This is a genomic window from Arthrobacter sp. 05L417, assembly GCF_056397865.1.
Map to the genome: position 1 here is coordinate 1 of NZ_JBFTOG010000007.1, position 115,343 is coordinate 115,343.

96 protein-coding genes and 2 pseudogenes (1 of these 98 running past the window's edge) are annotated in these 115,343 nt (G+C 64.2%); 51 read left to right on the forward strand and 47 right to left on the reverse strand.

The features are described from left to right. Positions 1-129: 129 nt before the first annotated feature. The 6 genes from AC1DJW_RS07995 to AC1DJW_RS08020 all read right to left on the reverse strand — a co-directional run bounded on the left by AC1DJW_RS07995 (position 130) and on the right by AC1DJW_RS08020 (position 11,825). Positions 130-2,313, reverse strand: a complete 2,184-nt coding sequence (locus AC1DJW_RS07995) for an efflux RND transporter permease subunit (protein ID WP_476901101.1) — start codon at positions 2,311-2,313, stop codon at positions 130-132. Position 2,314: 1 nt separating this feature from the next. After that, complete coding sequence (locus AC1DJW_RS08000) at positions 2,315-2,779, reverse strand: efflux RND transporter periplasmic adaptor subunit (protein WP_284752706.1); 465 nt, start codon at positions 2,777-2,779, stop codon at positions 2,315-2,317. Next, a complete protein-coding gene (locus AC1DJW_RS08005) occupies positions 2,776-5,985 on the reverse strand; it encodes an efflux RND transporter permease subunit (protein WP_476901149.1) in 3,210 nt (1,069 codons plus the stop codon). The genes AC1DJW_RS08000 and AC1DJW_RS08005 overlap by 4 nt, the downstream gene beginning before the upstream one ends. Before the next feature lie 278 nt (positions 5,986-6,263). Then, a complete protein-coding gene (locus AC1DJW_RS08010) occupies positions 6,264-7,256 on the reverse strand; it encodes a hypothetical protein (RefSeq protein WP_476901102.1) in 993 nt (330 codons plus the stop codon). Between the two features lie 424 nt (positions 7,257-7,680). Next, the gene (locus AC1DJW_RS08015) at positions 7,681-10,794 is read right to left on the reverse strand and encodes a PAS domain S-box protein (RefSeq protein ID WP_476901103.1); all 3,114 of its coding nucleotides are present in this window, start codon (positions 10,792-10,794) and stop codon (positions 7,681-7,683) included. 140 nt (positions 10,795-10,934) lie between these two features. Next, positions 10,935-11,825, reverse strand: coding sequence for a ribonuclease Z (locus tag AC1DJW_RS08020; RefSeq protein ID WP_476901104.1), 891 nt, complete (start codon positions 11,823-11,825; stop codon positions 10,935-10,937). Between the two features lie 104 nt (positions 11,826-11,929). On the opposite strand from AC1DJW_RS08020, the gene AC1DJW_RS08025 reads away from it, so the two are divergent. Both AC1DJW_RS08025 and AC1DJW_RS08030 read left to right on the forward strand, forming a co-directional pair. Then, positions 11,930-12,913 (forward strand): dienelactone hydrolase family protein, encoded by a 984-nt coding sequence (locus AC1DJW_RS08025; RefSeq protein WP_476901105.1) that lies wholly within the window; start codon positions 11,930-11,932, stop codon positions 12,911-12,913. A 27-nt stretch (positions 12,914-12,940) separates the two neighbouring features. Next, positions 12,941-13,615, forward strand: coding sequence for a DNA alkylation repair protein (locus AC1DJW_RS08030; protein WP_476901106.1), 675 nt, complete (start codon positions 12,941-12,943; stop codon positions 13,613-13,615). Here the strand turns inward: AC1DJW_RS08030 and AC1DJW_RS08035 are convergent. The 3 genes and pseudogenes from AC1DJW_RS08035 to AC1DJW_RS08045 form a co-directional block, all read right to left on the reverse strand. After that, on the reverse strand, positions 13,588-14,310 hold the full coding sequence (locus AC1DJW_RS08035) for an S-layer homology domain-containing protein (protein ID WP_476901150.1): 723 nt from the start codon (positions 14,308-14,310) through the stop codon (positions 13,588-13,590). The genes AC1DJW_RS08030 and AC1DJW_RS08035 overlap by 28 nt on opposite strands. 240 nt (positions 14,311-14,550) lie before the next feature. After that, positions 14,551-15,060, reverse strand: a pseudogene (locus AC1DJW_RS08040) (polysaccharide deacetylase family protein); the annotation flags it as partial. Positions 15,061-15,156: 96 nt separating this feature from the next. Then, entirely contained in the window at positions 15,157-16,308 is a 1,152-nt protein-coding gene (locus AC1DJW_RS08045; RefSeq protein WP_476901107.1) for a PDDEXK nuclease domain-containing protein, read from the reverse strand. Between the two features lie 207 nt (positions 16,309-16,515). Here AC1DJW_RS08045 and AC1DJW_RS08050 point away from each other — a divergent pair, with 207 nt between their 5' ends. The 6 genes from AC1DJW_RS08050 to AC1DJW_RS08075 all read left to right on the forward strand — a co-directional run bounded on the left by AC1DJW_RS08050 (position 16,516) and on the right by AC1DJW_RS08075 (position 21,320). Beyond that, positions 16,516-16,710 (forward strand): DUF1918 domain-containing protein, encoded by a 195-nt coding sequence (locus tag AC1DJW_RS08050; RefSeq protein ID WP_059389323.1) that lies wholly within the window; start codon positions 16,516-16,518, stop codon positions 16,708-16,710. An 88-nt stretch (positions 16,711-16,798) separates the two neighbouring features. Then, a complete protein-coding gene (locus AC1DJW_RS08055; protein WP_476901108.1) occupies positions 16,799-17,095 on the forward strand; it encodes a hypothetical protein in 297 nt (98 codons plus the stop codon). Next, positions 17,062-17,286: a hypothetical protein gene (locus AC1DJW_RS08060; RefSeq protein WP_476901109.1), complete on the forward strand. Its 225-nt coding sequence runs from the start codon at positions 17,062-17,064 to the stop codon at positions 17,284-17,286. Before AC1DJW_RS08055 ends, AC1DJW_RS08060 begins: the two co-directional genes overlap by 34 nt. Positions 17,287-17,318: 32 nt before the next feature. After that, positions 17,319-18,122 carry a thioesterase family protein gene (locus AC1DJW_RS08065; RefSeq protein ID WP_476901110.1) on the forward strand — a complete coding sequence of 268 codons (804 nt, stop codon included), beginning with the start codon at positions 17,319-17,321 and terminating at the stop codon, positions 18,120-18,122. Further along, a complete protein-coding gene (locus AC1DJW_RS08070; RefSeq protein WP_284752716.1) occupies positions 18,122-18,898 on the forward strand; it encodes a lipoate--protein ligase family protein in 777 nt (258 codons plus the stop codon). Before AC1DJW_RS08065 ends, AC1DJW_RS08070 begins: the two co-directional genes overlap by 1 nt. Positions 18,899-19,001: 103 nt before the next feature. After that, positions 19,002-21,320 carry an FdhF/YdeP family oxidoreductase gene (locus AC1DJW_RS08075; protein ID WP_476901111.1) on the forward strand — a complete coding sequence of 773 codons (2,319 nt, stop codon included), beginning with the start codon at positions 19,002-19,004 and terminating at the stop codon, positions 21,318-21,320. A 25-nt stretch (positions 21,321-21,345) separates the two neighbouring features. On the opposite strand, the pseudogene AC1DJW_RS08080 reads toward AC1DJW_RS08075, so the two are convergent. From AC1DJW_RS08080 to AC1DJW_RS08100, 5 genes and pseudogenes are all read right to left on the reverse strand, one after another. Beyond that, positions 21,346-21,989: pseudogene (locus AC1DJW_RS08080) on the reverse strand (MBL fold metallo-hydrolase). Continuing rightward, the gene (locus AC1DJW_RS08085) at positions 21,986-23,071 is read right to left on the reverse strand and encodes an S-(hydroxymethyl)mycothiol dehydrogenase (protein WP_476901112.1); all 1,086 of its coding nucleotides are present in this window, start codon (positions 23,069-23,071) and stop codon (positions 21,986-21,988) included. The pseudogene AC1DJW_RS08080 and the gene AC1DJW_RS08085 overlap by 4 nt, the downstream one beginning before the upstream one ends. A 186-nt stretch (positions 23,072-23,257) precedes the next feature. Then, positions 23,258-23,515 carry a mycoredoxin gene (locus AC1DJW_RS08090; protein ID WP_059389319.1) on the reverse strand — a complete coding sequence of 86 codons (258 nt, stop codon included), beginning with the start codon at positions 23,513-23,515 and terminating at the stop codon, positions 23,258-23,260. 153 nt (positions 23,516-23,668) lie between these two features. Next, positions 23,669-24,091, reverse strand: a complete 423-nt coding sequence (locus AC1DJW_RS08095; protein ID WP_284752720.1) for a VOC family protein — start codon at positions 24,089-24,091, stop codon at positions 23,669-23,671. A 20-nt stretch (positions 24,092-24,111) separates the two neighbouring features. After that, positions 24,112-24,501 (reverse strand): hypothetical protein, encoded by a 390-nt coding sequence (locus tag AC1DJW_RS08100; protein WP_184735461.1) that lies wholly within the window; start codon positions 24,499-24,501, stop codon positions 24,112-24,114. Between the two features lie 184 nt (positions 24,502-24,685). On the opposite strand from AC1DJW_RS08100, the gene AC1DJW_RS08105 reads away from it, so the two are divergent. Beyond that, positions 24,686-25,900 carry an MFS transporter gene (locus AC1DJW_RS08105; protein WP_476901113.1) on the forward strand — a complete coding sequence of 405 codons (1,215 nt, stop codon included), beginning with the start codon at positions 24,686-24,688 and terminating at the stop codon, positions 25,898-25,900. 2 nt (positions 25,901-25,902) lie between these two features. On the opposite strand, the gene AC1DJW_RS08110 is transcribed toward AC1DJW_RS08105, so the two are convergent. The 3 genes from AC1DJW_RS08110 to trxB form a co-directional block, all read right to left on the reverse strand. Next, positions 25,903-27,150: an APC family permease gene (locus AC1DJW_RS08110; RefSeq protein WP_476901114.1), complete on the reverse strand. Its 1,248-nt coding sequence runs from the start codon at positions 27,148-27,150 to the stop codon at positions 25,903-25,905. 4 nt (positions 27,151-27,154) lie between these two features. After that, positions 27,155-28,405, reverse strand: a complete 1,251-nt coding sequence (locus tag AC1DJW_RS08115; RefSeq protein ID WP_284752723.1) for an Nramp family divalent metal transporter — start codon at positions 28,403-28,405, stop codon at positions 27,155-27,157. A gap of 81 nt (positions 28,406-28,486) precedes the next feature. Further along, positions 28,487-29,464: a thioredoxin-disulfide reductase gene (gene trxB / locus AC1DJW_RS08120; RefSeq protein ID WP_284752724.1), complete on the reverse strand. Its 978-nt coding sequence runs from the start codon at positions 29,462-29,464 to the stop codon at positions 28,487-28,489. Positions 29,465-29,531: 67 nt separating this feature from the next. Here trxB and AC1DJW_RS08125 point away from each other — a divergent pair, with 67 nt between their 5' ends. Next, the gene (locus AC1DJW_RS08125; protein WP_390277624.1) at positions 29,532-30,050 is read left to right on the forward strand and encodes a GNAT family N-acetyltransferase; all 519 of its coding nucleotides are present in this window, start codon (positions 29,532-29,534) and stop codon (positions 30,048-30,050) included. 46 nt (positions 30,051-30,096) lie between these two features. Here the strand turns inward: AC1DJW_RS08125 and AC1DJW_RS08130 are convergent, their stop codons facing one another. Further along, the gene (locus AC1DJW_RS08130; RefSeq protein ID WP_390277622.1) at positions 30,097-30,789 is read right to left on the reverse strand and encodes an NUDIX domain-containing protein; all 693 of its coding nucleotides are present in this window, start codon (positions 30,787-30,789) and stop codon (positions 30,097-30,099) included. Between the two features lie 46 nt (positions 30,790-30,835). Here AC1DJW_RS08130 and AC1DJW_RS08135 point away from each other — a divergent pair, with 46 nt between their 5' ends. Next, positions 30,836-31,594, forward strand: a complete 759-nt coding sequence (locus tag AC1DJW_RS08135) for a DeoR/GlpR family DNA-binding transcription regulator (RefSeq protein WP_390277620.1) — start codon at positions 30,836-30,838, stop codon at positions 31,592-31,594. A gap of 12 nt (positions 31,595-31,606) precedes the next feature. Here AC1DJW_RS08135 and AC1DJW_RS08140 read toward each other — a convergent pair whose 3' ends face one another. The 3 genes from AC1DJW_RS08140 to AC1DJW_RS08150 form a co-directional block, all read right to left on the reverse strand. After that, the gene (locus AC1DJW_RS08140; protein WP_476901115.1) at positions 31,607-32,203 is read right to left on the reverse strand and encodes a TMEM175 family protein; all 597 of its coding nucleotides are present in this window, start codon (positions 32,201-32,203) and stop codon (positions 31,607-31,609) included. Between the two features lie 73 nt (positions 32,204-32,276). Beyond that, positions 32,277-33,320: an NAD(P)-dependent alcohol dehydrogenase gene (locus tag AC1DJW_RS08145; RefSeq protein ID WP_390277616.1), complete on the reverse strand. Its 1,044-nt coding sequence runs from the start codon at positions 33,318-33,320 to the stop codon at positions 32,277-32,279. Between the two features lie 125 nt (positions 33,321-33,445). Next, a complete protein-coding gene (locus tag AC1DJW_RS08150) occupies positions 33,446-35,008 on the reverse strand; it encodes a CehA/McbA family metallohydrolase (protein WP_476901116.1) in 1,563 nt (520 codons plus the stop codon). A gap of 233 nt (positions 35,009-35,241) precedes the next feature. Between AC1DJW_RS08150 and AC1DJW_RS08155 the strand changes: the two genes are divergently transcribed. Continuing rightward, entirely contained in the window at positions 35,242-35,484 is a 243-nt protein-coding gene (locus AC1DJW_RS08155) for a hypothetical protein (RefSeq protein ID WP_284752730.1), read from the forward strand. 104 nt (positions 35,485-35,588) lie between these two features. On the opposite strand, the gene AC1DJW_RS08160 is transcribed toward AC1DJW_RS08155, so the two are convergent. The 4 genes from AC1DJW_RS08160 to AC1DJW_RS08175 form a co-directional block, all read right to left on the reverse strand. Beyond that, positions 35,589-36,191, reverse strand: a complete 603-nt coding sequence (locus AC1DJW_RS08160; protein WP_476901117.1) for a DUF305 domain-containing protein — start codon at positions 36,189-36,191, stop codon at positions 35,589-35,591. Positions 36,192-36,326: 135 nt separating this feature from the next. Then, a complete protein-coding gene (locus AC1DJW_RS08165; protein ID WP_390277610.1) occupies positions 36,327-36,803 on the reverse strand; it encodes a hypothetical protein in 477 nt (158 codons plus the stop codon). 79 nt (positions 36,804-36,882) lie between these two features. Beyond that, positions 36,883-37,710 carry a slipin family protein gene (locus AC1DJW_RS08170; RefSeq protein ID WP_284752733.1) on the reverse strand — a complete coding sequence of 276 codons (828 nt, stop codon included), beginning with the start codon at positions 37,708-37,710 and terminating at the stop codon, positions 36,883-36,885. 206 nt (positions 37,711-37,916) lie between these two features. After that, positions 37,917-38,102 (reverse strand): hypothetical protein, encoded by a 186-nt coding sequence (locus AC1DJW_RS08175; RefSeq protein WP_078108763.1) that lies wholly within the window; start codon positions 38,100-38,102, stop codon positions 37,917-37,919. A gap of 98 nt (positions 38,103-38,200) precedes the next feature. Between AC1DJW_RS08175 and hrpB the strand changes: the two genes are divergently transcribed. The 3 genes from hrpB (at position 38,201) to AC1DJW_RS08190 (ending at position 44,031) form a co-directional block, all read left to right on the forward strand. After that, positions 38,201-40,918, forward strand: coding sequence for an ATP-dependent helicase HrpB (hrpB, locus tag AC1DJW_RS08180; RefSeq protein WP_476901118.1), 2,718 nt, complete (start codon positions 38,201-38,203; stop codon positions 40,916-40,918). A 69-nt stretch (positions 40,919-40,987) separates the two neighbouring features. Continuing rightward, on the forward strand, positions 40,988-41,740 hold the full coding sequence (locus tag AC1DJW_RS08185; protein ID WP_476901151.1) for a M50 family metallopeptidase: 753 nt from the start codon (positions 40,988-40,990) through the stop codon (positions 41,738-41,740). A gap of 113 nt (positions 41,741-41,853) precedes the next feature. Next, positions 41,854-44,031 (forward strand): elongation factor G-like protein EF-G2, encoded by a 2,178-nt coding sequence (locus tag AC1DJW_RS08190; protein ID WP_459340476.1) that lies wholly within the window; start codon positions 41,854-41,856, stop codon positions 44,029-44,031. Between the two features lie 3 nt (positions 44,032-44,034). Here AC1DJW_RS08190 and AC1DJW_RS08195 read toward each other — a convergent pair whose 3' ends face one another. The 5 genes from AC1DJW_RS08195 to AC1DJW_RS08215 all read right to left on the reverse strand — a co-directional run bounded on the left by AC1DJW_RS08195 (position 44,035) and on the right by AC1DJW_RS08215 (position 48,281). Next, positions 44,035-44,700, reverse strand: coding sequence for an alpha/beta hydrolase family protein (locus AC1DJW_RS08195; RefSeq protein WP_390277604.1), 666 nt, complete (start codon positions 44,698-44,700; stop codon positions 44,035-44,037). Positions 44,701-44,702: 2 nt separating this feature from the next. Then, the gene (locus tag AC1DJW_RS08200; RefSeq protein WP_059389303.1) at positions 44,703-45,323 is read right to left on the reverse strand and encodes an L-threonylcarbamoyladenylate synthase; all 621 of its coding nucleotides are present in this window, start codon (positions 45,321-45,323) and stop codon (positions 44,703-44,705) included. Between the two features lie 27 nt (positions 45,324-45,350). Next, positions 45,351-46,151, reverse strand: coding sequence for an ABC transporter permease (locus tag AC1DJW_RS08205; RefSeq protein WP_476901119.1), 801 nt, complete (start codon positions 46,149-46,151; stop codon positions 45,351-45,353). A gap of 61 nt (positions 46,152-46,212) precedes the next feature. Beyond that, positions 46,213-47,199, reverse strand: a complete 987-nt coding sequence (locus AC1DJW_RS08210; protein ID WP_459340477.1) for an ABC transporter ATP-binding protein — start codon at positions 47,197-47,199, stop codon at positions 46,213-46,215. After that, positions 47,196-48,281 (reverse strand): LolA family protein, encoded by a 1,086-nt coding sequence (locus AC1DJW_RS08215; RefSeq protein WP_476901120.1) that lies wholly within the window; start codon positions 48,279-48,281, stop codon positions 47,196-47,198. Before AC1DJW_RS08215 ends, AC1DJW_RS08210 begins: the two co-directional genes overlap by 4 nt. Before the next feature lie 232 nt (positions 48,282-48,513). Between AC1DJW_RS08215 and AC1DJW_RS08220 the strand changes: the two genes are divergently transcribed. Then, complete coding sequence (locus tag AC1DJW_RS08220) at positions 48,514-49,917, forward strand: MFS transporter (protein ID WP_284752741.1); 1,404 nt, start codon at positions 48,514-48,516, stop codon at positions 49,915-49,917. Here AC1DJW_RS08220 and AC1DJW_RS08225 read toward each other — a convergent pair. The 3 genes from AC1DJW_RS08225 to kynA are packed head-to-tail and all read right to left on the reverse strand — an operon-like array spanning position 49,869 to position 52,867. Then, positions 49,869-50,723, reverse strand: coding sequence for a PaaX family transcriptional regulator (locus tag AC1DJW_RS08225; RefSeq protein WP_476901121.1), 855 nt, complete (start codon positions 50,721-50,723; stop codon positions 49,869-49,871). The two genes, AC1DJW_RS08220 and AC1DJW_RS08225, sit on opposite strands and share 49 nt — an antisense overlap. Further along, positions 50,720-51,958 carry a kynureninase gene (kynU, locus tag AC1DJW_RS08230; protein ID WP_284752743.1) on the reverse strand — a complete coding sequence of 413 codons (1,239 nt, stop codon included), beginning with the start codon at positions 51,956-51,958 and terminating at the stop codon, positions 50,720-50,722. Before kynU ends, AC1DJW_RS08225 begins: the two co-directional genes overlap by 4 nt. A 39-nt stretch (positions 51,959-51,997) precedes the next feature. Beyond that, complete coding sequence (gene kynA / locus AC1DJW_RS08235) at positions 51,998-52,867, reverse strand: tryptophan 2,3-dioxygenase (protein ID WP_390277591.1); 870 nt, start codon at positions 52,865-52,867, stop codon at positions 51,998-52,000. 160 nt (positions 52,868-53,027) lie between these two features. On the opposite strand from kynA, the gene AC1DJW_RS08240 reads away from it, so the two are divergent. The 7 genes from AC1DJW_RS08240 to AC1DJW_RS08270 all read left to right on the forward strand — a co-directional run bounded on the left by AC1DJW_RS08240 (position 53,028) and on the right by AC1DJW_RS08270 (position 62,942). After that, entirely contained in the window at positions 53,028-54,524 is a 1,497-nt protein-coding gene (locus tag AC1DJW_RS08240) for an aspartate kinase (RefSeq protein ID WP_476901122.1), read from the forward strand. 196 nt (positions 54,525-54,720) lie between these two features. Next, positions 54,721-56,040 carry a diaminobutyrate--2-oxoglutarate transaminase family protein gene (locus AC1DJW_RS08245; protein ID WP_476901123.1) on the forward strand — a complete coding sequence of 440 codons (1,320 nt, stop codon included), beginning with the start codon at positions 54,721-54,723 and terminating at the stop codon, positions 56,038-56,040. Between the two features lie 53 nt (positions 56,041-56,093). After that, complete coding sequence (locus AC1DJW_RS08250; RefSeq protein WP_476901124.1) at positions 56,094-60,152, forward strand: Pls/PosA family non-ribosomal peptide synthetase; 4,059 nt, start codon at positions 56,094-56,096, stop codon at positions 60,150-60,152. A 53-nt stretch (positions 60,153-60,205) separates the two neighbouring features. After that, positions 60,206-60,703, forward strand: coding sequence for an HAD domain-containing protein (locus AC1DJW_RS08255; RefSeq protein WP_390277583.1), 498 nt, complete (start codon positions 60,206-60,208; stop codon positions 60,701-60,703). Between the two features lie 173 nt (positions 60,704-60,876). Then, positions 60,877-62,091, forward strand: a complete 1,215-nt coding sequence (locus AC1DJW_RS08260; protein WP_284752748.1) for an inorganic phosphate transporter — start codon at positions 60,877-60,879, stop codon at positions 62,089-62,091. After that, entirely contained in the window at positions 62,088-62,309 is a 222-nt protein-coding gene (locus AC1DJW_RS08265) for a hypothetical protein (RefSeq protein ID WP_284752749.1), read from the forward strand. Before AC1DJW_RS08260 ends, AC1DJW_RS08265 begins: the two co-directional genes overlap by 4 nt. Before the next feature lie 36 nt (positions 62,310-62,345). Then, entirely contained in the window at positions 62,346-62,942 is a 597-nt protein-coding gene (locus tag AC1DJW_RS08270; protein ID WP_459340484.1) for a dihydrofolate reductase family protein, read from the forward strand. Here the strand turns inward: AC1DJW_RS08270 and AC1DJW_RS08275 are convergent. After that, entirely contained in the window at positions 62,895-63,362 is a 468-nt protein-coding gene (locus tag AC1DJW_RS08275) for a hotdog fold thioesterase (protein ID WP_284752751.1), read from the reverse strand. The two genes, AC1DJW_RS08270 and AC1DJW_RS08275, sit on opposite strands and share 48 nt — an antisense overlap. Before the next feature lie 217 nt (positions 63,363-63,579). Here AC1DJW_RS08275 and polA point away from each other — a divergent pair, with 217 nt between their 5' ends. From polA to rpsA, 4 genes are all read left to right on the forward strand, one after another. Then, the gene (gene polA, locus AC1DJW_RS08280; protein ID WP_476901152.1) at positions 63,580-66,222 is read left to right on the forward strand and encodes a DNA polymerase I; all 2,643 of its coding nucleotides are present in this window, start codon (positions 63,580-63,582) and stop codon (positions 66,220-66,222) included. Positions 66,223-66,308: 86 nt separating this feature from the next. Then, entirely contained in the window at positions 66,309-67,625 is a 1,317-nt protein-coding gene (locus AC1DJW_RS08285; RefSeq protein ID WP_476901125.1) for a GNAT family N-acetyltransferase, read from the forward strand. Between the two features lie 42 nt (positions 67,626-67,667). Continuing rightward, a complete protein-coding gene (locus AC1DJW_RS08290; RefSeq protein WP_476901126.1) occupies positions 67,668-68,600 on the forward strand; it encodes a polysaccharide deacetylase family protein in 933 nt (310 codons plus the stop codon). Positions 68,601-68,767: 167 nt separating this feature from the next. Further along, positions 68,768-70,243, forward strand: a complete 1,476-nt coding sequence (rpsA, locus tag AC1DJW_RS08295; protein ID WP_284752754.1) for a 30S ribosomal protein S1 — start codon at positions 68,768-68,770, stop codon at positions 70,241-70,243. Between the two features lie 1,119 nt (positions 70,244-71,362). Here rpsA and AC1DJW_RS08300 read toward each other — a convergent pair. Beyond that, the gene (locus tag AC1DJW_RS08300; protein WP_390277574.1) at positions 71,363-72,052 is read right to left on the reverse strand and encodes an IMPACT family protein; all 690 of its coding nucleotides are present in this window, start codon (positions 72,050-72,052) and stop codon (positions 71,363-71,365) included. A gap of 22 nt (positions 72,053-72,074) precedes the next feature. Between AC1DJW_RS08300 and coaE the strand changes: the two genes are divergently transcribed. From coaE to AC1DJW_RS08320, 4 genes are all read left to right on the forward strand, one after another. Continuing rightward, positions 72,075-73,295 carry a dephospho-CoA kinase gene (gene coaE / locus AC1DJW_RS08305; RefSeq protein ID WP_476901127.1) on the forward strand — a complete coding sequence of 407 codons (1,221 nt, stop codon included), beginning with the start codon at positions 72,075-72,077 and terminating at the stop codon, positions 73,293-73,295. Positions 73,296-73,306: 11 nt separating this feature from the next. Further along, a complete protein-coding gene (locus AC1DJW_RS08310; protein ID WP_476901128.1) occupies positions 73,307-73,633 on the forward strand; it encodes a hypothetical protein in 327 nt (108 codons plus the stop codon). A 29-nt stretch (positions 73,634-73,662) separates the two neighbouring features. Then, positions 73,663-75,750: an excinuclease ABC subunit UvrB gene (gene uvrB, locus AC1DJW_RS08315; RefSeq protein WP_390277568.1), complete on the forward strand. Its 2,088-nt coding sequence runs from the start codon at positions 73,663-73,665 to the stop codon at positions 75,748-75,750. A gap of 179 nt (positions 75,751-75,929) precedes the next feature. Then, complete coding sequence (locus tag AC1DJW_RS08320; protein ID WP_476901129.1) at positions 75,930-76,964, forward strand: TerC family protein; 1,035 nt, start codon at positions 75,930-75,932, stop codon at positions 76,962-76,964. A 64-nt stretch (positions 76,965-77,028) separates the two neighbouring features. On the opposite strand, the gene AC1DJW_RS08325 is transcribed toward AC1DJW_RS08320, so the two are convergent. Genes AC1DJW_RS08325 through AC1DJW_RS08335 form a run of 3 tightly spaced genes read right to left on the reverse strand, consistent with a single transcriptional unit; the run spans position 77,029 to position 81,414 of the window. Further along, complete coding sequence (locus tag AC1DJW_RS08325; RefSeq protein WP_476901130.1) at positions 77,029-78,375, reverse strand: alpha/beta fold hydrolase; 1,347 nt, start codon at positions 78,373-78,375, stop codon at positions 77,029-77,031. Continuing rightward, entirely contained in the window at positions 78,368-78,868 is a 501-nt protein-coding gene (locus tag AC1DJW_RS08330) for an N-acetyltransferase family protein (protein ID WP_476901131.1), read from the reverse strand. Before AC1DJW_RS08330 ends, AC1DJW_RS08325 begins: the two co-directional genes overlap by 8 nt. Positions 78,869-78,888: 20 nt before the next feature. Beyond that, positions 78,889-81,414, reverse strand: a complete 2,526-nt coding sequence (locus AC1DJW_RS08335) for a DEAD/DEAH box helicase (protein ID WP_459340491.1) — start codon at positions 81,412-81,414, stop codon at positions 78,889-78,891. Between the two features lie 57 nt (positions 81,415-81,471). Here AC1DJW_RS08335 and AC1DJW_RS08340 point away from each other — a divergent pair, with 57 nt between their 5' ends. The 17 genes from AC1DJW_RS08340 (at position 81,472) to AC1DJW_RS08420 (ending at position 100,898) form a co-directional block, all read left to right on the forward strand. Next, entirely contained in the window at positions 81,472-82,251 is a 780-nt protein-coding gene (locus tag AC1DJW_RS08340; protein ID WP_476901132.1) for a trans-aconitate 2-methyltransferase, read from the forward strand. Positions 82,252-82,320: 69 nt separating this feature from the next. After that, entirely contained in the window at positions 82,321-84,135 is a 1,815-nt protein-coding gene (locus AC1DJW_RS08345; RefSeq protein ID WP_476901133.1) for an ABC transporter ATP-binding protein, read from the forward strand. Beyond that, entirely contained in the window at positions 84,132-86,036 is a 1,905-nt protein-coding gene (locus tag AC1DJW_RS08350; protein ID WP_284752766.1) for an ABC transporter ATP-binding protein, read from the forward strand. The genes AC1DJW_RS08345 and AC1DJW_RS08350 overlap by 4 nt, the downstream gene beginning before the upstream one ends. Further along, on the forward strand, positions 86,033-86,410 hold the full coding sequence (locus AC1DJW_RS08355; RefSeq protein WP_284752767.1) for a GntR family transcriptional regulator: 378 nt from the start codon (positions 86,033-86,035) through the stop codon (positions 86,408-86,410). The genes AC1DJW_RS08350 and AC1DJW_RS08355 overlap by 4 nt, the downstream gene beginning before the upstream one ends. Positions 86,411-86,475: 65 nt before the next feature. Next, the gene (gene uvrA / locus AC1DJW_RS08360; RefSeq protein ID WP_459340493.1) at positions 86,476-89,403 is read left to right on the forward strand and encodes an excinuclease ABC subunit UvrA; all 2,928 of its coding nucleotides are present in this window, start codon (positions 86,476-86,478) and stop codon (positions 89,401-89,403) included. A gap of 100 nt (positions 89,404-89,503) precedes the next feature. Next, positions 89,504-90,220: an HAD hydrolase-like protein gene (locus tag AC1DJW_RS08365; protein WP_476901134.1), complete on the forward strand. Its 717-nt coding sequence runs from the start codon at positions 89,504-89,506 to the stop codon at positions 90,218-90,220. Continuing rightward, the gene (locus AC1DJW_RS08370) at positions 90,207-90,875 is read left to right on the forward strand and encodes a lysophospholipid acyltransferase family protein (protein WP_284752770.1); all 669 of its coding nucleotides are present in this window, start codon (positions 90,207-90,209) and stop codon (positions 90,873-90,875) included. The genes AC1DJW_RS08365 and AC1DJW_RS08370 overlap by 14 nt, the downstream gene beginning before the upstream one ends. A gap of 56 nt (positions 90,876-90,931) precedes the next feature. Continuing rightward, a complete protein-coding gene (gene uvrC / locus AC1DJW_RS08375) occupies positions 90,932-92,932 on the forward strand; it encodes an excinuclease ABC subunit UvrC (protein ID WP_476901135.1) in 2,001 nt (666 codons plus the stop codon). 86 nt (positions 92,933-93,018) lie between these two features. Beyond that, on the forward strand, positions 93,019-93,942 hold the full coding sequence (gene rapZ, locus AC1DJW_RS08380; RefSeq protein ID WP_284752772.1) for an RNase adapter RapZ: 924 nt from the start codon (positions 93,019-93,021) through the stop codon (positions 93,940-93,942). Then, positions 93,942-94,958 carry a gluconeogenesis factor YvcK family protein gene (locus AC1DJW_RS08385; protein WP_284752773.1) on the forward strand — a complete coding sequence of 339 codons (1,017 nt, stop codon included), beginning with the start codon at positions 93,942-93,944 and terminating at the stop codon, positions 94,956-94,958. The genes rapZ and AC1DJW_RS08385 overlap by 1 nt, the downstream gene beginning before the upstream one ends. Before the next feature lie 9 nt (positions 94,959-94,967). Next, positions 94,968-95,948 (forward strand): DNA-binding protein WhiA, encoded by a 981-nt coding sequence (gene whiA, locus AC1DJW_RS08390; RefSeq protein WP_133202987.1) that lies wholly within the window; start codon positions 94,968-94,970, stop codon positions 95,946-95,948. 109 nt (positions 95,949-96,057) lie between these two features. Beyond that, positions 96,058-96,681: a superoxide dismutase gene (locus tag AC1DJW_RS08395; RefSeq protein WP_059389282.1), complete on the forward strand. Its 624-nt coding sequence runs from the start codon at positions 96,058-96,060 to the stop codon at positions 96,679-96,681. A 286-nt stretch (positions 96,682-96,967) separates the two neighbouring features. Beyond that, complete coding sequence (gap, locus tag AC1DJW_RS08400) at positions 96,968-97,978, forward strand: type I glyceraldehyde-3-phosphate dehydrogenase (RefSeq protein ID WP_284752774.1); 1,011 nt, start codon at positions 96,968-96,970, stop codon at positions 97,976-97,978. Between the two features lie 9 nt (positions 97,979-97,987). Next, on the forward strand, positions 97,988-99,214 hold the full coding sequence (locus AC1DJW_RS08405) for a phosphoglycerate kinase (RefSeq protein ID WP_284752775.1): 1,227 nt from the start codon (positions 97,988-97,990) through the stop codon (positions 99,212-99,214). An 83-nt stretch (positions 99,215-99,297) separates the two neighbouring features. Beyond that, positions 99,298-100,113 carry a triose-phosphate isomerase gene (gene tpiA / locus AC1DJW_RS08410; protein WP_284752776.1) on the forward strand — a complete coding sequence of 272 codons (816 nt, stop codon included), beginning with the start codon at positions 99,298-99,300 and terminating at the stop codon, positions 100,111-100,113. A 48-nt stretch (positions 100,114-100,161) separates the two neighbouring features. Then, positions 100,162-100,419 carry a preprotein translocase subunit SecG gene (gene secG / locus AC1DJW_RS08415; RefSeq protein ID WP_059389278.1) on the forward strand — a complete coding sequence of 86 codons (258 nt, stop codon included), beginning with the start codon at positions 100,162-100,164 and terminating at the stop codon, positions 100,417-100,419. A gap of 83 nt (positions 100,420-100,502) precedes the next feature. Beyond that, positions 100,503-100,898, forward strand: coding sequence for an RNA polymerase-binding protein RbpA (locus AC1DJW_RS08420; protein ID WP_284752777.1), 396 nt, complete (start codon positions 100,503-100,505; stop codon positions 100,896-100,898). Here AC1DJW_RS08420 and pgl read toward each other — a convergent pair. From pgl to tkt, 6 genes are read right to left on the reverse strand one after another with little or no spacing between them, the layout of a single operon-like run. Then, the gene (gene pgl, locus AC1DJW_RS08425; protein WP_284752778.1) at positions 100,851-101,669 is read right to left on the reverse strand and encodes a 6-phosphogluconolactonase; all 819 of its coding nucleotides are present in this window, start codon (positions 101,667-101,669) and stop codon (positions 100,851-100,853) included. The genes AC1DJW_RS08420 and pgl overlap by 48 nt on opposite strands. An 8-nt stretch (positions 101,670-101,677) precedes the next feature. Beyond that, a complete protein-coding gene (locus AC1DJW_RS08430) occupies positions 101,678-102,601 on the reverse strand; it encodes a glucose-6-phosphate dehydrogenase assembly protein OpcA (protein ID WP_284752779.1) in 924 nt (307 codons plus the stop codon). After that, positions 102,598-104,163: a glucose-6-phosphate dehydrogenase gene (zwf, locus tag AC1DJW_RS08435; RefSeq protein WP_284752780.1), complete on the reverse strand. Its 1,566-nt coding sequence runs from the start codon at positions 104,161-104,163 to the stop codon at positions 102,598-102,600. Before zwf ends, AC1DJW_RS08430 begins: the two co-directional genes overlap by 4 nt. A gap of 15 nt (positions 104,164-104,178) precedes the next feature. Further along, positions 104,179-105,810 (reverse strand): glucose-6-phosphate isomerase, encoded by a 1,632-nt coding sequence (locus AC1DJW_RS08440; RefSeq protein WP_284752781.1) that lies wholly within the window; start codon positions 105,808-105,810, stop codon positions 104,179-104,181. A gap of 5 nt (positions 105,811-105,815) precedes the next feature. Continuing rightward, positions 105,816-106,934: a transaldolase gene (gene tal / locus AC1DJW_RS08445; protein ID WP_284752782.1), complete on the reverse strand. Its 1,119-nt coding sequence runs from the start codon at positions 106,932-106,934 to the stop codon at positions 105,816-105,818. 57 nt (positions 106,935-106,991) lie between these two features. Then, positions 106,992-109,109, reverse strand: a complete 2,118-nt coding sequence (gene tkt / locus AC1DJW_RS08450; protein ID WP_284752820.1) for a transketolase — start codon at positions 109,107-109,109, stop codon at positions 106,992-106,994. Between the two features lie 413 nt (positions 109,110-109,522). Between tkt and AC1DJW_RS08455 the strand changes: the two genes are divergently transcribed. Continuing rightward, complete coding sequence (locus AC1DJW_RS08455; protein WP_390277936.1) at positions 109,523-110,485, forward strand: heme o synthase; 963 nt, start codon at positions 109,523-109,525, stop codon at positions 110,483-110,485. 224 nt (positions 110,486-110,709) lie between these two features. Here the strand turns inward: AC1DJW_RS08455 and AC1DJW_RS08460 are convergent, their stop codons facing one another. The 3 genes from AC1DJW_RS08460 to AC1DJW_RS08470 are packed head-to-tail and all read right to left on the reverse strand — an operon-like array spanning position 110,710 to position 113,452. After that, the gene (locus AC1DJW_RS08460) at positions 110,710-111,654 is read right to left on the reverse strand and encodes a COX15/CtaA family protein (protein WP_476901136.1); all 945 of its coding nucleotides are present in this window, start codon (positions 111,652-111,654) and stop codon (positions 110,710-110,712) included. A gap of 59 nt (positions 111,655-111,713) precedes the next feature. Beyond that, positions 111,714-112,490 (reverse strand): ABC transporter permease, encoded by a 777-nt coding sequence (locus AC1DJW_RS08465; RefSeq protein WP_476901137.1) that lies wholly within the window; start codon positions 112,488-112,490, stop codon positions 111,714-111,716. After that, complete coding sequence (locus tag AC1DJW_RS08470; RefSeq protein WP_390277540.1) at positions 112,487-113,452, reverse strand: ABC transporter ATP-binding protein; 966 nt, start codon at positions 113,450-113,452, stop codon at positions 112,487-112,489. Before AC1DJW_RS08470 ends, AC1DJW_RS08465 begins: the two co-directional genes overlap by 4 nt. A gap of 152 nt (positions 113,453-113,604) precedes the next feature. On the opposite strand from AC1DJW_RS08470, the gene AC1DJW_RS08475 reads away from it, so the two are divergent. Both AC1DJW_RS08475 and sufB read left to right on the forward strand, forming a co-directional pair. Beyond that, positions 113,605-114,372, forward strand: a complete 768-nt coding sequence (locus tag AC1DJW_RS08475) for a helix-turn-helix transcriptional regulator (RefSeq protein WP_284752822.1) — start codon at positions 113,605-113,607, stop codon at positions 114,370-114,372. Positions 114,373-114,383: 11 nt separating this feature from the next. Then, positions 114,384-115,343 carry the 5' portion of a Fe-S cluster assembly protein SufB gene (gene sufB, locus AC1DJW_RS08480; protein ID WP_284752786.1) on the forward strand. 516 nt of this gene lie beyond the right edge of the window, so the window shows 960 of its 1,476 coding nt (coding positions 1-960); the start codon lies at positions 114,384-114,386; the stop codon falls past the right edge of the window.

Here is a 115,343-nt window from a genome sequence, read left to right on the forward strand (position 1 = left end):
TCATCCTCATCCAGAATCGCGTTTTTCTCCCCAACAGTGAAGTGGCGATTCGATTGGCGGACAGGAATAACAAAATCCATCACGGACCTTCCCCGCCCGCGCACCGGACTCCCGCCAACAGGGAACCTGTCACACAAGAGCCTGACACACAGGGTGCGGCACCTCGACTTCCAGGGAAACGTGGGGTTCATTGGTGCCCTGGATGTGGTCAAGGATGGATTTGATCTTCTGGGCCTGGTCCCGAAGCACGTTGAGGTCATCGCCGTAGACCCGGACCAGGATTGGTTCGCTGGCGCCGGTCAGGACCTCTTCGATTCTCTCTTTCAGGTAGGTCTGGACGTCACGGTGCAGGCCCGGATAGCCGTCGACGACCTCCTGGACAGCGGCCACCGTTTTTTCGTAGTCGGCGTGGCGGTCGATGCTGATCCAGTTTTCCCCGGCGTTGACGCCGACGATCTCGTCTGCGGTGAACGCCTGGCCAATGTGTGTTCCGCAGTTCAGGACTCCGGGCACCTTGAGGAGCTCCTCGCAGCCCCGCTGTGAGATGCGGTATTCCTCCGCCGCAGATGTTCCGGGCTCCGAGACCCAGTGCATCAGAAAGTCCCGTTCCTTGAAGGTGGGGAACAAGGACTGGCCCAGCAGGGGAGCGATCGCCAGACCCACCAGTGCGATGGCGCCGAAACCGGCGTAGCCGTAGCGGGGCCGATTCATGGTCCGGGACAAGGCGGCGTGGTATCCGCGTTTGAGCACCCGGACCAGGGGAGGATCGCGCTGCTCCAGTTTCGCGTTGCCGAGCAGAATCAGGGCCAGCGCAGGGGTCACCGTCAGCGCGACCAGCATCGAGGCGAGGACGGCCAAGGTATAGGAAACGGCGAGCGGCCGGAAGAAGACACCGGTCAGTCCGTCGAGGAAGAAGATGGGAAGGGCCGCGACGACGATGATCAACGTCGCGTAGACAATCGGACTTCGCATTTCCAGGGAGGCCCGGAGCACCACCGACGCCGTTGATTCCTCGCTGCCCACGGCCCGGTGTTGCCTGAGCCTGCGCATGATGTTTTCGACGTCGATGATCGCGTCGTCGACGACGACACCCACCGCGATGACCAGCCCCGCCAGGACCATCGTGTTGATGGAGCTGGCCGTGAAGTACAGCACGAGCGCCGCCGTCAGCAGGGAGAGCGGAATGGCCACGAGACTGATCAGCGCGGTGCGCCACTGGAAGAGGAAGGCGCCGAGGATCATGACCACCAGCAGGCAGCCCAGGAGCAGCGCGAGGCTGAGGTTGGAAATCGCCTCTTCGATGAAGCTCGCCGGACGGAAGATGGTGGTGTCGAAAGTGATTCCACTCAATCCCGGCTGGAGCTGGCGGAGGGCATCCTCAACTCCCTTCGTCACGTCGAGCGTGTTGCCCCAAGGGAGTTTTTCGACGATGAGCATGAGCCCGTGCCCGTTGTTGATGACCGCATCGCCGATGAGCGGCTGGTGGTCCTCCACGACCTTGGCAACGTCGCCCAAATGAAGCGCGACGCCGTCCTTTTCCCTGATGGTGACCTGCGCCAAGTCCGCGGGGCTGGAGACCGCCTGGACATGCCGGACGCCCATTCTCTGGTTCGGACTGTCGATGAAGCCGCCCGTGCCGATGAACCGGCCGGGAGAGTACTTCAGCAGCCCTGCGTCCACGGCGCCGGCGGTGACTTCCATGACCTCGTTGAGCGAAACGTTTTCAGCCTTGAGCCGGTCCGGCTGCACCTGGACCTGCAGCATTTGGAGCCGCTCACCCCAGATGGCGACGTTGGCCACCCCGGGTACGCGGAGCAACCGGGCGCGGATCGTCCAGTAGGAGAGCATGGACATCTCGATCAGGGACCGGTTCGAGGAGGTCATGCCGATCTTCATGACGCGGCTCGTCGAGGACAGGGGCTGCAGCATGACCGGCGGAGCCGCCCAGGTGGGCAGTGCAGAGGTCACCGCCGCCATCCGCTCCGAGACCAGCTGGCGGGCGTTCAGCAGATCGGTACCCTGCTTGAAGACAAGTACGATCGAGGACAGCTGGGGCACGGATTTGGAGCGCAGCTCATCCAGGCCGGGCATGCCGCTCAGCGAAGCCTCGATCGGGACGCTTACCAGCTCTTCCACTTCCTGCGCGGTCAGGCCCAGGCAGGCAGTCTGGATCTCCACGCGCGGGGGCGCGAACTCCGGAAAGACATCGATGGACGCTGAGCTCAACTGCACAGAGCCCAACAGCATCACCGCGCAGGCCAGTGCAACAACCACGGTCCTGAATTTGAGGCTGATGCCGATGATCCAACGCATCTCAGTGGGCCGTATCGAATTCCTCGCCGAACAGTTCTTCGGCCCCCAGCGTTACCACCTCCGTGCCGACAGGCGGACCCTCTTTCAGCAGGGCGGCTTCGCCGGCGATGCGCTCGATGTTGACCGCCTGGCGGACATACACTCGGGGCTCCGGATTCGTGTACACCCAGGTCCTGCCCTGGCTGTCGTACAGGATCGCCCCGTAGGGGACGGTGAGCTTCCCCTGCGGACCGGACGCCGCCATCCCTGTCTTTAGCCCAAGACGTTCGACGGCGCGTTCCGTCAGGGTGATGCGGTGCAGGTCCGTCCCCGGGACTTCTTCCATGGTCGCAGGGGCATCCGCGCCAGGCACGGCTTCGGCTTGCGGCTGGGAGCAGGCCGGCAACGATAGCGTCATGAACGCGGCGACCACCAGGGCGATGAGGACCTTCGTGCCGCGGCCCTGCTGGGAAGCTAACTTTTTCATGATGCACCCTCGTTCTGCGCCCGGAGCAGCGATTCGTTCCGGGTTGCGGTCCTGGGCGCCCGCTCCGGTCCGAATCGAAGCAAAAGTGCGGGCAAGACAAATAGCAGGAAAGGAGTCGTGGTCAGTAGCCCGCCCCAGATAATGACGGCGAGCGGTTGGATGATTTCAGTTCCGACCACGCCGCCGAAGAGCGCGAGCGGGAGCAGTGCAAGAGCCGTCATCAGGGCCGACATCAGTACGGGCATCAACCGATCCCGCGCGCTTCGGACGACGAGCGCGGGCCCGTAGGCCGCGCCGGCCTCGGTCCGCAAGCTTTGGGCGTGCCGTATCAGCAGGATGGAACCACGCACGGCGATACCCAGTACGGCGGAGAAGGCAGGAAGCGAGACCAAGGAGTTGACTCCGCCGGTCATTTGGGCGGTGAGCACCCCGCCCGAGAGCGCCGCAATAAGGCCCAGGAAGACCATCGCGCCTAGCCGCCAGCTTCCAAGCGCCGTCTGGAGGAGCACGAGGATGCCGGCCGCAGCGACCGCCGCCAGTAGCCAAAGCCACCGGGCGCTATTCTGCTGCTCTGCGTACCGGGTGAGGATTTCCGCATGGTACGAGAGCGGGAACTGGAGCTGCCGGAGGCCCTTCTCGATGTCCTGCTGCACGTCGTTGAGCGCGCGCCCCTGAATTTCAGCCTTCACATCGATCCGGCGCGAGGTGTCATCGTGGAGGATGACCGCCTCGTTCCCGACCATGTTGACCTGCGCCACGTCGCCGAGGCGTACGTGCCCGCCGCTGGGGGTGTCGATCAGCAGCTCGCGGACGCTGGTAAGGCTGTTCCGGGTCGACGGCGTTCCTTTGACGATCACCGAAAAGACCTTTTGTTGCTGGTAGATGTTGCCGACTTCGATTCCCTGCAGCAGGGCAGCGGCCGCGCGCCTGACATCGCCTGGGATGACGCCCGCCTTCTGGGCCGCTGCCAGGTCAACCTGGACCTCGACGATGGGTTGTTGGGCGGGCGCGTCGACGTGGGGATTGACGACGCCGTCGGTCCGGGCCAAAATCTGCCGGACTTCATCTGCCTTCTGGCGGAGCGTGGCCATATCCAGGCCGTACACCCGGACGGTGAATCCGGCGTCGGCGGTCTCGCGGATCTGCTCGATCTTCTGCTGAGCGTATGTGGATACTTTGCTGGTCAACCCCGGGTACCCATCTACTACGTGCTGGACGGCCGCTGCGGTGTCGCGGTAGGAGGCATCCGGAGAAACGGTCACCCAGAGCTCCCCAGCGCTGATGTCACCCACCTGGTCCGAAGTGATGGCGCGCCCGACGTGTCCCCCCACATTGGCCACTCCGGGAAGGGTCCGGAGCTCTTGGGCGGCCGCATCAGTGATCCGGCTCATTTCCTGGTCTGATGTGCCGGCGATCGTACTCCACTGCACCACGAGGGTCTTGTCCGGCAGGACGGGCACTGTCGGACTGCCTGTGGCCAGTTGGGGCGTGAGGGCAAGTCCGGCGATGGCGACGGCCGCGGCGCCAGCGAACACCCACCGGGCCTTTCCCGCCCCGCGGGATAAAGCACGGCCGTATCCGCTGCGGACCCTGCCCACGGTGCGTCCTTCCCTTGCAGTGGTCCGGCGGACGGGCAGGACGAAGACCAGCGCCGCGGTCACAGTCAGCGCCACGATCATCGCGACGGCAAGCGTGAGCAGATAGGAAAGGAGCAGCGGACCGAAAAGCGCTCCGTCCTCGCCCGGCACGAAGAACACGGGCAGCACGGACAACGCCATGATCAGCAGAGAGTAGAGAATCGGCGTTCGCACTGCCCGGAGGGACCCCGATATCAAGGTGTCGCTCGACTCCGCGGCGCCGGACCCGGCGCCGGACCCCACGCCGGCCGCGACGCCGGACCCCACGCCGGCCCCGACGCCAGCCCTGCCAGCCCTGCCAGCGCGGACTGCGCCATAGAGGTCTTCGGCTACGTCTCCAACGATGACGGCCAAGGCCAGGACCATGCCGGCCAGGACCATGGTGTTCATCCCGGTGCCTCTCAGGTACAGCACCAAAGCTGCCGCCGTCAGTGAGACCGGAATCGTGACCAGGCTGATGACCGCGGTGCGCCAGGACCGGAAGAACGCGCCAAACATGGTGGCTATCAGGACCAGCGAGACAAGCAGTGCGACACCAATTGTGCCGACCTCTTCTTGGATGAACGCTGCCTGTCGGTAGACGGTGGTATCGATCGTGACTCCGGACAAGCCCGGCTGAAGGGCATGGAGCGCCTCGTCGATGCCCCGGGTCACATCCCTCGTGTTCGTCTCTGGAAACTTCTCGATGACCAGGAGCAATTCGGCATCCTTGCCGGAAAGTGCATCGCCGATCAGCGGCTGGTGATCGGTCACGACGCGGGCGACGTCGCCCAACACCAGCTTTCCGGCCGGCCCCTCCAAACTGACTTGGCCGAGATCCTCGGGCGTGGTGATCGGCAGGACGTGCTGCACTCCGAGCCGCTGGTGGCCGGTCTCCAGGAAGCCGCCGGTGCCGGGTGTGGACGCCTCAAGGTAACTCAAGGGCGACACCCACACGGCGTTACCGGTGGTGGTAATGACCTCGTCCAGCGTCACGCCCTTGGCTTCGAGTTGCTCAGGATCGACCAGGACCTGCAATTGCTGGTCTCGGAGGCCCCAAATAGCCACGTTCGCGACGCCGGGCACCGCGAGGAGGCCGGGCTTCATGGTCCAGCGGGCCAGGACAGACATGTCAATGGCAGACATCTCTTTGGAGGTCAGCCGAATCATCATGACCCGGCTCGTCGATGAGAGCGGCTGCATCAGGACCGGTGCGGCAGACACGTTCGGCAACGCGCGCGCCTGTGTCAGGCGCTCGGACACAAGCTGGCGGGCCCGAAAAAGGTCGGTCCCCGGTTTGAACACCATCTGGATGGATGACAGGCCGGGGACGGATTTGGAATGAATGGCTTCCACCCAGGCCACACCGTTCAACAGGTCCGCTTCCATGGGGGAAGTGATCAGCTGTTCAACTTCCGCGGCGGAGAGCCCCAGGGCCTCGGTCTGGATTTCAACCTGTGGAGGGGCGAATTCCGGGAAGGCATCCACTGCCATGCCCGGCAGGCTCGTGAAGCCGAAACCCAGGATCCCCACTGCCAATGCCAGGACCAGAAACCGGAACTGGAGGACCCACCGGAGGATCGTGCCCATCATGGCCGGTCACCCGGTTCCGCGGGAGCGATGGCGGAGAAGCCGTAGCGGGGAGGAGACACTCCAGAATCGATTTTCCGTAAGTGCCTGATGAAAAAGTTAGATCCCCGATACCTGTCCACCACGCGGCTCCTTGGAACTGTGCCAAAGCGCCCCCAGACGTGTACGTCAATAATGAGCCTCGGGCAAACCCCGGGTCAACGCTCCATGCAAGGATTCTCAGGAGAATAACAGGGAATTTTTCATCTTTTCACAAGTGATAGTGGTATACGCAAGAACTAGCCGCCGGAGCCCGGCGTCGCAACCTCGGCGCGGGGCGTTGTGCCGTAAACGCTTGCACTGACCTGGTAGGCGTGCCCGTCCAATTCCAGTGCCTGCTGGTTGATCTCACTCAGCTTGGAGTCTGCGAGCGCCTCCGCTTTGATGAGGTCCAACGACTCTTGGTCCGCACCACCAACCGCTGTCACTTTCACCAGCCCCGTGCCCGCTGAATAGAGCTTTTGCTGGTGGCCCACAGACGGTTCCAGCGGATTGTATTCATCGACGACCAGCACATCGTCATAGCATGCGGCGGGGACGCATACCCGCTCGTGCTGCTTGAAGACAGTTCCGCAATCCAGGAATCCCACGTCGGGTGCGTGGGCCTGGACGTACCCGGGGGTACCGGTCACCGGTTGATCCTGCATGGCGATCCCCGCCTGGGCCTTGGAAATCCCGCTAATGAACGTGCGGGGCGCGCCGGTGAAAGTGCCGTTCTCGTACTCTTCCGGATACTCCCCGAAGAGCCAGACCGCTCCCTTCGCCGTCTGGGCAAAGAAGGCCAGTTCGGATTCCACCAACTGCCCGTCGAAGTAGTCCCGGTCCCACATTACGAGGGTTTTCACGCCGTCAATCACCTTCGTCAGTCCTGTCACGGAGTGGACGACCGTGCGCTCGGAGGTGCCATCGGCACTCTTGACCGTGCCCTTCGTCGTGTACTGCATGCCGGGCTTCAGCGGAAACCACTTGTTGTCTATCCTCGGAGTCGATTGGAAGGCGGAGCGGTCATAGGGGATGGCCGACCCTGCCCCGCAGTACTCTGCGGCGTCGGAGGTCACTGTCGGGGTCGCAGTCGGCGAGGCTGACCCCGACGCCGGCCCTGTCGGTGCCCCGTTTGACGTGGCCGGGGAAGGCGTACTGTTTGGCCCGGAACACGACGCCACCGCGGACAGTGCCAGGAACAGGACGAGCGTGGAACCCAAGGCGGTTAGTCGCTTACTTGGCTGGAACATTTTCGGTGTCCTTCACAACAGGCCAACGTAAGGAGGACTGGGACAGCGAAGAGAGCTCGGCACCCGGGGGAGACCACGTACTTGCCCCGCTGTTCTCAAGCCGCACCGCCCACGGTCCAACTTTTCTCAATTGTGCTCCGGCAGGCGCAGAAAAAGAACAGACCCGCGCACAAACCTGAAGTGGTGAGTGCGGGTTCCCTTGGGCAAGCTGGGGGGCCGGCGGCGTCTGGGGTAGAGAGCCCCGAGCCCCGGGCTCCAGGGGCCCTCCCGCCGTCGGCCCCGTCCAATGCCGGTCCCGGAGGGCCGGCTGGTCTATCTCAAGCCGCGGAAGTGTTCCTGTGTTAATTCAACATCTTTAGCGGCCCTAAGGCACGAGTGCCGCCTACTCGTTTTCCAGGCATGATTGGCTGGACACGCGGGCGGCCTACGTAAGCAAGGCGTTCTCCAACTCCTTGTCCACCCGTGCCAGCTCGGCAAGGAGCCGGGTCAGCAGCTCGGCCCCGGACGCGCCGCCGTCCTTGCGTCCAAGATTCTCCAATTCCTGGCACAGGGATGCAGCGCCGGTGGCCCCGATATTGGCCGCCGCACCCTTGAGCGCGTGGGCCGCCTGTTCGAGTTCCGCTCCGCCGCCATCTTCCAACGCCTGATGAAGGGCAGCCACGCCGGAGGGAACGCCGCGCCGGAACGCTTCGGCCGCCGCGGGCAAGAGCCCAAGCCCATCCGCCGGACCCAGTTCACGAAGTACCGCGAGACGTCCCGGGTCAACGGCCTGTGCTTCAGCTTCGGGGGCAGCCTCGCTGGGAACCCACGCCTTCAAGGCATCCTCCAAGGCAGTCAGATCGACTGGTTTGCTGAGGTAATCATCCATGCCGGCTGAAAGGCAGCGCTCGCGGTCTTCGTCCTGGGCTCCGGCGGTCATGGCGATGATGGGCAGCCGCGCGGAGCGGTTCTCCCTTGCTCGAATGCGCTTGGTTGCTTCGAAACCGTCCATGACGGGCATGTGGCAATCCATGAGCACCGCCGCATAGGAGCGGGCGGCGATGGCGGAGACAGCCTCGGCGCCATCGGCGGCCACCTCGGCTTGGTAGCCCAGTTTGGCAACCATTTCACAGGCAACGAGTTGGTTCACCTCGTTGTCTTCCACCACAAGTATCCTTCCTTTGGAAGGCGTGTCCGGACTCGGGGGCCGGGCAAGTGCGGACGCCTGTTCGGTCGCTGCATTGCCCGCAACCAGCCGCATCAGGCGGTCGTAGAGTTCCGAGCCGCGTACCGGTTTCGTGAGCCATTCGCTGATTCCCGCATCAGTCATACCGGTCTTGGATACCTGGGACGCGGACGTCAGCATCATGAGACGGATTCCCCGCAGGGCCGGGTCGCCGGAAAGCTCGTGGGCAAGCTCGAGGCCGTCCATGTCCGGCATGCACATGTCGAGCACGGCAATGTCGAAGGGTTGGCCAGCGGCGGCTGCCGTCCGTGATCGATCGAGGGCCGTGCGTGCGTCGGCTACCGCGTCCGGCCGCAGCCCCCACGTGTCCAATTGCGATTCCAGCACAAACCTGTTGGTGGCATTGTCGTCGACCACCAACACACGCAGACCCGCCAGTAGGCTCGGGACCGGGGGTTCGGGAAGTCGTCCGGGTTCATTAGCCAGCGGCAATCGGAGGGAGAACCAGAAGGTGCTTCCCTCGCCGGGCGTACTGCTCAAACCGATTTCCCCGCCCATCACTTCCGTCAGACGCCGGCAGATGGCCAGGCCCAGCCCGGTTCCACCGTACCGACGCGTGGTGGAGGCATCCGCTTGGGAGAACGAATCGAACAAGCGCAGATGATCCGCGGCGTCGATGCCGATGCCGGTGTCGCTGACCTCGAATCGCACTAACGCGGTTCTTGCGTCCTGGTCCGCGATGTTCACCCTGATGGCGACTTCACCGGACGCGGTGAACTTTACGGCGTTCGAAGCCAGGTTCAACAGGATCTGCCGGATCCGGCCGGCATCGCCGGCCAGCTGCGCGGGAACATCGGGGTGGCAGTACGCAATGAGTTCCAGGCCCTTGCCCTGAGCTGCTTCTGCCAGGAGCCCGGCGACTTCCTCCATCAGCAACTGCGGATCGAAGGGGGTGATGTCCAAGTCGATTTTCCCCGCTTCCAACTTCGAGAAATCCAGGATGTCGTTAATCAAGGTCAACAAAGCTCCGGCGGCGGTCTGAACCCCTTCGGCGTATTTGCGCTGTGCTCCATCCAGGGGTGTGTCCAACAACAGCGTTGTCAGCCCTATGACTCCGTTCATGGGGGTACGGATCTCATGGCTCATCGTCGCGAGGAACTCGGACTTCAACCTGCTCGATTCCAGGGCCGCCTCCCGGGCGCCCAACAGTTCCGCCTCAGCGGCACGCCGGGCAGTAATGTCCTGCCCGATGGTCGCAATTCCGATGACCCCGTGTTCGCCGTGGATCGGGGAGACCGTCAAGGACACGGGGACGACGGACCCATCCTTGCGCATCCGGTCGGTCTCGAAGCTGCGGGCCTGTCCGCCATTCAGGACAGCGGCCAGCACCTCGTCCTCGGCCTGGAGGTAGGGCGGAACGAGGAGCCCGACGTTCTGCCCTGTCGCTTCAGCCGCAGTGTATCCGTACAGCTTCTCCGCCCCGGGGTTCCAGCTGGTGATGAGGCCCTCGGGCGTCATGCCGATGATCGCGTCGGCCGAGGACTCAACGATCGCGGCCAAGCCCTCCACTTGGGCGAGGGCCTCCCGCGCCTGGTCCTGTGCGCGCTGGCGGGAAGTGACGTCACGGAAACTCCAGACCCGTCCCACGATCTCATCCCCGACCAGTTGGGGCCGGGAATACCGCTCAAACGTCCGCCCGTCACGGAATTCCAACATATCCAGGCTCTCCGCCCCCGGATCGGCGTACAGTTCCTGGACTTTGCCTATGAAGCCGTCGGGATCCGTGAGCTGATCCAGGACGAAAGCCAACAGCCGGCCGTCGTCGTGGGACTCCATAAGATCCGTGGGGATGCCCCACAATTCAGCGAACCGTTCATTCGAACCCGCAATGCTACCGTCTGCCCCGACAACCAGAATGCCGTCCGCTGTGGACTCCAGGGTGGCACTGAGCAAAGAGAGCGCATCACGGAGTTCTGCGTCAACGCGAACGCGGTCACTTACCTCGCGGATGGAGGCGACGAGCTGCAGGCCGGGTCCGACGCCGAGGGGAGCGAAGCTGACCTCAATGGGAAACTCGGTGCCGTCGCGGTGGCGGCCGAACAGTTTCAGGTCGGTCCCGGCACGGCGTATTCCCGGATCACTGGCAAAGAGGTCCCGGATGGCGCCACCTTGGCCCATGAACCGCGCCGGAAGCAGCAACTCATAATGCTTGCCGAGCAGCTGGCTACGCGAATAGCCGAATAGCTGCTCTGCGTAGGCATTGCCGAACGCGATCTGACCGTCCGCGTCGATTACGAGCAAAGCGTCCGGTACGGCCTCAACCAGGCCCCTGAAAGAGCCGACGTGATCCAGCGGCTGCTTTTCGTTTGTCATTTCGGCCCCCAGAGCTGAATAGATGACAAGCCCGCCCACATCGGCGGGCGCCTGGGTGTGCCGGTATGGCCCTCCCCACGGACAGATTATCCGGGAACCGACTCGAAAGCATCACAAAAATGCCATGTACTTCCGGGCGACTACAACCACCGCTGCCGCTTCGGGAAGGGAACCCGGTCCAGGTCGTTCGCGGCCATGACGGCAGCTCCGCCGGACCGCGCGCGGGCCTGCTCCGCGAGCAGTCCGACGTCGGTGTAGCGCGACGAGAAATGGGTGAGAATGAGCATGCCTGCGCCGGCGGCGGCAGCCAACGCCCCCGCCTGCCCGGCGGTGAGGTGGCGGTACTGCGCCGCAAGGCCGCCGTCGTCGTCGCTGAAAGTGGACTCAGCCACGAGAAGGTCCACGCCCTCGGCGAGTTCCTCCGCCCCCGCACATGGCGCCGTGTCCATCACGAAGGCGAAGCTCTGTGCGGGCCTCGGCACGCTCACGTCTTCCAAGCGCACGCCGCCCAGGCTCCCGTCCCGCTGCAGGAGGCTGATATCCGATCCGGTAATCCCGGCCGCCGCGAGCCGCTCCGGCAGGAGGCTGCGTCCCTCGGGCTCGATAACCCTGTAGCCGTATGTCTCGATTCGATGGAGCAGCGGGCGCACCTCCAATCCCGCGGCGATAGGACCCGCGCCACCGTGCGGATGAAGCCGAAGGTCGATGCCGGGAGACGCAACAGCCACGAGGGCGCGGATCATATCCTCACCGGACGCGGGATAGTGCAAGTGGATTGGATGCTCCACCCGGTCCAGTGCCATGCGCGAAAGCACGCCCGGCAGCCCGAAACAGTGGTCGCCATGGACATGGGTAATGCAGATACGCGTGATCTGGCTGGCCGAGACGCCAGCTTGGATCATTTGCCGCTGGGTGCCTTCTCCCGGATCGAAGAGCAGGCCCTCGCCATCCCAATGGAGCACGTATCCGTTGTGGTTGCGCGTCCTGGTAGGGACCTGGGAGGCGGTGCCGAGAACCACGAATTCACGCATGGAACCGAGTGTCTCACTACTTGGCGGCTCCACCCATCATCTTGGGCACCCTTGCCCGGTGACGGGCTTGGGAGGAGGATATGCGGCAAACTCAGGAGGCTTTCGTGACACAGCTTGGCAAATTTGAGAAGTACCTGGTCGAGGAATTCTTTGACGACTACCGTGCCGGAGACATGTCCCACGGTACATTCATTCGTCGGGTGGCGTTCATCACCGGGAGCATGGCCGCGGCTTCCTCGACGATGCTGCAGCTCGGATGTGCTCCGCATGAGGTCCCGCGAAGCACCGATCCCATGCCAAGCCCCATGGCTTCGTCGGCCCGGCTGCCAGGGGAGGCGACGACGGCGGCCGCCGGGCCAGTGCCGGGGGCGAAGAGTCCCCTTTCCGTGCCTGAGGGCGTGTCCGGCCTTGTGACGGCCACTGTCCGGTTCCCCGCCGGCGGAACCGGGATCAGCGCCTACCTTGCGAGGCCCGAGGGGGCCGATGCGGGACCGGCGGTGCTCGTCTGCCATGAGAACCGCGGACTTACCCCGCACATCCAGGACGTCGCGCGCCGTTTCGCCAAGGCAGGGTACGTCGCATTGGCACCGGACCTCCTGAGCCGGGAGGGAGGCACGCCGGGCGTGGATGCCGACGCAGTCCCCGGAGCGCTGACACGGGCAGGAGCTGAGCGCCATGTTTCGGACTTTTCCGCGGGTTTCGATTACCTCCGGTCATTGGATTTCGTGGACGGCGAGCGGATCGCGATGAATGGCTACTGCTTTGGGGGTGGCATCACTTGGCAGGCCGCGACCGAGATACCCAGGCTGAAAGCCACGGCGGCCTTCTATGGCCCTGCGCCCGAGCTGGAGAAGGTTCCATTCATCAAACCGGCCGTCTTTGGCGTCTATGCCGAACTCGACCAGCGCATCACCGGTGCGATGCCGGCACTCAGGGATGCGCTCGCAGCCACCGATGTCCGCCACAAGCTCACTGTCTATCCCGGCGTCGACCATGCATTCCACAACGACACCAGCGAGCGGTACAACGAAGCGCAGGCGACAGCCGCCTGGCAGGACACGCTGGCCTGGTTCGGGGAGTACGTCTGACCAGACGCTTTGCGAAAGAATGTTCGCATGAGTGACGCAGGCGGGTTTATCGATGAGGCCCTGCGCCGTGAAAGCTCGTGGATCCGCGCTGAAGAGATGCAGACCCGGCTCGGAGGCGGTCTCCGTTGCTACGGCTCCTCAGTCGGGGCTATCCGTGGAACGGTCCGCGACGCCCTGCGCCGCCACCCGGGACTCCCGCACGACGAGGTCACTGCCTTGAGCTCGGAATTGTGGGAGGCGCCCGTCTTCGAGCTCCGGCTCTCGGCAATCGTGTTGTTGCAGTCAAACGTCCATCTGCTGACGAATACCGACCTGACGCGCCTCGAGGGTTTTGTCCGTGAAGGAAGGCTGCGCGAACTGGTCGATCCGCTAGCCGTCGACGTTGTTGGACCCTTGATCGCCGGGCTGGATGGGCAGCCGAGGGTGCGTGCTGAAGGCGTGCTGGATCGTTGGACGCAGGAACCTGACGAGTGGCTGCGGCGCGCCGCCCTGATGTCGCCCCTGAGGGCGCTCCGTGCCGGGGGAGGCGATTGGGACGCGTTTGTGCGCCGCGCCACAACCGCGTTGGACACCGCCCGGGAAACGGGCAGGCAGGCCGAGGTGGTCAGGGAAGCGGTTCACGCCGTGTTGAAAGAGGTTGCCAAGCAGCGGCCCGAGCTGCAATTCCCCGGAGCTCAGCTCCTCGGGAAACTGGTGTTGTAGCGGTACATGAAGGCCGCCATGGCATCCCGGGCGACTGCTGTGACTGGCCGATAGGTCCTGGTGCCGTTTGTTTCAGTCCACCCCGTGGAGATTCCCGTGGAGGAGAGCCAGGTTATTTCCTTGTAGAACGCAGTCTGCGGTGTCACGTCGGTGAACGGTGATGCCGCGGGGGCCGTGAAGGCCGGGCTGCCTGCGAGGCGGTACATGAAGGCCGCCATGGCGTCGCGGTTCACAGGCTGAAGCGGGCGGTAGGTCTTGATGCCGTTTCCTTCGTCCCAGCCGGTGGAGATGCCCTGCGTCGCGAGCCACGTGATTTCTTTGTAGAACGGAGTTTGCGGCGTCAGGTCGGCAAACGGAGAAACGGCCGGGGGCGTGAACGCCGGGCTGCCTGCGAGACGGTACATGAAGGCCGCCATGGCGTCGCGGTTCACAGGCTGAAGCGGGCGGTAGGTCTTAGTCCCGTTCGCTTCGACCCAGCCGGTGGAGATGCCCTGGGTTGCGAGCCAATTGATCTCGGTAAAGTACGTGTAATTGGTGGGGACATCACTGAAGGGGCTCGACGCCGGTGGTGGCGGTGGGGGTGGCGGCGTGGTCGACTGCCCCAAGGCCTGGGCGACGGTCCGGACGGAAGTGGTCCCGTTGGCCGTCCGCGCGGCCAGCCAGGTGACGAACGTGTCAAAGAGCGTGGGGCTTATGGTCAGCGTGGGATCAGTTCCGACCGCGATGTGGTGGAAAGTCAACTCCAGCCATCCGCCGGTGCTTTCGGCATTGGTGACCAAATCCTCCAGATTCTGCAGGGTCCAGGTGCTGTCCACTTCGTCCGGCGCCTTGGTGACAAGGGGGTTCGCCGGAGGAAGGGTCTCGGCGAACGGGCAGCTTGGGCAGCTGGCGGGTGAGCGGATGTCGCCCAGGCCTCGCGCGCTCGCAAATCCGCAGTTCTTCACGTCAGTTTGAACGGACGCGTTTTCGGCCGCAAATGGATAGGCGAAGTTGTTCACCTGGAATCCCCAGCTTTCGAGCGTCGACTTGCCGTTGCAGATTTCAGCGCTGGCGGCTGCCGAGGTGAGCGTCGTCAGATCCGGGTGTGTAACAGTGTGGCCGCCGATCTCGTTGCCATCGCCTGCGATGGTGTGCAGGTCCGCCTGCGTGAGGTAACCCGGGGTGCCGATCCAGCTGGTCGTGATGAAGAAAGTTCCCACCAGCCCGTGGGCTTTCAACACCTGTTCGGCGGCAAGCTGGTTGCCGTTGCCGTCGTCGAAGGTCAAACTCACGATGGTGGGGGCTGCTGCCCGTGCGGGAACGGCGACTCCGCTGAGGGCTCCCGCGGTGAGCAGCAGGGCACCCAGGACGGCGACGATCCGCTTGTACTTTTTCGGGTTGTTTATCCGACGAAATCCGGCCGCTCGCGGGCCTTGCTTCCTGAAACGCTGACCAAAGTTGCGCATGGTTCCTCCACGAGACGAGGGCCCCCAGGCGCGTATGAATGTAGGGTACGCCTTGAACCCTGCAGGTTGAACACAAATAGCGGGCAAGGGCCGAATTCACAGCTTGCGTTCAGGTTCCACGGCCGGTGCACGTCCCGTGGCCGCGACGTTGGCCGGTTCGTCAGCAAGCTCTGCCTCAAGGAGTTCGATACTTGGCAGGCTTGAAGCGAAATCCTCAGGGAGCGATTCGATGATTTTGCTCTGCCATTCCGAGACGCCGATGGGCAGGTTGATTCCCCGCAGCGCGTACTCGGCCACCACGTTGTTCTTCTCCTTGCAGAGCAGGAGGCCGATGGCCGGCTTGTCATCCGGATGCGCCAGGAGATCGTCCACAGCTGACATGTACATGCCTAGTTGGCCGACAAATCCGGGCTCGAACTTCACAGCCTTGAGCTCGATCACAACATAGCAGCGGAGCTTCAAGTGATAGAAGAGGAGATCGGCGAAGAACTCATCGCCGTTGATTTCCAATCGGACCTGCTCGCCGACAAAGGCGAAGCCTTGGCCCAGTTCCAGGAGGAACTTCTCCACATGCTGGACGAGTTGGAGCTCCAGTTCCCGCTCATTGCGGCGGTCGGTCATGGCGACGAAGTCGAACACATAAGGGTCCCTGGTGGCTTGTTGGGCAAGATCCGAGTCCGCCGGCATCATGGTGGTCTTGAAGTTGGTAATCGCCTGCCCGGAGCGCTCATGGAGGCGCGTTTCGATCTGATGGGCAAGAACGTTGCGCGACCATCCGTGTTCGACGGCGGCCGCTGCGTACCAGAGGCGGGTCGCGGCGTCGTCGAGCTTCTCGAGCAGTGCGATCTGGTGGTACCAGGGCAATGTTGCAAGCGGCGCTTGCAACATTGGGAACTCGGGCCACGCTTGCGCGAAAGTCTTCATGTAGCGGAGGTTCCTTGGCGAGAATCCCTTGGAATCCGGAAACCGGGTTCGTATGTCCGCTGAGAGGCGCGTGACGACCTTCGAGCCCCAGCCTTCTTCTGATTCCCGTTGTGCCAGTTGCCGGCCGATGGACCAGTAGGACGCGAGCAACGTCCTGTTCGCTGCGGAAATGGCCCGTGAACGTCCTGTACTGACTTCCTTGGAAACGTTGGCAAGCAGCTCCGGGTACCAGTCCGGCATGGACGTTCGCGCCGGGGGAGCCGTGAACGACGCCGCTGCTGCCGCCATCGTGGTCTTTTCCGGTTTCAGTTCCTGACTTTGCACTGGCGTTCCCTCTTTTGTGGCGACTATGGCTTTTGTGGCGACTATGTACGGCGACATGGTTTGTCGAGCGTTTCGTCGAACGTATGGGATAGGGCTGACAATTTAGGAGCTGCCGGGCGCCACCGCTCGGCCGGTTGGATGGGCCGCCCGCAGCCTGTTCCCACGACGGCCCAACACTCGTAATCTGAATGCTGGGAGGTGGTTCCTGTGGAAGCAGCCCAGGGAGATCGGATCATCATTCATGGCAGGACGGTCGGGGCGTCCGACCGGCACGGCGAGATCATCGAAGTCCGCGGTGCAAATGGTGCGCCGCCGTATTTCGTGCGTTTTGACGATGGTCACGAGACCATCCTTTATCCGGGTGGTGATTTCACGATCGATCGCACAGGCGGCAGCTCGTAGCCGGAGGGACGGCCCACTTTCGCCTTGAGCCAATCCCGCCTTGGGCTAAGGTAAGACTTAGCTGTGAAGGAGACCGGGGAGGGCATGCGTGGACCAGATCCTGGAGCTGCCCTTTGAGGTGGCGCTTGCGGCGCTCTTCGCTGTGGTGATGGTCCGGGTCAACACGACATACTGGATCGGCCGCGGCGCAGCAGTGGGAATCGAACGGACGCGCTTCGCGCGCGCCTTGCATCGCCCCAAAGCAAGCAAAGCGCAGGCGCTGATACAGCGCTTTGGCCCTTACGCCGTCGTGCTGACCTTCCTGACCATCGGACTCCAAACTGCCGTCAACCTGGCCGCGGGGCTGCCAGAATGCCACTCAGCCGGTATCTCCCTGCGGCAATAGTAGGCTCCGGCATCTGGGCCTTCGTCTACGCGACCATCGGGCTCGCGGCGATAGACGCCTGGCTCGCCGTCATGGCGGCCTCCCCTTTGGCCGCCGTTCTCCTGGTCCTCTTCCTTGCCGGACTGGCGGTCTGCCTGGTCTTGTGGCGTCGACGTCGGACGGGTGTGGCGCCAGAAGATACAGTGGTCTGAGTTCCATTACCGGACCGGCGAAAGGGCAGGCGTTGAGTATTGAGCTTCCGGACCTTGCGGGAGGCGATTTCTACTACGAATCGCTCGGGAATGGGCGGTTCCGCTCGACCATCCACGCCCAGGGCGCGTGGAATCCGCATGAGCAGCACATGGCGCCCGCATCAGGGATCATGGCTGATGCCCTGCTCCGCCACGAGCCGCGCGACGACGTCCGGCTGGCCCGCCTCAGCTACGAAATCCTGGGATTGATCCCGGGCGGCGAATTCGAAATCACCACTGCCACTGTCCGCCCCGGCAGGACGATTGAACTGATCCAGGCGGAACTCTCGGCGGCAGGACGCGTGGCTATCCGGGCTACCGCCTGGCGGATGGCCACCAGCGACACGAGTGCCGTCGGCGCCATAGAAGACGTCGCAATGCCGGCCCCGGACGAATGCAAACCGTGGGACGGGGCGAGCGTGTGGCCGGGTGGCTACATCCGGTCCCTGGAAATGCGCATAGCGGAAGGACACCGGGCCGGCTCGGGCAAAGTCTGGATCCGCACAGAGCATCCCCTCACCGACGCGGCGGACAGCCGCGATCTCGCGAGGCTCGTTGGACTCGTGGACACGGCCAACGGTATCGCCGCCCGCGTTTCGCCCGGAAAGAACAGCTACATCTTCCCCAACCTTGACCTGCAGATCCACATGTACCGCGAACCCGCGGGCGAGTGGCTGGGCCTGGACAACATGGTCTCCTTTGGCGATGACGGCATCGGCCTGACGTCCACGGTGCTCCACGACATCAGTGGCCCTTTCGGCCGGGCTGAGCAGATCCTCACGCTGAGGAAGAGCTGATGGTTGAAGACCTCACCCGGACACAGCGCACGCTGACGGTGGTGCGTCAGGAAGAATCGCTCGGCGTCGCTGAAGACCTGGACTTCGGAATCGAGCTCCTCAACCGCGCCCGCAGGGGGCAATTGGTGCCGATGCTCCGCTTGTACCGGCCCCGTCCTACCGTGGCGTTCGGGCAACGCGATGCCAAGCTGCCGGGATTCCAGGCTGCGTCGGAGGCCTGCAGGGACCTCGGTTTCGAACCCTTGATCCGCAAGGCCGGCGGCCGGGCAGCGGCCTACCACCGGGGTACCTTGGTGATCGACCATGTGGAGCCGCACACTGACGCGATTGCCGGAGCGAAGGCCCGCTTCTCCTTCTTTGGCGAGCTCCTGGCGGGTGCGCTCCGCCGCGTCGGGGTGCAGGCCGCCGTCGGGGAGATCCCGGGCGAATACTGCCCTGGTGAGTTCAGCGTCCACGGCCTGGACCCGGATTTCCCAACGCACCAGATCAAGCTGGTCGGCACCGCCCAGAGGGTGGTTTCCGGGGGATGGCTGTTCAGCTCGGTGATCGTCGTCGAGAACTCGGCGCCCATCCGCGAAGTCCTCACTGCCAGCTATGAAGCCCTCGGACTGGAGTGGGACCCCGCCACCGCCGGTGCCGCCAATGACCTCTTGCCGCAACTGGACGTACCCACGGTGGAAGACGCCGTCGTCGCGGCTTACGCGGAATACGCCGAACTCATCGACGGCGATTTCCAGAGCCTGCTCCCGGTGACGAGCACCATTACGCCGTTGTAGCGGATTCCGGCCGGTACTACGCTTGAGGCCACAACCATGAGTACCGGGCGGTGGCTTCCTCCCGGAAATGGAATCTGCCGCCCTCCTGAAGCGAGGTAGAGCAATGGACAAGAAGCCATCCGTTGTCCACGATTCCGACGCGGACCTCACCGTCGGTCCGCCGAAGCGCTCTGCCGCGGGCTTGCCCAGCCTGGTGGACTCCTTGCCCCGCGCGGTGAGCCAGATGGGGCCGTCCCGCACCTGGAAGTCCTTGCTGGCCATGAACCAGAAGGACGGCTTCGACTGCATGAGCTGCGCGTGGCCGGATCCTCCCGAGCGGAAGCTGGCCGAGTTCTGTGAGAACGGTGCAAAGGCCGTCGGGTGGGAGGCGGATCCGCTCAAGGTTCCGTCCACCTTCTGGGACGAGAACGACGTCGACTCCCTCGCCGGGCGCTCGGAATACTGGCTGGGACAGCAGGGCAGGCTCGTGGAACCCGTCTACAAACCCGCAGGGTCGAACCACTACCGTCCCATCAGTTGGGACAATGCGTTCCGGATTGTGGCCCGTGAACTGAATGCCCTGGAATCGCCCGACGAAGCCACCTTCTATACGAGCGGACGGACAAGCAACGAAGCCGCGTTTGTCTACCAGCTCTTCGTCCGCGCCTTCGGTACCAACAACCTGCCCGATTGCTCGAATATGTGCCATGAGTCCACCGGGCTGGCCCTCGGTGAGACGCTCGGCGTGGGCAAGTCCGCCGTGAGCTACACGGACTTTGCCAAGGCGGATTTGATCATCATCATGGGCCAAAACCCGGGGACCTGCCATCCGCGGATGCTCACGGCGTTGGAAGAGGCAAAGCTCGCCGGTGCCAGCATTGTGGCGGTGAACCCGCTGCCGGAGGCCGGACTCATCAACTTCAAGAACCCGCAACGTCCCCGTGGGCTGGTGGGCAAAGGAACGGACCTGGCGGACCAGTTCCTGCAGATCCGCCTCGCAGGGGACATGGCGTTGCTTCAAGCCGTTTCCAAGCGCGTCCTGGAAGCGGAGAAGGCGGCACCGGGGGCAGTTCTGGATCATGCGTTCATCGAGGAGCACTGCCAAGGCCTCGAAGCGTTCCGAGCCCATATCGACAACCTGGATGAGCGGGACGTCCTTGCCGCAACGGGCCTGGGGGTACAGGAAATCGACGAGCTTGCCTCCCGGTACCTGCGTGCGGAGAAGGTCATCGTCACCTGGGCCATGGGCCTGACCCAGCACAAGAAGGCCGTGGCGACCATCAAAGAGATCGTCAACCTGCTCCTCCTCCGCGGGAACATCGGCAAACCGGGCGCCGGCCCGTCGCCGATCCGTGGGCACAGCAACGTCCAGGGGGACCGCACCATGGGCATTTGGGAGAAGATGCCCGAACCGTTCCTCAACGCCCTGCAGCGGGAATTCGGCTTCGACCCGCCGCGGCACCCGGGCGTCGATTCCGTGGACAGCATCCGAGGCATGCGCGACGGGCGGATCAAGGTGCTGGTTGCGCTCGGCGGAAACCTGGTCCACGCGATGTCGGACACCACGGCGGCTGAGGCCGCGGTCCGCAAGACCCGGTTGTCGGTCCAGATTTCCACGAAGCTCAACCGCTCCCACGCCGTGGTGGGGGAACAAGCGATGATCCTGCCGACGATGGGCCGCACGGAAATAGACCGCCAGGCCAGCGGCGAGCAATTCGTCACTGTGGAAGACACAGTCTGCGCGGTTCATCGTTCTGCGGGAAGGCTGGAGCCGATCTCCGACAAAGTCTTGTCCGAAGTGGCGATCGTGTGCCGCATGGCCGACACGGTGCTCGGCGATAAAGTCCCGGTTGACTGGGGAGCTTTCGAGGCGAACTACGATTCCGTGCGCGAGCACATTTCCCATGTGGTGCCGGGCTTTGAGGACTTCAACCAGAAAGCCCGGAGCCGTGACGGTTTCGTCCTTTCCCACGGACCCCGGGACGAGCGGAAGTTTCCCACCGCCACCGGGAAAGCAATGTTCACGGTCAACGATCTTGAGACCATCCACGTACCGGAGGGGCGCCTGCTGCTCCAGACAGTACGCTCCCACGACCAATTCAACACGACCACCTACAGCATGAATGACCGTTACCGGGGCGTGAAGAAGGGCCGCCTGGTGCTCTTTGCGCACCGCGACGACCTGGCGGATCTGGGCCTGGCCGACGGCGGCTATGTGGACGTGCACAGCGAAGCCGACGACGGCGTGGACAGGGTCCTGCGCCAGTTGCGGTTGATCGCGTACCCCACAGCCCGCGGTTGCGTGACTGCCTATTACCCGGAAGCGAACGTCCTGGTACCGCTGGATTCGACCGCCGAAGGCAGCAACACGCCGGCGTCCAAGTCGGTAGTGGTGCGGCTGGAACCAGCCGCACCACCGGACTTCAGCGCCAGTGCCCACTAGCGTTCCCCAAAAGGGGGTGACGCACTTAGTGCCCCTTGGCGATCCATTCCTCCAATTGGGGCGCCTCGGCTCCAACCGTAGTGGAGCTGCCGTGGCCGGTCAGGACGAGGGTGCTTTCCGGCAACGGCAGGATCTTGGAACGGATGGAATCGATGATCGTGGGGAAATCGCTGTAGGAACGTCCGGTGGCACCGGGTCCGCCCTGGAACAGCGTGTCGCCACTGAACAGTATTCCTTCGCTCTCCAGATAGAAGGACACGGAACCGGGTGAGTGGCCCGGTGTGTGGATGACGCGGAGCCGGGTGCCGGCGACCTCGAAGATCCCGCCGTCGGCGATGCCGCCGTCGGGATTTGCCCCGGGGTACACCGCCTGCCACAGCATCCAGTCGTCACCATGCAAGTGGATGGGCGCCCGGACGATGTCCCGGAAAGCCCCCGCGGACCGGATGTGGTCGTCGTGGCCATGCGTAAGAAGGATGGCTTTGACGGTCCGGTCCCCGACCGCCTCCGCGATGGACTCGGGCTGGTGCGCGGGATCGATCACGAGCACTCGGAATCGTCTCCGACAATCCAGACGTTGTTGTCCACGTCCCAGGTACCGCCGTCGAGCGAGAAGGTGCCGGAGGTGACGACGCGGTCAACACGAACGGTCTTGCTTTCCTCGGTCACAGTTCAACCACCGATCGAAGGACAGACCCTGAATGCATCTTGTCGAAAGCCTCCTCGATATCGGCGATGCCGATCCGTTCCGTGACGAAGGCGTCGAGATCGAGCTTGCCTTGCCGGTACAGGCTGACGAGCATGGGGAAGTCGCGGGACGGCAGGCAGTCGCCGTACCACGAGGACTTCAGCGAGCCGCCCCGGCCGAAGACGTCCAGCAACGGGAGTTCGAGCGTCATTTCCGGCGTCGGGACTCCCACCAGCACCACCGTGCCGGCGAGGTCACGCGCGTAGAACGCTTGCTTGTAGGTCTCGGGGCGGCCGACGGCGTCAATCACCACGTCCGCTCCAAAGCCGCCGGTGAGTTCGCGGATTTGTTCCACGGGATCGCCTTGCGAGGAGTCCACCACATGGGTGGCTCCGAGCTCGCGTGCACGGTCCAGCTTCTTGGCGTCGATGTCGACGGCGATGATGGTGGTGGCGCCTGCCAAGGCAGCGCCGGCGATGGCGGCCACGCCGACACCGCCGCAGCCGATCACGGCCACCGAATCGCCGCGCTTCACGCCTCCCGTGTTGATTGCGGCACCCAGCCCGGCCATCACACCGCAACCGAGCAAGCCGACGGCGGCAGCATCGGCGTCGGGATCAACCTTGGTGCACTGCCCCGCGGCGACGAGCGTCTTCTCCGCGAAGGCGCCGATGCCCAGCGCGGGGGAGAGGACCGTGCCGTCCTCGAGTGTCATCTTCTGTGTGGCATTGTGCGTGTTGAAACAGTACTGGGCCTGGCCGCGGTTGCAGGCGCGGCAATTGCCGCAGACTGCCCGCCAGTTCAGGATCACGCGGTCTCCCGGGACGATGTCGGTGACATCCGGACCGACGGCGCTCACAACGCCGGCGGCCTCATGGCCGAGAAGGAAAGGGAAATCATCGCTGATGCCACCGAGTTTGTAATGCAGGTCGGTGTGGCACACGCCGCTGGTGAGGATGTCCACCAAGGCTTCGCCCGGGCCGGGCTCCGGGATGAGGATCGTTTCGAGGGTGACAGGTGCGCCTTTCGAGCGGACTACTGCCCCTTTGACTGCGTGGACCATGGATAACTCCCCTGTGAGGTTCGTGGACCGCGGACTGGTGTCCGGGTCTGATCCCAAACTGTCTATCACACGGGCCGGACTGCGTTCCGGGGGTTGCTGCGCATTCAGCGTGTGGCGTAGCTGCCTGCGAACGACGGAGGCCGGTAGCACGGACACCCTGCGTCCGTGCTACCGGCCTCCGGAAAATCAGGCGGCGAGGCGCGCTTCGACCTCGGCGGCGGAGGGGTTGGTGGCCGCGGTGCCGTCAGGGAAAAGGACCGTGGGGACGGTCTGGTTGCCGCCGTTCAGCTTCTCCACGAGTTCGGCAGTGCCCTCAACCTCTTCGATGTTGATCTCGTTGTAGCCGATGCCCTTGGCATCCAGCTGCTTCTTGAGGCGGTTGCAATAGCCGCACCAAGTGGTCGAGAACATAGTGATGGTGCCGGATTCGGGGGTGAAGTCCACGGATTCTCCTGTCGTCTTTGTTATGAACTACTCGCGTCAACGGTAACCCGGCAGGCACTATTCCTCCGCGCGCATGTGTCACATGACACGCCAAGGCCAATCGGGCAGGGGTTTGGGCACCCGGGAAACTTCCCTGGACAGAGCCGAGCCGGCTCAGACGGTGACTTTGCCGCCGTCGTCGACTGTCCACGTCGGGTTGTAGGCAATCTCCCATCGGAAGCCATCGGGGTCCGCGAAGTAGCCGGTGTAGCCGCCCCAAGGTTGGGCCTTCGGGGGAGCGACGACGACGGCGCCCGCGGCCTGCGCTTCGGACATTGTGCGGTCCACGTCCCCGGGGCTGGAGACGTTGTGGCTCAGCGTGATGCACGGGACTCCCGACGGCGGATCGACGGCAGCTTCACCCTGCATCTGTTCCACATTCCAGAGGGACAACATCAGCCCGTGGTTGACCTGGAGGAACAAGACGTCGCCTGGAAACTCGGCGTGAACCGGCCAGCCAAGGCCGTCCACATAGAAACGGCGCGACACATCAATGTCGCGCACGCCCAACGAGATGAAATCGACGCGCGGTTCCATAGGACCGTAAGTATTCGGTCCTAGAGCGATTCTTCGACGGCGACGCCGGACTGGAATTCGCGGCCGTCGGCTTCACTGAAGGCCGTCATCACATGTCCCTTGCCAAGGCCGTTGATCGCCGAGAGAGGGAAATGGCCCGTAATGGTGTTCCCGGAGTGCTCAACGCCCTTGAGGTCGTAGTTCTCTTCGGCACTTTGGTCATGGTTAAACGAGAAGAATGCGATCGCCTCCCCGTTCATGAACTCGATGCCCAGTCTTCGTTGAGAGGAATAGTCCGGAGTCGCCGCTACGAGGCCTACGACAAAGGCGCCGGAACCAGGGATGTTGCCCTCGATCTCGAACTTCGCCACGAGCGTGGCTTCCGTGGCGGTGATGCTGGCCTGCTTCAGAAGTGCCTCATGGATGCTCATGGCTCAATCCTGCTCTGTGCAACCTCCGCCGTCCACCCCTGATTCGGGATTTGTCACTGCTTTGCGGTCGGCCGGATTTGATCGGACATATGGCCGAAATCCGCCCTGACCAGCCGGAAGACTTGGTGATACAGGTACCGGCAGGGCCTCCCTCGCGGCGCGGAAGGCTTCTAGGGTTGAGGACGTGGATAACCGGAATGAACGCATGAAGCGCTTGCTCGTCCCGTCTGCGGCGCTGCTGTGGGGGTTCCAGTTCGCGTTCCTCAACCCTGCGCTGGCACTACTGCTGGTGGCCCTGTTCAACGCCACGCCAGCCGAGGTGGGGTGGGTCCTCGCTGTCTACAATGCCAGCGGCTTCGTCGCTTCCCTTCTCGTGCCTGCCTATGCAGACCGGGCGAACGACTACCTGCGGCCCATGCTGGCCTGCGGACTGCTGACGCTGGCGCTGTCCGCCCTCCTGGCGGTGGGCACTTCGCTGCCGCTCGCCGTCGTGGGCTTGATCGTCCTTGGCGGTCCTGCAGGGGTTGGCAGCTCGCTCTTGTTCGCCCACCTCAGGCACTCAGGTGCCGGAACGTCGGATGTGGTGAACACGCGCGCGATTGTCTCCTTCGCCTGGGTGGCGGGACCGCCCCTGGCGACGTTCATCATGGGCGCGCTGGGCAATCGGGCCATCCTGCTCGCCCTCGGTGTGGTGGCCGTCCTCAATGTCGCCACGACCGCTGCCATGATTTCCCGACGGCGGGCTGCCGTCGTCGAGGATCTGCCCAGGGCCCAAGGCGACGAGGACGGGCACCCGTTTTCGAAATTCGGGGTTGCCGCCGTCGTCTTCGCTTTTGTCGCCTTGCAGGCCACCAACAGTGCCGCTGTGTCCATCATGAGCCTGTTCGTGACGCAGGGGCTCGGCGTGGATGTCATCTGGGCGGGCATCGCGCTTGGTGTGTCGGCCGCGCTTGAGATCCCTGCGCTCTTCCTGATCGGGCGGCTCGCGCGCCGCTACTCCAGCCGGGCGCTCATCGCATCCGGCTGCGTGGCCGGGATGGCCTACTACGCGTCCATGGCGTTTGTCTCCAACCCCTTCACCCTGATCGCGCTCCAGGTCCTGAATGCCTGGTTCTTCGGGATTGTGGCGGGCGTGGGGCTGACCCTGTTCCAGCGGCTGATTCCCCGTCCCGGCCTGGCCTCAGGGCTCTACACCAACACCAGGCGCGTCGGCGCTATCGTTTCCGGCCCCATCATCGCTTTGGGATCGACGACGGCGCTCGGCTACCAAGGCATCTTCGCGGCCTGTGCGGCCCTCACCGTCCTGGCGCTGCTGGTCATCGTGCTGGCCGGACGGCCGTCGCGGCGGATGCCGCCGAAAGAGCGGCTTGCCGCCTCGGCTCCCGGTGCCCGCTCTTGACGCTATCGATTGAGCCTGACCACGCGCAGGATGATGCCTGCCGCGAACATGAGGACGCCCAGGCCCGCCGATAGCGGCGGAAGCGTGGCCACGAGGATTACGCAAGCAAGGGCTCCGAACACCTGGAGCGCTTTGGGGTATCGGCGGTCCTCGGCCGTCTGGGTGAACGCCGCAACATTGGCCACCAGGTAGTAAATGAGCACGCCGAACGAGGAGAAGCCGATCGCGCCGCGCAGGTCGGCGACCGCGACGATCACGCAGATCACGACGGCGAGGGCGACTTCGGCCCGGTGCGGGACACGATAGCGGGGGTGGACGGCGGCGAGCCAATGCGGCAGGTCGTGATGCCTGGCCATTGCCAGGGTAGTCCGGCCCAAGCCCGCGATGAGGGCCAACAGGGCACCGAGGGAAGCCACGGCGGCTCCCACGCGGACCACCGGAACGGCCCAAGCGAAGGTCCCGGCTCCGACGGCGGCAGCGAGCGGCGTCGGGGTGCCTGCAACGCCGTCCGGACCGAGAGCGGCGAGAAGAGTCACGGCGATGATCGCGTAGACGACGACGGCGATGCCCAACGCGATCCCGATGGCACGCGGAATGGCAAGGCGGGGATTGCGGACTTCCTCTCCCATGGTCGCGATCCTCGCGTAGCCGGCGAAGGCGAAGAACAGCAAACCGGCGGATTGGAGGATCCCGTACCAGCCGTGAGCAAGCAGCCCATCCCCGGGGATGTTCGCCGGGGAGGGAGCAGAACTACTCCAGGAGGCTGCCACCCCAATGGCGAGGGCCGCCAGCACGGCGAGAACCAGGATGCGTGTCAGGCCCGCCGTGCGGGTCACCCCGTGATAATTCACGGCGGCGAGGACGACGACCGCGGCGATGGCCACGGGACGTTCCCACCCTGGAGGGGCCGCATAGGCGGCGAATGTCATGGCCATGGCCGCCGCGCTGGCGGTCTTGCCGATGACGAATCCCCATCCGGCCAGGTATCCGGACCACGGTCCCAGCCGTTCGCGACCGTAAATGTACGTTCCACCCGATGTGGGATATGCGGCGGCGAGCTGTGCGGAGGACGTCGCATTGCAGAATGCCGCCGCCGCCGCGACGACGAGTCCAATCAGCAGGCCTGAACCCGCTGCGGAAGCGGCCGGGGTGAAGGCCGCGAACACGCCGGCGCCGATCATGGAGCCTAATCCGATCACGACCGCGTCGAAGGTACCCAGCCGACGGGCCAGGGCCTGCGGGTTGCTCATGACCCTAGGACTTCCCCGCGACTGTCAGTACGATGAGGACGCAGTTGAGGCCCACGATGAGGGCGGCACTGGTCCACCCGGCAATCTTCAATGGCGTGGAATCCGTATGGATGCCCATGACCTCGCGCTTGCCGGTGAGCCGGATTAGTGGAATCAAAGCGAAAGGTATGCCGAAGCTCAAAAGGACTTGGCTCAGCACGAGTGCCAGGGTGGGTTCTATGCCCGCGCCGAGAATGACCAGGGCCGGGACCAAGGTGACCACGCGGCGTATCAGCAAGGGCACCCGGATCTTGAGGAGTCCGCCCATGACCGTTGCGCCGGCGTAGCATCCGACGGACGTTGAAGCAAGGCCCGAGGCAAGCAAACCGACGCCGAAAGCCACGCCGATGATTGGTCCAAGGGCCGAAGTAACGGCGGCGTGGGCCCCGGCGATGGTGTCGGTTCCTTCTACTCCCCGCAGGCTGGAGGCGGCCAAAAGGAGCATGGCGATGTTCACGACGCCGGCCAGCATCAAGGCCCCCACAACATCCACGCGGGTGGTCTTGATGAGCCTCGTCCGTACAGCGGGATCTTCCGAGAAGCCATGCCGGTCCCGGGCCAGGGCCGAATGGAGGTAGATGGCGTGCGGCATGACGGTGGCTCCGAGCATGCTGGCAGCGAGGAGGACGGTGTCCGTGCCCTCGAATCGCGGCACCAAACCGGCCAGTACTCCTCCGGTCTCGGGGGGATTGACGAAGAGCCCCGAAACGAAACCGACGGCTATGACTGCCAGGAGCATCATGATGGCGTACTCAAAGGACTTCTGGCCTCGTGACGACTGGAGCGCCAAGAGCAACATGGATGCCAGGCCGATGATGATTCCGCCCATGAGAAGCGGCAGCCCGAACAGAAGATTGAGGGCTACCGCTCCGCCGATGACTTCGGCCATGTCGGTAGCCCCGGCAACCACCTCTGCCTGGACCCAGAACAGTCTGCGGCGGTGGGTTCCCAAGCGCTTGCCCAGGAGTTCCGGAAGGCTGTGGCCAGTGGCCAGGCCGAGCTTCGCCGACTGGTACTGCACCAAGACCGCCATGATGTTCGCCGCCACCAGGACCCACACGAGCAGGTAGCCGTAATTCGCTCCCGCAGTGAGGTTTGCCGCGACGTTGCCCGGATCCACGTATGCGATCGCAGCCACGAAGGCCGGACCCAACAAGAGCAGCCGGGACCTCCACCGGGTCTTGCTCGCCGGTCGCTCAACAATCGTGGCAGCCATGGTTTCCTCAACGTCGGGGATACGGTCATGAAGAGGATACCGTTAAGTTAGGCGTACCGAAAAGTAGTTTTTAGGTATGGCTTAGGCGTGGGTGGGTTCTTCCACCAATGCCGTGGCGATGCTGTCCGCATCCTCGAGGGCGGCGAGGTACCGTTCGGCATCCAAGGCCGCGGCGCAACCCGTGCCGGCGGCCGTAATCGCTTGGCGATAGCGGTGGTCCACGGCGTCACCGCAAGCGAAGACTCCTGAGAGATTGGTGACAGTGGTGGGGGAATCGACCTTGATGTATCCCTCGGCGTCGAGTTCCACTTGTCCCGCAACAAGGTCCGTCCGCGGGACATGTCCAATGGCCACGAAAATGCCCGTCGCCGCATGTTCGCGCGATTCACCGGAACGCGTGTCGGCCAGGGTTACCCCGGTGACTTTGGCGTCGCCGTGGATGGCGGTGATGGCCGAGTTCCAGGCGAAGCGGATTTTCGGATTGTCCTTGGCCCGCTGCGCCATGATCCGGGAGGCCCGGAGCTCCTCCCTGCGGACGACGACGGTCACGGTCTTCGCGAACCGGGTCAGGAACATCGCTTCTTCCATGGCGGAATCCCCGCCGCCCACCACGATGATTTCCTGTTCGCGGAAGAAGAAGCCATCGCATGTGGCGCACCACGAAACGCCGTGTCCGCTCAGCCTCTTCTCTTCGGGCAAGCCGAGTTCCTTGTAGGCGGAACCGGTCGCAAGGATCACGGCGGGTGCCTCGTGGGTGTCACCCGAGCCGGTGACCACGCGCTTGAGGTGGCCAAACAGCCGGACTTCAGTGGCGTCGTCGAACACTATCTTGGCGCCGAAGCGCTCGGCCTGCTCCTGCAGGCCATCCATGAGCTCGGGACCCTGGATCCCGGCGGGGAAGCCGGGGAAGTTCTCCACCTCCGTGGTGTTCATCAACGCGCCGCCGGCGGTGACTGATCCGGCAAGGACGAGGGGGCTCAGGCCCGCCCGGGCGGCATAAATTGCCGCGGTGTAGCCGGCGGGGCCGGACCCGATGATGATCAGCTGTTCTTTGCTCATGGGACAAGTGCAACAAGGTCGAGGGATTCAATCAAGGGGCTCGTCAATCCACGTGCATAATGGGTGAATGTTTAACGAAGCCGGAGCCGTTCTGATCCGGCCCATGAGTCACGAGGATTGGCCTGAGGTCCGTGCGATTTTCACGGAGGGTATCGAGACCGGGCAAGCAACCTTTGAAGCAGCGGCCCCCGAGTGGGAGCAATTCAACGGGAGCCGCCTTCCCGATCACCGATTCGTGGCTGTTGCATCCGGCCGCGTGGTGGGGTGGACGGCCGTTTCCGCTGTGTCTACGCGTCCGGCGTATGCCGGCGTCGTCGAACACTCCGTCTATGTCGCCGGTTCTGCCCGCGGACGGGGCGTCGGAAGCCTGCTCCTGCAAGCGCTCGCTGCGTCGACCGAAGAGCACGGCATCTGGACCATCCAATCGAGCATTTTCCCCGAAAACCAGGCCAGCATCCGCTTTCACCAAGCGAATGGCTTCACGATCGTTGGCCGCCGTGTACGCATCGCTCGCATGAGTGCCGGGCCCCTCGCCGGCCAGTGGCGGGATACGCTCCTGCTCGAACGCCGCTCACTCCGGGTCTGAGCAGCGAGGTTTGAGCGGCGCGCCAGTGCCGCGCGCCGAGGGCGCCTCATGGCACTTGGCAGAGGCTGTTGAGGGCTGCCCATTGGAGGAGCATGATCGACTTTCCGTCCACGATGCGGCCGTCGTGGATCATGGCGAGGGCGTCGGCGAACGCAATCTCGATGATTTCGATGTCTTCACCCTCCGCGGCTACTCCACCGCCGGGGCCTGTCTGGTCCGCAGGGGTATAGGGCGCGACGTAGAAGTGCAGCCTTTCGGTGACCGATCCGGGGCTCATGTATGCGTCGAAGACGTGCCGCAGCGCTCCGACGTCGACGCCCAGCTCCTCGCTGGCCTCGCGACGGATAGCGGTTTCGGGATCGTCGTCGTCCAGCAATCCGGCAGCGGTCTCGATCAGCATCCCGTCCGGATGATTGTTGACATAGGCCGGGAAGCGGAACTGCCGGGTGAGTAGAACCGTGCCCCGGCCGGCGTCGTACAACAGAATCGTCGCGCCATTCCCGCGATCGTAGCTTTCGCGTTGCTCCGTGACCCATCGGCCGTCCCTGCGGCGGTAGTCGAAGGTGGTGCGACGCAGCACGTGCCAACCGTCGGAAGTCACTTCGACGTCGCGCACCACCACGGCGGGATTGCGGTCGAGGCCTCGGCCGGCCTGGTCGAGACCGGTGCGGCCGCGGTGGTCGGGTACATCAATTCCAGGACGCAACGTTGTGGGTGGGGCATCGTTTCTCGGAGTCATCCCGCTAGAATAGTGCATGATCGTGCAACATCAGGAAGGAATGGGCATGCTTGCTGCCGAACGGCACAAATTTCTACTCTCGCGGCTTGCGGCCGATGGCAAGGTGATCGCCAAAGACATCGCCCACGAACTTGGATTATCCGAAGACAGCGTGCGCCGCGATCTCCGCGAGCTTGCGGCGGCCGGGCTCTGCCAACGTGTCTACGGCGGTGCCCTGCCGGTTTCCCCCGCCATCGCCGACTACGCCGCCCGCGCTACGGTCGAGCCGGAGAGCAAGGGCCGCATTGCTGCCCGCGCCGCTTCGATGATCCAGCCGGGTTCCGCCGTGATCCTCGACGGCGGCACCAGCACCCTCGCGGTGGTTCACGCGTTGCCCGCCGAACTCGACTGCACAGTGATTACCCACAGCCCGACCATCGCCTCGGCGCTTGTCGAGCATCCCCTCGTCGAGGTGTTCCTCCTCGGTGGCCGCTTGTTCAAACACTCTGCCGTGACCTGCGGGGCCGCGGCCGTCGAGGCCACCCAGGCCATTTCCGCCGAGCTGTTCTTCCTCGGTGTCACCGGAGTCCACCCCGTCCACGGACTCACCACCGCCGACGCCGACGAAGCCGCCATGAAACGCGCCCTGGCTGCCCGTGCGGCAGACACCTACGTCCTCGCGAGCACCGAGAAAATCGGGGCCGCTTCGCGCTATTCGGTGTTGCCCTTCACCAGCATCGCCGGCATCATCACCGATGCGCCAGCCAACGATCCAACCATGAGGCAGCTCTCGCGCCTTGGCGTAGCCCTTGTTGGCGCCGGTTGACCCTGGTTCGCGCTATTCCACACGGTCCTCGTGTGCACGGGTGACGAAGTGTTCAACGCGCCGGTCAGGAACCAGCCAGATCATGGCCACGACCGTGTAGGCCGCGACGCCAAGCAAAGGATGGAGCAGGCAGAGGCCCAGACCGGCCACATAGATGAGCGGCGAGGCCTTCCCCTTCCAGTCCCGGCCAATTGCCTGGGCGAGCGCACCCTGCCGCCCCTGGTGCCGGATCAACGACTGCTGCAGGACGAAGTAGGCAACGGCGGCGCATAGCAGGTTGAAACCGTATGCCAGCACAGGCACCTCGGCGAAGCGCGACTCGTCCATCCAACGTGTGCTGAACGGGAAGAGGGATATCCAGAACAACAAGTGCAGGTTCGCCCACAATATTCGGCCGTTGACCCGATCCGCCAGATGGATCATGTGGTGGTGGTTGTTCCAGTAGATCCCCACGTAGACGAAGCTGAGCAAGTAGCTGAGGAACGTGGGAAATACGCTGAGCAGGGCATGCCAGCTCGGTTCCGCGGGCACCCGCAGCTCAAGCACCATGATGGTGATGACAATGGCGAGGACACCGTCGCTGAATGCCTCGAGCCGGTTCTTGTTCATCGCATTGCCTTCATGGGGACATCATCGTTGCTGCGGACGCCCGCGGCCAAGAGATTACGCCCGCCCTTCCCGCCTAGCCCAGTGTGGACGCGTCAATGACGAAGCGGTACCGCACATCGGAGGCGAGCACGCGCTCGTAGGCATCGTTGATCTTGTCCGCCGGGATGACCTCGATCTCGGCGCCAAGTCCATGTTCGGCGCAGAAGTCGAGCATGTCCTGGGTTTCCCGGATGCCGCCGATCGCCGATCCCGCGAAGGAACGCCGTCCCGTGATGAGTGAGAACACGTTGACAGGCAGCGGTTCGGCCGGTGCGCCGACGTTCACCAGCGCGCCGTCGAGCGTCAACAACTGAAGGTAGGAACTGATGTCGATCGGGGCGCTGACCGTGTTGATGATCAGGTCGAAGGTTCCCGCGAGCTTTTCGAAGGTGGCCGGCTCGCTCGTGGCGAAATACTGGTCAGCGCCCAAGCGCAAGCCGTCTTCCATTTTCTTCAGCGATTGGGACAGCACCGTGACGTCGGCGCCCATGGCGTGGGCGAGCTTGACGGCCATGTGGCCCAGCCCGCCGAGTCCGACGACGCCGACCTTCTTGCCCGGGCCCGCACCCCAGTGCCGAAGCGGCGAATAGGTGGTGATGCCTGCGCACAGCAGGGGAGCGGCGGCGTCGAGCCCTATTCCTTCGGGGATGCGCACCACGAAGTCCTCGGTCACGACGACGTGGGTGGAGTAGCCGCCCTGGGTGATAGTCCCGTCGCGGTCGACGGCGCCGTAGGTCCCGGTCATGCCTTTCAGGCAGTACTGCTCCTCGCCCTTGCGGCAGTTACCGCATTCGCGGCAGGAATTGACCATGCAGCCGACGCCGACGCGGTCGCCGACTTTGTGGCGCGTGACTTCGGAGCCGATTTCAGTGACGATTCCGGCGATTTCGTGGCCCGGCGCGAGTGGGTAGGACTGTGGTCCCCAGTCGCCGCGGACGGTGTGGATGTCTGAATGGCAGATGCCTGCGTACTTGATCTCGATGAGCACGTCGTGGGCACCGACGTCGCGGCGCTCAATGGTGGTCGGGACGAGGGCCTCGCTCGCGGACGGGGCGGCGTAAGCACTTACGGTCAGCATTTTTCTCCTGTGGGTGGACGGAGGATTGGCACTATCCATCCAACCGGAGATTTCCGACGTGAGGGAGTCCCTGCTGGTACGGGTACTGGCAGGGACTCCCTCAACTGAATCGGATCTGTTGCGGACTAGCTTGCGCCCAGGAAGATCGGGTTCGTCAAGGCTGCCATGGGGCCGAGCGGGATGACCGTTCCCATCTCCGTGCCGCTGCCGGACGTTCCGTCGATCTTCGGATGCCGGACTTCGACGCGCACGTACGCCGCGAGCTGCGGGGTGGTAAGCCACGTGCTCGTTCCCTGGCCCGACGCGGGAAGCGTGACTTGCTGGGTTTGTCCTTCATCCGTGATGAAGCGCACGACGCCGTTCGGCACGCCGGCGATTTTCGCCGTCACCGTGACGGGGGCGTCTACCGCGACGTTGAGCCGCTCGCCGACGGTTGCGCTCTTGCCGCCCGACGCGACTTGGAAGTCCACCGAGACGTCAGCCGACTCGGCGATCCAGTTCCGTCCGTTACGGATGCCGTCCAGCAGGGCATCCCGGGACAACGCCGCGGCGTTGACCACGTTGTGCGGGAGTCCGATGACCTGCGGGACACTGTGGGCGTCGCTGTTGCCCATCGCCGGGAGCCACCGGCCACCTGTGCGCGCGGAGTGGGCGAGCATCGAGTCCCAGGTGTTGACGGAGGACTCGTCGTCCAGGGTCCACGGGCCCGTCCATACCTCAACCGCATCGGCGTCGTCGTAACCGAACTTCCAGCGGCACGCGACGTAGGGGCAATAGGGGTGTGCCGGAACAACGATTCCACCCGAGGCGTGGATCCGCTGGGCTTCCTGCTTGAATCCCTTGTCGCGGGCCCGATAGCGCCAGTCGATCCATTCGCCCGGCTCCAAGCCGAGCGCGAGGTAGTGGCCGTTGCGCGTGGTGACTTCCTCGCCCGTGAGGATGAGCAGATCGTTGCCGGCGAGCGGCCCCCAGGCGCCGTGCGATGCCGGCGTGTTGTGGTCCGTGGAGATCATGAAGTCGAGACGCGCAGTGCGGGCGCCGGCTGCGACTTCCTCGGGGGTTCGCTTTCCGTCCGAGTAGACGGTGTGCAGGTGCGCATCGCCGCGGTACCAGGCTGCGCCGCGGCCGGCGATCTGCTGTGGCGGGTACTGGGGCTTGAAAGGGGCGACGTCGGGTCCGTACTCAAGGGTGACGTTCACGGTGTAATCAAGGCCCTGCCCTGCCACCTGGTACGGGCCAAGAACAACGTTCCACGTGCCCTTTCCAATCGGCCCCGGCAGGTAGCCCGGAGTCGTTTCGCCCGCGCTGATGCTGAACTCGGTCCGGAAACCGCCGGACCAGCCGCGGAAACCCTTTCCGGCGAGGTCGGTGCCCTTCTCATCGAAGATTCCGATGTCGCAGGCGTTCGCGAGGAGTCCTGAGGCCACCTGGGGCTTGCTGTAGGTGTACGAAACGCTGATTTTGTTGACGCCGGCCGGGACCTCGACCGGCAAATACACGAAGTCCGCTGCACCGGGATCCAGATGGCCGGTGATCGTCTTGCTCTTGCTGGTTCCGGTAGCGGCGGCCGCGAACGAAACCGGGGCCAGGGTCAGGGCCGCGCCGGTCAGTGCGGCGGCCAGGAAGCCGCGCCGGGTAGAGGAAAAGGAGGCATTGTCGCCCGAATGGGCTTTGCATGGTGAAGTCACCCGCTCGATGTTGCCCACCGTTACTGAACAGTAGGCAACGGAACCAAGAACGCAGCATGAAAGCAGGAGCGCCAGCAAGCGGCGTCCATTCAGTGGACCTGTCCCAAATTGACCCTTGCCACGAGCCATGCCCGGGCTTACTGTTCTTGGCATGCACCAAGGTCTGGGGCGACGGCGCAAACCTTTCCCATGGACCGAACAGGACGGTGTTTTAGATGTGCGATATTCCGGGTTTGATCAGTCGCCTTGAGGCCGAAGACCTCGCTCGATTGCGCGAGGCAGGCAAAGAAAAGCCCTTGGAACCGGGGATGGTCGCCGCCATAGACGCCGCGGCCGGCGGGCCAGGGGAAGGCCGCGGGTACTACGTGGTCAGTGGTTCCCTGTATCCGGTCGAAGCAAGGGACTACCACCTCAGGGAAGACGTAGCGGAGGCCGTGCTCGCAGCGGAAGGAACCTCTGTAGGCGTCACTGCATAGGCCCGGGGATGCCGGCATCCAGGCCGCAATAACCCAAGCCGCTGGCACCGGCCCACACTGGAAAACCAGGTGGGCCGGTGCTTTGGGGTATAGGGTGCTTTCGGCTACAGGGTGCCCAGCAGCTCCTGCATTTCCTTGATCTCGGCCTCCTGGGCCGTCACGATATCCTTGCCGAGTTTGAGGGCATCGGCGTTCTCGCCCTCGGCGCCTACCTTCTGTGCCATGGCCACGGCCCCTTGGTGGTGGGCGATCATGTGGGTCAGGAACAGCCTGGCCGCTTCTCGGCCTTGGGCGGCCTCGAGTTTCTTCAAGTCCTCGTTGTCCACCATTCCGTCCATGGCGTGTTCGCCCGACATCCCGGCGGGCTCGTTCCACTCCTTGAGCCAGCCCTCCATGTTCTCGATCTCGGGGCCTTGGGCTGCCTTGATCCTGCCGGCGAGCGCAGTCACTTTTGCAGGGACGCCCTTCTTGGCGAGCACAACATCGCTCATCTGAACGGCCTGGGCATGGTGGGGGATCATCATCCGGGCAAACCCTGCGTCCGCCGCGTTGTGGCCTCCGGCTGTGCCCGCGGCCGGACCGGATGGGGAGGCGCTTCCGTGGTTCATTCCCGGCATGCTGCTGTCACTGCCGGTTCCGGCCGAGCAGCCAGCAAGTGCGATCGCTGTAGCCACAGTAAAGGTGGTCATGGTCAGGTTTTTTCTCATGGTTTTGGGGTCCTTCAATCAATCAGCCTGCAGACTTGCGGCTGCGTGGGACGCGCACAGCAAGCCCACCTCGTGGGTGGCGCGTCATGGTGGAGTCTTGTGCAGCGGGCCGGCGGCTCGATGCGGCTGTGGATTTTACGTGCGACTGATGCAGAGATCACCCGGGGAAGGACTACCCGGGCGGTGCGAATATCCGGAGACCAGGACGCCGCCCCCGGCGGTGCCCGCATTGGCATATGGGGGGACGCCGGGTAAAGGAGCTGTTAGCGTGTTGTGGCCCGGAGCAGGCACGCAGACGGCGTGCAAGGCCGACATTCCGGTGCAGGTGCCTGGGCATGTGCACGGCGCGGCGGGTGACGAAGTCGCGTGCTGAACTGCGGCTTCATCCGGCAGCGACGCACGTTCAGCGTCCGTGTGGACACCATGCGACTGGCTCACGACGGCGGACTGGCTCACGACCGCGGACTGGCTCACGACGGGGGTGGCGTGCATGCTGTGGCCACCCGCCATGACATGCATCCCGACGATTCCGGCGATGATCGCCAGCAGTCCTGCCAACAGAGCTATGCGGAGAAGGAAGGCGGTGGCGCGGCCCCGTAGGGGGTCGGTCATGGTCTTCCTCCTTCCGCAGCTTGTGCGCTCTGTACCCAGGCTTTACGACGGGTTCAACGAGTATAGGCGCAGTTCCGTTTCACCCCGCCATGGTCCGTCCCGTCATGGTCCTTGGCGGTTGCGCGGCTTTCGCGGCGGCGGCTTCGCGGGCAAGGAATGCTCCGAGTTCGCCGATGGTGCTCATCAAGGGCGCGGGGAAGACGACGGTAGTGTTCTTGTCCACGCCGATCTCCACCATGGACTGCAGGTTGCGCAACTGCAGCGCCAAAGGGTGGGCCATCATGGTGTCAGAGGCCATGCCAAGTGCTGCGGCGGCGAGGGACTCGCCTTCGGCGGCGATGATCTTGGCGCGCTTCTCGCGCTCGGCCTCGGCCTGGCGGGCCATGGCGCGCTTCATGCTGTCCGGCAGTTGGATGTCCTTGAGTTCCACGAGGGTCACTTCGACGCCCCATTCCAAGGTCAGTCCATCCAGGATCTGGCGGATGTTGGCATTGATGACATCCGTTTCCGCGAGCGTTTCGTCAAGCGTGTGCTGGCCCACCACCTTGCGCAGCGTGGTTTGCGCGATCTGGTCTATTGCGGCGTAGACGTTTTCGATGGCGAGGACGGATTTGATGGCGTCCACCACCCGAAAATACGCGACGGCGGAAATGTCCAGGCTGACGTTGTCCCGCGTGATGATGCCCTGGGACTGGATAGGCATGGTGACGATCCGCAGGGAGACTTTCCTCAACCGGTCGACGAACGGGATGATGAGGACAAGCCCCGGGGTCCGGAGGCCCTGGACCCTCCCAAGCCTCAACAGGACACCGCGCTCATACTGCGTGACAATGTGGACGGCCATCGCAAACCAGATGACCAGCAGGACAATCAAGACAATCAGCCAGGTGATGGCGTCCGCTGTCATGGCCGCCCACCGGCTTCATCGCGTAGTGCTGATGCGTTCATGACGGAGATCCTTCGGTGGCAGTGGAGGGAAAAGGGAGCCCACTTTCCGCAGCGAGGCAGGCGAACCCGCTTACGTTGTATCTCCAGTAAATACCTTGGATTCGCGGAGTTGTAGGGCCACACATGAAAGGAACGCCCCTGGGACGTTCCTTTCAATTTCGTGGCTTAGACCCTTTCGCGGGTCCGGTCGATAACCGGCTCCGGATCGTTCGTGAACTCACGATGGCGGCGTGGGAAGGCCCAGAACATGAAGTCCTTCGCGTCCACCTTGGGCTCAGGGCGTTCCTCGGGTTCCTGTGAGGCATCTTTCCTGGTGTCCCGCCGGAAATCCTTGTTGTAGCCGTAGCACATCACAGACCTCCTTCTAGCAACTGCCTTTTAATCGTCCTCCCGATTCGGCAAGCAGTCCACCTTTCAGGGTCGGATCCGCATATATGGACAATGGAGGAGTGAAATCCCCACTCGTTCCGCGGAACGCCGCGCTCGCATACCGCCCTTTCGACCTGGACCGGATTGGCGCGGGACTGGTCTTCGGAGAATCGCTGGGGGAACTCGCCGAAGCCCTCAGGGCGGGAGGATCGGCGGGAGCCGCCGTCGTGCAAGCGCCTCCGGGGACCGGCAAGACGACGCTCGTCCCGCCCTTGCTTGCCAATATGACGTTCGCCAACATCGCGGCCGACGCCGTCACGGGGACAGAGCGCCCCCGGGTGATCGTGACCCAACCACGACGGGTCGCCGCGCGCTCTGCCGCACGGCGCCTCGCGGCCCTGGACGGTAGCCGGCTCGGCGATCGCGTCGGGTACACGGTCCGCGGAGAAAGCCAGGCGGGCCCCGGGACCATCATCGAGTTTGTCACTCCCGGAATCCTCCTGCGCCGCCTGCTCGCCGATCCGGGACTTGAGACTGCCGGCGCTGTGATCCTGGACGAGGTTCACGAACGCGGCCTGGAGACAGACCTATTGCTCGGGATGCTTATTGAAGTCCGTGAGCTGCGGGACGACCTCACTCTCGTCGCGATGTCGGCAACCCTGGACGCGCCACGGTTTGCCGCGCTGATTGGTCGGAGCGTCGGAGAAGGTACGGACGAAAGGTCCGACGGCGGCGGGCCGGCACCCGTCGTCGACTGTCCGTCCGCCCTGTATCCCTTGAAGGTGGACTGGGCGCCCACGTCCGCTCCACGGCTGGACGGACGCGGCGTAACCCGAGCCTTCCTGGACCATGTGGCGGACACGGCCGCGGCGTCGTACATGGACACGCTCGCAACTGATCCGGATATTGACGCCCTCGTGTTCGTCCCGGGCGCGGGGGAAGTCTCCTACGTCGCTTCCCGGTTGCGCGCCCGCCTTGCTGCGAGGCTACCGGACGCCGAGGTATTGGAGCTTCACGGCCAGGCAAGCCCGGCGGAACAAGACCGGGCGGTTTCCGGCCGTGAGCCCGGCGGACCTCCCCGGATTGTCATCTCGACTGCCCTGGCCGAATCCTCCCTGACCGTTCCGGGAGTCCGGCTCGTCATCGACTCCGGACTGTCCCGTGAGCTGCGTCGTGACGCCAACCGCGGCATGTCCGGCCTCGTGACGGTCTCCTGCTCCCGCGCCTCCGCCGAACAGCGCGCCGGACGCGCGGCGCGCCAAGGGCCTGGACGGGTGGTCCGCTGCTACGAGCAAAAAGCGTACGGCGCTGCACCGGCGCACCCCACCCCGGAAATCGCGGCCGCGGACCTGACGGGCGCCGCGCTCGTCCTGGCCTGTTGGGGGTCACCGGGTGGCCGGGGACTGGCTCTTCCGGACGCACCGCCCCAAGGCGCGATGGACGACGCCATCGAGGTATTGGGAGAGCTTGGCGCGATTAGCCCGGACGGACTTGCCACGGACGTGGGAAAGACCCTGGCCAGGATTCCCGCCGATCCACGTTTGGCCCGCGCACTGCTGGATGGTGCCGCCACTGTCGGGCACCGCGCGGCTGCCGAGGCGGTCGCCCTCGTGGCAGGGGATCAGCGGGCTCCCGGAGCCGACCTGACGCGCCTCCTGGCCGCACTCCGGGCAGGCAAGGACCCTGCCGCCCGGCGTTGGGCGGAGGATGTCCGCCGCATGGAGGCGATCGCGCGCCAGGAGGGACCCGGCGTCGGGCCTTCCCTGGCCGCGCCGCCAAGCCTGTCTTCACTGGCGAGTCCCGCCGAAGCCTTCGGGTTCGTCGTCGCGCTCGCGTTCCCGGACCGTGTGGCGCGCCGCGTTCCAGGCACCGGCCCTGAACGGTACCTGCTGACGTCCGGGACACGTGCCGGACTGCCGGCGGGCAGTCCGCTCGCCGGGCACGAGTGGCTCGCCGTGGCCGAAGTGTCCCGTGCGGAGGGCCGGGATGCGGCAGGCACCGGCGCAGTCATCCGTTCCGCCGCGCCCTTGGCGGCGGATGCGGCGGAAGCTGCCGCCAGCCACCTCCTGCGCGACACGGTGGAGGCCGAATTCAAGCAGGGACGTGTCACCGCCAGGCGGGAACGGCGGCTGGGAGCGATCGTGCTTTCGTCGACGCCTGTACGGCCCTCCATCGACGACGGGCGCGCTGCCGTAGCCCGTGCCCTGGCGAAAGAGGGCTTGGGGACCATCGGATGGTCGACAGTAGCCGATGCCTTGCGCCGGCGACTGGCTTTGCTGCACAGGGAACTGGGCGATCCGTGGCCGGACGTCTCCGAACCGGCGTTGCTGGCCCGGCTGGACAATTGGCTGGCGCCGGAGCTCGAAGCCCTCGCAGGAGGCGCTGCTACGAGCGGGATCGACCTGGCAGAGCCGTTGCGGCGGCTTTTACCGTGGCCGGAAGCGGCCCGTCTCGGCGAGCTGGTGCCGGAATGGCTTGAGGTGCCGAGCGGCTCCCGGGTGCGGATCGACTATCCGGACGTGGCAGACGACGGCGGGCGGCCGGTAGTGGCCGTGAAGTTGCAGGAGTGCTTCGGCTGGGCCGGGACGCCCCGTTTGGTGGGCGGACGGGTGCCGGTGCTGTTCCATCTTCTTTCTCCGGCCAGGCGCCCGCTGGCCGTGACAGATGACCTGTCTTCCTTTTGGTCCGGCCCCTATGCCCAGGTCCGTGCCGAAATGCGCGGCCGCTATCCGAAGCATCCCTGGCCCGAGGACCCGTGGACAGCGCCCGCCACGGCCAGGACCAAGCGAAAGATGTGACTTCGGCTTGTCGGCAGTTCCAGCCATCTGGGTGGCATTCACAGGCTCGTTCTTTAGGATGCCACGGTGATGAACATGGAATTGCGTCCCGCTGACCTGGCCAACGACTGGTGGCAAGCCGTGCTGCGGGGATTCGCGACGCAAGAGGTCCCGAACCTTGCGACACCTGTTGTGCTGGGCATCCTCGCTGCGGCCGTCGTGCTGAGCATCCCGCGGGCCACCTGGCGCTGGTTCGGCCTGTACGTGACGTTTGTGCATGAACTGGGCCACGCTTTCGCCGCCCTCATGACGGGTCGGGTTGTCCACGGGCTCCGGATCGGGCTGGACCACTCAGGACAGCTCCTGAGCAGCGGGCGCGGCAAGTTCGGGGCGGCCTGGTCCGGTTTCTGGGGCTATCCGAGTCCGGCGGTGGTAGGCGTGGCGCTCATCTGGTCCGTGTCGGCCGGGCGCTCGGGAGCGGCCATGTCCATCGGCGCGCTTGTGTTGCTGCTCGCACTGATTTTTCTGCGGAACTTCACCGGAATCTTCGTGGCGCTCCTGAGCGCGGCGATTGCCCAGCTGCTTGTCATGTTCGCCAGTGCCTCGACGGTGAGCCATGTGGTGCTGGGACTCGGCATAGCCCTCGAGGTGGGGGCCGTGCGGGATTGGTTCAAGGTGGCTTCGGTCCATACCCGCCGCCGGGACCGGCTTGCGTCGTCGGACGCCTACATCCTGGCCCGTGCCACCGGGGTGCCGTCCTTGCTGTGGCTGGTGGCTTTCGCCGTTGTCATTGCAGCGAGCGCGGCCTTTTCCGTTCGCCTGGTGTGGGTCATGCTCTCCTAAGCCTGCGGTTTCGGCACAGACGGCATGGATTGCTCTTGCCGTGCGCCGGTCCAGGGTGTGGAATCGGTTAGCAAAGGACGCGGGGGATCCGGCTTCTAACCCAGGAGGTGCTCATGTCGGTGAAAGGCCCAGGCAGTGCGACGAAGGGGTCGAACCGGACCAACCCCGATCTTCGACGCGCGGACCCCTCTTCGGTGCCGGCCGATCGGCCCGAGAATATCCGCAACGTCGTCCTGATTGGCCGCTCGGGCGCGGGAAAGACGATGCTGCTCGAATCGCTCCTTTACGCTGCCGGCGTTGTGTCCCGCATGGGTTCGATCGTGGATGGCACCACTGTGAGTGACTCGGAAGCGACGGCCATCCACCAGCAGCGGTCCATCGGGCTATCCGCGGCGCCGCTGGTCTTCGACGACGTCAAAGTGAACCTTCTTGACACCCCGGGCTACGCCGATTTCATGGGAGAGTTGCGCGCGGGGCTGCGTGCCGCGGATGCGGCGTTGTTCGTGGTGTCGGCAGTTGACGGCGTCGACGCCGGAACCACCGCCCTCTGGGGCGAATGCGAGCGCGTTCGCATGCCTCGGGCAGTCGTCATCAGCCGGCTTGACCATCCGCGGGCGAACTACGATGCTGTCCTGGCCGAATGCCGGGCCGCCTTCGGTGATTCCGTCCTTCCCCTTCACTTGCCTGTCCGCAAGGGTGACGCCGTCTCGGGAGTGCTCGGGCTGCTTTCGGGCTCGGTATCGGAGTACACCTCCGGGGAGCCCAGACCTGCTGTCCGTCCGGCGACCGCGGAGGAACTGGCCGGCGCGGAGGGTGTCCGGGGGGAACTCATCGAGGGCATCATCTCCGAGAGCGAGGACGAGACCTTGATGGACCGGTACCTCGGAGGCGAGGAGGTCCCCATCGACACGCTCGTGGAAGACTTGGAGACCGCGATCGTCCGCGGGACGTTCTTTCCCGTGCTGGCCAGCTCCTCGGTGACCGGGGTCGGCACGGCCGAACTGCTGGAAGTGCTGACCAGGGCGTTTCCGTCTCCAACCGAGGGAAGCCTCCCGACGGTAACCGACCTGGGAGGGACACCTGTCGCACCACTGACCTGCGATCCGGACGGTCCGCTCCTTGGCGAGGTCGTGCGGACTACCGTTGACCCGTTCCTGGGACGGGTGTGCTTGGTCCGGGTCTTCTCAGGGACGCTTCGCGAGGACTCCGCCGTGCATGTAGGCGGGCACGGCCTGGCCGAACGCGGCCACCCCGACCACGACAGCGACGAGCGGATCACTCATCTCTACTCGCCGCTGGGCTCCAACCTTCGGCCCGTACAGTTTGCAGTGGCCGGGGACATTTGCGCGCTGGCGAAGGTGGCGAGCGCCGAGACGGGAGACACGGTTTCCGCCCGTGAGGCTCCCTTGCTCGTGGAAACCTGGGACATGCCCGAACCGCTGATGCCAGTGGCGATCGAAGCGGCCTCGCACGGAGATGAGGATGCGCTGTCCAAGAGCCTTGCGAAGGTCGCGGCAGGAGATCCTACCCTTCGGGTGGAGCGCAACTCCGAGACACACCAGCTGGTCCTGTGGTGCATGGGCGAGGCCCACTCGGAGGCAGTCCTGGACCGCTTGCGGGAACAGGGGGTGAAGCTGCAGACCGTGGACGTCATCACGCCGCTCCGGGAAACATTCGCCGCACAGGCCGCCGGCCACGGGCGCTATGTCAAACAATCCGGCGGCCACGGACAGTACGCGATTTGCGATATTGAAGTGGAACCACTTGAACGCGGCGGAGGCTTCGAGTTCGTCGACAGGATCGTTGGTGGGGTCATCCCCGGCACGTACGTTGTGTCGGTCGAGAAAGGCGTCCGGGCCCAGATGGGCAAGGGGGTGCGGGCAGGTTTCCCGGTGGTCGACATCAGGGTGACCCTGGTAGGCGGCAAGACGCACAGCGTCGATTCATCGGACGCGGCTTTCCAGGCGGCCGGCGCGTTGGCCTTGCGGGAAGCCGCTGCGGCGGCCAGCATTCAACTCCTTGAACCGATTTCGGCCGTGACGGTCCTTGTGGCCGACGATCACGTGGGTGCGGTCATGAGCGATCTGTCCTCCCGCCGCGGGCGCGTCACCGGGACGACGTCCGTGGGCGGCGAGAGGACCGAGATCAGCGCCGAAGTCCCGGAACAGGAACTGCTGCGGTACGCGATCGTGCTGCGGGGGCTGACGTCGGGAAGCGGTCGGTTCCGCCGTGAGTACTTGCGGCATGAGCCGCTGCCTCCCGGCATCGCCGTTGCCGCGGCGAAAGCCTGAGGCTCAGCCGTTCTTTCGAAGGAACGCTGACACCGGAGCCGCCAATGAGGCTCCCACCTCCCCAGCGCTCTTCTTGACCCCGACACGTGCAAAGGAATGGTCGCCGCCTTCCCACCACTCGATAATGGCAGAGGGTCCAATCCGCGCCACGACGTCTTCGAGCAGCTCGGGCGTAGCGAAGGTGTCCCGGGTGCCCTGCAGGAAGAGCATGGGCAGCGTGAGCCCGTAAAGGTGCTCGTCACGGAGCTTCTCCGGTTTTCCCGGCGGGTGTAGGGGGTAGCCGAGGTAGACGAGTCCCGCGGCGGGCATGCCTTCGGCCACCGCCATCGACGCCATGCGACCACCGAAGGACTTGCCGGCCGCCCACAGCGGTTCGCCCTCCGAACGGGACGCCGCTTCCGCCATGACGGCCCGCCATGCCGCGATCGCGGCAGGCGGCCGGTCGGGGAACCGCTTGCCGGCTTCCCGGTAAGGGAAGTTGAAGCGCAAAGTCGCGACGCCGTCGTCGTTCAACGCTTGCGCGAGTCCGCCCAGGAACGGGTGTTCCATGCCTGCCCCGGCCCCGTGGGCGAGAACAAGGGTCGCGACCGGTTTGTCCGGCCTTGCGTAGATACCGGAGATCGGTGCGCCGTCGACGTCGATCGTGACACGGGATTCGGCGATGCTCATGCTCACTCGAATCGGGAGGGATCGCCGGTGCCGCGCCTGACCACTTCGGCCGTGCCGCTCGAGAAGTCCACCACGGTTGTCGGCTCCGCGCCGGTGTCCCCGGAATCGATCACGGCTTCCACCAGATTGTCCAGGCGTTCCTTGATTTCCCAGCCTTGGGTCAAGGGCTCCTCCTCGTCGGGGAGCAGCAAGGTGCTGGAAAGGAGCGGTTCGCCCAGTTCGGCCAGCAGGGCCTGGACAAAATTATGGTCCGGAATCCGCACGCCCACGGTCTTTTTCTTGGGGTGCAGGAGCCGGCGCGGCACTTCCTTCGTTGCAGGCAAGATGAATGTGTAGCTTCCGGGGGTGACGGCCTTGATGCTTCGGAACACATCGTTGTCGATCATGACGAACTGCCCGAGCTGCGCGAAGTCCTTGCAGACCAAGGTGAAATGGTGTTTGCTGTCGAGCTGCCGGATTGAGCGGATCCGATCGAGGGCTTCCCTGTTGCCGATTTGCGCCCCGAGTGCGTAGCAGGAATCGGTGGGGTAGGCGATGAGCCCGCCGGACTGGAGGATATTCACCACCTGGGCAATTGCGCGTGGTTGTGGGTCCTGGGGGTGGACATCGAAGAATCTTGCCATGCCACGAGCTTACGGGCAGGCAGTACTTCAGGACAGGACATCCTTGCTCGTGAACTTGCCATAAGCCAACGCGCCGGCCGCCACGATGTAAGCCGCCTGCAAGAGGGCGTTGTCGCCGAAGCTCGTCCACGAGATGGGTTGGCGCAAGAGATCGGCAAACCCCAGCCAGTAGTGGCTGAACAGCCACGGGTGCAGCCACTCAAGTTGCGGCAGGTTGTCGGCCACTTGCGACACCACGGACAAGACGATGGTTGCAGCCATGGCTCCGACCGGCACGTCCGTAAAGGTGGAAATTGCCAGCCCGATGGCGGACAGCCCCAACAGCGACACCGCGATGTACGCGGCAATCAGCAGGGAACGCACCACGGATTCGCCCACGCCGATTGTGTCGCCCGACAGCAGGGTGACGGGACCCACCGGGAAGAGCGCGACACCGGCCAGCGCACCGGCGGCGGCCACCGTGAGGGTCGCTGCGAGGCAGAACACCGCGGCGGCCCCGTATTTGATCAACAAGAGGCGGACGCGACCGGCCGGGGCGACCAGCAAGTACCTGAGCGTGCCCAGGTTCGCTTCACCGGCAATCGTGTCGCCTGCCACCACTCCGATCGTGAGGGGAAGGAACAAGGGCACGGAGACGATCATTGCCGTCACGCCGACGAAAAGCCCGTTTTGGGTGATGCGGTCCAGGAAAGGCGGGCCGCGGCCCGGCGCCACGGGATGCGAGCTCAGCTTGACCGCCGCGGCAATGAGGATGGGAATCGCCGCGAGGGCCAGGAGCATAGCCCACGTCCGCAGCCGCCTGAACAGCACCGAAAGCTCCGAGGCCATGAGTGACCACGAGCTTGATGCCCTGGCCGCTGGCTGGCCGGGTAAAGATTCGGTTCCGCGTTCAGCCGGCAATGTCGAAACCCTCTCCGGTGAGGGAGACGAAGCGCTCCTCCAGGCTGGCGTTCTCCACGCCGAAACCCCGGACCCGCACGCCGTCGGACACAAGGGCAGCCACAATCTCCTCGGGAGCCACCTCGTGCCCCGGCGGACCGGTGCTGACGAGGCTCTGGCCATCGGGCCCGTATGAGCCGGGCGGCGGAGCAGACAGCTCCGACTGCAGGCCCAGCCTGGAGAGGACACGGACAGCGGCCTCAATATCGGGCGTGTGGACCCGGATCGTGGCCTTTCCCGCGGCGCGCAGTTCGTGGAGGGTTCCTTGCGCCACGAGTTTGCCGACGCTCATGACGCCCACATGGGTGCACATCTGTTCCACTTCCGCGAGGAGATGGCTGGAAACGAACACCGTGGTGCCTCCTGCCGCCAGGGAACGGACCAGGCTGCGAACCTCCCGGGTACCTTGCGGATCCAGGCCGTTGGTAGGTTCATCCAGGACAAGCAGTTCCCTCGGCCGCAGCAAGGCATGCGCAATCCCCAGGCGTTGCTTCATCCCGAGGGAATAGGCCCGGACCTTCTTGCCTGCGGCATGGGACAACCCCACCCTCTCGAGCGCTTCATCCACCCTTGCGGCCCTGGTTCGCGGGGAGGCATGAAGGTCGGCGCTGTCCAAGCGCCGAAGGTTGGCCGCCCCGGACAGGAAAGGGTAGAAGGCCGGGCCTTCCACCAGCGAGCCCACATTGGGCAGGACCGTCGCCAGCTCGCGCGGCATTTCGCCGCCAAGAACCCGGATGCGGCCGTTCGTGGCGGCCGCCAAGCCAAGCAGCAACCGGATGGTCGTGGTCTTGCCGGAGCCGTTTGGACCAAGGAAACCAAAAACTGAACCGCGGGGAACCGCCAAGTCGACACTGTCGACGGCGGCCCGGTGGCCGAAGCGCTTGCTGAGGCCTTGCGTCTCTATCGCCAGTTCAGCCGGCGGGGATGCCTCCGTCATTTCGCGGCGGCTGCGGCCTGCAACCGCTCAAGTGGCACCATTCCCGCGAAGACGCGGCCGTCGTCGAGCATCAAGACAGTTACCAGGCTGGTGGTCAGCGCACGGCCGCCCGGCACCGCTTGGGTGAGCTGGGTCAACATCGGAGCCGAGCGGACATCAGGGGTCATCGTGCCCGCGGGCAGGCCCATCACGGCGTCCCAGCCGGTGCCCGTGATCGTGGGCCGGCTCGCTGTTGCCTTTGCCTGCGGTGCCTGCCCGGTCTTACCGGGGAGGGTGCGCGGCTGCGGGCTTGCTTTCTCTTCCACGGCGGCACCGCGGGGCGGAGTGAAACTGAACAGGGCGGCGTCGGGCGCCGACAAGCTCAAGTCAGTGAACGCGAGCGAAAAGGCCGCTGCGGCCTGGCCCCGTGCCCGCACATCGACGCTGAGCGGCAAGCCCGAGGCGGAGTCGACGGCGATTGTCACGGAATCGACGAGCGTGCCGGTACTGCGCGGCTTGATCACCAATGGGTACGCCGTGCGGCCGGCCACCGTGGTTCCGTCGCCCACGGTCACGTCTGTGGTGGGCCCGACGGCGGCGAGGAAGTGTTGCGCGACGACGTCAGGCGTGGTTGCTCCAGGAGTCGGTGTCGCGTGTGGCGCCGCTGCGCGCGCCGGCTCTGCGGGCATTGTCATGTGCGCCGCACTGTTGTCGGCCGAGTTGTAGAGCCAGAGATCGTTGCCATTGCGGACGAGGTCGCGTTCGGCGAGCATGTCCATCACCTGGAACCTGGCTTTGGCGGGACCGTCAATGTAGACCCGGGCCGTGTGTGAACCGCTCAAAAGCTCCATGACCGAAGCGGGGCCTTGGGTTGCCGTTGGCCCGACCGAGGGGAGCTGGGGGAGTCCCAGATCGGAACTTTGTTGAAGGGTCCCGGACAAGGCACGGACGTCGGCTCGGCCGATCATCGCGATGACTTCCTCGGCGGTTTTGTGCGGCAGGCTCGTCGCAGCTCCTGCCTGGTAGGAACCAGCCAGGGCCGCCGCAGCAAGGGCTGCCGGAACCAGCGCGGCCGGCAACCAACGCAACCAGGCGCGGGTCATGGCAACCTCGCGAACCATCCACCATCGGGGAAGTTCATGGTTCCAGACTACTCCTGGTGCCCGGAGTGATCACGTGCCCATGGCCTCCTTGTCCGTGCCGGGCAGCGCGGAGATTCGATTCCCGATCATCGGTAAGCGCATGGCGCCGGTCACACGAAAACCGCGAGTGTTGATCTCCTCACCCCCGGATCTCCGTCCGTACAGAGACAATGCCGTCCCAAGGAGAAACCCCATGGCAATAACCACCCGGAAACAGGCAACGATGCGCAAAACCCCCGGAAAAGCAGCCCTCGCGTCGTTCCTCGGGAGCACCCTCGAGTATTACGACTTCTTCATTTACGGCTCTGCGGCCGCGCTGGTCTTCGGGCCGCTGTTCTTTCCCTCCGACGATCCCGCCGTCGGCCTGATTGGCGCCTTTGCCACGTTCGGCGTCGCTTACATAGCGCGCCCGGTGGGAGGGCTTGTGATGGGCCATTTCGGCGACAAATTGGGAAGGAAGAAGATCCTGCTCATCACGCTCGGCGTCATGGGCCTTTCTTCGCTGGGCATCGGCTTCCTGCCGAGTTACAGCCAGATAGGGTACTGGGCGCCGGTCCTGCTGGTTGCCGGTCGCCTGGCGCAGGGTTTCTCTGCCGGGGCTGAGTCTGCGGGAGCATCGACGCTGACACTGGAACACTCGCCGGAAGGCCGCCGCGGCTTCTTTACCAGTTTCGTGATGACCGGCTATGCCTCCGGGATGGTCCTCGCCACCTTGGTCTTCATTCCGGTCGCCGCCTTGCCCCGCGACGCACTCATGAGCTGGGGGTGGAGGATCCCCTTCTGGCTGTCGATTGTGGTCCTGGCCATCGCCTACTGGGTCCGCACCCATCTGGATGAGACTCCCGTCTTCGAAGACGCAAAAGAGAAGGATGCGGTGGCTTCCTTGCCGATCCGCGATGTGCTCAAGTTCCAGTCCATGGACGTGGTGCGCGTTATTGGGATGTCCATCATGTCGGTCATGCAGACCATCTTCACCGTCTTCGGTTTGGCCTATGCAACGGGTGCGGCCGGCTTCGACAAGACGGCAATCCTTACGGTGAATGCCGTGGCGATCGGACTGTCAATGTTCGTCATGCCCCTCGTCGCGAGGCTATCGGACAAAGTGGGGCGGCGACCATTGCTCCTGACCGCAGCCATCGGCTGCTCGGCTACGATCTTTGCCTACTTCTGGACGCTGTCCACCGGCAACATCTGGCTGGTTTTCGCCGCGGCCTTCGTCAACATGACACTGCTCTACTCATGCTTCAACGGCATCTGGCCTTCATACTTCGCCGAACTGTTCGCGGCCCCCGTCCGGTACTCCGGCATGGCCATTGGCAACCAGCTAGGACTGGTGGTCGCGGGTTTCGGCCCGCTGATCGCCGGCCTGCTGCTCGGCAAAGGCGCTGACGGCTGGGTGCCCGTGGCGGTGTTCGCGTGCGCCTGCATGGCTATTGCCGCTGTCTGCGTAGCTTTGTCGAGGGAAACAGCGAAGACGCCGATCGGGGAGCTAGGCGCGCCCTACCTGCTGGGCATGGAGCTTCGGGCGTCCCAAAAGGATGGCAGCGGCTATGCCTCCAACATCGTCCGGACGAACTCCGCGCTTGGCCGTGAATAGGCGGCTCCTAGGCGCTCGAACAAGGCGATTCCCGCCGTGCCGGGCCAATCCTCGGGAAGGAACTCCGCCGGCAGCCCCGGATCCAGGTACGGAATGATCCGCCACCGGTCAATGCATCGGACATAACGGGCGAAGATTTCGGCGGAGGCCGGGCCGCCGTCGGAATCGTTGCTCTGGCCGCCTTCTTCGGCCGCGGAACCGTGATGCCGGATGAAGTCGCGATGCAGTTCTGCCACGGCGTCCAGGTCCCACCACGCGGATGCGGCATCGCGGAGGCTGCCGCCCACCAAGGGAGTATCCGTGACGAAAACCGTGGCCATGCCGCGCAGTTCCAGGTCCTCCAGGATCTCCTCCACTTCCTCCCGAAGGGAATCCGGGCAGATCCACAGCCCTGCTGCCACCGTGCCGCAGCCGATCCAGTGCAATCGCCGCCGCAATTGGTGCCGTTTTTCGCGCTCCGTTTCCGGAATGGAAAAGGACACGAGGCACCAGCGGTCCTCCGAGGACATAAGGCGGGGGTTGAATATCCGCCGGTCGCCGCGGGCAAGCATCGATGCGGCGCCCTCGGTGACGGCGAAGCCGGGAACACCGTGACGCTGCTGCGGAAGGACGATTTCTTTCTTCTTCAACCGTGACAAGGCCGTCCGGGAAACAGCCGCGGTCACGCCAAGGGCCTCCATGAGGGCGATGATGTGCCTGGTGGACATCCATCCGCCGGCGTCGCGCAGGTACAAGCCGATCACCGTGCGCAGCAACGACGTGGTACTCCCGGGCCGGGAGTCCATGTCGTCGAGGACGGCACTCACAGGAGCTCGGCGAGGGCGTCCCGGATGGCGGTCACGCCCAGCTCAACCTCCGCGTAGCTGGTGCTGAGCGGCGAGAGGCCGATCCGCAGTCCGTGCGGGGGGCGGAAATCCGGAATGACACCCCGCTCCCAAAGCGTCTGGGTCACCTCGCCGAACAACGGATGGTCCACCGTGATGTGCGAGCCACGCTCTGCGGTGTTGCGCGGGCTGACAATCTCGGCACCGAGGGGGACCAACATGTCCTCGGCCAAGGCAGCTGCGTACTCGGTGAGTTTGATGGACTTCTCCCGCACGGCGTCCATGCCCACCGACGCGATCAGCTCAACCATGTCCTTGAGCGGCTGCATGGCCAGCACCGGGGGTGTGCCGGTGATGAAGCTGCGGATCCCCTTGGCGGGTGCGTAGCTCTCTGTCATGCCGAAAGGGTTGTCGGCGCCCATCCAGCCCCAAATGGGCTGCTGCAAGCGGTCCTGCTGCGCCGCGCTGACATACGCGAACGCGGGAGAGCCCGGGCCGCCATTGAGGTACTTGTACGTGCAACCCACAGCAAGGTCCACGCCCCAGGCGTCCAGTTCGAGGGGGACCGAGCCTACCGAGTGGCACAGGTCCCAGAGCATGAGAGCACCGGATTCCTTGACCATCGCGGTGATTGCCGCGGCATCCGCCAGGAAACCGGAACGGTAAGCCACGTGGCTGAGCACGACGACGGCGGTCCGCTCGCTGAGCAGTCCCTCAAGGTCCGTGGTCCGGACGCCGCTGGCCGGATTGGAAGCGACCCACTTGATGGTGGCGCCCTTCTCAGCGGCGATGCCCTCGATGATGAAACGGTCAGTGGGGAAGTTGTCCCGGTCCACCACAATCTCATCGCGGCCCGGCTGGGCGTCTACCGCTGCCCGGATGAGCTTGTAGAGCATCACGGACGTGGAATCTCCCACGGTGACCTGGCCGGCGGCCGCACCCAAGGTGACGACGCCGATCCGGTCGCCCACCGTAGTGGGCTCGTCCATCCACTGTTCGTCCCAGCCGCGGATAAGTCGGCTGCCCCAGGCGTCCTCGACGAAGGACGCGAGCTTTGCCGACGTCGCCTTGAGCGGCCTTCCGAGCGAGTTCCCGTCAAGGTAGGCGGTGAGCTGGCCGTCCGCCGGGGAGTAAAAGGCCTCACGCTGCCCGGCGAGGGGATCCGCGGCGTCGAGTTCCGCCGACGTCGGCCGTTGCGTTTGCTGCGCGCTGTTCATGTCTCTCCTGAAACTGCTGGGGTTGCTTGGAATTACTGTTCAGTTGCCGATTTCGGTGCGGACGGCGTAGAGCTCCGGGAAGAAAGTCAGGTCAAGGGCCCGCTTGAGGAAGTCGACGCCGGAGGAGCCTCCCGTGCCCACCTTGAATCCGATGGTTCGCTGCACTGTCCGCAAGTGGCGGAAGCGCCAGGCATGGAAGTTGTCCTCGATGTCCACGAGGTCTTCGCAGGCCTCGTAAAAACCCCAAGGCGTGGCTTCCGATTCGTAGATCTCCTGGAAGACCGGGACAAGGTCCTTCTGGAATGTCCACGGTTCGCTCGTGTCACGTTCCAGGATGTCGGCGGGAACGGCATAACCGGCCCTCGCCAGCACTGCGAGGAAGGCGTCATAAAGAGTCGGCTCCTCCAAGAGGGTGCTGAGCTGGCTGTGCGCCGCCGGATCGCTCTCGAAGACCCGGAGCATGTCGCGGTTCTTGTTGCCCAGGAGGAACTCGACGCCGCGGTACTGGTGGGACTGGAAGCCTGATGAACTGCCCAGGAAGCGCCGGAATTCGGAGTACTCGCGCGGAGTGAGCGTGCCCAGGACAGACCACTGCTCGGTCATGGTCCGCTGGATCGCCTTGACGCGCGCGATGCATTTGAGGGCCTTGGCAAGGTTGTCCACATCAAGGAGCCGGCGGGCTTCAAGAAGCTCATGCAGGATCAGTTTGAGCCACAGTTCGCTGGTCTGGTGCTGGATGATGAACAGCAATTCGTCGTGGTGTTCGGGTGTGCTCAATGGGTGCTGGGCAGTGAGGAGGCGGTCAAGGTCCAGATACCCGCCGTAGGACATGGCCTGGCTGAAGTCGGTGCGGACCGAATCCTCGATAGGCCTGATGCTTTGGGCGGAGTGGCCGGTACGGTTTTCCATACATTGATCGTATCACTATCATGACGAACGTCAAGATAATGAAAATCTGAGGATGCGTGACTGACGTTCCAAGGCCACTTTTTGTTGCCTAAGTGAACCGCTGGCGGAGTCTGTACGTCGTAAGATCGGCAGGGGGGGTATGCGGGCTCCAGGAGGCTCCATGTACCAGCAGACAGTCAGCATTCGGGATTTACCAGCAGACCGTCGGCATCCGGAGGTAGACGGCCTAGAACACTTCCTCGGTCTCGAACAGATGGCGTTACGTACACGCTCAAAGCTTCGGGCCCGGGACCTCATAGTGCAGAAATACGGGGGCTCCTCCGTAGCCGATGCGGCAGCCATCAAGCGGGTCGCCCGGCGGATCGCCGAGACCCGGGAGGCCGGACACCCGCTGGTGGTGGTGGTTTCGGCCATGGGCGACACCACCGACGAACTGCTTGACCTGGCCGTGTCACTCAGCCCCAGTCCTCCCGCCAGCGAACTTGACGCGTTGCTGACCACGGGTGAACGGATTTCCGTGACGCTCCTGGCGATTGCCCTGTCCGACCTTGGTGTCCCTTCCCGAACCTTCAGCGGAAAGAAGGCCGGACTGATTACCGACGGCATCCACGGCAAGGCGCACATCGTCAACGTTGACCCGCACCATATCCGCGCCTGCCTGAAACGCGAAGAAGTTGCCATCGTCGCTGGTTTCCAAGGGAAGGGCCTCAAGAAGAAAGAGGTCACCACGCTGGGCCGGGGCGGTTCGGACATCACGGCCGTCGCCTTGGCGGCCGCGTTGGGGGCCGGTATGTGCGAAATCTATACCGACGTCGATGGCGTTTATACCGCGGACCCGCGGGTCGTTCCCCGCGCGCGGAAAATCGATGTCATTTCAAACGAGGAAATGCTGGAATTGGCTGCGTCCGGTTCCAAAGTGGTGCATGCCAGATGCCTTGAGTATGCCCGCCGTTTTGGCGTCCCCATCCATGTGCGTTCGTCTTTCAACCGTGTCATGGGCACCCTGATCCTCCCAAGCCAGGACCAAGAGGCGGTGTGGGACCACAAGCCGGTCTGGGAACGGGCTCCGGCCGTTGAGCAGCCAGTGGTCTCTGCAGTTCTCTGTGACCGGTCCGTGGCGAAGCTAAAGGTCATAGGCGTCGCGGATGGGGTGGGAAAGTCTGCGGAAATCTTCGGGCTTCTTGCCGACGCGCGCGCCCAGGTTGACATGGTCGTTCAAAACAGCTCGGCCGCGCGTACCGGCGGCAGCGACATTTCGCTGGCGATTCCCAGCCGGGACGGATTCCGTGTCCGTGAGGCCTTGTCCGCTGCCCAGGGGGCCATCGGCTTCATCGACCTCCAGTACGACGGCCAGATCGGCAGGCTGTCGCTGATCGGGGTGGGCCTGCGCACTGACGCCCAGGTCTTTTCGCGGCTCTTCAAGGCCCTTTCGGACGCGGGAGCCGAGATCGAGCTGATCTCGGCCTCCGACATGCGCATCGACGTCGTTGTCCGCGCGGCAGCGCTCGAGGACGCGCAGCGCTCCGTGCGGTTCGCCTTCGGGCTGGACCATGCAGGAAAGGACCCGGCAGGAAAGGACCCGGCAGGACAGGACCCGGCAGGACAGGAGCAGGCAGGGCAGGACCAGTCAGGAGAGGAGGCCAGCAAAGCGCCGTAGCGGGGCCGCAGCGCCGGCACCCCATCTTCCCCGCGTCGCAAAAGGCACGGCAGCGGGACGCGCTCAGTCATTGATCCGCCGCCGCGGATCCACGGGATAAGGACCCGATCGCCATGCACACACACACCCGCAGCAGGCTACCTTGACCTCGGCACATGTAACCGGGCCCCTGCCAGGACCCGGATCTGCTGAATTGTTGGCTCGCCAGGAACTCCACGAATCCAATGCCCGTACCTATCCGCGGCATCTTCCCATCGCGATTGCCGAGGGCTCCGGTGCCTTTGTGCGGGACGTCGATGGCAATGTCTTCATTGATTTCCTAGCCGGTGCCGGGGTTTTGTCCCTCGGGCACAGCCATCCGGAGCTGGTCGAGGTCGTGGCGGAACAAGTGCGGATCTTGAGCCATGGGCTTGATTTCCCGACGCCGGTGAAGGACGCCTTCACGAGCGCACAGCTGTCCATGCTTCCTTGGGGACTTGGCGATCGGATGAAGATCCACTTCTGCGGACCAACCGGTGCAAATGCCGTGGATGCTGCCATCAAATTGTGCAAGACCGCCACCGGACGCGGGGACATCGTGTGCTTCCAGGGAGCATTCCATGGCAGCAGTGCCGTGGGGATGGCGTTGACTGGACTAGTTGAACAGAAGCAACCGGTGGCGAACGGGATGCCCGGAGTTCACTTCTTCCCCTATTCCTACTGTGCGCAGTGTCCCGTAGGCCTGCGCCCGGAGACTTGTGCGACCAACTGTGTCCAATTCTTCGAACATTCCCTCAAAGACCCGCTCGGGGGCATTCCACTTCCCGCAGCCGTCATCATGGAAATGGTCCAGGGCGAGGGGGGAGTTGTACCGGCCACCGTCGAATTCGCGCGAACCGTGCGCAGGGTGACCCGTGAGCTGGACATCCCGCTGATTATCGATGAGATCCAGACCGGGTGCGGGCGCACCGGAACGTGGTTCGCGTTCGAGCAGTACGGGATCGAGCCCGATGTCATCGTGGCATCCAAGGCCCTTAGCGGAATAGGCCTCCCCGTTGCGCTGATCATCTACAACAAGGACCTCGACCTCTGGCTCCCGGGTGCCCACACCGGGACATTCCGCGGAAACCAGTTGGCATTCGCCGCGGGGGCTGCAGCCGTGGAGATCATCCGGCGCGACGACGTTCTCGGCAACGTCCGTAGCCGCGGCGCGCAGATTGCCCGGCTCCTCGCGCCCTTGACCGCAAACCCCTGGGTGCGCGAGGTACGGGGCCGGGGCCTGATGTGGGGAATCGAGTTCCGCGATCCGGGGACAGGACGTCCTGCCGGACACCTGGCCCGCGCAGTGCAGCGAAATGCCCTGGAGCGGGGCCTGATCCTGGAATGCGGCGGGCGGGACGACTGCGTGGTCCGGCTCTTGCCGCCGCTGAACATCACGGCGGAACTCGTCGACGCCGCTTGCGGGCTGCTGCTGGCTGCCATTGCCGAACAAAGTTCCATCGCAGGACAGAGTGCCAAGGCAGGGGCGGTCCGATAGGGCCCGCCGGCCGGACACAGGGACAGGACCGGGAGGGGAACATGGGAAGGCACGTGACTGCTCAGGGCAGTACGACACAGGGCAACACAAGGCAGGGCAACACGATCCGGTGGAGCCCGGGCGAGCGGCTTGAGGAGCTCTTCGAGGACCGGTGCGACCGGCAACGAGCCGAAGGCCGCAGCCGCCATCCGGCCGTGGAAACAGCGGATGGTTCGCTCAGCTATGAAGAACTCGACTCCCGGGCCAACCAGCTCGCCCGCTACCTCCTTGCCCGCGGTGTGAGCCCGGGCGAAAGAATCGCACTGCTGTTCGATGACCCGGTGTGGTCCTATGTCAGCATGCTCGCGGTCCTCAAGGTCCATGCCGTCTACGTGCCCCTCGACCCGGCGTTCCCTCCAGAGAGAATTGCCTACATTGCCGCCGACGCGGACGTCACCATGATCCTGACTGTCTCCCGCCTCGCGGACAGCCTCCTGACCGGGACTGCGGCCCCCGCGGTTCGCATGGACAAGGAGGACCGCCGCATTGCCGCGTTCGAACCCTCCCGCTTGGGCTGGGCGGGACAGGAGTCCCCGGCCAACGGACTGGCCTACATCATCTACACCTCGGGATCCACCGGACGGCCAAAGGGAGTAGCCATAGCCCACGCCAGCATCTGCCACTTCGTACGGATTGCCGCCGAAACCTACGGCTACGATTCCGGCGACCGGGTCTACCAGGGCATGACCACGGCTTTCGACTTCTCCGTGGAGGAGATCTGGGTGCCTTGGATGGTGGGGGCCACCTTGGTGCCCCGACCGCCCGGGAACAACCTCCTCGGGCCGGATCTTGCCGAGTTCATCGAGGCCCGGAACATCACCGCCCTTTGCTGCGTGCCGACCCTGCTCGCCACGCTCGATGACGACCTGCCCGGGTTGCGGTTCCTGCTCGTCTCCGGTGAAGCCTGCCCGGAGGACCTTGTGGAGCGTTGGCACCGGCCCGGCCGGCGGTTCCTGAATGTCTACGGGCCCACCGAAGCGACCGTGACGGCAACCTGGGGCACGGCGGAGCCCGGCAAGCCCGTGACCCTGGGCAAACCGTTGCCCGGCTACTCGGCGGTCATCCTGGATCCCGTCCAGGACCGCGCCTTGCCTCACGGCGAGCTGGGCGAAATCGGTCTGGCGGGGGTGGGGCTCGCCAGGGGGTACATCAACCGGCCCGAGCTGACAGAAAGGGCCTTCATTCCCGATTTCCTGGGCTTGGCGGACAACCCCTCCCATCGCATTTACCGCACGGGTGACCTGGGCCGGTTCAACGACGACGACGAGATCGAGTACCACGGCCGCGCCGACACACAGGTGAAGGTCCGAGGCTATCGGATTGAGCTGAGCGAAATCGAAAACGTCCTTCTGCAGATACCCGGGATAGCGATGGCCGTTGTGAAGACGTGGGAGCCCGAGCCGGGAATCACGGAACTTGCCGCCTACTACACGATGCACCAGAACGTCCCCGAGGTGGCAGGAGGAGACATCCGTGCCTGGCTGCGCGAGCGGCTTCCCGCCTACATGGTGCCGGGCTATTTCCAGTCCCTCCGGACCATGCCGATGATGGTCAGCGGGAAAGTGGACCGCAGCCGCCTTCCACATCCCGCCGGGCCGCGCACGGTCAGTACAGACTTCGCTGACACCAGTCCGGTGACGCCCACGGAACGGATCCTCGCCCCGGCTTTGGCTGCGGCGCTCCGGCTCACGTCGGTTTCCACCACCGCCAACTTCTTCAACGACCTCGGGGCAAACTCCCTGCTGATGGCGCATTTCTGCGCCAACGTCCGCAAGGAAGCCAACTCACCCTCAGTCTCGATGCGCGAGATCTATGCATATCCGACCATCGCCGCATTGGCGGCCGCCCTCGACGCCGCGAACGACGAGGCACTGGCGGGGGTCGGCGCCGGAGGGAGGGGAACTGCGACGGCTGAACCGTTCCTGCGAGTGGGGACTGCCCAGTACCTGCTGTGCGGGGTTTTGCAGGCCTTGGCCGCCCTGGCCTACGCGTACGTCGTCGTGCTCATCCCCTCCGCCGGCGAACAGTGGATCGGCGGGTCCCGGCAGCCGGGCGTCCTCGTGGCGCGCTCCGTCGTCGTCGGCACCATATCGTTCCTGGCCCTGGCAGTCATGCCCATTGCGCTCAAATGGGCGCTCATCGGCCGGTGGAAGGCCGAGGAGTTCCCTCTCTGGTCCTTGCGGTACGTCCGCTTCTGGTTCGTGAAGACATTAGTCAACACAAGCCCTGTCCGCTTGTTCGTCGGGACACCGGTCTTCCCCCTGTACCTCAGGGCGCTGGGGGCCAGGATCGGCCCGAGGGTAACCATCCTCTCCTCAAGGATTCCGGCCTGCACCGACTTGCTGACTGTGGGAGCGGACACAGTGATCCGGAGGGACTCAACGTTCAGCTGCTACCGTGCCCACGCCGGCCGGATCCAGACGGGGCCCGTCATCCTAGGCCGAAACGTCCTGATCGGCGAACAAACGACGCTGGAGATTGACACGGCCATGGGCGACGACGCCCAACTGGGGCACAGCTCCTGCCTGCATCGCTTCCAGAGTATTCCGCCCGGCGGCGCCTGGGCCGGCTCCCCGGCCGAGCCCACCAACACCAGCTATCGCAGGGCGGGACAAGCCGCGTCCGGGACGGCCCGCCGGGCCAGTTTCAGTTTCTGGACCGTGGTGGTCCACGTGGTACTGGTGTCGTCCATCGGGCTTGGAGTCATCGACGTCGTACTCGCTTCCCTCCCCACAGGCGAAACAAACCCGGCCAAGCCGCTATTCTGGCAAGCGCTTCTGCTGATCTCCGCCGTCCTTCTTTTCGGCAGCATCCTGGCCGCTTTCGCCGTCGCCGCCACCGTTCCGAGGCTGCTGGCGTTGCTTCTGGTTCCAGGCAAGGACTACCCCCTCTACGGCGTCCGCTTCGGACTGTTGCGGACAGCCCAGCGGCTGACCAACCTCAAAGCACTCCTCCAGCTCACCGGAGACAGTTCCCTGATCGTGTACTACCTGGACGTCCTGGGCTATCACCAACCGGACATGGTGCAGACCGGATCCAATTTCGGCGTCGGGCTGAAGCATGACAGCCCCACACTGACTACGGTCGGCAGCGGCACCATGGTCTCGGATGGGCTTTCAATCATCAATGCCGACTACTCGAACACCGCTTTCCGCCTTTCGCCCGCCACCATCGGGGCCAGGAGCTTCTTCGGCAACAACATCGCCTATCCCGCCGGAGCCAGGATTGGGGACAACTGCCTCCTGGGGACCAAGACCATGGTGCCTTTGGACGGTCCGCTACGCGAGGGGGTGGGCCTCCTGGGCTCACCGCCCTTTGAAATACCGCGCACCGTGGACCGTGACAACACCTTTGATCGGTTCAGGACGGCGGAGGAATTGCGGCGCCGGATCCCTGCAAAGAACGTACACAACACCGTGACGGTGATCCTCTACCTGCTTGCCCGGTGGGCTGAACTGTACGTGATTCTCCTCGCCGCCTGGGCATCGCAGGCCTTCCTTCCCGCCGCAGGGGGGCTCTCTGCGGTGGCTGCGCTGGGAACAATGGTCATCACCACGGGCGTCCTGATGGTCCTCGTGGAGCGGGCGTCCCTCGGCTTTGGACGACTTTCTCCGACCTTCTGCTCCATCTACGAAGTGCCCTTCTGGCGGCACGAGCGCTACTGGAAACTCGGCGCCGGGGGAATCGTGCAAATGTTCAACGGCACGCCCTTCAAACCCGTGATCTGGCGAATCCTGGGCGTCCGGATGGGCAAGAAGGTCTTCGACGACGGTTGCGGGATCCCGGAAAAGACCCTCGTCACCATCGGGGACTACTGCACCCTCAACGCTTACGCCGTGGCGCAATGCCACTCCATGGAGGACGGCGCGTTCAAACTCGATGCCATCACCCTTGGCGCCGGCTGCACCCTGGGCGTGGGTGCGTTCGTCCATTACGGCACCACCATGCATGACGGCTCGGAACTCGAAGCCGACTCGTTCCTGATGAAGGGCGAGGATGTCCCGGCCGGCGGCATCTTCGGCGGCAATCCTGCACGCGAACTGACCCGGCAAACGGTCCCCGGACTGCTATAACGCCAACGCGTGGCTTACGCTGGCCTTGTTGGCACGTCCGGGAGGGGGACTGCATGACCACCGTGTCGCTGTATCTGGACGTCGACGGCGTGGTGAACCCCTTCGGTCCCATGGGCTTCACTGATTGGGGTACGGAATGGAAAATCGCCGACGCCGGAATCCTCGACGTCGTTTACGCGTCCGAACTGGTTGGCGAACTCAATGAGCTGGCCGCGCACCCCGCGGCGAGGTTTGTTTGGCTGACCACGTGGCAGCGGCTCGCCCCTGAGTTCCTGTGCCCTGCAATCGGTCTCCATGGCGAGCATTGGCCCGTCCTGACCAGCGACGGTTGGGACCAGACCGCCGATTGGTGGAAGCTGGACGTCTTGCAGAAGGACGTCCAGGAATCCGGAGCCGAACGCATCGTGTGGATGGACGATCAGCTGAACCATGAAGCCGCTGCCCGGTCCTGGGCCGAGTTCCTCGGCAACCGTGTGCTTTGGATCTCACCGGACCCGCGGCGGGGCCTGTCACGCAGCGATATCGCGGCTGTTCGGCAATTCCTTGGATGATGCTGGGCCTACGTTTTGCCATGCCGGCAATGGCACGTAAGATTCTTAAGGTTTCACGCCGCCATAGTTAATTCCGCCAGTACAGTCAGATGAACGCGTGCTGAACTGTTTTTTGTTGGGCAGGCCCGGGGAAGTGGAACTGCGCATCATCGACTCTGCAGATTGGGCACCAGGTGGGAATCACCTTCATGGTCGCGCTTGTCATAGCGCTGGCCTTATTTTTTGACTTCACCAACGGCTTCCACGACACTGCGAACGCCATGGCGACTCCGATCGCCACGGGTGCCATCAAACCCAAGACGGCTGTTGCCTTGGCCGCGGTGCTCAACCTCGTGGGCGCGTTCCTCTCGACCGAAGTGGCGAAGACCATTTCGGGAGGACTTATCCGAGAGGGCACGGACGGTATCCACATCACGCCGGAGATCATCTTCGCCGGGCTGATGGGGGCCGTCCTGTGGAACATGTTCACGTGGCTCAAGGGGCTGCCGTCGAGTTCTTCGCACGCGCTTTTTGGCGGCCTCATCGGGGCGGCGATCGTCGGCATCGGATTCCACGCCGTCAACTTCGATACCGTGCTCCAGAAGGTCATCCTTCCGGCCGTCTTCTCGCCGCTGCTCGCCGGTGCCGTGGCCTATCTATGCACCAAGCTGGCCTACGCCCTGACGTCCCGGCATGACCCCGAAACCGGCGACAAGCTGACCCAGAAACGCGGCGGATTCCGTACCGGCCAGATCTTCACCTCGAGCCTTGTCGCCTTGGCCCACGGTACCAACGACGCGCAAAAGACCATGGGCATCATCACCCTCGTCCTGATCGCCGCCGGAACCCAGCCGGCCGGCAGCGGCCCGCAGTTCTGGGTCATCGGGGCCTGCGCGCTCGCTATCGCCATCGGAACCTACGCCGGCGGATGGCGCATCATCCGGACGATGGGTTCCGGGCTGACCGACGTCAAGCCGGCCCAAGGCTTCTCTGCCGAAGCGAGCACCGCTTCGGCCATCCTCGCTTCCTCCCACCTCGGCTTCGCGCTCTCCACCACGCAGGTGGCCTCCGGGTCGGTCATTGGCTCGGGCCTCGGGCGCAAAGGCACCACGGTGCGCTGGGGAACCGTGGGGCGCATCGCCACCGGCTGGCTCTTCACCCTCCCTGCGGCTGCGATCGTGGGCGCCTTGACCGCGTTCCTCATCGGTACAGGCACTGTCGGCGTGGTTATCGCTGCAGTCGTGGGCACCGCCGTCGTCGTCTACATGTTCATCTACTCGAGGAAGTCGCACGTGGGCCACCACAACGCCGTCGAAGTCGAAGAAGCCGGCACCGCAGTCCGCTTCCGCAAGAAGAACGCCAAGAAACAGAGTCTGAGCAAAAGCATGAGTAAGGACATCCAGGCATGAAGTGGTTGGATCTGGTGCAGGTGGCCGGCGCGACCCTTGTGGCAGCCGTGCTCCTCGTAGTGCTGTATTCGCTCGGTGTCCGCCTCACCGCCATCGCGGGGGACGCCCGGCAGAAGTCGCCGGTCATGGTGCGGTCCCTTGCGTACGTGTGTTTCGCGGCTTGCGGAATCGCCGTGCTTTTCGGGATCTATCTGATCGTTCCGTACTTCACGAAGTAGCTGGGAACGCCGCCGCCTCATGGGTAGGGTGGGGCCATGGCGGATTTCCAGTACTACGTGGCATCCTCGCTTGACGGGTTCATCGCTACCAAGGATGACGATCTCGGCTGGCTGCTCCAGTTCGAAGAGGCCGAGGGTGTCACCGAAAGCTACGAAGACTTCATGGCGGGCATCGGCTGCATAGTCATGGGCGGCCAGACCTATCGCTGGCTCATGGAACATGAACCGGGCAAATGGCCGTATCCGGGTGTTCCATGCTGGATCTTCACCCACCGCGAATACGCGGCGCCGCCCGGCGCGGACGTCACGTTCGTGCGTGGCGAGGTTGAGGAATTCGCGCCGGACCTGATTGCCGACGCCGGCGACAAGAACGTGTGGCTGGTTGGCGGTGGAAACCTGGTAGCCCAGTTCGCCAAGGCCGGCCTGCTGGACGAGATGATTGTCACCCTTATCCCGGTCGCCTTGGGTTCCGGTAAGCGCTTGTTGCCTGTCGAGAGCCCGACGGCGCCGCTTGAGTTGATCTCGTCCCGCACCCTGGGTGGCGCGGCAGTCGAGGTGCGCTACAGGTTCCCCAAGCGTGCCGGGTCAGCGGGCCCTGTTCTCCCGGATCATGTTGGTAATCCGGGCAGTTGACAGCCGTCGGCCGTGTTCGTCGGTCATGACGATTTCATGGGTGGCGAGCGTACCGCCCAAGTGGATGGCAGTGCACGTACCGGTGACCAGGCCGCTTGCTATGGAGCGATGGTGGGTAGCGCCCACCTCGATCCCTACGACGTGGCGTCCAGCTCCGGCATGCAGGGCCGCCGCGAAGGAGCCCAGGGTTTCGGCGAGAACCACGTGGGCTCCGCCGTGGAGGATGCCCGCAACCTGGGTGTTGCCTTCCACCGGCATGGTGGCGACGGTCCGTTCAGGGCCCAGTTCAAGGAACTTGATGCCCATCTTCGCCACGAGCGAGCCTACGCCATAGCGGGAAAGCCAACCGTGCAACTCCTGCGGAACGCCGGCCGCATTGAGTTCGTCGGTGAACGGGCCCGGCGTGAAATTGTCCATCATGGCAACTAGGCTGGCACCTGTGAGCGAAACAACCAAACCGGACTCAGTTCCAACGGCAACGCCAGTGTCAACTGGAACAACAACATCAACTGCAACAGCAACGTCAACTGGAACAGCAACATCAACTGCCACTGCAACGGCACCAGACCCTTCAACAAGCATTGCGGACACCGCGGCAGGTGGCCGGCCGAGGCTCTTGGTCCTTGATGGCCACTCGATGGCGTTCCGGGCGTTCTATGCCCTGCCGGCTGAGAACTTCGCCACATCCTCGGGTCAGCACACCAACGCGGTGCATGGCTTCACGTCGATGTTGATCAACCTCATCAAGGATCAGAAGCCCACCCACGTTGCGGTGGCATTCGATGTCTCGGACGACACGACGTTCCGCAAGGCGGAGTACAGCGAATACAAGGGTGGCCGAAACGAGACGCCGCCGGAGTTCCGCGGACAGATCGACCTCATCGACCAAGTCATGGAAGCGTGGGGCATCAAGACCATCAAGATGCCCGGATACGAGGCCGACGATATCCTCGCCACGCTCGCGGCGCGAGGGGAGGCCGCTGGCTACGAAGTCCTCCTGGTTTCAGGGGACCGCGACGCTTTCCAGCTCATCACCGACAACGTGTTCGTCCTGTACCCGAAGCAGGGCGTGTCCAATATTCCCCGCATGGACTCGGCAGCCATCGAAGAGAAGTACTTCGTTCCCCCGTCCCGCTACTCCGATCTCGCCGCGCTGGTAGGGGAGTCCGCTGACAACCTCGCCGGCGTTCCCGGCGTCGGCCCCAAGACCGCGGCCAAGTGGATCAACCTTTACGGCGGCCTGGAAGGGATCCTGGAGAACCTGGATTCCATCGGCGGCAAGGTCGGAGGAGCCCTCCGGGAAAACATCGACGCCGTCAAGCGCAATCGCCGCCTCAACCAGCTCCTCAAAGACCTTGAGCTCCCAGTGACGCTCGCCGAACTCGAGGAGCCGCGCCCGAACCGCCAGGAGGTCGAGACACTCTTCGACACCCTCGAATTCAGGACCCTCCGTGCCCGGCTGTTCGCACTCTACGGCGACGACACAGCCGGAGCGCCTCCCGAAACCATCGACGCGCCCGACTACGCGGTCCTGCAGGACGCCGCCGCCTTGGAGGCCTTTTTCGCTGCGGGCTCGGGCAGCCGCGCCGCAGTTGCCGTGCAGTTGGTTCCCGGGCGGATTGGCGACGACGCCGCTGCCCTCGCCGTCGTGCGGTCCAACGGGGCCGCTTATATCGAGCTGTCGTCCTTGGACGCTGCGGCTGATGCCGTCCTGGCCAAATGGCTGCGGGATCCCGAAGAGGCCAAGGTCATGCACGAGTTCAAGGACGCTCTGAAGGCCTTGCACCACCGAGGACTTGGCCTGGAAGGCGTGGTGGACGACACCGCCATTTCGGGCTACTTGATCCAGCCGGACCGCCGCAGCTACGAGCTCGCCGAACTCGCCCAGCACCACTTGAGGATCACCATCACGGCTGTGGCGGCCCAAACCGGCCAGCTGGAACTCGATCTTGGTGATGGGCCGGACGGTGCCGCGGCCAGCGCGCTCGTCCAGCAGGCCGCCGTCGTGCACGCACTGAGCAAGCACTTCGAAAGCGAGCTCGCCGAGCGCAAGGCCGAGGCGCTCCTGACCACGCTGGAGCTGCCGGTCGCACGGGTCCTGGCCCAGATGGAACTCTCCGGCATTGCCATCTCTACGGAACGCCTGAACGAACAGCTCGCGGACCTCGCGAAGGTGATCGACAACGCCCAGGAGCAGGCATTTGCCGCAATCGGCCACGAGGTCAATCTTGGCTCTCCCAAGCAGCTCCAGACCGTCCTCTTCGAAGAACTTGGCCTGCCCAAAACCAAGAAGATCAAGTCCGGCTACACCACGGACGCCGCCTCGCTGAAGGCGCTCCTTGAGAAGACCGGCCACGAGTTCCTGGTGCAGCTCATGGCTCACCGGGAATCCTCCAAGCTGGCCCAAATGCTGGAGACGCTCAAGAAATCAGTGGCTGAGGACGGACGTATCCACACTACGTACGCGCAGAACGTCGCGGCCACGGGGCGCATTTCCTCGAACAACCCCAATCTGCAGAACATCCCGGTGCGCAGTGAGGAAGGCCGGCGCGTCCGCGGGATCTTCGTCGTCAGTGAGGGCTACGAATGCCTGCTATCGGCTGACTACTCGCAGATCGAAATGCGTATCATGGCGCACCTGTCCGGCGACGAAGGACTCATCCAGGCGTACAAGGAGGGTGAAGACCTGCACCGCTATGTCGGCTCGCACATCTTCAACGTTGCGCCGGAAGAGGTCACCGGTGCCATGCGCTCCAAGGTCAAGGCGATGTCCTACGGATTGGCCTACGGGCTTACCTCGTTCGGCCTGTCCAAGCAACTGGAAATCTCCGTCGACGAGGCCAGGACCCTCATGAAGGACTACTTCGACCGCTTCGGCGCAGTGCGCGACTATCTGCGTGGCGTGGTGGAGCAGGCCCGGATCGACGGCTACACCTCCACGATCGAGGGCCGCCGCCGCTATCTTCCGGACCTGACCAGCACGGACCGCCAGCACCGGGAGATCGCCGAACGCATCGCGCTGAACTCGCCCATCCAGGGCTCGGCGGCGGACCTCATGAAGCGGGCCATGCTCGGCGTCTCTGCCGAGTTGACCAGCCAGGGGCTGAAGTCCCGGATGCTGCTGCAGGTCCATGACGAGCTCGTGCTCGAGGTAGCCCACGGCGAACGCGAAGCGGTCGAAAAGCTCGTCACCGAGCAAATGGGGACGGCAGCCCAGCTCACGGTCCCGCTGGACGTGCAGGTAGGTGTCGGCTCCAGCTGGTACGACGCCGGCCACTAGCAGGCGCACCGGCCTGCTTGCAGGCTCGCACGGGGCACGCCGCCGCTATGGTGGCGTGCCCCGTGCTGTCTGGCTAGGCTCGGGACGTGGCTGATCCCAAGGAAACCAAGGAAAAATACAACGTCAAGCGCTTTCGTTCCGTCGACAAGGAGAACCCTGACTACGGACAAGCACGTGATTGGCTCCGGGCCGTCGGCTTCGGATTCCACGACGAGCAACGAAGCGATGAGCTCATCGACAAGATCCTCGCGATGTACCAAGCGGACAACCGTGAGCTGACGGGCGTCTACGTCAACGACGAACCACCGTTGCACGCGCTCAACCCGGGGTTTCCGGTGGCTACCTTTGGAACGCTGGAAAACAAGCTGAATGTTGGCTTCGGCCAGGAACTGCGGACCCGCCAGATCACGGCTGTCACCGTCCGCGGAACGCACCGGCGGCACGGCATCCTGCGGGGGATGATGACCGTGGATCTCGCCGATGCCAAGGATGACGGCTTCGCCATGGCCGCCCTGACCGCGTCCGAGGCATCCATCTACGGCCGCTTTGGCTTTGGCGTCGCAACCTTTGAGCGGAGCATCAAGGTTGACACCGGTCCGAAATTCCGCGTCCGGCACGAGCCCGTTGGTCGGGTGGAGATCGCAGATCCAAGAGTCCTTCTCGAACTCGCGCCCGAGGTTTTCGAACGCGCTCACCACCGCACGCCGGGGTCCATCGTGAGGCAGGACTCCTACCGCCATCACGTGTCCGGGGCCATGAAGCGCGACGGCAGTGAGGACAAGGCCATCAAATGTGCGCTCCACTACGCACCCGATGGCACCATTGACGGCTACGTGTCCTACAAGTTCGCCGGCTGGGAAACGAAGCCATACACCGTGGAAGTCGTGGACCTTGTCGCCGCGACGGACTCCGCGTACCTGGAACTGTGGCAATTCCTGGGCAGCCTCGATCTCATCGAACAGGTCTCCTGGCCTGAAGCCCCCGTTGAAGACCCGCTGGCGTGGGCGCTCGAGGACGGACGTTGCGTCACGTCCTCCGACTATCGCGACATGTTGTGGTTGCGCGTCCTGGACGTCCCTGCGGCCTTGTCAGCCCGCCGCTACGGCGCCGATGGACGCTTGGTGCTGGAAGTCCGGGATGCGCTTGGTTTTGCCGACGGTATGTGGGAATTGACGTCCGACGGCGGCGTCGTCACCGTCAGTGAGTCGAGTGGCGGGAGCCAGGAATCGGGCCCGGACCTGAGCATGGATGTCACGGACCTGGGGTCTGTCTATTTGGGTGCCGTCAGTCCTGTAATCTTGGCTTCGGCAGGCCGGATCCGTGAGCACACGCCCGGAGCAGCATTGGCTGCCCAGCACATGTTCGCCGTCGAACGCCCCGCCCATTGCCTGACGCACTTCTAGGCACATCTCCACACGCAGGATCAACAACAGAAGAAGGATTCCATGGGGGAATTCCAGCCGGGGGGCCGCTCCTCCGGCACATCAGGGCTGCCGGGCCGGAGGTCGTTGCTGGCGGTCGCCGCCGGACTCGCGGTGACCGGCCTGGCCGCCTGCGCCCAGCAACCGGCAGGTGCACCGTTGCTTCGCCCCACATCGGCTTCAACGCCGGTCGTCGAAGCGGTGGGCCAGCGTCCGGTCGTGCCCGAAACGCGGCCCGCGCCGCCGTCGAGGTCCCAGGTTGTGGCCGAATTCTCCGGGCGCAAGCCCGTCGAATGGGGGCTTGATGTCACTGGCGTTGTTTCAAAAACACCGTCCACGCATGCGGTCTTGACGTTTGATGCCTGCGGTGGCCCCCACGGCTCGGACTGCGATCAACGCTTGCTCAAGACCCTGCGCATGCTCAACGTTCCCGCCACGTTGTTCGTCAACGGCCGTTGGATCAAGGCCAATCCCGGGCTGGCGGCCGATCTCGCGGCCGATCCGTTGTTCGAACTCGGCAACCACGGCTTCCGGCACGAACCCTTGTCGGTCACCGGTCGCTCAGCGTACGGCATTCCGGGCACGGCCAGCGCGGGAGAGGTTTATGACGAAATCATGGGCAACCAGGAAGTCATGGAGCAGCTCTGCGGCAAGGCCCCCCGCTTCTTCAGGGCGGGCACTGCCTACTACGACGACGTCGCGGCGGCGATCACCAATGCCCTCGGACTGGTGCCGGTGAGCTTCACCGTGAACGGCGACGGCGGCGCCACCTTCCCGGCCCCTACTGTCGCCACGGAAGTGGGAAAAATCGCCGCGGGACGGGGCTCAGGCCAGATTGTGATCTCGCACTTCAACCAGCCCGCCGGCGGCACCGCGGAGGGCTATGCACGTGTCCTGCCAAGCTTGTTGGACCGCGGTGTGACGTTCGCTCGGCTGGGTGACACGCTGCCGCTTTGACCCTCCTTGAGGCGAACGACTAGAATGAACGGGCGCATGCTACGTGCGCGCAAATTTACAATCCACAATTCAGGATGACCCGGCGTTTTGCCGTGTCCTGCGGACCGGCGACGGAAAGCGGGCGGTTTGCCTGACCGATACTCTATCCACAACGGAGCCCCTACTACATGACCATCACCTCCACCGAGAAGCCCGGTACCCCCGTAGTCGCCATCAACGACATCGGTACCGCTGAGGACTTCCTCGCAGCTGTCGACGCCACCATCAAGTACTTCAACGACGGAGACCTCGTCGAAGGTATCGTCGTCAAGGTTGACCGCGACGAAGTCCTGCTCGACATCGGTTACAAGACCGAAGGTGTCATCCCTTCCCGCGAGCTTTCCATCAAGCACGACGTTGACCCCGGGGACGTCGTCTCCGTTGGCGATCAGGTCGAAGCCCTGGTGCTCACCAAGGAAGACAAAGAAGGCCGACTGATCCTCTCCAAGAAGCGTGCTCAGTACGAGCGTGCCTGGGGCGACATCGAGAAGGTCAAGGAAGAAGACGGTGTTGTCACCGGTACCGTCATCGAGGTTGTCAAGGGTGGTCTTATCCTCGACATCGGTCTGCGCGGCTTCCTGCCCGCATCCCTCGTCGAGATGCGCCGCGTCCGCGACCTCGCTCCGTACATCGGTCAGCAGATCGAAGCCAAGATCATCGAGCTGGACAAGAACCGCAACAACGTTGTTCTTTCCCGCCGTGCATGGCTCGAGCAGACCCAGTCCGAGGTTCGCTCCACGTTCCTCAACAAGCTGGAAAAGGGCCAGGTTCGTCCCGGCGTCGTTTCCTCCATCGTCAACTTCGGTGCATTCGTGGACCTTGGCGGCGTAGACGGTCTGGTTCACGTTTCCGAGCTGTCCTGGAAGCACATCGACCACCCGTCCGAGGTTGTCGAGGTTGGCCAGGAAGTCACCGTCGAGGTTCTCGAAGTGGATCTGGACCGCGAGCGCGTGTCCCTGTCCCTCAAGGCCACGCAGGAAGACCCGTGGCAGACCTTCGCCCGCACCCACGCCCTCGGCCAGGTTGTTCCGGGTAAGGTCACCAAGCTGGTTCCGTTCGGTGCGTTCGTTCGCGTCGAAGACGGCATCGAAGGCCTCGTTCACATCTCCGAGCTGGCTGTCCGCCACGTTGAGCTTGCTGAGCAGGTCGTCTCCGTTGGCGACGAGCTCTTCGTCAAGGTCATCGACATCGACCTCGAGCGCCGCCGCATCTCCCTCTCCCTCAAGCAGGCTAACGAGGGCGTTGACGCTGACAGCACCGAGTTCGACCCGGCTCTGTACGGCATGGCCGCTGAGTACGACGAAGAGGGCAACTACAAGTACCCCGAGGGCTTCGACCCCGAGTCGAACGAATGGCTCGAGGGCTACGAGACGCAGCGCGCCGCTTGGGAGCAGCAGTACGCTGACGCCCAGGCGCGTTGGGAAGCTCACAAGAAGCAGGTTTCCCAGCACGCTGCTGACGACGCCGCTGCTGCCGCTTCCGGCGAGAGCGACTCCGGCACCACCAGCTACTCCTCCGAGCCGGCTGCTGCCGAGTCCAACGCGGGCACCCTGGCATCCGACGAGGCCCTCGCAGCTCTGCGCGAGAAGCTGACCGGCAACTAATTCAGCCGAAAAGCCACGAAGGCGCCCCTTCCACTTGGAGGGGGCGCCTTCCGTTTAACCCAACGCGGGGTCACTTACGGCCCGTGTTGGCGCCCGACATGGGCCGTAAGTGACCCCGCGTTGGCAGCGAGGAGTGGGCATATGCCCACTATGTCCAGTGGTGGCGGGCACGGGAGGGCATGTCCCTGTGGGGTGGACGCTCGGCCCTGGACGTCGACCGATTTGAGTCCCGACGAGCTGCCGGTCATGGATGCCAGCCCTTCACCGGGACCGCCCCTGTGTTGGGGGTAAATAACTGATAACGATCTATCAGATACGTCGCACGCGCTGATAGCATGTGGTTGGCTCTTTGGACAAGGTCAATGAAACCAAGGGGAAAGTCATTGTGCTAAAACATCTCAGGACCGGCCTTGTGATCGCTTCGCTATCGACCTTGCTGGCTGCGGGGGCAGCCGTTCCGGCCTATGCCGCGACTTCCGAGAAAACCGTCGAGAACGTGACGAGGAGTTCAGGTTCGCGGGTATAAGCGTGACGAAGGTTCGCCTGACCGGGACGTACGTTACGGGAAGCGGCGTCGTGTTGAGCACGAACGGTGCAACTGCACATGTTGTGCACTCATACGAGCCCGGATCGAGCATATCCTTTAGTGACTTCAGCCACTACGTTCTGGCGGGCGGGGCAATTTCCAGACCACAGTGACCGTGACCCGGTCCATTTTCGGGTGGAACCACTCCACGAGATCCGCTAATCTCCGACTGGTTACCAGCGGCCCCGGAGTAGTCTCGTGCGGATGGGCGTGATCAGACTTATGAACCCCTTGGTTCCAACTTTTTCAGAGGCGGTACTTTCTTTTGCCCCGCTGGCTTTCCTCTTGCTGGCAGCGCTGGCGATCATGACTTTCTATACGATCAAGCTATTCCGAAAGGCAAGATCCAGGGCGCGCCCGCAGAGTTCACTCGGAAGGACTGCATCGCAGGATTACCACGATCTGAAATAACAGTTTGCCAGGATCCAAGCGTCAACCACAGGACATGCCCCTCGTTGACTGCAAGGAGTGGACATATGCCCACAATGTCCAATGGTGGTGGTCAGGGGAGGGCATGTCCCTAGCGCGGGTGCTCAGGCCTGGACGTCGACCCATTCCGTTCCCCGCAATTGGAGGCCCGAGGCGCCGCCGGTCATGGATGCCAGCCGCTCACCGGCGTCCGCGATTGCGCCTGGATCATCGGGTAGCGCCACGCGCAGGATCGTCTCCGAGGGCTCGTAGCTTGTTTCGGCCATGACGTAGCCCGCGGAGCGCAGATCGTTTTCAAGCCTCCCGGCCGCTTGGTGGGGCACGGGGATGTCGCAAATCCGCAGGCGGCGTCGCTGAACCAGAGGAGCAGAGTCCAGTGCGGCCGAGACTGACTCGGAGTAGGCGCGGACCAGTCCGCCGGCGCCCAGGAGTATGCCACCGAAATAGCGCACGACGACGGCGCTGACGTCGCTGAGGTCAGTCACCCCGGGCAGTGTCTCGCGTTTGATGAGCGCCTCAAGCATGGGGATGCCGGCAGTTCCGGAGGGCTCGCCGTCGTCGTTGGAACGCTGGATGACGCGATCCGGACCGAGGACGAATGCCGAGCAGTGGTGCCGGGCGTCATGGAACTCCTTGCGCAGTTCCGCCACCAAGGCGCGGGCGGAGTCCTCGTCGGAGGCGCGGCGCAGCACCGTGATGAAGCGCGAACGCTTGATCTCGAGTTCGTGGCGGAAATCGTCTCCCGGCGCCAACGTTGTGTACGCCGTCGCCCGGCTTTCTTCCTGTTCTGCCACCGACCCAGTCTAGTGTGGAGGGGTGCTGAAGATTGGACTTACCGGCGGGATCGCCTCCGGCAAATCACTCGTGTCCGCCCGGCTGAGGGAGTTGGGCGCTGTCTTGATCGATGCCGATGCGCTTGCCCGCGAGGTCGTGGAGCCGGGCAGTCCAGGCCTGGCGGGGGTCATGGCCGAGTTCGGTGAAGACATCGTCGACGCCGATGGTCGCCTTGACCGGGCACGCCTCGGCGCGATCGTGTTCGCTGAGCCGGATCGCCGGGAAGCGCTCAACGCGATCATCCATCCGCGCGTCAGGGAGAAGGCTGCGGCGATGCTCGCGACCGCAAAACCCGGAGACATCGTCGTCCAGGATATTCCGCTCCTGGTCGAAACCGGGCAGGGCAGCAGCTTTCACCTGGTGCTGGTGGTCGATGCGCCGGACGAAGAACGGATCCGGCGCATGACGGAGATCCGCGGCATGACCGTCAAGGACGCGGTGTCCCGGATGGCCGCGCAAGCCAGCAGGGATGAACGGCTGGCGGCGGCGGACATTGTGCTGGACAACTCGGCACGGCCCGAAGACGTCACGGCGCTCGTGGACACCTTATGGGAAGAACGCTTGGCGCCGTTTGCCCGCAATCTTGCAGCCGGCCGCCCGGCACGACGATCCGGCGGCCCCGTGTTGTCACCGCCAAACCCCGGCTGGCCGGTCCAGGCTGAACGGCTGCTTGCCAGGATCCGCCGGGCATCCCCGGAGGTGTTGGGCGCAGACCACATCGGTTCGACATCGGTACCCGGTCTTCCTGCTAAAGACATCATCGACCTGCAGGTAAATGTGTCCTCGCTGGAAGCCGCGGACCGGATAGCACGGGACTTGGGTGAGGCCGGATTCCCGTTGCGGGAGGCCTCCGCCCGAGACACGCCCAAGCCGCCGGACCTGGATCGATCGGCATGGCAAAAACGTTTCCATTGCAACGCGGACCCCGGGCGGCCGGCCAATGTCCATGTCAGGGTCCTCGGAAGCCCGGGCTGGCGATATGCGTTGTTGTTCCGGGATTGGCTCCGCGCCAACCCCGACGCCGTGGGAATGTATGCGGCGATGAAACAGGAGCTTGCCGCGCAGCACGCCGGCGACGGTCGCACCTTGGCATATGCGGAAGCCAAGGAGCCCTGGTTCACCGAGGTCGCCTGGCCGCTCATGGATGCCTGGGCCAGCAGAAGCGGGTGGCAGCCGCCGTCGTACTCGGTGGCGCAACGCTAGGCATGGCACGCATGGCCGGGAAACGGAGAATCACGCCGCATCTTGACGGGCAGCGCCTTGGCGCCGTTCGCGGCCTGGCGTGGGCCGGCGTCGTTCTCATGGCCGGCGCTGCGCTGTTGTGGTTTCTGGCCGGCGGCCGCGAGGAGTTCGTCGCCGGAACCCAGACGCCGACGTGGCGCGTTCTCGTGCCGGCCGCAGCCTTCTGGCTCGCATGGACCGTCTGGCTTGTGTCCGGAGTGTGGTTCGCCATCAAGATGTTCCGTTCCATCATGGGGCGGCTCGACGACAGCTGGATCCGGCCCGGCGGCGACGGTTCAACCCGAAAACGCGGACAGTAGCTGTCCGCGGGCAGGGGTACATTGGATTCATGAGTCTTGCCCAGGAGATCAACCGTGTCGTCGCGCCCTTCGAGGTCATCAGCGAATTCAAGCCGGCAGGTGACCAGCCGGCCGCTATCGCGGAGCTGACCGAACGGATCAACAACGGCGAGAAAGACGTGGTCCTGCTCGGCGCCACCGGTACGGGCAAGAGTGCCACCACCGCCTGGTTGATCGAACAAGTGCAGCGGCCCACGTTGGTGATGGTCCAAAACAAGACCCTGGCCGCGCAGCTCGCCAACGAGTTCCGGGAGCTGCTGCCCAACAACGCGGTGGAGTACTTCGTTTCCTATTACGACTACTACCAGCCCGAAGCCTACGTTCCCCAGACGGATACCTTCATCGAAAAGGACTCTTCCGTCAATGAGGAGGTCGAGCGGCTGCGGCACTCGGCAACCAACGCGCTGTTGACCCGGCGGGATGTCGTCGTGGTGGCTACCGTGTCCTGCATTTACGGCCTCGGTACCCCGGAGGAATACATCGCCGGGATGGTCACTCTCAGCAAGGGCGCCGAGATGAACCGGGACGATCTCCTGCGCAGGTTCGTCGCCATGCAATACACCCGCAATGACATGGACTTCCACCGCGGCACTTTCCGCGTCCGCGGAGACACCGTGGAAATCATCCCCATGTACGAAGAGCTGGCCCTGCGCATCGAGTTCTTCGGCGACGAGATCGAGAACATTTACACTTTGCATCCGGTCACGGGCGACGTCATCCGCGAGGAAACGGAGATGTACATCTTCCCGGCCTCACACTACGTCGCCGGGCCCGAACGCATGTCCCGCGCCATCACCGCCATCGAAGAAGAGCTCGCGGAACGGCTCAAAGTGCTCGAAGGCCAGAACAAGCTGGTGGAGGCCCAGAGGCTGCGCATGCGCACCACCTACGACCTCGAAATGATGCAGCAAATGGGTTTCTGCAACGGCATCGAGAACTACTCACGCCACATCGATGGCCGCGGCTCCGGCACAGCCCCGCACTGCCTCATCGACTACTTCCCGGACGACTTCCTGCTGGTCATCGACGAATCGCACGTTACGGTTCCACAGATCGGCGCCATGTACGAGGGCGACATGTCGCGAAAGCGCACCCTCGTGGACCACGGCTTCCGGCTTCCTTCCGCCATGGACAACAGGCCGCTCAAATGGGATGAATTCCTGGAGCGGGTGGGCCAGACCGTCTATCTTTCCGCGACCCCCGGCAAGTACGAGCTGGGCAAGGCCGATGGGTTCGTCCAGCAGATCATCCGCCCCACCGGCCTGATCGATCCCGAAGTCATCGTGAAGCCGACCAAGGGCCAGATCGACGACCTCCTTGGCGAAATCCGGACGCGGGTGGAGCGCGACGAACGCGTGTTGGTCACCACGTTGACCAAGCGAATGGCCGAGGACCTCACCGACTACCTGCTGGGCCACGGGGTCAAGGTCCAATACCTGCACTCCGACGTCGACACCCTCCGGCGTGTGGAACTGCTCCGTGAACTCCGCATGGGCAGCTTTGACGTCCTGGTGGGCATCAACCTTCTCCGCGAGGGCCTCGACCTGCCCGAAGTGTCACTTGTCAGCATCCTCGACGCCGACAAGGAGGGTTTCCTCCGATCGGCCACCTCCCTCATCCAGACCATCGGCCGCGCCGCCCGAAACGTCTCAGGCCAGGTCCACATGTACGCCGACCGGATCACGGACTCGATGGCCAAGGCCATCGAGGAAACCAATCGCCGCCGGGAAATCCAGGTCAAATACAACACGGACAACGGTGTCGATCCCCAGCCGTTGCGCAAGAAGATCGCAGATATCACCGATCAGCTTGCCCGCGAAGACGCCGACACCCGCGAGTTGCTGGCCGCAGCCGGAAAGGGCGGCAGGACCGGCAAGGGCAAGGGCGCTTCGAAGGTCCGGCAAGATGGCCTGGCCGCGGCGCCGGCCGAAGACCTGGTGGGTCTGATCGAACAGCTGACCGAGCAGATGCACGCGGCCGCCGCCGAGCTCCAATTTGAGATCGCTGCGAGGATCCGTGACGAGGTGGGCGACCTCAAGCGCGAGCTCCGCCAAATGCAGTCCGCCGGGCACGCTTAGGGTAAAGTTGGGGCTACGTAGGGGAGTATCCCAAGCGCTAAGTCCGTCAACACGCAAGGCACAGACGCCTCGCCGGGCCTAGCGGATTGCCATTTGAGCGTTGTTGCCTTCGGGCATGGAGACGCAGGCAGGTCGGAGAGACTTACGCCGTTTTGGCGTACCTGCGAAAGGCATTTTAGATGCAACTCCCCGCCTGGTTTGAGATCGGCTCTTTCGTCGTTCTCGGAATCATCCTCCTTGTCGACCTTCTCCTGGTGGTCAAGCGTCCGCACGAACCCTCCATGAAGGAAGCAGGCCTCTGGGTCGCTTTCTACGTCACCCTCGCCTTGGTGTTCGCCGGAGCGATGTTCGCTTTTGCCGGCCCGGAGCATGGCAGCCAGTTCATCGCCGGTTGGGTGACCGAATACAGCCTGAGTATCGACAACCTCTTTGTCTTCATCATCATCATGGCGCGGTTCTCGGTGCCCCGTAAGTACCAGCAGGAAGTGCTGATGGTGGGCATCATCATTGCCCTCGTCCTACGGGGTATCTTCATTGCCCTTGGTGCCGTGGTGATTGAGCAGTTCAGTTCGGTCTTCTACATCTTCGGCGCGTTCCTGCTGTGGACCGCGTGGAAGCAGGCCACGGACAACGGCGAAGACGAGGAAGAAACCTCCGAGAATCCGCTTATCGCCCGCATCCGCAAAGTTGTCCCGATGTCGGAGAAGTTCGACGGAGGCAAGCTTCGAACCACGGTCAACGGCAAGAAGCTGTTCACGCCCATGCTGATCGTCTTCGTGACCATCGGCATGACGGACCTCTTGTTCGCCGTGGATTCCATTCCGGCGATCTTCGGACTGACGCAGAGCGCCTTTATCGTCTTCACGGCCAACATCTTCGCCCTCATGGGCCTGCGCCAGCTCTACTTCCTGCTTGGCGGGCTCATGAGCCGGCTGATCTACCTCAAGCACGCACTGTCGGTCATCCTCGCGTTCATCGGCGTGAAGCTGGTCCTGCACGCCATGCACGTCAACGAACTGCCCTTCATCAACGGCGGCCACCATATTGAATGGGCTCCGGAGATCCCGACCTATGTGTCCCTGGCCGTCATCCTCGGCACGATCGTGGTGGCGGTTGTCGCGAGCCTCCTGACCCCGGCCGCCAGCAAGTCCAAGCTGGACGCTCGGCTCGAGGAAGATTCCCGCAAGAGCATGAACAAGGTTTCCGGGCACTAGTTACTACGGAGCCGCTGACAACTGCGGAACGCTTCTGAGCCCCGGTCACTATGGTGGCCGGGGCTCAGTTCGTGCCGCGGGCCATTCCCAGGAGTCGTTTGAAGATTCCTTCCCCGTCTTCGCCGATGCCATCGTGATGAAAGTCCCCTGTGGTCCAGGCCTGCAGTCCGCGCACGGCCGCCGCGGTTTCCATGGAGAGCTGGTAGTCCACATAGATGTCGTCGCGATACACAGCAGCCGCGACGGGCACGGTGTTCGCCTTCAACCGGGACACATCGTAGAGGGGTTTCCAGTCTTGCTTGCCGGCCAACAGCGCTGCCACTTCCTGCAGTGGCACAAGCGCCGGATCCTGTTCGAAATACCAGGGGTAGACCATTTCGCCCGTCAGGAGCGGCTCTGCGGCATCGGGATGGAACTCGGGGAACTCCTCGCGCACCCGCCACGCCGCCCAGTCGGTGGCCTGCCCTTGGCCGTAGATGGACTCGTGCAAAACCGCGTACAGGGGATTCGATGCCCGGGAAACGAGGCCGTGGACCTGTTCCAGAAACGCGTCGGAGAGGCGTTCTCCCCCGGGCGATGGCACGAAAGCATCCTCCAGGAGCGAGTGCAGGGCATCCACACGGGCGTTCCCGCCCAGGAAGGATCCCACCATTTGGAAGCGTTCCGTGGTGAGGCGTTCCCCGCTGGGCAGCCGCTCCTCCGTGGAATCCAGATGCCGCGCGATCCGGGTGACCCGATTGCGGTCCTCCGGATACCACGCGAAGTATTCCGCGTTGCGGTCCGCGACCCGTCGGAAGGTGGCGCGGTAGACGCGTTCGGCGGCACCTTCCAACGGGGCCAGACCTCCCGTGATGAGCACTTCGTTCAAACCTTCGGGCGCGAAGGACAAGTATGTCAGCGCGCAGAAACCGCCGAAGCTCTGGCCAAGGACGGTCCATGGCTCCGAACCCAAGGTCTTCCGGATAAGTTCAGCGTCGGCCACGATCGAGTCGGCACGGAAATGTGTGAGGTAGTCCGCCTGCGCCGCGGCATCGCCCCGGAGCGGCAAGGTGTTGCGGTCTGCCGGGGTGGACAAGCCCGTGCCCCGTTGATCGAGCATCAGGATGCGGAAACTCCTTGCGGCAGCCTTCATCCAGCCGGACAGGGTCGTGGTCCGGGTGCCGCGCCCGCCGGGCCCGCCCTGGAGGTAGAGCAACCACGGCAGCCGGGCCGTGTCCTCCTCCGAGTGCTCGGCGGAGACGAACTCCCGGGCGAAAACGGTGATCGTTTCCGCGTCGCCGGAAGCCGCCATACCTTCCAACGCCCAATGGTCGAGGGGGACCGTGAAGAAGTGCTCGGTGGTGCGGACACCCCGGAATTCGTGCCGTGCCCGGATCGTGTGCGCCGCTCGCTCAGCCACCCGCTCAGCCACGTGCCATGACCTTGTCATCGCTGCCGAATGCGCCCAGCGCTTCGCCGGTCAGCCGGAACGTCGACCAGCCGTCCATGGGCACGGCACCTAGGCTGCGGTAGAAGTTGATGGACGGTTCGTTCCAGTCCAGGACACTCCATTCCACCCGTGCATAACCACGTTCGACGGCGGTGGCCGCCAGATGCTGCAGGAGCGCCTTCCCGTGGCCCTCGCCCCGCGCACCCGGCGTGACGTAGAGGTCCTCGAGATAGATGCCGTGGACGCCTTCCCACGTGGAGTAGTTCAGGAACCACAAGGCGAATCCCTGGACGTCCCCGGCTGCGTTTTCCGCCATGTGCGCGTACACCCGCGGATTCTCGCCGAACAGGGCATCGCCCAGCATTTCCGGCGTGTTCTTCACGGCGTCGGGCTCTTTTTCGTAGACCGCAAGCTCATGGATCATCTGCAGGATCGCGGGTACATCGGACACTGTGGCAGGGCGGATAACACTCATGATTCGAGCTTACTAGGCGCCTAGAGGCGGTTGACGGCCGTCACCCTGACCACAGCGGTGCCGCTCTCGTCGGAGGCTGCCAAGTCCACTTCGGCGGAAACACCCCAGTCATGGTTGCGGGCCGGGTCATCGAAAATCTGCCGCACCCGCCAGATGCCGGGTTCCTCGGTGATCATGAGGAGTCCCGGGCCGCGGGCATCGGGGCCGGTTCCGATGTCGTCGTGTTCGTCGAAGTAGTCGTCCAAAGCGTCTTCCCAGCGCTCCGCATCCCAGCCGCTGCCGGCGTCGAGCTCGCCCAAAGCGGCCGCGTCCTCGTCCGCGAACAGCTCAACACGGCGGAACATTTCGTTGCGGACCATGACCCTGAAGGCGCGGATGTTGGACGTGAGCGACGGCGGTGGGGGAGGCGGAGCGTCGTGCGGCGTCGGAGCCACCCCGGAGGTGAGTTCTTCCCACTCGTCGAGCAGGCTGGAGTCGACTTGGCGGACCAGTTCACCCAGCCAGGCGATGAGGTCCTCGAGGTCTTCGCGGAGCGCGTCCTGCGGCACGGTCTGACGCAAGGCCTTGAAGCCGTCGGCCAAATACCGCAACACGATCCCCTCGGATCGGGCCAGCCCGTAGAACTGGACGAACTCACCGAAATTCATGGCGCGCTCATACATATCGCGGACCACCGACTTGGGAGCAAGCTCAAAGTCGCCCACCCAAGGGGCTGCCTTGCGATACACCTCGAACGCTTCGCCCAGGATCTCCGCGAGGGGCTGCGGGTAGCTCACCTCTTCGAGCATCGCCATGCGCTGGTCGTAATCGATCCCATCGGCCTTCATCGCTGCGACGGCCTCGCCGCGTGCCTTCTTCTGCTGCGCGGAGAGGATCTGGCGGGGCTTCTCGAGGGTCGCTTCGATCACGGACACGACGTCCAAAGCGTACGACGGCGACTCCGGATCCAGGAGCTCGAGCGCGGCAAGGGCAAACGGCGAAAGCGGCTGGTTCAGCGCGAAGTTGGCTTGCAGGTGAACCGTCAGCCGCACGGAACGGCCTTCTTTCTCCTGCTCGGCCTCAGGAATGCGTTCAACCACTCCGGCTGCCAACAGCTCGCGGTAGATACTCAGGGCCTTCTTCATGAGCTGCAGTTGCGCGGGCCGTGCCTCGTGGTTTTCGGTGAGGAGACGGCGGGCAGCGGCGAAAGGATCTCCGGGGCGCTCCATCAAGTTGAGCAGCATTGCATGCGTCACGGTGAAACTCGAGGTCAACGGGTCCGGCACGGACTCCACCAAACGGGTGAAAGTGGGCTGCCCCCAGGAGACGAAGCCTTCCGGCGGCTTCTTCCGCACCACTTGCCGCAGTTTCTTCTGGTCGTCGCCGAACTTTGCGGTGGCTTTTGCCATCGCCTTCGCGTTCTCCACCACGTGTTCGGGAGCCTGCACCACTACCGTTCCGGCAGTGTCATAGCCCGCGCGGCCCGCGCGGCCGGCGATCTGGTGGAACTCCCGGGAGTTCAGCAGGCGGGTGCGAACGCCGTCGTACTTGCTGAGCGCCGTCAGGAGGACTGTGCGGATGGGAACGTTGATCCCGACGCCGAGCGTGTCGGTCCCGCAGATGACCTTCAGGAGCCCTGCCTGTGCCAATTGCTCCACGAGGCGGCGGTACTTCGGCAGCATGCCTGCGTGATGGACGCCGATGCCATGGCGGACCAGCCGGTTCAGGGTCTTGCCGAAGCCGGCGGCGAACCGGAAACCGGCAATCAGCTCGGCGATCTTGTCCTTTTCCTCGCGGGTGCACATGTTGACGCTCATGAGGTTCTGGGCACGCTCGATGGCCTCGACCTGGCTGAAATGCACTACGTACACGGGAACCTGCTTGGTGCTCAGCAGTTCCTCGAGGGTTTCGTGGACCGGCGTTTCCTGGAAGTAATAATGCAGCGGGATGGGCCGTTCGGCCGAACTGACGGTGGTCGTGGACCGTCCGGTGAGTTCGCTCAGGCCGGTCTCGAAGCGGCTGACGTCTCCCAGGGTGGCCGACATCAGCAGGAACTGGGCCTGGGGGAGTTCCAGGAGCGGCACCTGCCACGCCCAACCGCGCTGGGGATCGGAGTAGAAGTGGAATTCGTCCATGATGACAGTGCCGAGCTCGGCTTCCTTGCCTTCGCGCAAAGCGATGTTGGCGAGGATTTCGGCGGTGCAGCAGATGATCGGGGCGTCCTGGTTGACTCCTGAATCACCGGTGATCATGCCGACGTTCTCGGCTCCGAAAATGTCGCAGAGCGCGAAGAACTTTTCGGAGACTAAGGCCTTGATGGGGGCCGTGTAGTAGCTGCGCAAACCCCGGGACATCGCCTCGAAGTGCGCGGCGATCGCCACCAGCGATTTCCCGGAACCGGTGGGGGTAGCGAGGATGACATTGGAGCCGGACGCGAGTTCCATGATGGCCTCGTCCTGGGCTGGATAGAGCTGAAGCCCGCGGCTCTCCGTCCATTCGACGAAGCGGGTATAGATTTCGTCCGGGTCAACGGATCCGTCGCCGGGGAGCTGCTCAAGAAGTTTCATTGCCTTCCAGCTTAGTGTGGGTGGAGCAGACCACGGAGACCGACGATGGAGGATGCAGTGAAGTGGGATCCAGCCAAGTACATCGAGTTCGGCAATCACCGCGACCGGCCGTTTTTTGACCTGACCTCAAGGATCTTGGCGGAGGATCCGCGGCACGTCGTGGATCTGGGCTGCGGCCCGGGAAACTTGACGGCGACCCTCGCGACGCGATGGCCAGGTGCCGCCGTCGTCGGGCTGGATTACTCCGCCGAAATGCTGGCAAGGGCCCAAGTCCTCGCTGCCGCGCAACCGGGCCTTTCGTTCGTCCATGCCGACATTGCGGAGTGGGCACCGGAAGCGGACACCGACGTCGTGGTCAGCAACGCGGCGCTCCAATGGGTGCCAGGGCACTTGACGATGCTCGCCGCTTGGCTGGAAGCGCTGAAACCGGGCGCATGGTTTGCGCTCCAGGTCCCCGGAAACTTCGGCGCGCCTTCCCACGTGCTCATGCGCGAGCTGGCCGCTTCGCCGGAATGGTCCGGAAGGCTCTCCGGTGTGCTCCGCCACGACGATGCCGTCGGGGAGCCGGCCGACTACCTGCGGATCATGCTCGACGCCGGATGCGACGCCGACGCGTGGGAAACCACCTACCAGCAACTACTGCCGGGAGCCGATCCTGTACTGGAGTGGGTGCGGGGGACCGGCCTGCGCCCGGTGCTCGCCGCCCTTCCCGAAGACGAAGCGCGCACCTTCGAAAACCAATACGCAGCCGTGCTCCGCGAGACCTATCCACGGGACCGGCACGGGACAGTGTTTGCCTTCCGCCGGATTTTTGCCGTGGCGCAAAAGCGGGGCTGATCGGGCCCAGCTCCACACGCCTCCGGAAGTGCCGCCATTACAAGGTTTCGCACTGTGATCTGAACTACAATGGCAACGCGATCGCGGGGCGGCATCGTGTGGAATCCGCTGCTCCGGAGGCCAACGATTGGAGGCAGTGTGCTGGCATCCTTGCTGTTGCAGCGCTTGGCCCCCTACAAGTCCCACGTGCTGGCCATTGTTCTCCTGCAGCTGGTCCAGACCGGCGCCACACTCCTCCTGCCCACCCTCAACGCCAAGATCGTTGACGATGGCCTCGTCGCCGGAAACAGCGAGGTGATCCTGCGCTTGGGCGCTTGGATGCTGGTTCTCACGGTCGTCCAGGTGCTTGCCGCCGTGCTGGCCGGTTACCTTGGAGCGATTGTCGCCATGAAGATCGGCCGCGGGCTGCGGCAGGACCTCTTCGACAAGATTCACTCCCTGCCCGACCAGGACGTCGCGGCCTTCGGACCGGCCAGCCTCGTGGTCAGGACCACCAATGACGTCCTGCAACTGCAGAACATCACTGTGCTTGTTTTCAGCATGCTCGTGGCAGCACCCGTCATGGGCATCGGCGGCGTGATCCTGGCAGTCGATCAGGACGTTGCCCTGTCCTGGATCGTTTTCGCCATCGTTCCCGTGTTGCTGGTCATCATGCTGTTGATTGTCCGCAAGCTCGTCCCGCTGTATCGCGAGGGACAAGGCTTGGTGGACCGGATCAACGGCGTGCTCCGAGAACAGATCCTGGGGACCGCGGTCATCCGCGCTTTCGTCCGCCAGCCGTTCGAGATGAAACGGTTCGAGGCCGCCAACGACGCCCTGACAAAGAACAACCTCCGTTCTGCCCGGATAGTCGCTGCCATGCTTCCGCTCGTCATGACCGTGGTCAATCTCTCTTCCGCCGGCGTGGTCTGGCTCGGCGGCCATCGCATTATTGCCGGAGACATGCAGCTGGGTGCGCTGACTGCATTCATCGCGTACATCATGCAGATCCTCCTGGCGATCATGATGGCAATGTACGTGTTGAGCACTGCGCCCCGCGCGGCTGTCAGCGCCGAACGCGTCACCGAGGTGCTCAAGACGGAATCTGAAACGGTCCTGCCGGGAAACACAGCCGATGGGATGGCTGCAGGCACCTCGCAGGCGGAGGGCCTGCGCTTCGACAATGTCGTTTTCGCCTACCCGGGGGCCGAAACGCCCGTGTTGGAAAACATCACCTTCCATGCGGCCCCGGGAACCACGACGGCGGTCATCGGCTCCACGGGAAGCGGCAAGTCGACCATCGTCAGCCTTGTGCCAAGACTGCTTGAGGCGAGCAGCGGCAGCATCTCGCTCGATGGACGGGACATCGCTGGCGTTCCCCTCGGTGCCTTGCGCGACCAGCTCGGCGTCGTGCCCCAGGAGACCTGGCTGTTCCGCGGAACCATCGCCGAGAACCTGCGGATTTCACTACCGTCCGCGACAGATTCGCAATTGTGGCATGCCCTTGAGGCGGCCCAGGCAGCGGATTTCGTCAACGAGTTGCCGCAAGGACTGGAAACCACGTTGTCCCAAGGCGGTGCCGGTCTCTCCGGCGGTCAGCGACAGCGCCTATGCATAGCCCGCGCAATCCTGCGCCCCGCATCTGTCTACCTCTTTGACGACAGCTTCTCGGCGCTGGACACAGTGACGGAAGCAAAGCTCCGTGCAGCGCTTGAACCGGAACTCCGCGGGGCAACCGTCATCATCGTCGCCCAGCGCGTCAACACCGTAGTGTCGGCGGACCAGATACTGCTCATCGACGAGGGCCGCCTGGTGGCAAAGGGAACCCACGACGAACTTCTTGAGTCCTCGGAGACCTACCGGGAAATCGTGGCGTCCCAGCTGGAAACGGAAGAAGCCGCATGAGCAGCGAAGGCGAGCAACTCGCCGCCACAGGGAAACCATCGCGCTCGCTCCTCCGCCTGGTTGGCTTGATGAAGCCCGCCCGCGGAGTCATGACGGCGGCGATCCTGTGCATCTGCGGCTTTGTCACGCTCAATGTCGCCGCCCCCAAAATACTCGGAGACGCCACCGACGTCATCGCGGCTGCCGTGTTCGGCGCGCAGTTCGACACTGGTCGCTTCGTCTTCCTGCTGCTCGTGGCCGCGGCCATGTACTGCGTCACTTCATTGCTCAGCTGGGCGCAGGGCCGCCTCAACGCCCTTGCCGTCCAGCGGCTCGCGTACGAGCTGCGGGAAGCCGTGGAAGCGAAACTGCACCGGCTTCCCGTCGCCTACTACGACGGCCGCTCCCGGGGCGACGTCCTGAGCCGTGCCACGAACGACCTCGACAACGTGTCGCAAACGCTCAACCAACTCCTTTCCCAGCTCTTGACCTCGACGTTGATGGTCATTGGTTCCCTCGGGATGATGCTCCTTCTTTCGCCGCTCCTCGCCGTGGTGTCCCTCTTGGCTGTTCCGGTATCGGCCTTGGCATCGGTTATCGTGACCCGACGCTCGCAGAAACACTTCGTCCGGCAGTGGGAAGCCACGGGAGACGTGAACTCCCTCGTGGAGGAGACAGCCACAGGTCACGAGACCATCAAGCTTTTCAACGCCCAGTCTGCGATGGCGGTCCGCTTCGCTACCCACAACGACGGCCTGTACGCCGCCAGTTCCAAGGCACAGTTCGCTTCGGGGTTGCTGGTACCCCTCATGGCCTTCGTCTCGAACGCCAGCTATGTGGGAGTTGCGATTGTTGGTGCCCTGCAGTTCCTCGCGGGGGCGATGAGCATTGGCGGCATTCAAGCGTTCATCCAATTCAACAGGCTCTTCAGCCAGCCGCTGGGCCAGATCGGCGGAATGGCCCAGGTCCTGCAATCGTGCGCAGTTTCCGCCAGCCGGGTCTTCGAGCTGTTGGACGCCGCGGAATTGACGGGGGAACCGGCGGAACGGGACGCTGGTTCCCGCGCCGACGCCGGTTCGGGGCTTGAGGCAGGGCTTGATCTCCAGTCCGATTCCCCTGCGGGGAGGGTTGCCTTCGAACGCATCTCCTTCAGCTACCGGCCGGATGCGCCCCTGATCGAGGACCTGTCCTTCCACGTGGAACCGGGACAGACCGTTGCTATTGTCGGGCACACCGGAGCGGGGAAGACCACGCTAGTCAGCCTGCTCATGCGTTTCCACGAACTCGGATCCGGAAGGATCACCATCGACGGCGTGGACATCGCCGGCCTGGGACGTGACGCGCTCCGCCGGAATTTCGGCGTCGTTCTCCAGGATCCGTGGATTTTCACTGGCACCATCCGGGAGAACATTGAGTATGGACTTCCGGGCGCCAGCGAAGCAGAGATCGTGGCCGCGGCCGAGGCAAGCCATGTTGACCACTTTGTCCGCTCGCTGCCCAACGGCTACTCAACCATGCTCAGCAACGGAGGCGAACCCCTCAGCCAGGGCCAGAGGCAATTGCTGAGCATCGCGCGCGCAAGGCTCTCGGGCCGCCCCATTCTGATCCTGGACGAGGCGACAAGTTCGGTGGACACCCGCACGGAAGTCCTCATCCGCCAAGCGATGCACCGTCTGCGGAGCAACAAGACCTCATTCGTCATTGCGCACCGCTTGTCCACTATCCGCGACGCTGATCTAATTCTCGTCATGGACCACGGACGGATCGTTGAACACGGCACCCATCATTCGCTGTTGGAGCGCGGCGGGCACTACGCCCGCTTGCACGAAGCACAGTATGCCGCCGGTGGCGGCGAACTCGCCGCGATGCCCGTGAGGTCCGCCAAGCATCGCGCCAGCCAAGGGGAGAGGGAAGCCTCATGAGCCCGCTCGGGTTTCCCGGTTCGTGGCGTCCCAATCAGTCCAGCACCGTCGCACTGTATGAACAGCTTCGGCTCCGGATTATCGAGTTGGCCGACGGCGGCACCCTGGCTGTCGGTACCAAACTTCCCGCGGTGCGCAGCCTGGCTGAACAGTTGGATGTCGCCCCCCACACAGTGGCCCGGGCCTACAAGGAACTTGAAGCTGCGGGAGTGGTTGCAACCCGTGGCCGCAACGGAACAGTCGTGTGTGCCCGGGATGACCGCTGGAGCGCATTGGCAGCGGTCGCCGCGAGTTACTCGGCGGCGGCCAAAGCGCAGGGCGCCAGTTTCGCGGAGGCTGTCCAGCTTCTGGCAGCCGCTTATGACGCCGATTGATACCCATCGGTAGGGTGTGGGAAGCCACATGGAAATTCGAAGAAGTTTTCGATTAGCATTAGTGGGTGCCTAAAGCCGTAGCTGAAGTCCCCGCCGTCGAATCCTTCACAAGCGTTTCCGCGCAGCAACCTTCCACGCCCGTAAGACATGACCTGTCCCGGCTCGTGGTCAAGGGAGCGCGCGAACACAACCTCCGGAACGTCGATCTCGACCTTCCCCGTGACGCCATGATCGTTTTCACCGGTTTGTCGGGTTCAGGTAAGTCATCCTTGGCTTTCGACACCATCTTCGCCGAAGGCCAGCGCCGGTACGTGGAGTCATTGTCGGCCTATGCCCGCCAATTCCTGGGCCAAGTGGACAAGCCGGACGTGGATTTCATCGAGGGTCTTTCCCCGGCAGTCTCCATCGACCAGAAGTCCACCAGCAAGAACCCGCGCTCCACCGTGGGCACCATCACCGAGATCTACGACTACATGCGCCTTCTCTGGGCACGTGTCGGCCGGCCGCATTGTCCGGTGTGCCACGAGCCGATCACGCGCCAGACGCCGCAGCAGATTGTCGACCAGTTGCTGGAGCTCGAATCCGGCACCCGCTTCCAGATCCTCGCTCCCGTGGTCCGTGGACGCAAGGGTGAATTCGTCGAGCTCTTCAAAGAACTCACTGCCAAGGGATACTCGCGTGCCCGGGTGGACGGTGACCTCGTCCAGCTGAGCGATCCGCCCAAGCTCGGCAAGCAATTCAAGCACTCCATTGAAGTGGTTGTGGACCGGTTGGTGGTCAAGGAAGGGATCAGCCAGAGGCTGACCGACTCGATCGAAACCGCGCTCGGACTCGCGGAAGGACGCGTACTTGCCGAGTTCGTGGACCTCGACGCCGAAGACCCCGCCCGGATCCGGGCCTTCTCCGAACACCTTGCCTGCCCCAATGAGCACCCGCTGGCCATCGACGAAATCGAGCCACGCTCCTTCTCCTTCAACAACCCCTTCGGCGCATGTGCCGCGTGCAGCGGTATCGGCACCAAGCTCGAGGTCGACGAAGAATTGGTGGTCCCCAACCCGGAACTTTCCTTGAACCAGGGGGCCATCGCGCCCTGGTCGCTGGGCACGGCCACCACGGAATACTGGAACCGGCTCCTGGAAGGCCTTGCCTTGGAGCTCGACTTCTCCATGGACACGGCGTGGGAGAAACTGCCGCAGGAAGTGCGGCAAACCGTGCTGCATGGCAAGGACCACAAGGTTGTCGTGCAGTACCGCAACAGGTTCGGCCGTGAGCGCAAGTACAGTACGGGCTTCGAGGGCGCCATCCAGTATGTTCACCGCAAGCACGGTGAAACGGACTCCGATTGGGCGCGCGACCGCTACGAGGAGTATATGCGCCAGATTCCTTGCCCTGAATGCAATGGCGCCCGGCTCAACCCGGCATCGCTTTCCGTGCTGATCAACGGCAAGTCCATCGCTGAAGTAGCGGCCCTCCCGATGAGGGACTGCGCCGACTTCCTCGGCAGCCTCACGCTCACTGACCGCGAGGCCCAGATTGCCCATCAGGTCCTCAAGGAGATCCAGGCGCGCCTGACATTCCTCCTGGACGTCGGGCTCGAATACCTGAATCTCGAACGGCCGTCCGGGACTCTGTCCGGTGGCGAAGCCCAGCGCATCCGGCTTGCCACCCAGATCGGCTCCGGCTTGGTGGGCGTGCTGTACGTCCTGGATGAGCCGTCCATCGGGTTGCACCAAAAAGACAACCGCCGCCTCATCGAAACGCTGACCAGGCTTCGGGACCTGGGCAATACGCTGATCGTGGTCGAACACGACGAAGACACCATCCACGAGGCCGACTGGGTAGTGGATATCGGACCCGGCGCCGGCGAGCACGGCGGCCAGGTGGTTCACTCCGGTTCCTATAAGGAGCTTCTGGAAAACCGGAACTCGCTGACTGGTGACTACTTGTCCGGGCGACGCAAGATCGACATCCCGGCGAAGCGGCGCAAGTATGACAAGAAGCGCGAGCTCAAGGTCATCGGCGCACGCGAAAACAACCTGAACAACGTTGACGCGACCTTCCCGCTGGGCCTCTTCACGGCAGTCACGGGCGTCAGCGGTTCAGGGAAGTCCACCCTGGTGAACGAGATCCTTTACAAGGTTCTTGCCAACAAACTCAACGGAGCAAAGCAGGTTGCCGGCCGGCATCGTTCCGTGGCAGGCCTCGAGCACCTCGACAAGGTGGTCCACGTCGACCAGAGTCCCATCGGGCGGACCCCGCGTTCCAACCCCGCCACGTACACCGGCGTGTTCGACAACATCCGGAAGCTTTTCGCGGAAACCACCGAAGCCAAGGTCCGCGGATACCAGCCCGGACGCTTCTCCTTCAACGTCAAGGGCGGCCGCTGCGAGGCGTGCTCCGGTGACGGCACCCTGAAGATCGAGATGAACTTCCTGCCGGACGTCTACGTTCCCTGCGAGGTTTGCCACGGTGCCAGGTACAACCGGGAGACCCTGGAAGTCCATTACAAGGGCAAGACCATCGCGGACGTCCTCAACATGCCCATCGAGGAGGGTGCCGAGTTCTTTGCCGCCTTCACCCCCATCGCCCGGCATTTGAACACCCTCGTCGACGTCGGTCTCGGCTATGTCCGGCTCGGACAGCCCGCCACCACGCTTTCAGGTGGCGAGGCGCAGCGCGTGAAGCTGGCGTCGGAACTGCAGAAGCGTTCGAATGGCCGGAGCGTATACGTCTTGGACGAGCCCACCACGGGCCTCCATTTCGAGGACATCCGCAAATTGCTCATGGTGCTCCAGGGCCTCGTGGACAAGGGCAACACGGTCATCACCATTGAACACAACCTCGACGTCATCAAATCCGCCGACTGGATCGTGGACCTTGGCCCCAATGGCGGTTCGGGCGGCGGGCGCATCGTGGCAACGGGCACGCCCGAACAGGTTGCAAAGTCCACGGAAAGCCACACCGCTGCCTTCCTGGCGGAGATTCTCGGCTAGTCCTGCGGGAACGGCCGGGGAATATTTCGCTTGAAGCCGAAGTATTCCCTGGCCGGCATGTGAGTTTCAGGCATGCCTCAACTCGTGAGAAACTAACCCGGTGACTCAAACAATGGTGCCCGTAATCTTTGATCTGGACGGCACCCTTGTCGATCCTGCAGGTGGCATAACCGGCGGCATCGCCGCGGCCCTGCGCGAAATGGGCCTCCGTGTCCCGGAACAAGCAGTGCTGGACTCCATGGTCGGGCCCAAGCTCAGCGACTCCCTGGAGCACATTGCCGGGGTTCCCGCGGCAAAAGTCGACGAAGTCATTGGCCTTTACCGTGGTTACTACCGTTCTGTGGGAATCGGCCAAAGCCGGCTCTATCCCGGTATCCGTGAGCTCCTGGAGTTCTTCGCGGAGTCGCGGCGGCCGGTTGCCGTGGCCACCCAGAAACCCCAGGGCTTGGCGCACGTCGTGTTGGAGCACCACGGCATTGCCGATTTCTTTGCTTCCATTTGCGGTGCCGCGGACGATGAATCAATGGCCGCCAACACAGCTCCGGGCAAAGTGGCAATTGTTGGTGCGGCGCTGGCCACGTTGCGTTCCCAGCCCGCGGTGATGGTCGGGGACCGCCATCAGGATGTTGCCGGTGCGATGGCCAATGGCCTTGACTGCATCGGGGTCAGTTGGGGATTTGCGCCCGACGGCGAACTTCAGGAGGCAGGCGCCGTCGCCGTCGTGGACACCGCGGAGCAGCTGCTGAAGAAGATCGAAGAACTTGACGCTGTCCGCGCGGCGGCCCTGAGCGAGGTGCAGAACGATGGAAGCCTTTGATGTCATCCGCTGGACCACGCGCGGACTGATTTCCAGCACCTGCCGGCCCACGGTCATCGGGCTGGAAAACGTGCCCAAGGAAGGGCCCTTCATTGTGGCCCCGAACCATTTGTCCTTTCTGGACAGCGTGATTGTCCAGGCCTTGATGCCGCGCCCGGTGGGCTTCTTCGCCAAGGCCGAGTACTTCACCACCAAAGGCTTCAAAGGCCGCGCGATGAAGGCGTTCTTCGAGGCTGTCGGATCCATTCCGGTGGAACGCGGAGAGCAGGCGGCCAGTGTGCAGGCCCTCAAGACCCTCCTGGACATCCTGGAGAACGGCCGGGGCATCGGCATCTATCCGGAGGGGACCCGCTCCCGCGACGGCTTGCTGTACCGCGGGCGCACCGGGGTCGGCTGGCTTGCCCTGACCACGGGGGCACCCGTCGTGCCGGTTGGCCTTATCGGCACGGACAAGCTGCAGCCGGTGGACCGCAACACTGTCCGCCCGCAGCATTTCACCATGAAGGTGGGCGAGCCGCTGTACTTCGAGAAGACAGGCCCCGACCATTCCCTGCCTGCACGGCGCGAAGTGACGGACAAGATCATGGATGCCATTGCGGTATTGAGCGGCCAGGAACGTTCCACCAGCTACAACCAGAGCAAATCCGCGGGGTAACTCTCCGCGAAGCCGGTGCGTACAGGGTGACGTCTTTCCCTTACTAGACTGGATCTGTGGCAGATCCAGCGAGTTATCGACCCCAGGCGGGAGAAATCCCCACCACCCCCGGTGTCTATCGGTTCCGGGATCCACACGGCCGTGTCATCTACGTGGGCAAGGCGAAGAACCTCCGCTCCCGGTTGAACTCATACTTCGCCAACCCTGCGGGCTTGCTGCCGAAGACGCATGCGATGGTGCACGCGGCCAGTAGCGTCGAGTGGACCATGGTGGGCAGCGAGCTTGAGTCGCTTCAGCTCGAATACACCTGGATCAAGGAATTCAAGCCCCGCTTCAACGTCGTCTTCCGCGATGACAAGACTTATCCGTACCTTGCCGTGAGCATGGGGGAGAAGCTCCCCCGGGTCCAGGTCATGCGCGGGGAGCGCCGCAAGGGAACCCGCTACTTCGGACCATATACGGCCGGCGCCATCCGCGAAACCATGGACACCTTGTTGCGGGTCTTTCCGGTCCGTAGCTGCAGTCCCGGCGTGCTGAAGCGCGCCCAGGCCAGTGGCCGGCCATGCTTGCTCGGCTACATCGACAAATGCTCGGCCCCGTGTGTCGGGCGTGTCACCGCCGAAGAGCACCGGGCCATCGCCGAAGACTTCTGCTCGTTCATGGGCGGCGAAGCGAAACGCTTCATCACCCGCCTCGAAAAGGACATGGGCGCCGCCGTCGCCGAACTGGACTACGAGCGGGCCGCGCGGCTCCGGGATGACATCATCGCCCTCCGCAAAGTGTTCGAGCGCAACGCCGTGGTGCTTTCCGAAGACACCGACGCGGACGTCTTCGCCCTGCACGACGACGACCTCGAGGCGTCCGTGCAGGTATTCCACGTCAGGGGTGGCCGGGTGCGCGGCCAGCGGGGCTGGGTCGTGGAAAAGGTCGAAGACGCCACCACTCCAGAGCTCATCGAGCACCTGCTGCAACAGGTCTACGGAGAGGATAGCGACAACCAGGGCCGTATTCCGCGCGAAGTCCTCGTGCCGGAGATTCCGAGCAACCATCACGAACTGCTGGAATGGCTCGGTGGCCTCAGGGGCGCCAAGGTGGATATCCGGGTGCCGCAGCGCGGTGACAAGGCCGCCCTCATGTCCACCGTCCGAGAAAATGCCGAGCAGGCCCTGAAGCTCCACAAAGTCCGGCGCGCCGGCGATATCACCGTCCGCTCGCAGGCGCTGCAGGAACTGCAGGAAGCCCTCGAGCTTCCCGTGCCGCTGCTCCGGATCGAGTGCTACGACATTTCCCATGTGCAGGGCACCAACGTGGTTGCATCCATGGTGGTGGTGGAGGACGGCCTCCCCAAGAAGGCCGACTACCGGAAGTTCTCCATCACCGGCGCGGCGGCAACAGACGATACCGCTGCGATGCACGACGTCCTTACGAGGCGCTTCAGGCACTACTTGCAGGATAAATCCGCCCAGCTTCCCAAGAGCGGAGAAGTTCCGAACCCCGGTGTCGGGGAGCCGCCGTCGTCGTCGGACGATGCTGCCCTCACGGGAGCCAAGGCGAGATTCGCCTATCCGCCCAACCTCGTGGTCGTCGACGGCGGGCAGCCCCAGGTGAATGCGGCCGCGCGGGCACTCGCGGAACTGGGGATCGACGACGTCTACGTCGTGGGCCTCGCCAAGCGGCTCGAAGAAGTCTGGCTGCCGGACAGCGACTTCCCGGTGATTCTGCCCCGCACTTCGCAGGGACTCTACTTGCTCCAGCGCATCCGCGACGAGGCCCACCGTTTCGCCATCACCTTCCACCGGCAGAAGCGTGGAAAGGCCATGACGGTGTCCGCGCTCGACGGCGTTCCCGGCCTCGGCGAAGCAAAACGGAAGGCGCTCGTGGCGCATTTCGGCTCCCTCAAGAAAATCAAGGCAGCGACGGCACTCGAACTCACAGCCGCGAAGGGGATCGGCCCGGCATTGGCGGAAGCCGTCGTCAGCCATCTGGCGGCGGCGGGCGCCTCGGGCGAGGCCGCTCCGGCCATGAACATGACCACCGGCGAAATCCTTGAAACTTAGCTAGGGTAATAGGCGGACCCCTCCTGAAGAGGTCCGCCTTTGGACCATCCCAGAAACTTTGGACCATCTCAGAACGGGGAAACTTGATGTCAGAGCCAACAGCAGGATCCGGCGCGGAGCAGGACGGTCTCGTACCCGTCAAGCCTGTCGAAGCGGAACTGCTGGTGGTGACCGGCATGTCCGGAGCAGGCCGCAGCACAGCGTCGGACGCCCTGGAGGACCACGGCTGGTACGTCGTCGAAAACCTCCCGCCGCAGATGCTGGGCACGCTGGCGGAAATCGTCTCGCACGCGCCCCAGTCCATCCCGAAGCTTGCCGTCGTCGTGGACGTGCGCAGCAAAGGCCTCTTCACCGATATCAGGACGGCGCTCGGCGCCCTCAGCGCCAGCGGAATCACCTTCCGCGTCCTCTTCCTCGATGCCAGCGACAACGTCCTGGTACGGCGCTTTGAGCAGGGCCGCCGCCCGCACCCGCTCCAAGGCGGTGGACGGATCCTGGACGGCATCGCGGCGGAACGCGACGTCCTGAAGGAACTCCGCGAATCGGCCGACGTCGTCCTGGACACGAGCACATACAACGTCCACGGACTGGCGACAGCCATCACCGAACTTTTCACCGACACAGGCCCTGTGGCACTGCGCTTGAACGTCATGAGCTTCGGCTTCAAATACGGCCTCCCCGTGGACGCCAACTTCGTGGCGGATGCGCGCTTCATCCCCAACCCGCACTGGGTTCCGCAATTGCGACCGCACACGGGGCTCGACGCCGATGTGAGCGACTATGTGCTGGGGGCCGCGGGCGTGAAGGACTTCGTTGACCGCTACGTCCTTGCCTTGGAGCCTGTCCTCGATGGCTATCGGACGGAAAACAAGCACTACGCCACCATTGCTGTCGGTTGCACAGGCGGCAAGCACCGTTCAGTCGCGGTCGCCGTCGAACTCTCCAAACGGCTCGCGCAATATCCTCGCGTCACTGTCACCACAAGCCACCGCGATCTGGGTCGCGAGTAATGGGGGTCCTTACCGGACCCCTGCCGCTGGTTCCACCGAAGGGCACCCCAGGCAGCCAACCTGCCAAAGGCCCCACAGTAGTGGCACTCGGCGGCGGACACGGGCTTTCCGCATCATTGTCGGCGTTGCGGCTGCTGACCTCGGAGCTCACCGCGATTGTCACGGTTGCCGACGACGGCGGATCCTCCGGGCGGCTGCGCGAAGAGTACGGCGTCCTTCCGCCCGGCGATCTTCGAATGGCGCTGAGCGCCCTTTGTGACGACACGGATTGGGGGCGCACCTGGCGGGACGTCATGCAGCATCGCTTCAAGACCCCGAGCGGTCGCCAAGGTTCCTTGGACGACCATGCCATGGGGAACCTGCTCATTGTCACCCTCTGGGAGCTTCTGGGCGACGCCGTCGCGGGACTGAAATGGGCGGGCGCGCTCCTAGGTGCCCGCGGCCAGGTTCTTCCGATGTCCACCCAGCCACTGAACATCGAGGGTGACGTCAGGGTGCCCTTGCCCGGGGGTGGGTACGAGTTCCAGGCCGTCAAGGGCCAGGCCAAGTGCGCCGTTGCCGGATCCCTCGAAAACGTCAGGCTCTTTCCGGAGGACGCGCACGCCTGCATCGAAGCGCTGACGGCCATCGAGCTCGCGGACTGGATCATTCTGGGTCCCGGCTCCTGGTACACGTCCGTGTTGCCGCATTTGCTGCTGCCCGAAATGCGCCAGGCCTTGTGCGACACTCCTGCCAAACGCTGCCTCACCATGAACCTCGCCATGGACACCAAGGAAACCTCCGGGATGTCCGCCGCGGACCATCTGGATGCCTTGCGACACTACGCGCCGGAGTTCAGCGTGGACGTCGTCCTGGCCGATCCCTCCTCGATATCGGACCTCAAGGAATTCGAACGGGCTGCCGGGATGATCGGTGCGGAGGTGGTCTTGGGTAAAGTGGGGGCGTCGAGCCGCCGTCCAGTCCATGACCCGCTGCGTCTGGCATCGGCGTATCACGATATCTTCGGGAATAGTTAGGAACATGCGATGGCACTGACCGCATCGGTCAAGGAAGAACTTTCCCGGCTGGACATCAAGAAGTCGTCCGTCCGCAAGGCCGAAGTTTCGGCCATGCTGCGCTTCGCCGGCGGACTGCACATCATTTCGGGCCGAATCGTCATCGAGGCAGAGGTGGATCTCGCCTCCACTGCACGAAGGCTGCGCGCCGCGATCGCCGAAGTCTACGGGCACCAGAGCGAGATCATCGTCGTCTCCGGTGGTGGCCTCCGGCGCGGTAGCCGCTATGTTGTCCGCGTAGTGCGCGACGGCGAAGCCCTGGCCCGCCAGACCGGCCTCCTGGATGGCCGCGGACGGCCCGTACGTGGCCTGCCGTCCGCCGTCGTCAACGGTTCGGCGTCCGACGCGGAGGCCGTGTGGCGCGGCGCCTTCTTGGCTCACGGTTCCCTCACCGAACCCGGCCGGTCCTCTTCGCTTGAGGTCACGTGTCCCGGGCCGGAATCTGCGCTTGCCTTGGTTGGGGCTGCCCGGCGCCTCGGCATCCAGGCCAAGGCCCGGGAAGTGCGTGGCGTGGATCGCGTGGTTATCCGTGACGGCGACACCATCGCCGCGCTGCTCACCCGGATGGGTGCCCATGACGCCCTCATGGTGTGGGAAGAACGCCGCATGCGGAAGGAAGTCCGTGCCACGGCCAACCGCCTCGCGAACTTCGACGACGCCAACCTGCGCCGCTCGGCCCAGGCCGCCGTCGCGGCCGGCGCCCGGGTGGACAGGGCCTTGGAAATCCTGGGCGACGACGTTCCGGACCACCTTAAGTACGCCGGTGAACTCCGCGTGGCGCACAAGCAGGCCAGCCTCGATGAACTGGGCCGGCTTGCCGATCCGCCCATGACCAAGGACGCCATCGCCGGGAGGATCCGCAGGCTGTTGGCCATGGCGGACAAGCGGGCCGGGGATCTGGGCATCCCGGGCACCGAGGCAAATGTGACCCCCGAAATGATGGACGAATAAAGCCCTCGCCCTAGAATCGTCAGGGTGTAGATTTCCGGCCGGTTCGCCGGTCGGATGAACAAAACGAGAGTTACCAACCGGACCCCGGTCCACTACATTGGAGGATTTCGTGACAGAGTACGTACTGCCCGAGCTCGGCTACGACTACGCAGCACTTGAGCCGCACATTTCGGCGAAGATCATGGAGCTGCACCACAGCAAGCACCACGCTGCCTATGTAGCAGGCGCCAACAACGCTTTGGCCCAGCTGGCCGAGGCCCGCGACAAGGGCGACTTCGCCAACATCAACCGCCTCTCCAAGGACCTCGCGTTCCACACGGGCGGCCACATCAACCACTCCGTCTTCTGGAACAACATCTCCCCGGACGGCGGCGACAAGCCTGAGGGCGAGCTGGCGGCAGCCATCGACGACGCCTTCGGCTCCTTCGATGCATTCCGTGCACAGTTCTCCGCAGCCGCGCTCGGCCTGCAGGGATCCGGCTGGGGCTTCCTCGCCTACGAGCCCATCGGCGGCAACCTCCTCATCGAGCAGCTCTACGACCAGCAGGGCAACGTCGCAGTGGGCACCACGCCCCTGCTCATGCTGGACATGTGGGAGCACGCTTTCTACCTGGATTACGTGAACGTCAAGGCTGACTATGTCAAGGCTTTCTGGAACATCGTCAACTGGGCCGACGTCGCAAAGCGCTTCGAGGCGGCCCGCGCGAACGCCACTGGACTGATCGTTCTCTAGGGAACTCCGCCTCGAATCGGTGAGTGACGCGGAATACACAGGGATGTAACAAACTTCACATTCAGGTGAATTTCGCCCAAATACCGGATTGTCTGCCCCCGCAGTTGCGGGGGCAGACGTAGTTAAACGTAAGATGGGTCACGGAAGGCGGTTAGCCTTCAGCAACGTGGCTGGTCGCCCTCCGATCTGATAATCACTTCTGCCCAATGATGTGCGGGAATTGTTAGTTGGAATCAAGATCCGACTCACTAGGTGTGCTTGCAAGAGCACCAAGGAGACTGAAATAGTGACCACCCGTATTGGTATCAACGGCTTTGGCCGCATCGGCCGCAACTACTTCCGCGCAGCACTCGCCCAGGGTGCAGACCTCGAAATTGTTGCGGTCAACGACCTCACGAGTCCCGAGGCACTTGCCCACCTTTTGAAGTACGACTCCGTCGGCGGCCGCCTGACCGAGTCCGTCGAAGTCAAAGAGGGCAACCTCATCGTCGACGGCAACATCATCAAGGTCCTTGCAGAGCGCGATCCTGCGAACCTCCCCTGGGCCGAACTGGGCGTCGACATCGTCATCGAGTCCACCGGCTTCTTCACCAAGGCCGCCGCGGCACAGAAGCACATCGATGCAGGTGCCAAGAAGGTCCTGATCTCCGCTCCGGCTTCGGACGAAGACATCACCATCGTCATGGGCGTCAACCACGAGCTCTACGACCCCGCAGCACACCACATCATTTCCAACGCTTCCTGCACCACCAACTGCCTCGGTCCGCTGGCCAAGGTCGTCAACGACGCCTTCGGCATCGAGCGCGGCCTCATGACCACGGTCCACGCCTACACGGCAGACCAGAACCTGCAGGACGGCCCCCACAGCGACCTTCGCCGTGCCCGCGCCGCAGCGATCAACATGGTCCCCACCTCCACGGGTGCCGCCAAGGCCATCGGCCTCGTCCTTCCGGAGCTCAAGGGCAAGCTGGACGGCTACGCCATCCGCGTTCCGGTCCCCACGGGTTCCGCCACGGACCTGACCGTCACGGTTTCCCGCGAAGTGACCGTTGAGGAAGTCAACGCTGCACTCAAGGCAGCTTCGGAGACCGAGCAGTTCAAGGGCATCCTGAGCTACACGGCAGACCCGATCGTCTCTTCGGACATCGTCGGCGACCCCTCTTCTTCGATCTTCGACTCCGGCCTCACCAAGGTCATCGGCAACCAGGTCAAGGTTGTTTCCTGGTATGACAACGAATGGGGCTACTCCAACCGCCTCGTTGACCTCACGGAGCTCGTCGCATCCAAGCTGGGCTAGGGTAGACACATGACATCTCACACCCTCAACGAACTGATCGCTGAAGGTGTCCGCGGGCGGTACATTCTTGTCAGAAGTGACCTGAATGTGCCGCTCGACGGCTCTACAGTGACCGACGACGGCCGCATCAAGGCCTCCCTCCCGGTCATCGAAAAGCTCTCGGACGCCGGTGCCCGCGTGCTCGTCACGGCCCACCTGGGACGCCCCAAGGGCTCTCCCGAGGCCAAGTATTCGCTCAAGCCCGCAGTAGCGCGCCTTGCGGAGCTCGCGCCATTCAAAGTCCAGCTCGCGGAAGACACCGTTGGTGAGTCCGCCAAGGAGCTGGCCGGGTCCCTGGGCGACGGAGACGTCCTGGTCCTGGAGAACGTCCGCTTCGACGCCCGCGAAACCAGCAAGGACGACGCCGAGCGCGGCGCCTTCGCCGATGAACTCGTGGCGCTGACCGGCGACAACGGTGCCTTCGTGGATGACGCCTTCGGCGCTGTCCACCGCAAGCACGCCAGCGTCTACGACGTCGCCACCCGGCTCCCTTCCTACCAAGGGGACCTCGTGCACACCGAGGTGGAGGTTCTGCGCAAGCTCACCACGGACACCCAGCGCCCGTACGTCGTGGTTCTCGGCGGCTCCAAGGTCTCGGACAAGCTCGCGGTGATCGACAACCTCCTGGGCAAGGCTGACACGATCCTCGTCGGTGGCGGAATGCTCTTTACGTTCCTCGCGGCGGCCGGTCACAAGGTGGCGGGCAGCCTGCTTGAAGCCGACCAGATCCCCGTGGTCCAGGACTACCTCAAGCGCGCTTCCGACGCCGGTACCGCCTTCGTCATCCCCACCGACGTGGTTGTGGCCAGCCGCTTCGCCGCGGACGCTGAACACGAGGTGGTCGCCGCGGACGCGATCGAGGACAGCTCGTTCGGCGCCTCCGGGATTGGCCTGGACATCGGACCGGTATCCGCCGCGGCTTTCGCCGAGCAGATCAAGGCCGCCCAGACCGTGTTCTGGAACGGCCCCATGGGCGTCTTCGAATTCGAAGCCTTCTCGGGCGGCACCCGTGCCATCGCCCAGGCTTTGACCGAGACACCGGCATTCACCGTGGTTGGCGGCGGCGACTCCGCCGCGGCCGTCCGGACCCTCGGCTTTGAGGACTCCCAGTTCGGACACATTTCCACCGGCGGCGGCGCCAGCCTGGAATACCTTGAAGGCAAGGATCTTCCCGGCCTGAGCGTTCTGGACCGCTAAGGCTACACGGCCGGCGGGGCGCCCTTCCTTGAAGGCAAGCGCCCCGCCGGCTTTCCCTATCTCAACGCATCTTTGGAGCACACGTGACAACTTCTGCCAACGGAAACTTCATCCGCAAGCCCTTCATTGCCGGCAACTGGAAGATGAACATGGACCATGTCCAGGGCATCACCCTGCTGCAGAAGCTGGCATGGACCCTCTCCGACGCCAAGCACGACTACAGCCGGGTGGAGGTTTCGGTCTTCCCGCCGTTTACCGACCTCCGAGGTGTGCAGACCCTCGTCCAGGGCGACGAGTTGGACGTAGTCTACGGCGGACAGGACCTCTCGCAGTTCGACTCCGGAGCGTACACCGGCGATATCTCCGGCCAGTTCCTCAACAAGCTTGGTTGCGCCTATGTCCTGGTGGGCCACAGCGAACGCCGCACCATCCACAACGAGGACGACCAGGTGCTGAACGCGAAGGTCAAAGCCGCCTTCCGTCACGAGGTCACCCCGGTCCTGTGTGTCGGCGAGGGTCTTGAGATCCGCCAGGCCGGCACCCACGTGGAGCACACGCTGGCCCAGCTGCGCGCCGGCGTCGAGGGCCTCTCCGCAGACCAAGCGGGCGAACTGGTTGTCGCGTACGAGCCCGTCTGGGCCATCGGGACCGGCGAAGTCGCAGGTCCCGAAGACGCGCAGGAGATGTGCGCCGCGATCCGTTCAGAGCTCGCATCCTTGTTCGACGATGCAGTGGCTGCCAAGACCCGCCTCCTCTACGGCGGTTCGGTCAAGGCCAACAATGCGGCAGCGATCATGGCCGAAAGCGACGTCGACGGTCTGCTGGTGGGTGGCGCGAGCCTGGACCCCGCCGAATTTGCTAACATTGTCAGGTTCGAGAGCCACCTCAGCGCGGCTTAGTCCGTTTTTAGGTTCCGCTCCCGTTTTCCGTTCTTCTGAAAGGCCGTCGTGGACGTTCTTCAAGTCATTCTGCAGATCCTGCTGGGCATTACCAGCCTTCTGCTGACGCTGCTCATCCTCCTCCACAAGGGGCGTGGCGGCGGGTTGTCCGATATGTTTGGCGGTGGCATGAGCTCGGGGTTGAGTTCGTCAGGTGTCGCAGAGCGAAACCTCAACCGCTTCACCATCGTCTTGGGCTGCACTTGGGGCGTCGTGATCATTGGACTCGGCCTCATCATGCGTTTCACCGCCGGCGGAGACTCCTAGCACTGCCGTCGTCGGGATCCTCCCACTAGACTAGGCTGCATGGCCTTCACCGCCATGCAGCCGAACTCTTAAGGGGATCGACGATGGTTCATGGTACTTCTGGATTCCGGGGCACCCGGGCCGGCGTCACAGCTGGATCGGCCCCGAGAAACCAACCCGACTCGGTAGTCGGCGAAAGCTTGCCGCGTATTCGTGTTCCCTATTGGTGCGCCAAGGGACATGAAACGCGGCTTGTTTTCGTTAAGCTTCCGGAAGATCAAATTCCGCTTCGCTGGGACTGCCCGAAATGCGGTCTGATTGCCGTCCGCGAACAGGGCGAGGCCACGATGGAACGGGCAGACGACGAGGTCTTCAAGAGCCACCTGGATTACGTTAAAGAAAGACGCTCCAGCCAGGACGCGGAGATCGTCCTGGCCGGAGCGCTCAAGCGGCTACGCGCCCGCGGGGTCCTTGCGGACGAGCTGCTGGGGGACACGTGAGGCTGCGTTTTCGTCGATGAGCCATAGGGTCCTCGACCGGCCACTAGGGCCGGAAGCGGGAACCTGGACCGGGTTGGCCCCCGCGAGGGCCAGTCCCACGGCTCCGGCCTTGTCCTCGCCTGCCACAACCATCCAGATTTCCTGGGCGGAGTTGATGGCTGGCAACGTTAGGGAAATCCTCGACGGCGGTGGCTTGGGGGAGTTCTCGACCCCCACCACGGTGCGGTCCTGCACGCGGATACCGGCCTGCTCGGGGAAGAGCGAGGCGATGTGCGCGTCGGGACCCACGCCGAGCAACAGGATGTCGAATCGAGGCAACTCGCCTGCCTCCTCCGGACGATTGTCCGAAGTATCCGCGGCGTGCTCGGCTTCGGCAGCAGCCTTGAGCCGGGCAGCGTAGTCCGCTGCGGCGTCATCCGCCGTGGCGAACTCGTCCGATGAGCCCGGTTCGTGCACGCGGGCCGGATCCACCGGCAGGCTGGAAAGCAGTGCCTCATGCGCCTGCACGGTGTTGCGGTCCGTGCTGTCCTTGCCGACGAAGCGCTCGTCACCCCACCAGAAGTTCACGCGGGACCAGTCAACGGCGGGCGCCGCGGGCGAGTCGGCAACGGCTTTCAGGGTGCCGATACCCACGGTTCCGCCGGTGAGGACCACCGTGGCTTCGCCGTGCTTGTCCTGCACGTCCACCAGCTTGGTGATGAGCCTTGCTGCGATCGCGGCCATAAGGACGGCGGAGTCGGGATGGATGCTTACTCTGGGGTCAGCGCTCACTGGGACGGTCACTCCTTGCTATTGGTTCGGGGCAGTCCCATAGTAATCACTTCTCCGAAGACATCGTCCGGATCAAGGCGGCGCAGCTCTTCGGCGAGGCAGTCGCGGAGGCTGCGGCGCGGCAGTGAAATCCGCTGGGCGGGCTGGCCCGGCTGGGTCAGTTCCGCAACGGTGAGGCCGGGACGGATGAGCTGGACGTCCCCGGTGGCGCGGCTCAGCCGTACCCGGCGGATGCCGGTTCCTGCCGGGTCGGCGACGATCTGGACCGGCGCGTCGAGGAACAGCGTGAGCCAGGCGGCCAGCAGCAGGGTGCTGGGGGAGTCCGAAGCGCCCTCGACGGCGATGGCCGTGACGGGGGATTCATCCACCTGGTCCAGGGCTGCCGCGAGCTGGAGGCGCCAGTTGGTCAGGCGTGTCCAGGCGAGGTCCGTGTCGCCTGCCCGGTACGTTTTCCGGATCCGGGCGAGCGCTGCCGCGGGGTCGGGCTCGTTTGCGGAGTCCGTGATGCGGCGGTGCGCGATCCTGCCGATGGAGGTCTCGCAGGCGTTCTCGGGGGCTCCGTGCGGCCACCAGGCCACGATCGGCGCGTCCGGGAGCAGCAGCGCCGCGACGAGCGATTCGCTTTCCTTGGCGAGTTCACCGTAGCCGCGCAGGACGATGACCTCTGATGCTCCGGCGTCGCCGCCAACCCGGATCTGGGCGTCGAGGCGGTTGGGCGCTTCGCTTCCCGCGTCCGCGAGGACGATGATGCGGCAGGGGTGCTCCCGGCTGGCCTCGTTGGCGGCCTCGATGGCTTCTTCCTCGAGGCCGGACTTGGTGACGACCACGAGTGTCAGGACGCGTCCGAGGGCGATCACGCCTCCCTGCTCGCGCAGGGAGGTGATCTTCTTGGAGATCTTGGAGGTGGTGGTGTCGGGAAGATCTACGATCATGGCCTTCTCCAGGTTCGTCCGTCGCGGGCAAGCAGCTCATCGGCCGAGGCCGGGCCCCAGCTGCCGGGAGCGTAGGGTTCGGGTTGTTCGTCGAGTCCGGCCCAGTATTCTTCGAAGGGGTCCAGGATCTTCCAGGACTCCTCGACTTCCTGGTGCCGGGGGAAGAGCGGCGGTTCACCCAGCAGCACGTCCAGGATGAGGCGTTCGTACGCTTCGGGGCTGGACTCGGTGAACGAGTGTCCGTAGCCGAAGTCCATCGTGACGTCGCGGACTTCCATCTGCGTTCCCGGTACTTTGGAGCCGAAGCGGATGGTCGCGCCCTCGTCGGGCTGGACCCGGATGACCACGGCGTTCTGGCCGAAGTCGTCCTCGCCGTGGCCGCGGAAGAGCAGGTTGGGTGCCCGCTTGAACACCACGGCGATTTCCGTGACGCGGCGGCCCAGCCGCTTGCCGGCCCTCAGGTAGAACGGCGCCCCGGCCCAACGCCGGGTGTTGATGTCCAGGCGGATCGCCGCGTAGGTTTCCGTCTTGGAATCGGCGGGAATGCCTTCTTCCTCCAGGTAGCCCTGCACGAGCTCGCCGCCCTGCCAGCCGCCGGCGAACTGGCCGCGGGCGGAGTGGGTCGAGAGATCGTCGGGGAGCCTGACCGCTGCGAGGACCTTTTCCTTCTCGGCACGCAGGTCATCGGCGTTGAAGGAGATGGGCTCCTCCATCGCCGTCAGGGCCAGCAGCTGCAGCAGGTGGTTCTGGATGACGTCGCGTGCCGCGCCGACGCCGTCGTAATACCCTGCCCGGCCACCGGTGCCGATGTCCTCGGCCATGGTGATCTGGACGTGGTCAACGTAGTTGGCGTTCCAGAGCGGCTCGAACAACTGGTTGGCGAAGCGCAGCGCCAGGATGTTCTGGACTGTCTCCTTGCCCAGGTAGTGGTCGATGCGGAAGACCGCGTCCGGCGGGAAGACCGACTCCACGATGTCGTTGAGCTTGCGCGCGGACGCAAGGTCGTGGCCGAAGGGCTTCTCGATGACCACGCGGCGCCACTGGCCGTCGCCGGCCTGCGCGAGCCCGTGCTTGGAGAGCTGTTGGCAGACCTGCTCGAACGCCTTGGGCGGAATGGACAGGTAGAAACCGTGATTGCCGCGGGTGCCGCGGGTCTCGTCCAGTTCGTCAAGGGTGGCGCTGAGGCGTTTGAACGCCTGGTCGTCGTCGAACTCCCCCTGCACGAAGCGGATGCCCTCGGAGAGCTGGTTCCAGACGGCGTCGTCGAACGGGGTGCGGGAGTGCGCCTTGACGTTCTCCTTGACTTCGTTCGCGAAGTCCTCGTTGCTCCAGTCCCGCCGGCCGAAGCCGACGAGCGCGAAGCTCGGCGGCAGCAGCCCGCGGTTGGCGAGGTCGTAGACCGCCGGCATGAGTTTCTTGCGGGCGAGGTCACCGGTGACTCCGAAGAACACCAATGACGAAGGCCCTGCGATGCGGTTCAGGCGCCGGTCCCGAGGATCCCGGAGGGGATTGCGGTGGCTTGCCTTTCCCGTGGACCTGTAACCGATTTCAGTTTCTGGCATGTTTGGGTTTGTGCCTTAGCTTTCGAGCGCGCTGGCCTGGCCGGCCAGCGCGGCGACGATGTCCTGGAGCTGGGCGACTCCGGCTCCACGATCCGTGAGGTGCAGCCGCAGGACCGGACGGCCGTGGTTCTCGAGAACCTGGGCGTCACCGGCGGCCTGGGCCGCAATCAGCTGACCGAAGGTGAACGGCCGTTCCGGGATGGCGATGTCGCCGCTCGCGGAAGCCGTCACCTGCAGGAAGGAACCGATGGCCGGTCCGCCCTTGTGGAACTGTCCGGTGGAGTGCAGGAAGCGCGGACCCCAGCCGAAAGTGACCGGACGGCCGCTGACTCCGGCGAGTTCGTCGCGGATGCCTTCCAGCTGAGCGAACGCGATCCGGTCGAAATAGGCCTGGACGCTCAGGTAGCCGTCCGTGCCGAGTTCGCCGAGAAGTGCCTTGACGGCATCGGCGGCCGTAGCCGCGTCGCCGAGCCACGCACCTCCGCGGACCTCGATCGCGCCGTCGACGAAGTTCGCCGGCGTCGGCTCGGGACGCGCGTCCAACAGGCCGCGCGCGGCAATCTTGGCTGCCTCGACGTCGGGCTGGTCAAAGGGGTTGATGCCCAACAGACGCCCAGCGACCGAGGTGGCAAACTCCCAGACGAACATCTGGGTGGCCAGGCCACCGGCGATGGCGGCTTCGTTATCGCCGAGTTCGACGTCGGATTCCGCACCGACGAGGCGGATCACCAGGACGTCTTCGGCGCCGCTGCCGACCTCGGGTGCGGAAGGGCCTGCAACTACCGGCAGGACGCCCGTGCCGAGCTTGCCGGTGGATTCGGCGATGAGCTGTTCGGCCCAGTCCGCAAATCCCACGATTCCGGAACCGTCTTCGACGATGACGATCTTGTTGCGCAGCGGGGTGGTTCCGCCCAGCGCGGCACCGAGCCGGAGCCCGATGTTTTCGGCTGAGTCTTCGTTGAGGATTTCCGCAGCTTCCTCGGCCTCGTCCAGGAACGCCTGGATGTCGACCCCGGCGAGGCCACTGGGGACCAAGCCGAAAGCCGTCAGCGCCGAAAAGCGGCCGCCGACGTTAGGGTCGGCGTTGAAGACGGCACGGTAGCCGGCTTCACGGGAGGCCTTGTCCAGCGGGGAACCGGGATCGGTCACGATGATGATGCGGCTCTTGGCATCGATGCCGGCCTCGGTGAAGGCCTGCTCGAATACCCGTCGCTGCGAGTCGGTTTCCACGGTGGAGCCTGACTTGGAAGAGACCACGATGGCGGTCTCGGCCAGGCGGTCCGCGAGGGCAGCACCGACCTGTTCGGGGTCTGTGCTGTCCAGCACGGTCAGCTCGACGCCAGCGGTGCCGGCAATGACCTCGGGGGCAAGCGAAGAGCCGCCCATGCCACACAGGACAATGCGGGAGACGCCTTCGGCCCGGAGGGCGTCCCGGAGTTCCAGGATCCCTTCAACCAAGGGCTGGGAAACGGTTGCCGCTTCCACCCATCCGAGACGGATGGCGGATTCGGATTCAGCATCCGGACCCCACAAAGTGTGGTCCTTAGCGAAAATCCTGGTGGCAATCCGGTCTTCGACAAGTGCCGGGATGTGTTGCTCGATGGCCTGCTGTGCAGCGCCGCTGGCGTCGTAGCTGAGAGTGCTCATGTGGGTTAGGAAGCCTTCCGTGCAGAGGCGAGGGCGCCTTCGACGTCGGCCAGAAGTTCCTTCCAGCTGGCCACGAACTTGTCCAGGCCCTCGGATTCGAGGATTGCGACGACGTCGTTGTAGGAGATGCCGAGGCCCTCCAATGCGTTGAGGACGCTGTTTGCTTCCTCGTAGGTGCCGGAGACGGTGTCACCCGTGACGACGCCGTGGTCGAACGTGGCGTCGAGGGTCTTTTCCGGCATGGTGTTGACGACGCCGGCGGCGACCAGTTCGGTCACGTACAGGGTGTCCGGGTAGGCCGGGTCCTTGACGCCGGTGGAAGCCCACAGCGGACGCTGGGGGAGCGCGCCGGCTTCGGCCAGGACCGCCCAGCGCTCGGTGGAGAACAGCTCTTCGTAGACCTGGTAGGCGAGGCGGGCGTTGGCAACGCCTGCCTTGCCCTTGAGGGCCTTGGCCTCATCGGTGCCGAGGGCGTTGAGGCGCTTGTCGATCTCGGTGTCCACGCGGGAGACGAAGAAGGACGCCACGGAGTGGATCTTGGAGAGGTCGTGGCCGTTTTCCTTGGCCAGTTCGAGGCCGGACTGGAAAGCGTTGATGACGGCCCGGTAGCGCTCCAGGGAGAAGATCAGGGTCACGTTGACGCTGATGCCCTCGGCCAGGGTTGCCGTGATGGCGGCGAGGCCTTCCAGGGTTGCCGGGATCTTGATGTGGACGTTGTCCTTGTTGACCTTCTTGTAGAGGTGCTTGGCCTCGGCGATGGTGCCTTCGGTGTCCCATGCGAGGCGGGGGTCCACCTCGATGGAGACGCGGCCGTCCACGCCCTTGCTCGCTGCCGCGACCGGGGCGAAGAGGTCGCAGGCATCGGCGACGTCGGTGGTGGTGATCTCGAAGACAGTCTCTTCGACGGTTGCGCCCTTGGCAGCCTCTTCGGCAATCACGGCGTCGTAGTCGCTGCCGGCGGTGATGGCGGCGTGGAAGATGGACGGGTTGGTGGTGACACCAACGACGTTCTTCTCTTCAATGAGCTTCTGCAGGCTGCCGCTGGAGAGGCGTTCCCGGGAAAGGTCGTCAAGCCAGATGGACACGCCGGCGTCGGAAAGCTGCTGGGTGGGAGTCGTAGTCATTTCTTTAATCTCCTTGGAAATCTGTTCGTTGCAGTCGGATTCGTCTCAGACGCGTTTTCAGCTACCGAGACCCGCGAGGGAGTCCTTGGCGGCGGCGGCGACTGCTTCCGCCGTGATGCCGAACTCCTTGAAGAGGCGCTTGTAGTCGGCCGAGGCGCCGAAGTGCTCAAGGCTGATGGAGCGTCCGGCGTCGCCGACGAATTCCTTCCAGCCCAGTGCCAGGCCGGCCTCGACCGAGACGCGGGCCTTCACGGCGGCCGGAAGCACGGACTCGCGGTACGCGGAGTCCTGCTTGTTGAACCACTCGACGCACGGCATGGAGACAACGCGGGTGGCGATGCCTTCGGCCTGGAGCGCTTCACGGGCGTTCACCGCGAGCTGGACTTCGGAACCGGTGCCGATCAGGATGACCTCGGCCGGGACCGTAGCGCCGTCCTTCGAAGCCTCCGCCAGGACGTAGCCGCCCTTTGCGACGCCGGCGGTGGAGCCGAAGGTGTCACCCTCGGCAACGCCCTCGCCGCGTGCGTAGGTCGGGATGTTCTGGCGGGTCAGCACGATGCCTGCCGGGTTCTCGTGGTTCTCCAGCATGGTCTTCCATGCTGCGGCAACCTCGTTGGCGTCGCCGGGACGGACGACGTCCAGGCCCGGGATGGCGCGCAGGGTGGACAGCTGTTCCACCGGCTGGTGGGTGGGGCCGTCTTCGCCCAGGCCGATGGAGTCGTGGGTCCACACATACAGCGACGGGACACCCATGAGGGCACCGAGGCGGATCGCGGGACGCTGGTAGTCACTGAAGATCAGGAACGTACCGGAGAACGCCCGGGTGCGGCCGTGCAGCGAGATGCCGTTCACGATCGACGCGGCGGCGTGCTCGCGGATACCGAAGTGCAGCACCCGGCCGTACGGGTTTCCCTTCCAGGCGCCCGTGGAGCGCGAGGCCGGAATGAACGACGGCGAACCCTCGATGGTCGTGTTGTTGGACTCGGCGAGGTCGGCGGAGCCGCCCCACAGTTCCGGAAGGACCGGGCCGATCGCGTTCAGGACCTTGCCGGAGGCGGCGCGGGTGGAGACTTCCTTGCCTGCTTCGAACACCGGCAGGGCGGCGTCGAGCTCGACCGGAAGCTTCTTGGCCTCGATGCGCTCAAGCAGCGCAGCGTTCTCGGGGTTGGCGGTCTGCCAGGCCTCGAAGGACGCCTGCCATTCGCTGCGGGCGGATGCGCCGCGCTCAACGACGGCGCGGGCGTGTGCCAGGACGTCCTCGTCAACCTGGAAGGAACGCTCGGGGTCGAAGCCCAGGACTTCCTTCAGTGCTGCGACTTCCTCGGCGCCGAGGGCCGAACCGTGGATCTTGCCGGTGTTCTGCTTCTTGGGGGCAGGGTAGCCGATGATGGTCCGCAGCGAGATGATGGACGGCTTGGTGGTCTCGGCCTTGGCGGCGAGCAGGGCGCCGTAGAGTTCCTGGACGTCTTCGACGTATTCGCCGGTCTTGGTCCAGTCCACGCGCTGGGTGTGCCAGCCGTAGGCCTCGTAGCGCTTGAGCACGTCTTCGGTGAAGGCGATGTCGGTGTCGTCTTCGATGGAGATGTGGTTCTCGTCGTAGATCACCACGAGGTTGCCCAGTTCCTGGTGCCCAGCCAGCGAGGACGCCTCGGATGTGACGCCTTCCTGGAGGTCGCCGTCGGAGGCGATGACCCAGATGGTGTGGTCGAACGGGCTCTCGCCGGCGGGGGCGTCGGCGTCGAACAGGCCGCGCTGGCGGCGCTGGGAGTAGGCGAAGCCGACCGAGGAGGCCAGGCCCTGGCCGAGCGGGCCGGTGGTGATCTCGACGCCGGCGGTGTGCTTGTATTCCGGGTGGCCGGGGGTCAGCGAACCCCAGGTGCGGAGGGCCTCGAGGTCCTTCAGCTCCAGGCCGTAGCCGGAAAGGAACAACTGGATGTACAGGGTCAGGGATGTGTGCCCGGGGGACAGGATGAACCGGTCACGGCCGATCCAGTCAGGGTTCTTCGGGTCGTGGCGCATCAGCTTCTGGAACAGCAGGTAAGCGGCCGGTGCAAGGCTCATGGCCGTGCCGGGGTGACCGTTGCCGACCTTCTCGACGGCGTCAGCGGCCAAAACGCGGACGGTGTCCACGGCGCGCTGGTCCAGGCTGGTCCAAGTCAGTTCTTGCTCTTCCAAATGTGGCACGTAAACCGAGCCCCTCTCTGTGCTGACGGCTGGTGACGGCACATGGCAAACCTCGGGCACAGGATGGCGCCCGCTGCGAAGTGTCTACCAGCCGTTCACCATTGAAACGTTGATCTATCATCCAGACATGCAAATCTGAGAATACGCTTTCTCGGAAACCTTGCGTGAGCTGATCTGCAGACAGCTTAGCCCGGTTCGCGGGCCCAAATGGTGGGAATCTCAAAAAATGGACGCAAATTCCGTTTTATGAATCACCGCGACGTCAAAGTGCCGGTGAACTTTCGGAAACACAGGAAAAATCCGGGTGCCGTGGCGTCGGACAGGCCACGGTATGATATCTGGAGGCCGAAGCGAGGTGCCGCCGCCGCGAGAAACCCGCCTTGACAACACCAGCAAAGAACAGAGTGACTGCCAACGTGAGCACAACAGATACGCCCCTCAATGCTTCCCCGGCTGTGGGGAAGGGCGGAATGTCCCGAAAGTTCAAGGCGTATCTGGCACTGACCAAACCCCGAGTGATCGAGTTGCTGCTGGTCAGCACCTTGCCCACCATGATCTTCGCGCAGCGGGGCTTTCCCTCCATCGGGTTGATCCTCGCCACATTGGTGGGTGGCGCCTTCGCAGCCGGCAGCGCAGGGGTCTTCAACTGTTACATCGACCGCGACATCGACAAGTTGATGCACCGCACCGAAAAGCGGCCCCTCGTGACGGGCGAAGTCACCCCGCGCGAAGCACTCGTCTTCGCTTGGATCCTTGGAGCTGCCTCGATCGCCATCCTGTGGTTCGGGGCCAACCCGCTCTCGGCTTGGCTCGGCCTTGGTGCGATTGTTTTCTACGTTGTCATCTACACGATGATCCTCAAGCGCCGCACGGCACAGAACATCGTGTGGGGCGGTGCCGCCGGCTGCTTCCCGGTGCTGATCGCCTGGGCAGCGGTGACAAACACTGTTGAGTGGCCCGCCATCGTGCTCTTCATGGTGATCTTCCTGTGGACTCCTCCGCACTACTGGCCGCTGTCCATGCGGTACGGCGAGGACTACCGCAACGCCAACGTCCCCATGCTGGGTGCCATCGCCGGCGCCAAGGTGGTTTCGGTCCAGGTGGTCCTGTACGCGTGGGCCATGGTTGCGTGCTCGCTGCTTTTGGTGCCGGTGGGCCGCGCGGGTTGGGTGTACACCATCGCCGCCGTCCTCGCGGGCGCCTGGTTCCTGTATGAATCACACGCCCTCTACAACCGTGCACAGGGCGGCGACGTCTCGAACAAGGGAGCCATGAAGGTCTTCCACGGTTCCATCAGCTACCTGACGCTTCTCTTCATTGCCCTTGCGGTGGACCCGTTCATCGGCTCCCCGATCATCGGCGGCTGACGGCCCCGTTACGCGCGCCGTCGGCGTCCCCTCGATCATCGGCCGCTGGCGTCCCCGTCACCGTGGGACGCTCGCTCACTTATGACGCCGTTTCCCCAAACGCCCGCTCACCTTTAGGCGTAAAACAGAAGACCCTCTTTCACATCGCATGATGCGAAAGAGGGTCTTCCCTTTGGCTAAGGCGGAGGCGGGCAACCGCCCGGGGGCCAGAGCTTAGGTCTGAACTAGACTTTCGGGCTGAACCGGGCCACATCCGCGGCGTTCGTTGCGGCACTCATGAGCAGGGCGGCACCCAACATGTGTGCGCCTACCAGGAAGGCAGGGATGCCGTTGTAGTACTGGGTAAAGCCAATGACCGCCTGCAGGACCGTCACGGCGAGCAGCAGCAAGGCAGCTGTGCGGAACAGGCCGGTGATTCCCTTACGCAGGACGAAGTAGACGGCGAAGACGGCTCCCGCCGTGATGAGGTACGCGGGCACTGCGTGGATGTGCGAGAAGAGGTCCCAGTCGAGATCGTTGCGCGGCGCGTTAGCGTCGCCGGCGTGGGGTCCGGCGCCAGTCACCACGACGCCCAGGCACACAGCGACTGCCGAGAAGAACGCGACGGCGGTCATCACGGGGCTCATGGCGCCCGGAATCGCTGCCAGTGTCAGCTTCATGAAGCGGCCGGTCCGGCCATAGGCGCGGTTGACCAGGAGCGTGGAGAAGACAACCAGAGCCATCGAAACCAGGAAGTGCAGGCCGACAACCCACGGGTTCAGATTGGACAGCACGGTAATGCCGCCGATGATGGCCTGTGCCGGAATGCTCGCGAGCAGGCCCACAGCCAGGAGGAAAAGGTCGCGACGTTCCTTGCGGAGGTTCCACAAATACACCAGCATCAGGACGGCGACCGCCGCCAATGCGAACGTCAACATGCGGTTGCCGAATTCGATGAAGCCGTGGATGCCCATCTCTGGCGTGTTCACAAGCGAACCGCTGGTGCAGCGCGGCCACGTGGGGCAGCCGAGGCCTGAGGATGTCAGCCGGACCGCGCCGCCGGTGACCACCAGGACCACCTGGCCGATCAGTGACAACATCGCCAGCCTGCGGATGGTGCTGTTGACCTCCGTGGGAAGCTTGGCGGTCAACTGCTGGATGGACTTCGGGAGGCGGGAAGCCGTGCTCACAGTTTTCTCAATTCTCGGTACTCAATTCACGCTGACGGTTCGGTTCCACAAGGGGACGCTCAGTTCCATTTGAACCAGCGGACGGCGGCCGCGCCAGGGACGATGGTCCACAGCAGCAACACAAGAACGTAGGGCAGGGAGACGCTGCCATTGAGGAAAGCGTCCCTGAGAGACTGCCCCAGTGCTCCCGAGGGCAGGAAGTGCACGACGTTCTGCGCCAGTTCGGGCAAACGCTCGGCAGGGACCACGATTCCGCCGAGGGCGCCCAGCAAGATCCAGAGCAGGTTGGTGATGGCGAGGGTTGCCTCCGGCCGCACGGTACCGGCAACCAGGAGCCCGAGCGCAGTGAAGGCTGAAGCGCCGAGAACCAAAAGGCCCAGGCCCGGAAGCCAGCCTTCGGGACGCGGATGCCAGCCCAGCAACGCGGCCACGGCGCCGATCACCAGGACCTGGAGGACCAGGACGGCCAAGACGGCGATGATCTTGCCTGCAATGAGGCCGGTCCGGCCCAGGGGAGTGGTCGAGAGGAAGCGGAGCACACCGTAGCGGCGGTCGAAGCCGGTGGCGATGCCTTGGCCGGTGAACGCCGTGGACATGGCGCACAGAGCGAGGACGCCCGGGGTCGCGATGTCCACACGGTTGGCACCCAAGCCATCGAGCAGGGGCGTGACGGTGAGTCCCACCAAGGCCAGCAACGGCATGATCACTGCGAGGATCAGCTGCTCGCCGTTCCGGATCATAGTCAACGTTTCGTAGCGGCCCTGCAGCAGGATCCTGCGCATCAAGGGCGCCGGTCCGGCGTGGGGTGTGCTGCGCACGGGGATGGCACTGGTCATCGGATGTCCCTTCCGGAGATGTCCAGGAAGACGTCTTCCAAGCTGCGAGCCTCCAAGCGGAGGGACGCCGGCATGATGCCCTTCTCGGCCCACCATGCCGTGAGCTTCGCCAGATGTTGCGGCGTCAGCGTGCCTGCGATCGCGTAGCTGCCCGCGCGGCTTTCGGTGATGGTCAGTTCATCGCCGATGGCTGCCGCAATGTCGAGTCCGGCCGGGGCGTCGAAGAACAGGGTGCGTTCGGTCACCCCGTCCATGGCCTCATGGCCGTGGCTCAACAAGTCGGCGACGGTGCCCTCCGCTACGTTGCGGCCGGCGTCGATGATGTACACATAGTCCGCAAGCCTTTGGGCGTCGTCCATGAGGTGCGTGGTGAGGATGATGCCCATGCCTGCATCCCGCAGTTCGGCGATGAGTTCAAAGACGATTTGGCGGGACTGGGGATCGAGCCCTGCGCTGGGCTCGTCCAGGAACAGGACTTCGGGATTGCCGATCAGGGCAGCCGCGAGCGAGAGCCGCTGCTTTTGGCCTCCGGACAAACGGCGGACGCCGGTGCGGCTGAAGGTGTCGATGCCCAAGCGCTCGACGAGTCCGTCCAGGGGAAGGGGGTTCTGGTACATGCCTGCGATGTGCCGAAGCAATGGGATGGGACGGGCCGACGGCGGGAGGCCGCCGTCCTGCAGCATCACGCCGACGCGCGAACGAAGGTTCGCGCCGGCGGTGTCAGGGTCTTCGCCGAGGAGCCCGATGCGGCCGCCGGTACGCTTTTGAAGGCCTTGCGCGCATTCGAGCGTCGTTGTCTTGCCCGCGCCGTTGGCGCCCAGCAAAGCCGTGATCTGGCCGCGTTCTGCGAACATTGACAGGTCGCTGACTACCCGGAGCATCTTGCCGTCAAGGGAAGCCAGCGGGCCAACGTCCTTGATGAGTCCATCGATGGTGAGGACAGGGGATTCGGGGGATCGCACCAAAGTATTCTACGTGAAGTAGTAGGGGTGCGGCGGGCAAGGTGCCGCAGGCCAGCCTTGCCTTACTGGATGCACGGACTAAATTACGACATGATTGTGTTGTGTATTCCATGAGGAGTTCTGTTTCCGTGCCCGCAGGGCACAGCGCGGTCATGTCTGTGGCCGATGGGACCGCCGTCGGCGTGGCTGACGCGGAAGACCGTACCCGGGACCGCGTTCTCAATGCGGTGTTGGAGCACGGTCCCGTCAGCGCAGCTGAACTCGGCGACATGCTGGGTTTCACGCCCGCAGCTGTCCGCCGGCATCTGGATCACCTCCAGCGTGCCGGGGTCATAGAGGTAAAGCGCGTCGCGAAGGCAGGAGCCGGCGCAGGCCGGCCGGCCCGTCGCTATGTCCTCAGCTCACGGGGGCAGTCGAAGCTCGGGGATGACTACTTGAACATTGCCAGTTCCGCCTTGCGGCGCCTGAGGGACCTCGCAGGCGAGGAAGCTGTCAGGGACTATGCGGTAGAGCGCTTCGCCGAGATGGAACAGCGCTATGCGCCCGAAATCGACCGGGCAGGGTCCGACATAACGGCCCGCGCTGTGGCGCTGTCGAAGGCGCTTAGCAGGGACGGATATGTTGCATCGGCTGCATCGATTGAGACCAAGGCGCCCCTGCCCGCTTCCCTCTCAAGTGTCCAGCTGTGCCAGGGCCATTGCCCCATCCAGCAGCTCGCCGCGGAATTTCCCGTTTTTTGCGACACCGAGACCGAACTGTTTTCCCGTTTGGTCGGCGTCGATGTCCGCAGGCTCTCTACCCTCGCGCAGGGCGGACATGTCTGCACCACCCACATTCCTACCGGCAGGCCAGCCGCCAAGGAGGCCCTCGGGTTTCCAAAGCTGCGGGCCACGCCCCATGTCGAATCAAACAATCAGTAAGAAAGGCCGTGATGACGGGTCAATTAGCTGAAGGAACAGCAGAGAAAGCGCTAGCTGACGGTGCTGTGATCTCGGAGATTCTGGAGAAGAATCCCGAGCTGCACGGTATTGGCAACTACGAGTACGGATGGGCTGACAAGAACGACGTCGGCGCAAACGCACGCCGTGGTCTCAACGAAGAGGTAGTCCGCGACATTTCGGCGAAGAAGAACGAGCCGGAATGGATGCTGGACCTGCGCCTCAAGGGCTTGAAGTACTTCGACCGCAAGCCCATGCCCACCTGGGGTGCAGACCTCTCCGGCATCGACTTCGACAACATCAAGTATTTCGTGCGCTCCACCGAGAAGCAGGCTGCCACGTGGGAAGACCTCCCCGAGGACATCCGCAACACCTACGAGAAGCTGGGCATCCCGGAAGCCGAGCGCAGCCGCCTCGTGTCCGGCGTGGCCGCGCAGTATGAGTCCGAGGTCGTGTACCACCAGATCCGCGAGGACCTGGAAAAGCAGGGCGTGATCTTCCTGGACACCGACACCGCGCTTCGCGAGCACCCGGAGATCTTCCAGGAGTACTTCGGCACCATCATTCCGGTGGGCGACAACAAGTTCGCGTCGTTGAACACGGCCGTTTGGTCCGGCGGTTCCTTCGTGTATGTCCCCAAGGGCGTCCACGTGGACATCCCGCTGCAGGCCTACTTCCGCATCAACACCGAGAACATGGGCCAGTTCGAGCGCACGCTGATCATCGCGGATGAGGACTCCTACGTCCACTACATCGAAGGCTGCACCGCTCCGATCTACACTTCGGACTCGCTGCACTCCGCCGTGGTGGAAATCATCGTGAAGAAGGGCGCCCGCGTCCGTTACACGACCATCCAGAACTGGTCGACCAACGTGTACAACCTGGTCACCAAGCGTGCCATCTGCGAAGAAGGCGCCACCATGGAATGGATTGATGGCAACATCGGCTCCAAG

Bases quoted from the DNA above. Each gene is read 5' to 3' on its own strand.
- AC1DJW_RS07995 (WP_476901101.1), bottom strand. From the start codon at position 2,313: ATGCGTTGGATCATCGGCATCAGCCTCAAATTCAGGACCGTGGTTGTT.
- AC1DJW_RS08000 (WP_284752706.1), bottom strand. From the start codon at position 2,779: ATGAAAAAGTTAGCTTCCCAGCAGGGCCGCGGCACGAAGGTCCTCATC.
- AC1DJW_RS08005 (WP_476901149.1), bottom strand. From the start codon at position 5,985: ATGGGCACGATCCTCCGGTGGGTCCTCCAGTTCCGGTTTCTGGTCCTG.
- AC1DJW_RS08010 (WP_476901102.1), bottom strand. From the start codon at position 7,256: ATGTTCCAGCCAAGTAAGCGACTAACCGCCTTGGGTTCCACGCTCGTC.
- AC1DJW_RS08015 (WP_476901103.1), bottom strand. From the start codon at position 10,794: ATGACAAACGAAAAGCAGCCGCTGGATCACGTCGGCTCTTTCAGGGGC.
- AC1DJW_RS08020 (WP_476901104.1), bottom strand. From the start codon at position 11,825: ATGCGTGAATTCGTGGTTCTCGGCACCGCCTCCCAGGTCCCTACCAGG.
- AC1DJW_RS08030 (WP_476901106.1), top strand. From the start codon at position 12,941: ATGAGTGACGCAGGCGGGTTTATCGATGAGGCCCTGCGCCGTGAAAGC.
- AC1DJW_RS08060 (WP_476901109.1), top strand. From the start codon at position 17,062: ATGCCACTCAGCCGGTATCTCCCTGCGGCAATAGTAGGCTCCGGCATC.
- AC1DJW_RS08070 (WP_284752716.1), top strand. From the start codon at position 18,122: ATGGTTGAAGACCTCACCCGGACACAGCGCACGCTGACGGTGGTGCGT.
- AC1DJW_RS08075 (WP_476901111.1), top strand. From the start codon at position 19,002: ATGGACAAGAAGCCATCCGTTGTCCACGATTCCGACGCGGACCTCACC.
- AC1DJW_RS08085 (WP_476901112.1), bottom strand. From the start codon at position 23,071: ATGGTCCACGCAGTCAAAGGGGCAGTAGTCCGCTCGAAAGGCGCACCT.
- AC1DJW_RS08095 (WP_284752720.1), bottom strand. From the start codon at position 24,091: ATGGAACCGCGCGTCGATTTCATCTCGTTGGGCGTGCGCGACATTGAT.
- AC1DJW_RS08100 (WP_184735461.1), bottom strand. From the start codon at position 24,501: ATGAGCATCCATGAGGCACTTCTGAAGCAGGCCAGCATCACCGCCACG.
- AC1DJW_RS08110 (WP_476901114.1), bottom strand. From the start codon at position 27,150: ATGAGCAACCCGCAGGCCCTGGCCCGTCGGCTGGGTACCTTCGACGCG.
- AC1DJW_RS08115 (WP_284752723.1), bottom strand. From the start codon at position 28,405: ATGGCTGCCACGATTGTTGAGCGACCGGCGAGCAAGACCCGGTGGAGG.
- trxB (WP_284752724.1), bottom strand. From the start codon at position 29,464: ATGAGCAAAGAACAGCTGATCATCATCGGGTCCGGCCCCGCCGGCTAC.
- AC1DJW_RS08125 (WP_390277624.1), top strand. From the start codon at position 29,532: ATGTTTAACGAAGCCGGAGCCGTTCTGATCCGGCCCATGAGTCACGAG.
- AC1DJW_RS08130 (WP_390277622.1), bottom strand. From the start codon at position 30,789: ATGACTCCGAGAAACGATGCCCCACCCACAACGTTGCGTCCTGGAATT.
- AC1DJW_RS08135 (WP_390277620.1), top strand. From the start codon at position 30,836: ATGCTTGCTGCCGAACGGCACAAATTTCTACTCTCGCGGCTTGCGGCC.
- AC1DJW_RS08140 (WP_476901115.1), bottom strand. From the start codon at position 32,203: ATGAACAAGAACCGGCTCGAGGCATTCAGCGACGGTGTCCTCGCCATT.
- AC1DJW_RS08145 (WP_390277616.1), bottom strand. From the start codon at position 33,320: ATGCTGACCGTAAGTGCTTACGCCGCCCCGTCCGCGAGCGAGGCCCTC.
- AC1DJW_RS08160 (WP_476901117.1), bottom strand. From the start codon at position 36,191: ATGAGAAAAAACCTGACCATGACCACCTTTACTGTGGCTACAGCGATC.
- AC1DJW_RS08165 (WP_390277610.1), bottom strand. From the start codon at position 36,803: ATGACCGACCCCCTACGGGGCCGCGCCACCGCCTTCCTTCTCCGCATA.
- AC1DJW_RS08170 (WP_284752733.1), bottom strand. From the start codon at position 37,710: ATGACAGCGGACGCCATCACCTGGCTGATTGTCTTGATTGTCCTGCTG.
- AC1DJW_RS08175 (WP_078108763.1), bottom strand. From the start codon at position 38,102: ATGTGCTACGGCTACAACAAGGATTTCCGGCGGGACACCAGGAAAGAT.
- AC1DJW_RS08185 (WP_476901151.1), top strand. From the start codon at position 40,988: ATGAACATGGAATTGCGTCCCGCTGACCTGGCCAACGACTGGTGGCAA.
- AC1DJW_RS08190 (WP_459340476.1), top strand. From the start codon at position 41,854: ATGTCGGTGAAAGGCCCAGGCAGTGCGACGAAGGGGTCGAACCGGACC.
- AC1DJW_RS08195 (WP_390277604.1), bottom strand. From the start codon at position 44,700: ATGAGCATCGCCGAATCCCGTGTCACGATCGACGTCGACGGCGCACCG.
- AC1DJW_RS08200 (WP_059389303.1), bottom strand. From the start codon at position 45,323: ATGGCAAGATTCTTCGATGTCCACCCCCAGGACCCACAACCACGCGCA.
- AC1DJW_RS08205 (WP_476901119.1), bottom strand. From the start codon at position 46,151: ATGGCCTCGGAGCTTTCGGTGCTGTTCAGGCGGCTGCGGACGTGGGCT.
- AC1DJW_RS08210 (WP_459340477.1), bottom strand. From the start codon at position 47,199: ATGACGGAGGCATCCCCGCCGGCTGAACTGGCGATAGAGACGCAAGGC.
- AC1DJW_RS08215 (WP_476901120.1), bottom strand. From the start codon at position 48,281: ATGACCCGCGCCTGGTTGCGTTGGTTGCCGGCCGCGCTGGTTCCGGCA.
- AC1DJW_RS08220 (WP_284752741.1), top strand. From the start codon at position 48,514: ATGGCAATAACCACCCGGAAACAGGCAACGATGCGCAAAACCCCCGGA.
- kynU (WP_284752743.1), bottom strand. From the start codon at position 51,958: ATGAACAGCGCGCAGCAAACGCAACGGCCGACGTCGGCGGAACTCGAC.
- kynA (WP_390277591.1), bottom strand. From the start codon at position 52,867: ATGGAAAACCGTACCGGCCACTCCGCCCAAAGCATCAGGCCTATCGAG.
- AC1DJW_RS08240 (WP_476901122.1), top strand. From the start codon at position 53,028: ATGTACCAGCAGACAGTCAGCATTCGGGATTTACCAGCAGACCGTCGG.
- AC1DJW_RS08255 (WP_390277583.1), top strand. From the start codon at position 60,206: ATGACCACCGTGTCGCTGTATCTGGACGTCGACGGCGTGGTGAACCCC.
- AC1DJW_RS08265 (WP_284752749.1), top strand. From the start codon at position 62,088: ATGAAGTGGTTGGATCTGGTGCAGGTGGCCGGCGCGACCCTTGTGGCA.
- AC1DJW_RS08270 (WP_459340484.1), top strand. From the start codon at position 62,346: ATGGCGGATTTCCAGTACTACGTGGCATCCTCGCTTGACGGGTTCATC.
- AC1DJW_RS08275 (WP_284752751.1), bottom strand. From the start codon at position 63,362: ATGATGGACAATTTCACGCCGGGCCCGTTCACCGACGAACTCAATGCG.
- polA (WP_476901152.1), top strand. From the start codon at position 63,580: ATGGCGTTCCGGGCGTTCTATGCCCTGCCGGCTGAGAACTTCGCCACA.
- AC1DJW_RS08290 (WP_476901126.1), top strand. From the start codon at position 67,668: ATGGGGGAATTCCAGCCGGGGGGCCGCTCCTCCGGCACATCAGGGCTG.
- rpsA (WP_284752754.1), top strand. From the start codon at position 68,768: ATGACCATCACCTCCACCGAGAAGCCCGGTACCCCCGTAGTCGCCATC.
- AC1DJW_RS08310 (WP_476901128.1), top strand. From the start codon at position 73,307: ATGGCCGGGAAACGGAGAATCACGCCGCATCTTGACGGGCAGCGCCTT.
- uvrB (WP_390277568.1), top strand. From the start codon at position 73,663: ATGAGTCTTGCCCAGGAGATCAACCGTGTCGTCGCGCCCTTCGAGGTC.
- AC1DJW_RS08320 (WP_476901129.1), top strand. From the start codon at position 75,930: ATGCAACTCCCCGCCTGGTTTGAGATCGGCTCTTTCGTCGTTCTCGGA.
- AC1DJW_RS08330 (WP_476901131.1), bottom strand. From the start codon at position 78,868: ATGAGTGTTATCCGCCCTGCCACAGTGTCCGATGTACCCGCGATCCTG.
- AC1DJW_RS08335 (WP_459340491.1), bottom strand. From the start codon at position 81,414: ATGAAACTTCTTGAGCAGCTCCCCGGCGACGGATCCGTTGACCCGGAC.
- AC1DJW_RS08345 (WP_476901133.1), top strand. From the start codon at position 82,321: ATGGCAACGCGATCGCGGGGCGGCATCGTGTGGAATCCGCTGCTCCGG.
- AC1DJW_RS08350 (WP_284752766.1), top strand. From the start codon at position 84,132: ATGAGCAGCGAAGGCGAGCAACTCGCCGCCACAGGGAAACCATCGCGC.
- AC1DJW_RS08355 (WP_284752767.1), top strand. From the start codon at position 86,033: ATGAGCCCGCTCGGGTTTCCCGGTTCGTGGCGTCCCAATCAGTCCAGC.
- AC1DJW_RS08370 (WP_284752770.1), top strand. From the start codon at position 90,207: ATGGAAGCCTTTGATGTCATCCGCTGGACCACGCGCGGACTGATTTCC.
- rapZ (WP_284752772.1), top strand. From the start codon at position 93,019: ATGTCAGAGCCAACAGCAGGATCCGGCGCGGAGCAGGACGGTCTCGTA.
- AC1DJW_RS08385 (WP_284752773.1), top strand. From the start codon at position 93,942: ATGGGGGTCCTTACCGGACCCCTGCCGCTGGTTCCACCGAAGGGCACC.
- whiA (WP_133202987.1), top strand. From the start codon at position 94,968: ATGGCACTGACCGCATCGGTCAAGGAAGAACTTTCCCGGCTGGACATC.
- AC1DJW_RS08405 (WP_284752775.1), top strand. From the start codon at position 97,988: ATGACATCTCACACCCTCAACGAACTGATCGCTGAAGGTGTCCGCGGG.
- AC1DJW_RS08420 (WP_284752777.1), top strand. From the start codon at position 100,503: ATGGTTCATGGTACTTCTGGATTCCGGGGCACCCGGGCCGGCGTCACA.
- AC1DJW_RS08430 (WP_284752779.1), bottom strand. From the start codon at position 102,601: ATGATCGTAGATCTTCCCGACACCACCACCTCCAAGATCTCCAAGAAG.
- zwf (WP_284752780.1), bottom strand. From the start codon at position 104,163: ATGCCAGAAACTGAAATCGGTTACAGGTCCACGGGAAAGGCAAGCCAC.
- AC1DJW_RS08440 (WP_284752781.1), bottom strand. From the start codon at position 105,810: ATGAGCACTCTCAGCTACGACGCCAGCGGCGCTGCACAGCAGGCCATC.
- tal (WP_284752782.1), bottom strand. From the start codon at position 106,934: ATGACTACGACTCCCACCCAGCAGCTTTCCGACGCCGGCGTGTCCATC.
- AC1DJW_RS08465 (WP_476901137.1), bottom strand. From the start codon at position 112,490: ATGACCAGTGCCATCCCCGTGCGCAGCACACCCCACGCCGGACCGGCG.
- AC1DJW_RS08475 (WP_284752822.1), top strand. From the start codon at position 113,605: ATGTCTGTGGCCGATGGGACCGCCGTCGGCGTGGCTGACGCGGAAGAC.